The organism is Pseudobutyrivibrio ruminis HUN009 (genome assembly GCF_000703005.1).
GTDB lineage: Bacteria > Bacillota > Clostridia > Lachnospirales > Lachnospiraceae > Pseudobutyrivibrio > Pseudobutyrivibrio ruminis_A.
The window spans coordinates 1,987,057-2,102,399 of the sequence record NZ_JNLH01000001.1 but is presented as its reverse complement, the minus strand read 5'-3'; the positions used below and the strand labels follow the sequence as shown (position 1 = coordinate 2,102,399).

At 37.9% G+C, this 115,343-nt stretch carries 109 protein-coding genes and 1 tRNA gene (2 of these 110 only partly in view); 12 read left to right on the top strand and 98 right to left on the bottom strand.

The genetic code is table 11. The features are described from left to right. From BO15_RS0109470 to BO15_RS0109430, 10 genes are all read left to right on the top strand, one after another. Window positions 1–619, top strand: partial view of a helix-turn-helix transcriptional regulator gene (locus BO15_RS0109470; protein ID WP_033154104.1) — the 3' portion only. 365 nt of this gene lie to the left of the window's left edge; 619 of the gene's 984 nt are visible here — the last part of the coding sequence; its start codon lies beyond the left edge, outside the window; it ends in the stop codon at window positions 617–619. Window positions 620–635: 16 nt separating this feature from the next. Beyond that, window positions 636–1,844 carry an MBL fold metallo-hydrolase gene (locus BO15_RS0109465; RefSeq protein ID WP_033154103.1) on the top strand — a complete coding sequence of 403 codons (1,209 nt, stop codon included), beginning with the start codon at window positions 636–638 and terminating at the stop codon, window positions 1,842–1,844. A 24-nt stretch (window positions 1,845–1,868) separates the two neighbouring features. After that, the gene (locus BO15_RS0109460) at window positions 1,869–2,579 is read left to right on the top strand and encodes a hypothetical protein (protein ID WP_033154102.1); all 711 of its coding nucleotides are present in this window, start codon (window positions 1,869–1,871) and stop codon (window positions 2,577–2,579) included. Window positions 2,580–2,676: 97 nt separating this feature from the next. Further along, complete coding sequence (locus BO15_RS0109455; protein ID WP_033154101.1) at window positions 2,677–4,113, top strand: hypothetical protein; 1,437 nt, start codon at window positions 2,677–2,679, stop codon at window positions 4,111–4,113. A 245-nt stretch (window positions 4,114–4,358) separates the two neighbouring features. Next, a complete protein-coding gene (gene dnaB, locus BO15_RS0109450; RefSeq protein WP_033154100.1) occupies window positions 4,359–5,696 on the top strand; it encodes a replicative DNA helicase in 1,338 nt (445 codons plus the stop codon). Between the two features lie 233 nt (window positions 5,697–5,929). Beyond that, the gene (locus BO15_RS0109445) at window positions 5,930–7,198 is read left to right on the top strand and encodes an AAA family ATPase (RefSeq protein WP_033154099.1); all 1,269 of its coding nucleotides are present in this window, start codon (window positions 5,930–5,932) and stop codon (window positions 7,196–7,198) included. Window positions 7,199–7,242: 44 nt separating this feature from the next. Next, window positions 7,243–7,392: a hypothetical protein gene (locus tag BO15_RS13640; protein ID WP_157752337.1), complete on the top strand. Its 150-nt coding sequence runs from the start codon at window positions 7,243–7,245 to the stop codon at window positions 7,390–7,392. Further along, complete coding sequence (locus BO15_RS0109440; RefSeq protein ID WP_033154098.1) at window positions 7,385–7,720, top strand: hypothetical protein; 336 nt, start codon at window positions 7,385–7,387, stop codon at window positions 7,718–7,720. The genes BO15_RS13640 and BO15_RS0109440 overlap by 8 nt, the downstream gene beginning before the upstream one ends. A 178-nt stretch (window positions 7,721–7,898) precedes the next feature. Further along, on the top strand, window positions 7,899–8,396 hold the full coding sequence (locus BO15_RS0109435; protein ID WP_033154097.1) for a nucleotidyltransferase domain-containing protein: 498 nt from the start codon (window positions 7,899–7,901) through the stop codon (window positions 8,394–8,396). A 300-nt stretch (window positions 8,397–8,696) separates the two neighbouring features. Further along, window positions 8,697–9,761 (top strand): tyrosine-type recombinase/integrase, encoded by a 1,065-nt coding sequence (locus BO15_RS0109430; protein ID WP_033154096.1) that lies wholly within the window; start codon window positions 8,697–8,699, stop codon window positions 9,759–9,761. An 18-nt stretch (window positions 9,762–9,779) separates the two neighbouring features. Here BO15_RS0109430 and BO15_RS0109425 read toward each other — a convergent pair whose 3' ends face one another. The 73 genes from BO15_RS0109425 to BO15_RS0109065 form a co-directional block, all read right to left on the bottom strand. After that, complete coding sequence (locus tag BO15_RS0109425) at window positions 9,780–10,694, bottom strand: RluA family pseudouridine synthase (protein ID WP_033154095.1); 915 nt, start codon at window positions 10,692–10,694, stop codon at window positions 9,780–9,782. Next, complete coding sequence (lspA, locus tag BO15_RS0109420) at window positions 10,687–11,217, bottom strand: signal peptidase II (protein ID WP_033154094.1); 531 nt, start codon at window positions 11,215–11,217, stop codon at window positions 10,687–10,689. Before lspA ends, BO15_RS0109425 begins: the two co-directional genes overlap by 8 nt. Further along, window positions 11,217–12,308 (bottom strand): 3-dehydroquinate synthase, encoded by a 1,092-nt coding sequence (gene aroB, locus BO15_RS0109415; protein WP_033154093.1) that lies wholly within the window; start codon window positions 12,306–12,308, stop codon window positions 11,217–11,219. The genes lspA and aroB overlap by 1 nt, the downstream gene beginning before the upstream one ends. A 76-nt stretch (window positions 12,309–12,384) precedes the next feature. Further along, window positions 12,385–12,897: a cell division protein SepF gene (locus BO15_RS0109410; protein ID WP_033154092.1), complete on the bottom strand. Its 513-nt coding sequence runs from the start codon at window positions 12,895–12,897 to the stop codon at window positions 12,385–12,387. Between the two features lie 17 nt (window positions 12,898–12,914). After that, entirely contained in the window at window positions 12,915–13,619 is a 705-nt protein-coding gene (locus BO15_RS0109405) for a YggS family pyridoxal phosphate-dependent enzyme (RefSeq protein ID WP_033154091.1), read from the bottom strand. Between the two features lie 35 nt (window positions 13,620–13,654). Further along, the gene (locus tag BO15_RS0109400; RefSeq protein WP_033154090.1) at window positions 13,655–15,046 is read right to left on the bottom strand and encodes an HlyD family efflux transporter periplasmic adaptor subunit; all 1,392 of its coding nucleotides are present in this window, start codon (window positions 15,044–15,046) and stop codon (window positions 13,655–13,657) included. Between the two features lie 55 nt (window positions 15,047–15,101). Then, the gene (locus BO15_RS0109395; protein ID WP_033154089.1) at window positions 15,102–15,524 is read right to left on the bottom strand and encodes a hypothetical protein; all 423 of its coding nucleotides are present in this window, start codon (window positions 15,522–15,524) and stop codon (window positions 15,102–15,104) included. A 78-nt stretch (window positions 15,525–15,602) separates the two neighbouring features. Then, window positions 15,603–16,523, bottom strand: a complete 921-nt coding sequence (locus tag BO15_RS0109390) for a D-alanyl-D-alanine carboxypeptidase family protein (RefSeq protein ID WP_242843765.1) — start codon at window positions 16,521–16,523, stop codon at window positions 15,603–15,605. 43 nt (window positions 16,524–16,566) lie between these two features. Next, the gene (locus BO15_RS0109385; protein WP_033154088.1) at window positions 16,567–16,962 is read right to left on the bottom strand and encodes a methylglyoxal synthase; all 396 of its coding nucleotides are present in this window, start codon (window positions 16,960–16,962) and stop codon (window positions 16,567–16,569) included. Beyond that, on the bottom strand, window positions 16,963–18,078 hold the full coding sequence (locus BO15_RS0109380; RefSeq protein WP_033154087.1) for an FtsW/RodA/SpoVE family cell cycle protein: 1,116 nt from the start codon (window positions 18,076–18,078) through the stop codon (window positions 16,963–16,965). Next, entirely contained in the window at window positions 18,078–18,761 is a 684-nt protein-coding gene (locus BO15_RS0109375) for a septum site-determining protein MinC (protein WP_052169871.1), read from the bottom strand. The genes BO15_RS0109380 and BO15_RS0109375 overlap by 1 nt, the downstream gene beginning before the upstream one ends. A 32-nt stretch (window positions 18,762–18,793) precedes the next feature. Next, window positions 18,794–21,637 (bottom strand): penicillin-binding transpeptidase domain-containing protein, encoded by a 2,844-nt coding sequence (locus tag BO15_RS0109370; protein WP_242843764.1) that lies wholly within the window; start codon window positions 21,635–21,637, stop codon window positions 18,794–18,796. Continuing rightward, on the bottom strand, window positions 21,624–22,169 hold the full coding sequence (gene mreD / locus BO15_RS0109365; RefSeq protein ID WP_033154086.1) for a rod shape-determining protein MreD: 546 nt from the start codon (window positions 22,167–22,169) through the stop codon (window positions 21,624–21,626). The genes BO15_RS0109370 and mreD overlap by 14 nt, the downstream gene beginning before the upstream one ends. Next, window positions 22,162–23,025 carry a rod shape-determining protein MreC gene (mreC, locus tag BO15_RS0109360; protein WP_033154085.1) on the bottom strand — a complete coding sequence of 288 codons (864 nt, stop codon included), beginning with the start codon at window positions 23,023–23,025 and terminating at the stop codon, window positions 22,162–22,164. The genes mreD and mreC overlap by 8 nt, the downstream gene beginning before the upstream one ends. Beyond that, window positions 23,025–24,038: a rod shape-determining protein gene (mreB, locus tag BO15_RS0109355; RefSeq protein ID WP_033154084.1), complete on the bottom strand. Its 1,014-nt coding sequence runs from the start codon at window positions 24,036–24,038 to the stop codon at window positions 23,025–23,027. The genes mreC and mreB overlap by 1 nt, the downstream gene beginning before the upstream one ends. Window positions 24,039–24,082: 44 nt before the next feature. Next, window positions 24,083–25,369: an aminotransferase class I/II-fold pyridoxal phosphate-dependent enzyme gene (locus BO15_RS0109350; RefSeq protein WP_033154083.1), complete on the bottom strand. Its 1,287-nt coding sequence runs from the start codon at window positions 25,367–25,369 to the stop codon at window positions 24,083–24,085. Next, window positions 25,362–26,309: a tRNA (adenosine(37)-N6)-dimethylallyltransferase MiaA gene (gene miaA / locus BO15_RS0109345; protein WP_033154082.1), complete on the bottom strand. Its 948-nt coding sequence runs from the start codon at window positions 26,307–26,309 to the stop codon at window positions 25,362–25,364. The genes BO15_RS0109350 and miaA overlap by 8 nt, the downstream gene beginning before the upstream one ends. After that, window positions 26,309–28,213, bottom strand: a complete 1,905-nt coding sequence (mutL, locus tag BO15_RS0109340; protein ID WP_033154081.1) for a DNA mismatch repair endonuclease MutL — start codon at window positions 28,211–28,213, stop codon at window positions 26,309–26,311. Before mutL ends, miaA begins: the two co-directional genes overlap by 1 nt. Continuing rightward, on the bottom strand, window positions 28,213–30,804 hold the full coding sequence (gene mutS, locus BO15_RS0109335) for a DNA mismatch repair protein MutS (RefSeq protein WP_081828707.1): 2,592 nt from the start codon (window positions 30,802–30,804) through the stop codon (window positions 28,213–28,215). Before mutS ends, mutL begins: the two co-directional genes overlap by 1 nt. Before the next feature lie 36 nt (window positions 30,805–30,840). Continuing rightward, on the bottom strand, window positions 30,841–32,427 hold the full coding sequence (locus tag BO15_RS0109330) for an NAD(P)/FAD-dependent oxidoreductase (protein ID WP_033154079.1): 1,587 nt from the start codon (window positions 32,425–32,427) through the stop codon (window positions 30,841–30,843). After that, on the bottom strand, window positions 32,424–33,638 hold the full coding sequence (locus BO15_RS0109325) for an aminoacetone oxidase family FAD-binding enzyme (RefSeq protein WP_033154078.1): 1,215 nt from the start codon (window positions 33,636–33,638) through the stop codon (window positions 32,424–32,426). Before BO15_RS0109325 ends, BO15_RS0109330 begins: the two co-directional genes overlap by 4 nt. A gap of 4 nt (window positions 33,639–33,642) precedes the next feature. Beyond that, window positions 33,643–35,325 (bottom strand): putative polysaccharide biosynthesis protein, encoded by a 1,683-nt coding sequence (locus tag BO15_RS0109320; RefSeq protein ID WP_033154077.1) that lies wholly within the window; start codon window positions 35,323–35,325, stop codon window positions 33,643–33,645. Between the two features lie 7 nt (window positions 35,326–35,332). Further along, window positions 35,333–36,466: a DUF3048 domain-containing protein gene (locus BO15_RS0109315; protein WP_033154076.1), complete on the bottom strand. Its 1,134-nt coding sequence runs from the start codon at window positions 36,464–36,466 to the stop codon at window positions 35,333–35,335. 20 nt (window positions 36,467–36,486) lie between these two features. After that, on the bottom strand, window positions 36,487–36,984 hold the full coding sequence (ybeY, locus tag BO15_RS0109310; RefSeq protein ID WP_033154075.1) for an rRNA maturation RNase YbeY: 498 nt from the start codon (window positions 36,982–36,984) through the stop codon (window positions 36,487–36,489). After that, window positions 36,981–38,174 carry a hypothetical protein gene (locus BO15_RS0109305; RefSeq protein WP_033154074.1) on the bottom strand — a complete coding sequence of 398 codons (1,194 nt, stop codon included), beginning with the start codon at window positions 38,172–38,174 and terminating at the stop codon, window positions 36,981–36,983. Before BO15_RS0109305 ends, ybeY begins: the two co-directional genes overlap by 4 nt. After that, the gene (locus BO15_RS0109300) at window positions 38,174–39,160 is read right to left on the bottom strand and encodes a PhoH family protein (RefSeq protein WP_033154819.1); all 987 of its coding nucleotides are present in this window, start codon (window positions 39,158–39,160) and stop codon (window positions 38,174–38,176) included. The genes BO15_RS0109305 and BO15_RS0109300 overlap by 1 nt, the downstream gene beginning before the upstream one ends. Window position 39,161: 1 nt before the next feature. Continuing rightward, window positions 39,162–40,466, bottom strand: coding sequence for a pyrimidine-nucleoside phosphorylase (locus BO15_RS0109295; RefSeq protein ID WP_033154073.1), 1,305 nt, complete (start codon window positions 40,464–40,466; stop codon window positions 39,162–39,164). 28 nt (window positions 40,467–40,494) lie between these two features. After that, window positions 40,495–40,974, bottom strand: a complete 480-nt coding sequence (gene rlmH / locus BO15_RS0109290; protein WP_033154072.1) for a 23S rRNA (pseudouridine(1915)-N(3))-methyltransferase RlmH — start codon at window positions 40,972–40,974, stop codon at window positions 40,495–40,497. 179 nt (window positions 40,975–41,153) lie between these two features. Further along, window positions 41,154–42,128 (bottom strand): FN3 associated domain-containing protein, encoded by a 975-nt coding sequence (locus tag BO15_RS0109285; RefSeq protein ID WP_033154071.1) that lies wholly within the window; start codon window positions 42,126–42,128, stop codon window positions 41,154–41,156. Between the two features lies 1 nt (window position 42,129). After that, on the bottom strand, window positions 42,130–43,800 hold the full coding sequence (locus BO15_RS0109280) for a formate--tetrahydrofolate ligase (RefSeq protein WP_033154070.1): 1,671 nt from the start codon (window positions 43,798–43,800) through the stop codon (window positions 42,130–42,132). A gap of 16 nt (window positions 43,801–43,816) precedes the next feature. Continuing rightward, window positions 43,817–46,576: an FtsK/SpoIIIE family DNA translocase gene (locus BO15_RS0109275; RefSeq protein WP_033154069.1), complete on the bottom strand. Its 2,760-nt coding sequence runs from the start codon at window positions 46,574–46,576 to the stop codon at window positions 43,817–43,819. 63 nt (window positions 46,577–46,639) lie between these two features. Beyond that, entirely contained in the window at window positions 46,640–48,088 is a 1,449-nt protein-coding gene (locus BO15_RS0109270) for a glycogen synthase (protein WP_033154068.1), read from the bottom strand. Between the two features lie 24 nt (window positions 48,089–48,112). Then, complete coding sequence (locus tag BO15_RS0109265) at window positions 48,113–48,841, bottom strand: YebC/PmpR family DNA-binding transcriptional regulator (RefSeq protein ID WP_033154067.1); 729 nt, start codon at window positions 48,839–48,841, stop codon at window positions 48,113–48,115. 59 nt (window positions 48,842–48,900) lie between these two features. Next, on the bottom strand, window positions 48,901–49,704 hold the full coding sequence (locus BO15_RS0109260; protein ID WP_242839251.1) for a hemolysin family protein: 804 nt from the start codon (window positions 49,702–49,704) through the stop codon (window positions 48,901–48,903). A gap of 186 nt (window positions 49,705–49,890) precedes the next feature. Further along, on the bottom strand, window positions 49,891–50,649 hold the full coding sequence (locus BO15_RS0109255; RefSeq protein ID WP_052169870.1) for a hypothetical protein: 759 nt from the start codon (window positions 50,647–50,649) through the stop codon (window positions 49,891–49,893). Window positions 50,650–50,659: 10 nt separating this feature from the next. After that, the gene (locus BO15_RS0109250; RefSeq protein WP_033154065.1) at window positions 50,660–51,286 is read right to left on the bottom strand and encodes a redox-sensing transcriptional repressor Rex; all 627 of its coding nucleotides are present in this window, start codon (window positions 51,284–51,286) and stop codon (window positions 50,660–50,662) included. Between the two features lie 88 nt (window positions 51,287–51,374). After that, entirely contained in the window at window positions 51,375–53,288 is a 1,914-nt protein-coding gene (gene abc-f / locus BO15_RS0109245) for a ribosomal protection-like ABC-F family protein (RefSeq protein WP_033154064.1), read from the bottom strand. Window positions 53,289–53,344: 56 nt separating this feature from the next. Beyond that, window positions 53,345–55,426: a polyribonucleotide nucleotidyltransferase gene (locus tag BO15_RS0109240; RefSeq protein ID WP_033154063.1), complete on the bottom strand. Its 2,082-nt coding sequence runs from the start codon at window positions 55,424–55,426 to the stop codon at window positions 53,345–53,347. 156 nt (window positions 55,427–55,582) lie between these two features. Continuing rightward, window positions 55,583–55,849, bottom strand: coding sequence for a 30S ribosomal protein S15 (gene rpsO / locus BO15_RS0109235; RefSeq protein ID WP_028247035.1), 267 nt, complete (start codon window positions 55,847–55,849; stop codon window positions 55,583–55,585). Between the two features lie 149 nt (window positions 55,850–55,998). After that, window positions 55,999–56,601 (bottom strand): DUF4340 domain-containing protein, encoded by a 603-nt coding sequence (locus BO15_RS0109230; protein ID WP_157752336.1) that lies wholly within the window; start codon window positions 56,599–56,601, stop codon window positions 55,999–56,001. An 87-nt stretch (window positions 56,602–56,688) separates the two neighbouring features. Continuing rightward, entirely contained in the window at window positions 56,689–57,963 is a 1,275-nt protein-coding gene (locus BO15_RS0109225; protein WP_033154061.1) for an adenylosuccinate synthase, read from the bottom strand. 26 nt (window positions 57,964–57,989) lie between these two features. Further along, window positions 57,990–58,862: a DegV family protein gene (locus BO15_RS0109220; RefSeq protein WP_033154060.1), complete on the bottom strand. Its 873-nt coding sequence runs from the start codon at window positions 58,860–58,862 to the stop codon at window positions 57,990–57,992. Window positions 58,863–58,954: 92 nt separating this feature from the next. After that, entirely contained in the window at window positions 58,955–60,589 is a 1,635-nt protein-coding gene (gene groL, locus BO15_RS0109215) for a chaperonin GroEL (protein ID WP_033154059.1), read from the bottom strand. A gap of 25 nt (window positions 60,590–60,614) precedes the next feature. After that, window positions 60,615–60,899, bottom strand: coding sequence for a co-chaperone GroES (locus BO15_RS0109210; RefSeq protein ID WP_033154058.1), 285 nt, complete (start codon window positions 60,897–60,899; stop codon window positions 60,615–60,617). A 160-nt stretch (window positions 60,900–61,059) separates the two neighbouring features. Continuing rightward, window positions 61,060–62,208 carry an Mbeg1-like protein gene (locus BO15_RS0109205; RefSeq protein WP_052169869.1) on the bottom strand — a complete coding sequence of 383 codons (1,149 nt, stop codon included), beginning with the start codon at window positions 62,206–62,208 and terminating at the stop codon, window positions 61,060–61,062. 8 nt (window positions 62,209–62,216) lie between these two features. Further along, complete coding sequence (locus tag BO15_RS0109200) at window positions 62,217–62,954, bottom strand: DUF308 domain-containing protein (RefSeq protein WP_033154057.1); 738 nt, start codon at window positions 62,952–62,954, stop codon at window positions 62,217–62,219. A 41-nt stretch (window positions 62,955–62,995) separates the two neighbouring features. Beyond that, window positions 62,996–63,637, bottom strand: a complete 642-nt coding sequence (locus tag BO15_RS0109195) for a CPBP family intramembrane glutamic endopeptidase (RefSeq protein WP_157752335.1) — start codon at window positions 63,635–63,637, stop codon at window positions 62,996–62,998. After that, window positions 63,624–64,277, bottom strand: coding sequence for an HAD hydrolase-like protein (locus BO15_RS0109190; RefSeq protein ID WP_033154055.1), 654 nt, complete (start codon window positions 64,275–64,277; stop codon window positions 63,624–63,626). The genes BO15_RS0109195 and BO15_RS0109190 overlap by 14 nt, the downstream gene beginning before the upstream one ends. Then, window positions 64,274–66,514 (bottom strand): DNA gyrase/topoisomerase IV subunit A, encoded by a 2,241-nt coding sequence (locus tag BO15_RS0109185; protein WP_033154054.1) that lies wholly within the window; start codon window positions 66,512–66,514, stop codon window positions 64,274–64,276. The genes BO15_RS0109190 and BO15_RS0109185 overlap by 4 nt, the downstream gene beginning before the upstream one ends. Next, window positions 66,507–68,432 (bottom strand): DNA gyrase/topoisomerase IV subunit B, encoded by a 1,926-nt coding sequence (locus BO15_RS0109180; protein ID WP_033154053.1) that lies wholly within the window; start codon window positions 68,430–68,432, stop codon window positions 66,507–66,509. Before BO15_RS0109180 ends, BO15_RS0109185 begins: the two co-directional genes overlap by 8 nt. Before the next feature lie 81 nt (window positions 68,433–68,513). Beyond that, window positions 68,514–68,951 carry a dUTP diphosphatase gene (gene dut, locus BO15_RS0109175; protein WP_033154052.1) on the bottom strand — a complete coding sequence of 146 codons (438 nt, stop codon included), beginning with the start codon at window positions 68,949–68,951 and terminating at the stop codon, window positions 68,514–68,516. A gap of 16 nt (window positions 68,952–68,967) precedes the next feature. Beyond that, window positions 68,968–69,459 (bottom strand): anaerobic ribonucleoside-triphosphate reductase activating protein, encoded by a 492-nt coding sequence (gene nrdG, locus BO15_RS0109170; protein ID WP_033154051.1) that lies wholly within the window; start codon window positions 69,457–69,459, stop codon window positions 68,968–68,970. Between the two features lie 14 nt (window positions 69,460–69,473). After that, window positions 69,474–71,597: an anaerobic ribonucleoside-triphosphate reductase gene (gene nrdD / locus BO15_RS0109165; RefSeq protein WP_033154050.1), complete on the bottom strand. Its 2,124-nt coding sequence runs from the start codon at window positions 71,595–71,597 to the stop codon at window positions 69,474–69,476. Window positions 71,598–71,795: 198 nt separating this feature from the next. Then, window positions 71,796–72,839 (bottom strand): hypothetical protein, encoded by a 1,044-nt coding sequence (locus BO15_RS0109160; protein ID WP_157752334.1) that lies wholly within the window; start codon window positions 72,837–72,839, stop codon window positions 71,796–71,798. A 14-nt stretch (window positions 72,840–72,853) separates the two neighbouring features. After that, complete coding sequence (locus tag BO15_RS0109155) at window positions 72,854–73,840, bottom strand: radical SAM/SPASM domain-containing protein (protein ID WP_033154048.1); 987 nt, start codon at window positions 73,838–73,840, stop codon at window positions 72,854–72,856. After that, entirely contained in the window at window positions 73,834–75,558 is a 1,725-nt protein-coding gene (locus BO15_RS0109150) for a DUF2207 domain-containing protein (protein WP_081828618.1), read from the bottom strand. Before BO15_RS0109150 ends, BO15_RS0109155 begins: the two co-directional genes overlap by 7 nt. Then, window positions 75,548–76,570, bottom strand: coding sequence for an NAD(P)H-dependent glycerol-3-phosphate dehydrogenase (locus BO15_RS0109145; protein WP_033154046.1), 1,023 nt, complete (start codon window positions 76,568–76,570; stop codon window positions 75,548–75,550). The genes BO15_RS0109150 and BO15_RS0109145 overlap by 11 nt, the downstream gene beginning before the upstream one ends. Further along, complete coding sequence (plsY, locus tag BO15_RS0109140; protein WP_052169868.1) at window positions 76,570–77,229, bottom strand: glycerol-3-phosphate 1-O-acyltransferase PlsY; 660 nt, start codon at window positions 77,227–77,229, stop codon at window positions 76,570–76,572. The genes BO15_RS0109145 and plsY overlap by 1 nt, the downstream gene beginning before the upstream one ends. Next, the gene (der, locus tag BO15_RS0109135) at window positions 77,229–78,554 is read right to left on the bottom strand and encodes a ribosome biogenesis GTPase Der (RefSeq protein ID WP_033154045.1); all 1,326 of its coding nucleotides are present in this window, start codon (window positions 78,552–78,554) and stop codon (window positions 77,229–77,231) included. Before der ends, plsY begins: the two co-directional genes overlap by 1 nt. Before the next feature lie 13 nt (window positions 78,555–78,567). After that, the gene (locus BO15_RS0109130) at window positions 78,568–79,887 is read right to left on the bottom strand and encodes a DUF512 domain-containing protein (RefSeq protein ID WP_033154044.1); all 1,320 of its coding nucleotides are present in this window, start codon (window positions 79,885–79,887) and stop codon (window positions 78,568–78,570) included. Then, entirely contained in the window at window positions 79,881–80,240 is a 360-nt protein-coding gene (locus BO15_RS0109125) for a YraN family protein (protein WP_033154043.1), read from the bottom strand. Before BO15_RS0109125 ends, BO15_RS0109130 begins: the two co-directional genes overlap by 7 nt. 13 nt (window positions 80,241–80,253) lie before the next feature. After that, entirely contained in the window at window positions 80,254–80,541 is a 288-nt protein-coding gene (locus tag BO15_RS0109120; protein WP_033154042.1) for an EscU/YscU/HrcU family type III secretion system export apparatus switch protein, read from the bottom strand. Window positions 80,542–80,543: 2 nt separating this feature from the next. Further along, window positions 80,544–82,391: a flagellar hook-length control protein FliK gene (locus tag BO15_RS0109115; protein ID WP_033154041.1), complete on the bottom strand. Its 1,848-nt coding sequence runs from the start codon at window positions 82,389–82,391 to the stop codon at window positions 80,544–80,546. Window positions 82,392–82,402: 11 nt separating this feature from the next. Beyond that, complete coding sequence (locus tag BO15_RS0109110; protein WP_033154040.1) at window positions 82,403–83,167, bottom strand: ribonuclease HII; 765 nt, start codon at window positions 83,165–83,167, stop codon at window positions 82,403–82,405. Between the two features lie 2 nt (window positions 83,168–83,169). Continuing rightward, window positions 83,170–83,691, bottom strand: a complete 522-nt coding sequence (gene lepB / locus BO15_RS0109105) for a signal peptidase I (RefSeq protein ID WP_033154815.1) — start codon at window positions 83,689–83,691, stop codon at window positions 83,170–83,172. Between the two features lie 182 nt (window positions 83,692–83,873). Continuing rightward, window positions 83,874–84,713, bottom strand: a complete 840-nt coding sequence (ylqF, locus tag BO15_RS0109100) for a ribosome biogenesis GTPase YlqF (protein WP_033154039.1) — start codon at window positions 84,711–84,713, stop codon at window positions 83,874–83,876. A gap of 12 nt (window positions 84,714–84,725) precedes the next feature. Beyond that, window positions 84,726–85,322 (bottom strand): signal peptidase I, encoded by a 597-nt coding sequence (lepB, locus tag BO15_RS0109095; protein WP_052169867.1) that lies wholly within the window; start codon window positions 85,320–85,322, stop codon window positions 84,726–84,728. Between the two features lie 98 nt (window positions 85,323–85,420). Continuing rightward, window positions 85,421–85,771: a 50S ribosomal protein L19 gene (gene rplS / locus BO15_RS0109090; RefSeq protein WP_033154038.1), complete on the bottom strand. Its 351-nt coding sequence runs from the start codon at window positions 85,769–85,771 to the stop codon at window positions 85,421–85,423. A gap of 105 nt (window positions 85,772–85,876) precedes the next feature. Next, entirely contained in the window at window positions 85,877–86,575 is a 699-nt protein-coding gene (gene trmD, locus BO15_RS0109085; RefSeq protein WP_033154037.1) for a tRNA (guanosine(37)-N1)-methyltransferase TrmD, read from the bottom strand. Window position 86,576: 1 nt separating this feature from the next. Next, the gene (gene rimM, locus BO15_RS0109080) at window positions 86,577–87,095 is read right to left on the bottom strand and encodes a ribosome maturation factor RimM (RefSeq protein ID WP_033154036.1); all 519 of its coding nucleotides are present in this window, start codon (window positions 87,093–87,095) and stop codon (window positions 86,577–86,579) included. Between the two features lie 78 nt (window positions 87,096–87,173). Further along, window positions 87,174–89,600 carry an FtsX-like permease family protein gene (locus BO15_RS0109075; protein WP_033154035.1) on the bottom strand — a complete coding sequence of 809 codons (2,427 nt, stop codon included), beginning with the start codon at window positions 89,598–89,600 and terminating at the stop codon, window positions 87,174–87,176. Window position 89,601: 1 nt separating this feature from the next. Continuing rightward, a complete protein-coding gene (locus tag BO15_RS0109070) occupies window positions 89,602–90,309 on the bottom strand; it encodes an ABC transporter ATP-binding protein (protein WP_033154034.1) in 708 nt (235 codons plus the stop codon). 194 nt (window positions 90,310–90,503) lie between these two features. Beyond that, entirely contained in the window at window positions 90,504–90,785 is a 282-nt protein-coding gene (locus BO15_RS0109065; RefSeq protein ID WP_177175561.1) for an acylphosphatase, read from the bottom strand. A gap of 40 nt (window positions 90,786–90,825) precedes the next feature. Between BO15_RS0109065 and BO15_RS13770 the strand changes: the two genes are divergently transcribed. Then, the gene (locus tag BO15_RS13770; protein ID WP_207641083.1) at window positions 90,826–90,972 is read left to right on the top strand and encodes a hypothetical protein; all 147 of its coding nucleotides are present in this window, start codon (window positions 90,826–90,828) and stop codon (window positions 90,970–90,972) included. Between the two features lie 185 nt (window positions 90,973–91,157). On the opposite strand, the gene BO15_RS0109060 is transcribed toward BO15_RS13770, so the two are convergent. The 14 genes from BO15_RS0109060 to BO15_RS0108995 all read right to left on the bottom strand — a co-directional run bounded on the left by BO15_RS0109060 (window position 91,158) and on the right by BO15_RS0108995 (window position 104,198). Further along, window positions 91,158–91,787, bottom strand: a complete 630-nt coding sequence (locus BO15_RS0109060) for a hypothetical protein (protein ID WP_033154033.1) — start codon at window positions 91,785–91,787, stop codon at window positions 91,158–91,160. Between the two features lie 172 nt (window positions 91,788–91,959). Continuing rightward, entirely contained in the window at window positions 91,960–92,196 is a 237-nt protein-coding gene (locus BO15_RS0109055; RefSeq protein WP_033154032.1) for a KH domain-containing protein, read from the bottom strand. A gap of 23 nt (window positions 92,197–92,219) precedes the next feature. Beyond that, window positions 92,220–92,462, bottom strand: a complete 243-nt coding sequence (gene rpsP, locus BO15_RS0109050) for a 30S ribosomal protein S16 (RefSeq protein ID WP_033154031.1) — start codon at window positions 92,460–92,462, stop codon at window positions 92,220–92,222. Window positions 92,463–92,501: 39 nt separating this feature from the next. Next, window positions 92,502–93,842 (bottom strand): signal recognition particle protein, encoded by a 1,341-nt coding sequence (gene ffh / locus BO15_RS0109045; RefSeq protein WP_033154030.1) that lies wholly within the window; start codon window positions 93,840–93,842, stop codon window positions 92,502–92,504. 3 nt (window positions 93,843–93,845) lie between these two features. Continuing rightward, window positions 93,846–94,181, bottom strand: coding sequence for a YlxM family DNA-binding protein (gene ylxM, locus BO15_RS0109040; protein WP_033154029.1), 336 nt, complete (start codon window positions 94,179–94,181; stop codon window positions 93,846–93,848). 82 nt (window positions 94,182–94,263) lie between these two features. Beyond that, window positions 94,264–95,475 carry a threonine ammonia-lyase gene (ilvA, locus tag BO15_RS0109035; protein WP_033154028.1) on the bottom strand — a complete coding sequence of 404 codons (1,212 nt, stop codon included), beginning with the start codon at window positions 95,473–95,475 and terminating at the stop codon, window positions 94,264–94,266. 26 nt (window positions 95,476–95,501) lie between these two features. Continuing rightward, complete coding sequence (gene ftsY / locus BO15_RS0109030) at window positions 95,502–96,431, bottom strand: signal recognition particle-docking protein FtsY (protein ID WP_033154027.1); 930 nt, start codon at window positions 96,429–96,431, stop codon at window positions 95,502–95,504. Window positions 96,432–96,449: 18 nt separating this feature from the next. Next, window positions 96,450–100,010, bottom strand: coding sequence for a chromosome segregation protein SMC (gene smc / locus BO15_RS0109025; RefSeq protein WP_033154026.1), 3,561 nt, complete (start codon window positions 100,008–100,010; stop codon window positions 96,450–96,452). Between the two features lie 18 nt (window positions 100,011–100,028). Continuing rightward, a complete protein-coding gene (rnc, locus tag BO15_RS0109020; RefSeq protein ID WP_033154025.1) occupies window positions 100,029–100,730 on the bottom strand; it encodes a ribonuclease III in 702 nt (233 codons plus the stop codon). 96 nt (window positions 100,731–100,826) lie between these two features. After that, complete coding sequence (acpP, locus tag BO15_RS0109015; protein WP_033154024.1) at window positions 100,827–101,063, bottom strand: acyl carrier protein; 237 nt, start codon at window positions 101,061–101,063, stop codon at window positions 100,827–100,829. Window positions 101,064–101,066: 3 nt separating this feature from the next. Further along, window positions 101,067–102,089 carry a phosphate acyltransferase PlsX gene (plsX, locus tag BO15_RS0109010; protein ID WP_033154023.1) on the bottom strand — a complete coding sequence of 341 codons (1,023 nt, stop codon included), beginning with the start codon at window positions 102,087–102,089 and terminating at the stop codon, window positions 101,067–101,069. Between the two features lie 97 nt (window positions 102,090–102,186). Further along, window positions 102,187–102,366: a 50S ribosomal protein L32 gene (gene rpmF, locus BO15_RS0109005; RefSeq protein ID WP_033154022.1), complete on the bottom strand. Its 180-nt coding sequence runs from the start codon at window positions 102,364–102,366 to the stop codon at window positions 102,187–102,189. A gap of 1 nt (window position 102,367) precedes the next feature. Then, window positions 102,368–102,898 carry a YceD family protein gene (locus BO15_RS0109000; RefSeq protein ID WP_033154021.1) on the bottom strand — a complete coding sequence of 177 codons (531 nt, stop codon included), beginning with the start codon at window positions 102,896–102,898 and terminating at the stop codon, window positions 102,368–102,370. Between the two features lie 103 nt (window positions 102,899–103,001). Beyond that, window positions 103,002–104,198, bottom strand: a complete 1,197-nt coding sequence (locus BO15_RS0108995) for an acetate/propionate family kinase (protein ID WP_033154020.1) — start codon at window positions 104,196–104,198, stop codon at window positions 103,002–103,004. Between the two features lie 145 nt (window positions 104,199–104,343). Between BO15_RS0108995 and BO15_RS0108990 the strand changes: the two genes are divergently transcribed. After that, window positions 104,344–105,513: a nucleotidyltransferase family protein gene (locus BO15_RS0108990; RefSeq protein WP_052169866.1), complete on the top strand. Its 1,170-nt coding sequence runs from the start codon at window positions 104,344–104,346 to the stop codon at window positions 105,511–105,513. 41 nt (window positions 105,514–105,554) lie between these two features. Here BO15_RS0108990 and BO15_RS0108985 read toward each other — a convergent pair. The 11 genes from BO15_RS0108985 to BO15_RS0108935 form a co-directional block, all read right to left on the bottom strand. Next, window positions 105,555–105,626 (bottom strand) — tRNA-Glu (locus tag BO15_RS0108985). Between the two features lie 69 nt (window positions 105,627–105,695). Then, a complete protein-coding gene (gene galE / locus BO15_RS0108980; RefSeq protein WP_033154019.1) occupies window positions 105,696–106,712 on the bottom strand; it encodes a UDP-glucose 4-epimerase GalE in 1,017 nt (338 codons plus the stop codon). Between the two features lie 159 nt (window positions 106,713–106,871). Then, window positions 106,872–107,228, bottom strand: a complete 357-nt coding sequence (rplT, locus tag BO15_RS0108975; protein WP_033154018.1) for a 50S ribosomal protein L20 — start codon at window positions 107,226–107,228, stop codon at window positions 106,872–106,874. Between the two features lie 44 nt (window positions 107,229–107,272). After that, the gene (rpmI, locus tag BO15_RS0108970) at window positions 107,273–107,470 is read right to left on the bottom strand and encodes a 50S ribosomal protein L35 (RefSeq protein WP_028236330.1); all 198 of its coding nucleotides are present in this window, start codon (window positions 107,468–107,470) and stop codon (window positions 107,273–107,275) included. A gap of 18 nt (window positions 107,471–107,488) precedes the next feature. Further along, the gene (gene infC / locus BO15_RS0108965; RefSeq protein ID WP_033154017.1) at window positions 107,489–107,986 is read right to left on the bottom strand and encodes a translation initiation factor IF-3; all 498 of its coding nucleotides are present in this window, start codon (window positions 107,984–107,986) and stop codon (window positions 107,489–107,491) included. Window positions 107,987–108,189: 203 nt separating this feature from the next. Next, window positions 108,190–109,011, bottom strand: coding sequence for a Cof-type HAD-IIB family hydrolase (locus tag BO15_RS0108960; protein WP_033154016.1), 822 nt, complete (start codon window positions 109,009–109,011; stop codon window positions 108,190–108,192). A gap of 1 nt (window position 109,012) precedes the next feature. After that, window positions 109,013–111,169 (bottom strand): RNA degradosome polyphosphate kinase, encoded by a 2,157-nt coding sequence (locus tag BO15_RS0108955; protein ID WP_033154015.1) that lies wholly within the window; start codon window positions 111,167–111,169, stop codon window positions 109,013–109,015. A gap of 16 nt (window positions 111,170–111,185) precedes the next feature. After that, entirely contained in the window at window positions 111,186–112,700 is a 1,515-nt protein-coding gene (locus BO15_RS0108950) for an HD domain-containing protein (RefSeq protein ID WP_033154014.1), read from the bottom strand. An 18-nt stretch (window positions 112,701–112,718) separates the two neighbouring features. Further along, window positions 112,719–113,855: a prephenate dehydratase gene (pheA, locus tag BO15_RS0108945; RefSeq protein WP_033154013.1), complete on the bottom strand. Its 1,137-nt coding sequence runs from the start codon at window positions 113,853–113,855 to the stop codon at window positions 112,719–112,721. A 15-nt stretch (window positions 113,856–113,870) separates the two neighbouring features. Beyond that, the gene (locus BO15_RS0108940; RefSeq protein ID WP_033154012.1) at window positions 113,871–114,884 is read right to left on the bottom strand and encodes a DUF5050 domain-containing protein; all 1,014 of its coding nucleotides are present in this window, start codon (window positions 114,882–114,884) and stop codon (window positions 113,871–113,873) included. Window positions 114,885–114,903: 19 nt separating this feature from the next. Next, a protein-coding gene (locus tag BO15_RS0108935; protein ID WP_033154011.1) for a PolC-type DNA polymerase III crosses the window boundary here: on the bottom strand, window positions 114,904–115,343 show its end. 4,006 nt of this gene lie beyond the right edge of the window; the window shows 440 of its 4,446 coding nt (coding positions 4,007–4,446); its start codon lies off the right edge, out of view — the gene reads right to left on this strand; it ends in the stop codon at window positions 114,904–114,906.

Here is a 115,343-nt window from a genome sequence, read left to right as displayed (position 1 = left end):
TCACAGCACTTCAAGTGGGAAGAATACTGATAATCCAATGGTCATGGATTCTATAGCAATTATAGATGAAGCTATTTCAAAAGGTCGACAGATATCGTTTTCTTACCTGCAATATGGAATTGATTTTAAGCTTCACCCTAAACGCAGTCAAAAATACATAGTAAGTCCTTACCAAATGATTAGTAATAGAGGTAAATACTATCTCATAGCAAAGACAGAGGAATATGAGAATCTCTCGCATTACCGGCTGGATAGGATTGCCAACGTGGAGATACTGAAAGATAAAAATAAGCCGATTAAAAGTATTCATGGCTATGAAAGAGGTCTTAATTTAAAGGATTATTTAGCAGAGCATTTTTATATGTATTCTGGTGAGAGTATTCATATTAAGTTAAAAGCTCATGAGAATCTTATGGATAATCTGGTGGATAGCTTTGGAAAGGATTTTAGAGTTGTACCAGAAGGTGAAGATGAGATTATTGCTAGTTTGAAGTGCAATCCAGATACTTTTTTCTACTGGGCAATGCAGTATGGATTGAACATTGAAGTTCTTGAACCAGAAAGTATGAGAGAACGCATCCAGAGCGCATGCAAAGAAATAGAAAAGAAGTATTGTTAATGACAGGAGATAGAGTATGGAAACGCAGCAGGGAACTGTAAAAGTTAGACTACATAGAGGTGCAAAGCAGATTGGTGGAGTGTGCACGGAAATATTTACAGATGATACTAGATTGTTATTTGATATAGGAGCACCACTAGAAGGAGAAGGTGAGCAAGCTAGACTTGATATAGATGGTGTTACTACTGGTACTACTAATTGCAATGGTATTTTTCTCACGCACTATCATGGGGATCATATCGGTGAGGTTGATTTTGTTGATGTGGCGATTCCAGTCTATATGGAAAAGCATGCTCGGAAAATTCTTGAGCTTCAACAGGATTATAAAAAAGGCGTAGTGGGAGCAGTATGGGCAGATAATGTTAATGAGATTGAAATTGGTAAGCCTATTAGGATTAAAGAGTTCACTATAACGGCGTTAGAATCAGACCATTCTGCTGTTAACTCTGTAATGTTCTTAATAGAAGCATATGGTAAAAGAATTCTTATTACTGGTGATTATCGTTTGCACGGTTTCTATAAGGACAAAGTAGAGGCTTCATTAATGAATCTTGGACATATTGATTTGATGATTACAGAAGGGACAAATATTTCTAAAGACACCGCGTTGAAAGTGCCATATCTTACAGAGCAAGCTTTAATACCAGCTTTTAAAGACGCATTTAAAAAGTATAAATACGTTTTCTTATTGGCTTCATCTTCACAACTAGATAGAATAGCTTCATTTTCAAGATGTGTACCATATGGGAAGTATATGATAACTGACAGGTATCAGTATGATTTGATGCAGATATATGATGAGGATAGGGAAAAAGAATTCAAATCTAACAAAGTACTATACGATAGTGAATATGTATTAGAAAAGGCTGAGAAGGCCGGATTTGGAAGGGTTGTTAGAAGTAATCATTCTTTTCAATTAATTGTAAAAGATTTTTTTGAAAGACACCCAGAAGACACATGTTTGATTTATTCTATGTGGGGTGGATATATTAATAAGCTTTCAGATGTAAAGACTCTGGTTGACTATGCTGGTGACAATCTGATAAGGGCACATGTTTCAGGGCATGTGACGAAGGAAGATTTGGAGAGGGCAATTGATATAGTAAAACCGGAGAAATTGTTGATTCATCATACATCTGCAACTGATAATGGAGTGGAGAAACTTATAATACAAAGTTCTACAAGCCTGGTACATACACAGGACGGAAAAGAAATAGAAGTGTAAAATGTAGAAGATGAGGTGTTTAATATGATTAAAATGGAGCACTATAAAAACAAACGTGCATTAAAGAATCAATGTAAGCACTTGGAAGATACGTTGCAAAAGGAAAAAAAGTATTTAAAAGAAATAGCTGAAAAATGTAAGAAAGCATATAAAAATGGTGTTATAGACACGAAAGTATTATCTGATTTTTTAGTGGACCCTAATGCCAGGAAAGGTAAAGAATTAAAACCAGATCACACTAGTTGCAAAGGATTTAAAGATACTCCACGAAGCGGAGGGGAAAAACAAATATGTCATTGCATGTTTTATTTCAACAAAGATTATCCAAAGAATTGTATAAATTGCAATTTACCACGCTGGAAAAATGTTGGGACAATATCTATTGAGGAGTTTGAATATCCTTCAAGGTATGATATTCCAGGAATTGGAGGTATTGATTTGGTTTTAAACTATGATAATGTAGTGTACGGTGCGGAAGTGAAACCATCTAACAGTAAAGAGACTATAAGCCGTATGGTTTCAGAAATACTTACTTATTCGGTAGTGGATAGATTATTAGAATTTAAACCTGCAATTGCTGTATTTAGAGACAGTAACCAATATAATACAATTGTCCAATTAAGAAAAAAGAAGGATGCTGATTGGCTAGAAATAACTGAACATATAACGGTATTTGTTATTGATTATGCAAAGAAAAATAATATAAACGAATTTACCATTAAACCTTTTGATTAAGAAATAGGAGTAGCTAAAAGAGCAATGTGCTAAAAACAGCACATTGCTTTTTTTATTATTGCATAAATGAACAGAAAGGTAACAGAAAGGTAAGCTGATGATGGTTAAAGAGACGAAAGACATAGTTTTAGCGAAAGAGTACAAATTCAGCGAAGAGTATAAGAAATATATCGTGACAACTCAAAGGGTTACTGATGAAGGAAGAACAAGTTTGAAAGTCACTGATACTACAATTTATGATGGCCATGACGCCGGTATAACAATTCAGGACCCTATTTCGTATTTTTCCGAGCTTTGTGAGGAGGGGCTGTTGAGCGGCTTAGTGCCAGATGGTAAAACAGCTTTGGAAGTATTGAAAGACCTATGCAGGCGAGGCTTTTCCGAGCGATACCCGGATGCATCTGCAGATGTATATACTCGTTTGACACACGAGATAGAAATCATAAAACAAAAAGGAATGGTTGGCGGATTCCTTATTATTCAAGACTTCATCAAATATGCGAGATCAAAGAATTTAATGATATCTCCTGGGAGTGGCGCTCTACCAGGGTGTCTTGTTGCATATTGCCTTGGAATAACAAGAGTAGATCCAATAGAAGAGAGCCTTTCTTTTGAACGCTACTTAAACATAGAAAGAGAAACTCCGTCTTACTGCATTAGGATTGATGTGCAGAGAGGCGGCAGGTCCTTAATATTTGAATATCTTTCTGAAAAGTATGGAAGCGGAATGCCTGGGCTTTTGAAAATGCTGGACATTAGTATTAATGAATGCGTGGAACTTTCAATTATCAAAGATGCCATCGATAATATATCGAGTGGCAAAGGGCAGAGAATAGAAATAGCAGGAATTGATAAAAACGATCCAGCTGTGTTTGAGCTTCTGGCTTCAGATGAAACAGAGGGAATCCTCTATTTTGACAGATGTGACCCGCATACATATTTAACATGGTGGCATCCTGATGATAATGGCAACTGGCATGAATATCATGAACCCTTGGTTACTGAGGACGTTACTTTGTTCGAAACAATATGGCCTAAAACAATGGATGAGCTCATGGCAGCAATAAGCTTGGATAGGTTCTTGCCTGAAGAGCATGTAGGGAAGTATCTGCATAACATAAAGAATCAGCAATTCATCACCTATGAATGCTCGGAGCTTGAACCAATCTTGCGCACAACCTATGGCTGTGTGATCTATCAGGAACAGGTCATGCGGATATTGCAGGATATAGGGGGATTCTCACCTGAAAAAAGTGACCTATGTCGTAGATTACTATCTAAGAGGCACCATCTTGCTGTTGAGGATATGAGAGTGGACTTTATGAATGGGGCAAAAGAGAAAACTGGTATAGATGCACCTGTTGCAAATGCAATATATGAAGTGCTATGGGATGAAGCGAGATACTGCTTTAATAAATCCCATGTTGCGTCTTTTTCGCTGATGATATATGAAATGGCCTGGCTTAAAGTCTATTTTAGATCAGAGTTTATGGAGGCGGTAGAAAAATACAGAGGATTGAAATCTGAGATTTAGCCAAAGAAAGATATGGTCTTAGAGGAATCATATGATTTGAATGAATATTATCCCTTAAGGGATGTAAAAAGACCAAGTATAGAAGATTTTGAAGATGTTCTACGAATGGCAACTTTGTATGCAAAACTTTGTAATGATTCTTAATGGAGGCTGTGTAAGGATATGAGGAGAAGTATCTTTTGTTGAGATAATGATTTTGATGATATTTGTTTTATTTTAAATTGAGATGGCAGGAGATTCAAAAAATGAATGATTCACTGAAAAAAAGTGTGCCACATTCATTGGCAGCAGAAAGAGCAATAATAGGCTCAATGATCATAGACAATGAAGCAGTAAATGTATGTTCAGAAATATTAACAAAGAATGATTTTTATCAGAAAATATACGGCATACTCTTCCAAGTCATAATAGATTTGACTAATTCGCAGCAGGCAGTGGACGAAATAACAATTATGGCTGCTGTAGGAGAAATCGATTTAGGAATAAATGTAGAAGAACTAATCAAAGAATTAATTTTGGAGGTTCCTACCTCTGTAAATGCAAAAGATTATGCAAAAATAGTTAAGGACAAGTCAATACTAAGAAATATAATTCGAGTGGGACAATCACTTGAACAACGTTGCTATGAAGAATCGGATAATGTGGATAGCATTCTTGCTGATTCAGAAGCAGATATATTTGCTTTAAATCAAAAGCATGGAGACACTGATGAAAGCTCTATAAAGCAAGTAGTATTGGCGGAATTAACAGCCATAGAAATGGCAGCCAGAAATAAAGGCGAGTTAACAGGGATAGCATCTGGATTTATAGACTTAGATGGGGTTACTCAAGGTTTTCAAAAGGGAGACTTAATAATTGTTGCTGCAAGACCTGCTATGGGTAAAACTGCATTTGTACTTAATATAGCAGCTCATATAGGAATTGAATTGAAGAAAAAGGTAGCTGTTTTTTCGCTAGAAATGCCAAAGGGACAATTGGCCCGAAGGCTTATGGCGCAAGAAGGGCATGTTGATTCTAAAAAGATGAAATCTGGAAATCTAACAGAGGCAGATTGGGAACTTTTGATTCAAGCAGCCACGAAAGTGGGTTGTTCAAATATTGTTCTTGATGATGCCATTGGTGGACTGACGCCACAAAAGTTGAGACATAAATGTAGAAAACTGGCAGCGGATGGTGATTTAGCAGTTATTATAATCGATTATTTACAGCTGATGGATGGAGACAAGCGTGTTGACAACAGACAGGTCGAAGTATCTCAAATTTCTAGAAGTCTAAAAATGATAGCTAAAGAACTTAATGTTCCCATTATAGCTTTATCACAACTATCAAGAAGTGTAGAAGACAGAACTGATAAGAGACCAATGATGTCGGATCTTCGAGAGTCTGGCGCAATTGAGCAAGATGCTGATATTATTATGTTTCTTTACAGGGATGAGTACTACAATCATGACTCGGACAAGAAAAACACAACAGAACTGATTATTGGAAAACATAGAGGTGGCGAGCTTGCGACTATTGAGTTAGCATGGCTGCCAGAATTTACTAAATTTGCTAATAAGGATTATACACAGGGGGGTGTATAACAAATAATTTTGAGACACTTTAGTGTCTCTTTTTTGTAATGGTAATAATTAATAGTGTAGTTTTCCATTATAGGTAAAACTATAAAAGATGGAGATGTTATTTCTATCATCAGAAAATACCTAGTCAGTATAGAACATTTTGCGATGTGCCAAAAAAGGCACATCGTTTTTTCTATTATGTGCATATAAAGTAACAAAGGCTTTTCATTATATTGAAGGAAAGGAAATTGATAATGAAAGATTTTTTTTCAGAAATTGTAGGATATGAAAATATCAAGTACGAATTACGAATAATTATAGACATGCTTAAGAATACGGAGAAATATAAAAAAATGGGAGCCTATATGCGGAATGGCATATTATTTATTGGCCCTCCAGGAACGGGTAAAACAACAATGGCAAATTGTTTTGCAAGTGCCACAGGTAGGAAGATTTTTACAATAAGAAAAAAATATTCTGATGGAAGATTTCTTGAGGAAATAAACACAACATTTAGTGAGGCTGTTGAAGCAGCTCCGTCAATAATCTTATTAGACGATATTGATAAGTTCGCAGTACAAGAAGCTCATAGAGGCAATGAGGAAGAGTTTGTCGCAGTGCAGGCTTGCATAGACGAAGTCAGAGAAAAAGATGTATTCGTAATTGCGACAGCAAACGATAGTAGACGCATTCCTGATTCTTTACAACGTGATGGACGACTGGGTAAGGCAATAATATTTAATGTTCCGCAAAAGTCAGACAGGATTGCTATAATTGATCATTATTTAAAAAGAATGAATAATGTGAAAGATGTTGATTCTGAATCAATTGCTAGAATGCTTGATGGATATTCCTGTGCGATGCTTGAAACAATCATAAAAACAGCGGCAATGAGGGCAGCTTATAATAATAATGAATATATTCTAATGGATGATTTTGTTGAAGCGTGTTTAGAGGAAGTTTTTGATATTAGAGGAAGTGATGAAAACTTGAGTGAAAAGACCTGTATTCGAACCGCATATCATGAAGCAGGACATGCACTGATAGCAGAGCTTGTTGATCCAAAATCTGTAAGTATAGTATCAATTCGAAAGATAGATAGTCACGTTCAAGGTTTTGTAAGATATTCTCGGATTCCTGAAAGTGAATATACTTATGATTATTATGAGAATTTAATAAAAGTGTCACTCGCTGGAAAAGCGGCAGTAGAGGTGGTATTAGGCGAAACCGATTTGGGTACAAATAGAGATTTACATAATGCGTTTGATAGAGCTTCAAAACTAGTGGATAATTATTGCTCATATGGTTTCCATAATTGGATTGAGGATGGTAATGGAGATTTTGTAGCTGAAAACAGAAACCGAGAAATGATTGCTGTTATGGAAAGAAACTATATGGCAGTAAAAAAGATGCTGATAGAGAATCGTGAATTACTGGATTTATTGGCAAATGCATTATTAGAAAAAACAACTTTAATATACTCAGATATACAGGCTATTATGTATGGAGAGGAAGTTATGTAAGGCTTTTATGAAGAAGTGTATTAATAATGTTTGAAGGATAGAATATGAATCAAGAATTATCTTATACAGAGAGAGCCTATACTAAGCTAAAGAATCTTTGTTATACAAGATTTAAAACTATGTCTATTGATGATGTAAAGCGCGCCATGATCCGAAATAATACAATTGTAAAAGACGGAGAAATCTATGAGTGACTATATTCGAGGTGTGTTTTGGCTTATTGAAGGTGAAATACTTGCTGTTCCTTTTGATAGCAATATAAATTTTGGCGTGGCAAAGTCAGGAAATAACTATAATCATAAGTTATTATGGGATTATGTGAAACCGAAAAAATGTAACAAACCATATTATTATTATCCACGAGGACGATTGGAATTTAGTAATAAAGGCAAGCCTTTACTATATATGAATATAAACATTGGTGAAGAGTTTATCCCTATCATAATGGAGCAATTTGGACTTAACGATATGCCAATAATTCATTATGATGGTAGCAAGCACTACAAATGTTACTTAGATTGATGGCGATTTGCATTTACTAAAAAAGTTACGCAAATTCTATAGGTAATCGGTTTGCAGAACAGTATTAGTATAAATCTAATAAACAAATATTGGAAATATGGTAATTAAAGCTTTAATTAGATAGTCAAATCTACTAGAATAAAGACATTGAAAAATCGTTGTTTGTAGGAGTGACACAATGCTTACAGAATTACATGAAAAAGTATTGCTAAAGATATGTATGCTATTACATGATTCCGGTAAGGATGTTTGCTGGGGATTAACAGGAAGTACATCTTTTGCACTTCAGGGGATGGATTATGAGCCTCACGATATAGATATTCAGACTGATGAAGCAACGGCTTATATCTTAGGCGAGTTGTTAAAGGAATACGAGGTACAGCCTGTAAACTTCAGTGGTAATGAAAAGATTCGATCTCACTTCGGAAAGTTTTTAGTTGATGGAATGGAAGTTGAGGTTATGGGAGATATTCAAAAGAAGCCAGCCGATGAATGGGAGAACATCATCCCGCTAGATACATTGCTTGATTATGTTGATTGGAATGGATATCAGGTTCCGGTGTTGAAACTTTCATATGAAGCTGAAGCCTATAGAAAGCTGGGACGTTTAGAGAAGGCAGAGCAACTAGAACGATTTGCACGGGAAAGACAAATTCAAATTTGTCTAATTAAATAAATATATTATAAGGAGCTGGTTTGGCTCCTTTAATTTTGCCTAATATTTCCGGTACTAAATGCAATAGCACTATAGGTTTTGCTTTTACCTGTGAAAATTTGCATTAAGTATCGGAATTTTGCATTTACTAAAAAAAGTTACGGGCGTTAAATATAGCACTTGACAAAAAAACGCAGAAGAGAGTAAAATGTATCTATCGGTTAAATATCTGTTTATCCGATAGATAGTATTAAAAAAGCCCGAAAATACGGCATTTCTATCTATCCCCTGTTTTTTCAAATTTTTGGGAGGATTTACAATATGGGTAAAGATTCACAGTTCTATAAAGACAAAACAAAGAATCAAAAAATCAAATTACGTGAGTTAATCTCACAGCTTCCTAAGTGTGCTGCTGATTATATTTATTCTAAGGAACATACAACTCAGCCTAGCACTTTAATTTCATATTCCTATGATCTATTAACTTTTTTTCGATTTTTAGGAGCCTCCAACCCTACAATTGATGGTTCAGACCTCAAAAAAATTGATTACGGCGTTTTAAATAAAATTACAGCTGATGATATTATTGAGTACCAACGTTATTTGGAATTAAATGTTGTAGGCGAACAACACGAAAATGATAAAAAAGCAATCGCTCGTAAAATGTCTCCATTACGTGGTATGTTCAAGTATCACTATACCAGACACAATATTGACGATGATCCAACGGCTACAGTTGAATTACCAAAGCTCAAAAAAGACAAAAACATCATTAGAATGAACAATTATGAGGTTCAAGCAATTCTAGACGCCATTGATAACGGAACTGCCTATACATCTGAGCGTCAACGCATGTATAATCAAAAAACACGCGGCCGCGACCTTGCAATCCTTACTTTGATGCTAAATACCGGAATCCGAGTCAGCGAATGTAATGGCCTGGATTTAAATGATGTAGATTTTCATGTTAATTCTTTAACAATCGTTCGAAAGGGAGGCGGACAGGACGTTATCTACTTCAATCAGGAGGTCGCAGACGTTCTAAAAGACTATATAAATGGCGAACGCCAATATATAAATCCTGTAGAAGGCCATGAAACTGCTCTCTTCTATTCCCTTCAAGGAAAGCGAATTAGTGTTGATGCCATTGAAAATCTCGTTAAGAAATACGCCAAAATAGTGGTTCCAAACAAAAAAATCACGCCTCATAAGCTTCGAAGCACCTATGGTACTGCCCTCTATCGTGAAACCGGAGATATCAGGCTTGTAGCTGATGTATTAGGCCACGAAAATATTAATACTACAATCGACTACTACGCTGCTATTGAAGACGAGCACAAACGACAGGCCCGCAATGCAGTAGATTTCCGAAGAAAAGATACATAAAAAATGGTATAGGAATTCCTATACCATTTTTCTATATTTAGTAAGTAAATCCTCAAAATAAGCAGGCAACGGAGCATCTACTTCAACATATTCTCCAGTAGTAGGCTGAACAAATCCAATTGTTTGAGCATGAAGAGTTTGGCCCTGAAGATTCTTAACTGGCTTTCCATAAACGTCATCCCCAAGCAATGGATGGCCTATATGAGCCATGTGAACACGAATCTGATGGGTTCTTCCAGTTTCCAGCTTAAACTGTACATAAGAATAGCCTTTATATTGCTCTAAAACCTTGAAATGAGTGATTGCTTCACGACCATCACTTACTACAGCCATTTTCTTTCTATCTTTCGGATTTCGGCCAATTCTAGCGTTTATCGTGCCTTCGTTCTCTTTAAAATTTCCAATAACGATTCCCTTATATATACGATTTACTGAATGCACTTTGATTTGAGCGGCAATATCATTATGAGCTTTATCGTTTTTGCATACTAAAAGAGACCCTGTAGTATTCATATCTATTCTATGTACAATTCCTGGTCTAATTTCTCCATTAATTCCAGATAATGAATCTTTGCAATGATACATAAGTGCATTGACAAGTGTACCAGAATAATGACCTGGTGCCGGATGCACAACCATTCCCTTAGGCTTATTAACAACAATTACATCCTGATCCTCGTAAAGAATTTCAATAGGAATATCCTCAGGCTGAATATCTATCTCTTTTACTGGCTCTATGCTTACAACAATATCGTCACCAAGTTTGGTCTGATATTTAGATTTGACCTGTTTTCCATTAACTAAAACAAAGCCACTATCAATGGCTTTTTGATAGTAGCTTCGTGATTTCTCAGGTAATGCTTGAGCTAAATATTTATCTATTCTGACTCCACAATCTGCAGAATCCTCAATTGATAAAGTAAATTCATCCATTCTTTGTAATCTTTAATCCTTTTTTAATATCATCTAAATCCTCATCTGTATAATACCACATTATAAGAATTAACAGTAAAATAACAGAAACTGTAACGTAGCAATCTGCAACATTAAATACAGGAAAATTGATAAGCGAAAAATAAATAAAATCAACAACATAATTGTTCATGATTCTATCGATATAATTGCCTATAGCTCCTGCTACTAAAAAAACAATAATATAATCTAAAGCCTGATACTTCTTAGTCTGAGGCATCTTTACCAAAATATAGCAAAGAGCAACCAGTAGAATCGGTGTAATAATCGCAAATACAATCTGCTTTCCCTCTAAGATTGAAAAAGCTGCACCTGTGTTTTCTAGATAATGAAGCTGCAATACATTAGAAATAAGAATTATATCTGGCTTATTCATAAGATGTCTCACAGCTAAAACCTTAGTAAACTGATCAAGCGCTATAAGTAAAATTATAAGTATTAAGCTATAAAGCAATGAAACTGATTTTTTATATTTGTAAAACATTAAACTAGCACCTTATCTATAGCCCAAAGCAAATCTTCATCGGAAAAATCCAAATATGAATCGGCCTGACCTATCGCCTTTAATATAGTAAATTTAATCTTGTTTCCAGTCATTTTTTTATCTGACTTGGTAGCTGCAAGAACTTCTGTTGGATTCAAACCATCTACACTAACCGGAATATCAAACTCCTTCAAAGTATCAATAATATCAGAAACCTCATCATCCGATATGTAAGATAATTTGTTAGATAAATAAATTGCTGAGACCATACCAAGTCCTACGCACTGTCCGTGTCCCAACATAAAATTCTTAAGCTTCTCAATAGCATGACCTATGGTGTGACCAAAATTAAGATACGCTCTGATACCTTTTTCCTTGGGATCAATTTCAACTACATGGCCTTTAATTCCACAGCACTTTCCAACAGCATAAGCTAACGCATCATAATTACGTTCTTTTAGTAATGAAGCATTTTCCTTAAGCCAATTATAGAAATCCTTATCAGCAATAAGAGCACTTTTAATAACTTCGCCCATACCACAAATAAAGTTATTATCATCCAGAGTATTTAAAGAACCAATATTCATATAAACAAGCTTTGGCATGTAGAACGCGCCAACCATGTTTTTATATTGGTTAAAATCAACACCAGTTTTACCACCTACAGAACTATCAACCTGTGAAAGCAATGTAGTAGGAATTTGAATAAAATCAATACCTCTTAAGAAAGTAGCTGCAGCAAATCCCGTTAAATCTCCAACAACTCCACCGCCTAATGCTACAAGCAACGAATTTCTAGTAAACTTATGTAATATTAAATGCTGATATAACAAATTAACAACATCGAGATTTTTAGATTCTTCGCCTGCGTCAAAGCTAAACGAATAAACCTCCGAATTAGTATTCTTAAATCCTGATATAATTTCACCCAAGTATAGCTGCGCCACATTAGAATCTGTAACAATGCAAATCCTATCGTATTGATGGTTTACTTCTGAATTAAACACATTTATTAAATCAGAAAAATCGGGTCTAAATACAATTTTATAACATGGCTTGTTCTCGTAATTGATTAGTAAATCTTGAAGCATTCTATTCTCCCGTAATGATCAAAAGCAAGTCAACATAAGTAAAAAGAAAAGCACCAGATAATCTGGTGCTTATAATTTAAAAGCCTGTTTGAATTCCTGTAAAGTCAAAGGCATCAACGATTCCTGCTAAATCACCAGATAGCTCAACTCCTGCAGGTGTGATAATGAAGATGTAATCTTCGATTCTCTGAAGGTTACCATCGATTGCATAACATGTACCGCATGTAAAATCAATGATACGCTGAGCAACTCCTAAATCCAAACCTTTCATGTTAAGTAAAACGGTTCTATCTGCTAAAAGTGTCTCAGAAATCTCTCTGGCATCCTCGAATGAAGATGGCTTAATAACACAAACCTCCATAACAGTTCCTTTCCCTTTATTTCTCATAGGTGTAATCTTTGGAGCTGGTTTAGCAGCTCTAGTCTCTTTTTCAGAAGGCTTGTTCAAAACTGGACGTCTTTCTTCGTCTGAATTCTTTCCGAATTTGTTGAAGAAGGATTTATCCTCTTCCTCATCATATAATTCATCATCATCATAATCGTCGTAGTCGTCACTAAGATGCATCGCGTCAAGCATTCTTTCAAACATAACATACTCCTCTTTATTTAAATATTATAGTTTCTCTCGCCGAAGATTGCTGTACCTACACGTACATGAGTAGCACCTTCTTCTATGGCAACTTCAAAATCATTTGTCATTCCCATAGATAAAATTCTCATATCTACATTATCAAGGTTTTCTCTTGCTATGTCAACCGATAATGCCTTTATTTTGTTAAAAATTGGTCGATTTTCTTCAGAAACCACTACATTTGGTGCTATAGTCATTAATCCTTCGATGTGAACATTCTCTAAATGAGATATTTCTTCACAAAGCTGTAATGTCTCTTCCAGCTTCACACCAAACTTTGTAGCCTCATTAGCTGCATTTACCTCAATAAGAATAGGTACAACTATACCATGCTTTTTAGCCTGAATATTTATTTCTTCTGCTAATCTATAACTATCTACAGAATGGATAAGCTTGACCTTGTCTACAATATATTTAACTTTATTACGCTGAAGGTGACCAATCAAATGCCAATCTATATCATTTGGCATCTCAGGAATCTTCCCTGTGAGTTCCTGAACTTTGTTCTCACCAAAGTTACGAATACCTGAATTATAAATTACCTGCAAATCCTCTACTGGCTTTGTCTTACTAACTGCAATAAGAGTAACTTCCTCTCTTGCTCTCCCAGCTCTTTTGCATGCCGCAGCAACTCTTTCTTCAACGTTTGTTAAATTCTCTTTTAATTCTTGCTCTCTCATATAAAATCTCCTTAATTAAATCAAGACTCTATTTATTAATTTATGATTGAATTTTCTTCTACCTCATCGCCCTGTAGTACAATATGATCATACATTGATATACCATAGTTTGTACCAGTTTTAATAATAGAATAATCATCGTTCTGATAAAGAATTTCTATTTGTTTAAATACAGCATAGCCTTTATTGACATTATATACTCCCTCCAATTTATCAGTGGTAGAACCAACTACATACTGCTCATTGGAATTAGGCTTAATTAACTTATCCCCTCTTGTGACAATCTCGTCATCTATAAAGTAATAATCATCAGATTCGTAGTAGATTGTTGGAGTAATATACATATTTTCCGAACCAGATTGAAGTAGGAATCCAGCTTCATCGCTGTTATTTCCCTGCATCATATAGTCTTTAGGTATTGTATAGAACTCTTTTTCTACGATAGATGAATTAGGAATTTTTAAACCTGAAATATTGTTGTTAATAATCTTAACATGGACATAACGCGAATCAGCGAAACGATCCATGGAATCATCCAAAGTTAAAACTAAATAATATTTTCCAGCTTTTTCTTGAAATGCAAGGTTTGTCCAAGTCTCGGTGTCATCCTCTAGAAATTTTATCTTTAAATAGGATTCTTCCTGAAGAGAATCATACAAAGTCTTATCAACTTCCAATACTAAATTCCAATGGTCTGATGTAATAAGCTTATATACAGGTTGCCCTGCAACAATAGATTCTTGTGCTTTAAGGTTTTCAGAAGAATACTCGGAAGTATCAAAAGAATCAGCTGTAAATGTATCTGTAGTTAAGTCTTCCATTCCATCAATAGAATACACAACCAAACCCGGCGTAGCACTATTATAAATAGTAAAAGAGCCAGAAGCTATTGCTGAGTCCAATGAATCCCCCATAGACTCCATAGCCGATACAGTATATAGCTGCTCAACCTGGGATTCTAAATCATTTTTGAATGAATATGTCTTAAGGAAATTGATTCCATCATAGTCAATCAAAAAATTAGAAACTGTAGATTGAATCTTTGAGTAGTCTTCATCATCTAATACAACATCTGTATCTTCACCAGAATCCTCCAGTGAGGATAAAATTTCACCTGTAGTATCCAATGCATAAACCTGGGATTTCGAACCAACTTTACCAAAATTTTCAGCCAGGTATAAAATATCTCCCGAATTATCTGCAGTGACAATTTGTTCTTGTCTGATAGCAAGTGCATTGTACTCGAGATTTGAAGATATAGAACCCTGTGACACCTCATAAACAGTAATGTTATCTGCAGTGACATAAGTAAATAAATGATACATCATATAGATAAACATTACGCCTATAACGATAAAACCAATAGAAAAATGGTATTGCTTTGGGTATTTAATTATTTTGTTATCATTTTTCTTTTTTCTTTTCATATATTGTCTAACATAATTATAGGGCACGCAAACCGTGCCCTAACATACTCATAAATTATAAAGAGATTATGATTTTGCCCTTTGCATTTTCTGGCAAATCCTTTTCATTTTTACTAACTGATAAAACAAATTTAACATCATACATGTTGCAAATCTTATCAAGCTTATTAAGGGCTACATTAAGACCGTCTGATGAATCAACGTAGGAAACAGTAAGAAAACTATCAAGAAATACTTCCTGAATATCAGAATTCTGAGATAAAACTCCACTAAGGAAACCTAAAAACTCATCTGTAGATTCGACTGGATAATCCCCCATGTTTATCAATCGAATCTTCGAATCAAGTTCATACATGTGCTTCGTATTCTTGTCAATGTAAACAACAGATCCGTCAACCTTTTTGACATCACTGTTAACCTTGTCAAGTAAATACTTTGTCTTGCCTTTACCCTTTTCGCCTGAAATAATTTCCACCATGTCAAAATACCTCCCTTAAATTTTTAGTTATATCAATTTTAACATAATGCTGTTAAAACCTAAATACTAAATGCCAAATTATAGGCAATAGTTACTAAGTATTTCATTCATGAGCAGATATAAATTAGAACGACAATCTGCGTTAAAAACAATCGATATTATTTTGTCGTGGTCCTCATTTTCTGAAAGAAGGACCAAACAGTAACCAGCAGCTCCTGTTGTACCAGTTTTACCACCTAAAATAGTGAAACCTGAAGGTGTATTTACATTGCCAGTAATATATTGATTTGTAGTCTTCCACTCCTGGGTCTTTGCTTCACCACCACTAGTATAGCTTGCTGTATATGTGCTTGCAGTAAATATTGTGTAAAACTGTTCGTTAGACATAGCAGCGTTTAATATCAAATACATGTCATATACAGTGGTGTAATGATTTTCATCGTGCAATCCATTAGGCGTAATAAAGTTCGAATTTGTTGCACCCAAGGATTTAGCGGTACTATTCATCAAAGTAGCAAATGTTTCTACATCTCCGCTTATACCTTCTGCGATAGCCACAGCAGCATCATTACCTGATCTAAGCATTAACCCATAAAGCAAATCTCTAAGACTAATCACATCTCCCTCTTTCAAGTCAATAACAGATGAATCACTAGCCTGATCAACTGCATTTGCACTTACAGTATAATAATCATCCAAATTACCATATAAACAAGCTATATAAGACGTAAGTATCTTAGTAGTGGATGCAGGATACATCTTTTCATGCAATGACTGGGCATATACAACCGATTGCTCTGTAGTGTTGAAAGCGCCTGCAGCACCTGCAACTTGAGAATCAACTGCAGAAGTGCCTAAATCATCTGTACCAGCTACACATAAATCCTTTGCAAATAATTGAACATTTGATGTAGCTCCATTATGAGTAATACCATATGTAAATGAAGTATCATACATCTGGTACGATGCAACAGATTCAGAAGTGTCACCACATGCCATAAGCGGTAAAGATATACAAATAATCAGTATAATGCTTAATAGTTTATTTATACATCTCACGCCACTCAAGATCTCCTCTATCAAGTGATTTAATTAATAACTCAGCTGTTGCTAAATTAGTAGCAAGAGGGATGTTATTAGCATCGCAAATACGAACAATGCTATTAACATCAGGCTCATGAGACTTAACAGTAAGTGGATCTCTAAGGAAAATAACCAAGTCAATCTCATTCTGCTCAATCTGAGCACCTAACTGCTGTGTTCCGCCTAAATGTCCAGCTAAGTATTTATGTACACTAAGATTAGTAACTTCCTCTACAAGTCTTCCAGTAGTACCTGTTGCAAAAATTTCATTCTTGCTAAGAATACCTCTGTAAGCAATACAGAAATTTTGCATAAGCTTCTTCTTAGAGTCGTGTGCTACCAAACCAATATTCATTTAAAAAAGCCTCCCGTTGTTATTTTTGGACTGAAGCCCTACATTTAAAACAATACCTATACCAAAATACACTGTTACAAGTGAGGTCAAACCATAACTAACAAATGGCAATGGTAAACCTGTATTTGGCATTAAACCTGTAACAACACAAATATTGACAAAGCTCTGGAATCCAATAAGAGCAGCCATACCTATACAAATAAGCTTTCCAGCAATGTCCTTTGCATTTTTGGCTATCATCAATATCTCGATAGTTATAAAAAATATAAGTATTATAATAAGTGCCGAACCAACAAAACCTAACTCTTCTCCCGCTACGGCAAAAATAAAATCTGTATGAGGTTCAGAAATATAATTTCCGTTTTTAACTGAGTCAAAAGCCTGATTTCCAAGACCTTTTCCTAATAGCTGTCCTGAACCGATAGCCATAATAGAATTCTGCTGCTGATAAGAACTTGAAGGATATTCATCAGGCTTAAGCCATGCAAGAATTCTAAGGCCCTGATATTCATCAAGAATCGTCTGGCCATCTCGAGTTACAAGAAAAAGTAATAATGCTATTCCAGGTATAGTAACACCTAAAATGGCACCGACCAACTTATAACTAACTCCTGTTACAAATATCATAACACAAATAATCATCATTGTGACAATTGTGGTCGATAAATCTGGTTCTTTTTCAATCAAAATTAGTGGAAACATTGATAAAACTATTGTTATAGCCAATGTTTTAGGCTTATTAATATCTTCTTCATGCATCATAAAAAACCAAGCGAAAAATAAAATAAGCAAAATTTTAGCCAACTCAGAAGGCTGGAATCTAATACCAACATCAATCCAACGAGTTGCACCACCTGATTTTTCACCAAAAAGCAAAACAGATGCCAACAGCCCTAATACAAGGAAATAATAAACCCAATGGAAATGAAGCAAGAAATCATAATCTAATAGTGCCATAGCAGCCATTACAAAGATTCCTAAAATCATACCAAGAATCTGCTTTTGCTGATTAGCTTCATTGGCACTGCCAATAACAAAAATGCCAATGATAGTCAGCGCTATAACAGCAATTATTAATTTTACATCAAGGTTTTTAAATCTATAATTGTGAAACATTAGTTTTTAATCCTTCTAAGTAATCCACTGCTAAGAGGCTCAGCAAGGAGCTCTCTATTCCAAACAGAAATGCCCATCGGCTCGATTTCTTTTTTATGAACTCTAAAAGACCATTTTTCCTGAATCTTGATAGCTCCATTAACAGTACCTATTTGAATATTGTCGCTATCCAAAAGACCAGTTGCAATATAACATCCAGTGTTGTCCGGATATCCTGCATAAGCTGCACCTTCTAAGGAGCCTAAAACAATAATATTGCCCTTCGCCTGAACTGATGCCTTGTGCTTTACATCTCCAAGTATAACAAGGCTTGAATCTGAAGTGATTGAATCATTCTTCATGACAGAGCCTCTAATAATTTTGGCATTTTCAAAAATCTCATCAGAATAGAATTTATCAATCTGTCCCAGCATCCTTGTATCTTTTAACTCATTATTTTCATGTATAAGGATGATTTTGATTTTAGAATTCAATTCGATGGCTTGAATAATCACCATTCCCTCTTCAGCAGTAAGCTCCCTGCCTTGAGTCTCCAAAATCATTTCAGTCTCACCAAAAAAGTCGGCAGACTGAGCAAATTTCTTACATACGGCTCTGACTAAATCTTCAAAGGGAATTGTTGCATCCAATTGAAGAGTTAAACCATATTTATTACTTTTTAAAATGACTGGGTCATTACTCATAATTTATTCTCCCTTTATTGTTAAAAAGTATTTTAATCTGTAAATTCATTTTCAGAATTTGAAACAGTGCTAGCCTCACCACTAAGCAAATCTTCAGTTGCAGATACACCAAAGTAATAAGCCAAAATATCTTTCGAAACCTCAGCAGCATTATGTGATGTATAACCATAAGCGATACGAGTTGCTATTGAAACCTCTGGATCACTATACGGTGCAAATCCAATAAATAAAGCGTGGTTAGGACGAGATGCAACCTGCTGGGCAGTACCTGTCTTACCGGCAACCTCAACAGAGAAACCATTAAAGGATGAAAGGGACTCACATACCATTCTCATACCATAGTGGATAGCATCCCATTCTGATGTATTAAGTACATCTATCTGGTTTCTAACAGATGGGCTATAGCTTTCAATAACATTACCTTCAGAATCTCTAACACTATCAAGAAGTGTAAGGTTATAAACAGTTCCCTCACTAGCAATAGCTGCAGCATATCTTGCTAATCCGATAGTCGTATAGTTGTTATCAGACTGACCGATAGCAGCCATGACAGGATACTCTGTCGCAATATGAGGTGTATTTTCCTCTATTTCAATTCCTGTAGTTTCATCTAATCCATATAAAGATGCATACTCAGTAATCTTATCAATACCAGTAGCGTCATCATAGGCACCATCACCACCGGCAAGTCTCCAACCAACTTCATAGAAGAAGTAGTTACAAGAATCTCTAATAGCTTCAGAGACATTGATGCTACCGTGGTTGCTTGGGTAAATCCAACACTTAGGATTATTTGAAACCTTAGTATATTGTCCTAAATCGACAATTTCCGATGTTGTTGTAATAACATTTTCTGCCAAACCGGCTGTAGAGCTGACAATCTTGAAAGTAGAACCAGGGGCTGTTCTCTGCTGAGTAGCATAGTTGTACAAAGGATTTGCAGCACTATTTGTAAGGTATGAATAATAATCAGCATCTACTGAATTGGCAAGCTTATTATTATCATATCCTGGGTAAGTAACCATTGCTAAAACTTCGCCTGTATTAACATCAATAAGAACAGTTGATCCAGAGCAAGGATCGAGAGCAAGCTGACCTGGTGTAATTTCCAAAGACTTAATCTTTGAAAGCATAAATTCATATGCTGTAATTTGACCACCTGCAAGCTTGGTATAGTCTTCATCATCTTCCTTTGAAAGAACACCCTGCTCATATAAAATCAGGCAAAGCTGGCTTCCCGAAATATTATCATCCAGAAGAAGATACTTATAAACAAGCTTTTGGAATGATGTATCAGTTGAAAGATAATCAATTATATAATCAACTAAATCAGCATAAAGCTCATCTGTATCTGCATACTTAGCTTCTGATTCGTATTTTGTAATGTCTATCCAGTTTTGTTCAATGGCATAGATAAGATATTTATTGACTGCCATCTCCTCTGATGTCCAGCTTGTTTGTACATCAGAAGATGTATCAATGGCACTGGCATCAAAAATACCAAGACTCTTAAGAGTTGTAACAATATAAGTAGAATATGCTTGATACTCAGATGGAAGTTGATTGTAAACAGTCTCATTAGAAGCCTTGAGCTGGCTCTTTAACGTAGCTAAAACTTCTTTTTCCTTTACCTCATAGGCACTCAAAACATCCTTTTCAGTCTGTGAAGCATTAGGGTCAGAAAATGCGTTAATATCAATGATTCCATTTTTAATCAAAGAATAATAAACATCATAGATAGGCACTACAACATCGCTTGAAGAGGTTGTGTTGTACTCTTTGATATTTTGAATCTTTGAATATAGGATTCCAGCAATCTCCTGTTCTAGAAGAATATAAGCTGCCTTTTGTAAATCCATATCAATAGACAGATAAACATCATTTCCAGAAACAGCAGCCTGGTAATCTCCCTCTGCAATAGTATTTCCCACACTATCAACATACAAGGTCTCAAAACCTTTTGTTCCGGAAAGGTAATCATTCATGTATTTTTCAATACCTGATTTACCAACGATATCTGTAGTTTCAACGGTGCTATCTGTGGCAGAAAGCTCCTTATATTCGGAAGTAGATATCTGACCTGTATAACCAATAATATGTGCGAAGTATTCGCTATCTACGTATCGACGAAGTGACTTTTGTTCTACATCAACACCAGTAAGCTCATTTATGTTTTCTTTGATGAAAGCAACTGACTCATCTGAAACATCCGATGCTATAACAGTTGAAATATATTTCTGATATGAGTTCTGGCCCATATTGTAACGAACAACCATAATCTCATAGCGAAGCTTTTTAGAATACTCATCAGATATATTGTAAACCTTTTCGCCTTCAAGATAGTCGATAATCTGATCAGCAGTGGCTGTAGCTTCATCAATACCTAGCTCGTCATTATATTCCAAATCATCAACGCTATTCTTTCCAAAAACATCAGCCCTAAAACGCTGTAAAGCAGAACCAGAACTTAAAAACTGAAATGATCCTGATGAATCTATATAGATTCCAAAGTCGTTATCAATTGTATCCCCATTGCTTTCAAGCTTAGAAATAATTTCTGCAATTTCAGTATTTAACGACTGGCTTCTCTCCTTTGTAGAGGAATATGTTCCAGTATCCTGAATAGTAACGGCATAAACTAGCTCATTATAAGCTAGTAAATTACCATTTCTATCGTATATATTTCCTCTTGTAGCGGCAATTGATTCAGTCTTTTCAAGTTTTAAATTGTAATTATCCTGATATTCACTACCATTTAATATTTGCAAATAAAAAAGACGTGAAATTAGAATAGCAGCAAAAGTAATCATTGCTACTATAACCACGCGAATACGTGAAGAAAATACATTTTCAAAAAAGTCCTTAATAATATCCAATTCTATCAGAACCTTTCTTTTCTAGTTTTTCTACCCAATTGTTTAAATGAAGAATTGCATAATAAACAAAAATGGATACAAGTAAAGTGTAAACAACCTCAGGTAAAATGATATTCAACAGATAATAAGAAAAATCATACTGAGATCTAATTGCAAACAAAGTGAGATAAGTGGCTATGCCGTAAATTAAATCACTTGTCCCAATAAGAATCATTGGAAGACGTAAATCGTCACCAAAGAACTGCTTTTTAAATAGACCATTTAAAAGACCTATATACATATAAATCAGTGCGTACATTCCAAAGAGTCCGCCTGAAAAGATATCCAAAAGAATACCTACAAAAAAGCCAATGAGGATACCGTATTTACGGCCTTTCATAAAGCCGTAAGTAGATACCACACAAATCAAGACATTAGGTGTAACACCTGCAAGTCTATATCTAGAAAAAACACTTGTCTGCAGTAAGAAGCATACATAAATGACAAGGGCTATAATCAATATTTTCTTTAAATATTGCTTAAAATCACTCACTTTCGTATGACTCCTTTAACTGCTTAATAACAAGGACATTAGATAAATGTTTAAAATCTACAACAGGTGTGACTGTACCAGATTTTGTAAGTTCATTTTCATCCAAAGAAACAGATGAAACATATCCAATCATCAATCCTGGAAGATATTTGTCAGAAATGTTAGATGTAACAATAACATCTCCTATTGCAACTTTATCTTCATCATCATCCAAATCCGAAAACAAGATAAGATTGCTTGCAGTCATATTCTCAAGAGAACCTGAAACGATACAGTTATCTTCGGTTGATGATATGGTTGCACTAACATTAGATGTGTCATCTATGATTGCGCGAACAACTGCATAGGAATCTCCAACAGAAGTAACGATACCAACAAGACCGCCATCAGCGATAACATTCATATCTACCTCTATTCCATCCTTGGTGCCTTTATCGATTGTAAAGGTGTTGAACCAATTGGATGTGCCTTTGCCGATGATTCTGGCGCCAGTTGTCTCATAGTCGTAGTAAGTTTGATCTAGTTCGTATAATTCCTGTAATTCATCTAATTCTTTAAGCTTAAGCTCGTAGTTGTTGATAGTAGAATTAAGCTCATCAACCTGAGCCTGAAGCTCTTCGTTTTCCGCAACCAATTCCTCACGTGTCTTGGTATCAGCTGAAGAAATGGCTATAGAGCTGCCAATGTAATCTATACCCTTTTGCATAGGAATAAAGATATGATTGGCAATTGTCTCTAATGGACCACCTGAAAAACCAGTTGAATAACTGAAAAACAAAAGCATTATACAAACAATAGATAAAATCATTAGCAAATATTTACTTGGAATACCGCCATTTGCTTTTCTTTGTCTCATTATTTGAAAATCCTTGCCCTCATGCTATATCCATAAATTTTGTATTTAGAATCTGAAAGAACCTGTCCTAAACCTCTAACACAAGATTCCTGTGGATCATCCATTACATTAACCTTAATGTTTGTAACCTCTGAAAATAAATCTGTTAATTGATAAAGCTGAGATGTACCACCTGTAAGATAAATACCAGAGTGAACAATATCCTTTGCAAGCTCTGGTGGAACTTTTTCAAGGATAAGCTTTACATTTGTGCAGAAGCTCTCTAAATCATTCTTGATAGCATTGTAGATTGTATCGCTTTCAACTTCCATCTCGATAGGAAGACCGCTAACAACATCACGGCCTACAACGGTAAGCTTCTGTCCTCTTCCCTCCTGTGCTGAACCGATTTCTTCTTTAAGCTGCTTTGCAGTCTTCTGTCCAATTACAAGATTAAAGTTTCTCTTGAGGTATGTAACGATTGACTCATCAATCTGATTTCCACCAAATGGAAGAAGCTCTGATAAAACGAGGCCACCAAGGGAAATAACAGAAATCTCAGTTGTATCTGCACCAAGATCTACCACCATAACACCTGTAGGCTCTGAAACATCAAGTCCCATACCGATAGCACTGGCAATAGGCTTCTCGCAAACTCTGATAGAATGTGGCTTATTCTTTGATTTGCTAAATAAATCAGAGAAAGCCTTCTTTTCTACCTCGGTAATGTCAGTAGGTACAGCAACAACAATGTCGCTACCCTTAATCTTGCCCTTTAAATCCTTTTCGATAACTTCGAAAAGCATAGTTTGCATATTGTCAAAATCAGCAATAACACCAGAAACAATTGGGAATGAAACATTGATTGTATCTGGAGCTTTTTCGTACATAGAATAAGCTGCATCACCGTATGAATACATCTGATTCTTGTTAACGATTGCAATAGTATTTTTTATGTCAGTAATTTGATTATTAGAACCGCTGAAAATCTTAAGATTTTGAGTTCCTATATCAATACCAAATGAATTGGCCATGGTTTTCCTCCGTAAATATTTTTATATAAAACATCCTAAAAATTTTAACACAGTTGTGACTTCATCACAAGGCAAGCATCCACTAGTTTTTGGAGTGAATTGAGTATGCCAAGCTTAGCATGATTCCATGTAAGTCCGCCCTGGAAGAAGGCTGTATATGGGGCACGAAGTGGGCCGTCTGCAGATAATTCAATTGATGAGCCCTGTACAAAGGCACCGGCTGCCATGATAACCTTACTATCATAACCTGGCATATCCCAAGGCTCAGGTTTAACGTATGAATCCACAGGTGCCGCTGCCTGAATTCCTTCGCAGAAAGCAATAAGTCCTTCTGGCTTAAGGAATGATACAGCCTGAATAATATCATGTCTTGATTCTGTAGAATTTGGAACGCACAAGAATCCAAGCTTCTCATATACATTTGCTGCAAAAATAGCACCCTTTAAAGCGCCAGCAACTACTGTAGGTGCAAGGAAGAATCCCTGATAGAATGACTGCATAATGCCAAGTGACGCGCCAACTTCCTTTCCAAGACCTGGGGAAGTTAATCTGTGGGCAGCATTTTCTACACATTCCTTTGTTCCTACGATATAGCCTCCAATAGGAGCAAGTCCGCCACCTGGATTCTTAATAAGAGAACCTACGCACATATCAGCACCAACTTCTGTTGGCTCGATTCTCTCAACAAATTCGCCGTAGCAGTTGTCAACCATGCAAACAACATCTGGCTTAATACCTTTGATGAAGGAAATAAGCTCACCAATCTGTGAAACTGATAATGTAGGACGATTTGCATAGCCCTTAGAACGCTGAATTGTTACAAGCTTTGTCTTTTCATTAATAGCTGCCTTGATTCCATCGTAATCAAAACCGCCATCTTCTAACAAATCAACCTGCGCATATGTAATGCCATACTCTGCTAATGAACCGTTCGAAGGACGAATACCGATTACCTCTTCAAGTGTATCGTAAGGCTTTCCTACAGGTGAAAGTAACTCATCTCCTGGTCTAAGATTACTCATCAATGCAAGAGCAAGAGCATGTGTACCACATGTAATCTGTGGACGAACAAGTGCATCCTCTGTTTTAAACACTGAAGCATAAACCTTTTCTAAGGTATCACGTCCAACATCATCATAGCCATATCCTGTTGATGTGTTGAAGCACTCAGCAGCAACCTTATGCTCCTGCATAGCCTTAAGAACTTTCAACTGATTATACTCTGCTGTTTTGTCGATTTCTTCGAATCTGTCCTTAAGACCCTTTAGAATCTCCTCACCGTAATCATAAACTTCTTTCGAAATACCAAAATCCTTATAAATACTAAACACTTTCTATAATTCCTTTCTCTTTCAAACAAGTTAAAATCTTTTCAAGTAAAGCATCACTTGTCGTATAAACTGTTTTATCAAGCCAAATGACTTCTTTTTCTCTTCTAAACCAAGTTAGTTGACGCTTGGCGTAGTTTCTAGAGTTCTTTTTAATAAGCTCTACTGCCTCATCCAAAGATATTTCGCCATCCTTGTAAGACAATAATTCTTTATAGCCAATGCCATCCATGGAAGTCATACCTTTTTTGACGCCCATAGCAAGCAGACTATCGATTTCGGACTGTAAGCCGTCCTTCATCATTATATCAACTCTCTTATTAATTCGATTATATAGCAATTCCCTATCGTCATTTAATACAAAATAAGCAAAGTTGTAAGGGCTAGTTTTTTCTCTTTGAGTAGCATTATGAACAGAAAACTTTTCACCTGTCTGCTCATAATACTCGATAGCTCTAATCACACGCTTTCTATTTGCAGCCGGAATAGTTTCTGCCGACTCAGGATCAATTTCTTTGAGTTTTTCATGCAAAGCATCATTTCCGAACTTATCAGCAAAATCCTCCAGTGACTGACGGTAGGATTTGTCGATATCATTTTCTGTAAAATCGATATCATAAAGAATCGCCTGAATATAAAAACCTGTTCCTCCGCAGATGATAGGGATTTTTCCTCGTGAGTAAATATCTGCCATGGCATCCTTCACCATTTGCTGAAACTTTACAACGTGATAATCCTCAGTAGGCTCAATCACATCAATCATATGGTGTCTAACGCCATCCATTTCCTCCGGTGTAACCTTCGCTGTCCCTATATCCATTTTTCTATAAACCTGCATGCTATCAGCAGAAATAATCTCGCCATTTATAGCTTTGGCGAGATTAATTGATAGTGAAGTTTTGCCGACCGCAGTTGGTCCAGTTAAGATTACTAATTTATCCATTAAACAATCCTTTTAAATTTCTTTGCTAATTCATATTCTGAAAATGAAATCATTGTTGGTCTGCCATGAGGACAATGATATGGATTATCAAGCTTTAATAAATCATCGATTAGGGTTTTAATCTCCGGAATAGAAAGCTTATTATTACCCTTTACAGCAGCCTTACATGACATAGAAGCCACTCTCTCAACAATCATGTCAAATGAATCTGATGCCTTGAAGCTTTCACAATCTGAAAGTATCTCAAGGAAAAATGTCTTTGGATCCAGATTTAAGAGGTTACCTGGAACTCCATTGATAGCAAGCTCATTTCCTCCAAAGGATTCCACTCTAAATCCAAGCTTTTCAAAAGCCTCATGATAGTTTTCAAACAAAAGAACATCCTGAGGTGACAATGAAATAATAACAGGTGGGCTAACCATCTGAGAAGTCATTTCGTTGTTTTTAAGACGCGCCATTGTCTTTTCAAAAAGAACTTTCTCATGAGCAGCATGCTGGTCTATGATATACATATTTTTATCATATTCAATAATCCAATATGTATCAAATACCTGCCCTATTATTTTGTGCTCTTTAACAGCTTCCTGCTTAAGAAAGCTAATCTGCTCATACTTTGTTTTGTCTAGATTATTCTCAGCAAATTTCTTTTCGTAAGGAGTATCCTGACGAATCTGGCTTGTAACCTGAGCTTTTATCTTTTCAAGTCTATCCTTTTCGAATGGTTCAGGAAGCTTTACCTTTACAGGAGGGATAATTTCAGATTCCTTTTCAGATACGGAATCATTGGACACTTCATATGAAGATGAATCTGATTCCTGTTCTACAGCTGGCTTAGAAACAAACTCTGTATATGTTTCAATTACAGGCGCTGGAGCCGATGCTTTAGGCTCGTCAATATGAGCTTCAAGGACATCTTCCCTTTTTCTAAGACGGTCATTTATAACTTTAGTTAGAATCTCAAGAATATATGCTTCATCCTCGAATCTAACCTCTTGCTTTGTTGGGTGAACATTAACATCTACAGCGCCATCTTCGAAATTAATATTAATAACAAAGAACGGATACTGATGTCCCATTAGAAAGCCGTAATAGCCTTCCTCACAAGCTCTGGAAAGGTTGCCACTTTTAATATATCTATTGTTTACAAAGAAATGCTCGAAAGCTCGATTTCCTCTAGCAATAACTGATTTTCCAATAAAGCCGTTGATTGAAACTCTCTCATCTTTGTAATTTATCTCCAAAACATTGGATGCTATCTGACGTCCATAAATCTGATATATGGTATCTGAAAGCACACCATTACCTGAAGTCATAAGCTTTTCTTTGCCGTTAAGCAAGAACTTAAATGAAATCTCTGGATGGGATAAAGCCAAATGCTCAACAACATCAAATACATAGCTTCCTTCAGTACTTTCAGATTTTAAAAACTTCTTTCTAGCTGGAGTATTAAAGAATAGCTGTCTGATAATAAATGTGGTGCCATTTGGCGCTCCAATATCAGTAAGAGATACTTCTTTTGCACCTTCGATAATGTAGGATGCACCAAGTAAGGAATCCTTAGTTTTTGTAATAAGCTCGACTTTAGCTACAGCAGAAATGCTGGATAAAGCCTCTCCTCTAAATCCCAATGATCTAACATTGGCTAAATCAGCAGCATTTTCGATTTTGCTGGTTGAATGACGCAAAAATGCGATTTGGATTTGATCCTTTTCAATTCCAGAGCCATTATCGGTTATACGAAGATATTCGATTCCACCGCCTTTAATCTCAACAGAAATAGCTGTTGCACCAGCATCAATACTGTTTTCTATAAGCTCTTTTGCAACAGAAGCAGGTCTTTCAACAACCTCTCCTGCTGCGATTTTGTCAATAGTTTCCTGGCTAAGTAAATTAATTTTTCCCATTATTCCTTCACCTTATTGTGATACTCAAACAATATGTTCATAGCTTCAAGGGGAGTAATCTTTGTAACATCAAGATTCTTTAGCTCTGTAATTATCTGTGCCTCAGATTCAGAAATCTCTAATCCAGTAGCTTCTTTGAGCTTTTCTTCGAATTTTTCCTGAAGTGCAATCTTGTCAGAAACTGCAGCAATATCATTTTCGTTTAAAGAATCTACGATTGTACGTGCCCTTGAAAGCACCTCCTCAGGCAAGCCTGCCAGTCTGGCTACCTGTATACCATAGCTTTGATCTGCGCCGCCAGAAATGATTTTTCTAAGGAATATAATATCCTCTCCCATTTCCTGTACTGCGATGCAGTAATTATGAACTCCTTTTATCTGACCTTCCAACTCTGTAAGTTCGTGGTAATGTGTTGCAAATAAAGTCTTTGCACCAATGTTATAAGCCACATGCTCTACAACAGACCATGCAATTGAAAGTCCATCATATGTGGAAGTTCCACGGCCTATCTCATCAAGAATCAAAAGTGATTTGCTAGTAGCATTATGCAAAATATTAGCTACTTCATTCATCTCTACCATGAATGTAGACTGACCAGTTGATAAATCATCTGATGCACCTACTCTGGTAAAGATTCTATCTACAACACCAATTGTGGCGCTAGAAGCGGGAACAAAACTACCAATTTGAGCCATAAGCACAATAAGTGCAACCTGTCTCATATATGTAGATTTACCAGCCATATTAGGGCCTGTAATAATTGCGATGGTGTTGGAATCCTGATCCAAATAACAATCGTTAGATATGAACTGGTCAGCATTTATCATCTGCTCAACAACAGGATGACGCCCTTCCTTGATATCTAATACTCCACGATTATTGATTACCGGTCTCACATAGTGATTCTTTTCAGCAACAACTGCAAGAGAAATAATTGCATCAAGTGTTGCAATAGCCTTTGCACTAATCTGAATTCTATCTACTTCTCCAGCAATTGTATCTCTTACTGCTTTAAAAAATTCATACTCGATAGTATTTAATCTATCTTCTGCGCCTAAAATGCTATCTTCTAGCTCTTTAAGCTCAGGTGTGTAATAACGTTCAGCATTAGTAAGAGTCTGCTTTCTTACGTAATAATCAGGAACCAAATCCTTATATGAATTTGTAACCTCAAGATAAAATCCAAAAACCTTGTTGAACTTGATCTTTAGGTTTTTAATTCCGGTCTTATCACGCTCTTTTGCTTCAAGCTCAGCAAGCCACTGCTTGCCATCTATCTTGGCAGAACGAAGTCTGTCTACTTCTTCGTTGTATCCGGTCTTTATAATATCGCCATCACGGGAACTGATTGGTGGTTCCTCAGCAATAGCATTATCAATAAGCACATATAAATCTTTAAGATCATCGATGCTTGCATTTAAATCCCTGATTAAATGTGAATGGAAGCCATCAAGCAATGTTTTGATTGGAGCAAGCATGCCGATAGATTGCTTAAAAGCAATTAAATCTCTAGGATTGGCAGATTGATATGTGATTTTTGTAATAAGACGCTCTAAATCATAAACTGATGAAAGATATTCTCTAAGTTCTTCTCTGTCAATCAAAGAACCGTTTATATCTTCGATAGCATCCTGTCTTTTTATGATTTCATCTACCGATACAAGCGGCTGTTCAATAAAGCTCTTAAGCTGTCTTGCACCCATTGCAGTTTTAGTTTTATCCAAAACCCAAAGAAGTGATCCACGCTTTTGTTTATCTCGCATTGTCTCTGTTAATTCAAGATTTCTGCGTGTAGAGCTGTCAATCAGCATAAACTTGCCATCTGTATATGGAGTGATATGTGTTAAATGTGTAAGCTCAGATTTCTGAGTCTCTTTTAAGTAAAGTAACAAAGAACCTGCAGATACCTTACCAACAGAAAAATCGATTAAACCTAATCCCTCTAAGGAATGGGCCTTGAAATGATTCAAAAGCTCACGCGTGCTTAAAGTGTCATCAAAGTAAGATTCATCAAGCTGAGTAAGAGCGATATTTAATTTGTCTGCATAATCAGTAATATCTATTCCTGATTCGTAAATCGATTTGCTGTAGATTATTTCAGCTGGAGTAAATCTGTAGAGCTCATCTGTAAGCTTTCTAGTTTCGTTTACCTCAGTCAGATAGAAATCAGCAGTAGAAACATCACAACAGGCAATACCAATCACACCTTTTGTATAATACAAGGACATGATGTAATTATTGCTTCCTTCCTCAAGTGCAAGCTGATCGATGTTTGTACCAGGAGTAACTACTCTGATTACTTCTCTTTTAACAAGCCCCTTTGCTTCTTTGGGATCCTCCACCTGCTCACAAATAGCAACTTTGTAGCCCTTTGCAACCAATCGATTAATATATGTGTCTGCAGCATGGAAAGGAACTCCGCACATAGGTGCACGTTCTTCTGCTCCGCAAGACTTTCCTGTAAGTGTCAATTCAAGTTCTCTAGATGCAGTCTTTGCGTCTTCAAAAAACATCTCATAAAAATCACCTAGACGGTAAAATAAGATACAATCTTCATATTCCGCTTTTGTTTTAAGATACTCCTGCATCATTGGAGTGTATTCAGCCAATTATTATCCCACCTATTCTTATAAATTCATGTTGGATATAACAGCTTCTGCAACTTTCATTCCGTCCATTGCAGCAGATGTTATACCGCCTGCATAGCCTGCACCCTCTCCGCAAGGATATAGACCTTTTATGTTAGCCTGATAGAATTCATCACGACTAATTCTTACTGGAGAAGAAGTTCTACTTTCAACCCCAGAAAAAATCGCATCATCTCTATCGAACCCTTTTATTTTAGTCCCAAAAACACCTATGCCGTCAATAATAGACTGGTATATTTCCTGAGAAAATATATCAGATAGCAATCCAAATGCTGTCTGCCCCTTTGTTTCAGAGGCAAAATCACCGAAGCTAGAAGAAAATTTCTTTAGTTTAAAATCTCCAAGCAGCTGCTGTGGAATTTTTCCATTACACAAGCTAAATGCTTTTTCTTCAAGAGAGCGCTGATATTCTACACCTGCAAGAGGATTGGTTTTATCAAACTCTCGCCCACCAACTGATACTACAATAGCGCTGTTGGCATTTTTGCTATCTCGCTTCGAATAGCTCATACCATTAACAACAAGCCTATTTTCCTCTGAGGATGAATTAACAACAAAGCCACCTGGACACATACAGAATGAATAAACGCCACGTCCATTATCAAGATTTGTTGCAAGCTTATATGGAGCAGGCTCAAGATTTTTGTAACCATCAGCATACATGCTTCGAGAAATCATCTCCTGTGGATGCTCGATTCTAAATCCTACAGCAAAATCCTTTGCCTCCATATAAATACCTGATTCATGGAGAATTTTGAATGTATCTCTTGCGCTATGTCCTACTGCAAGAATCACATGATTTGATTTGTAGGTTTTATCACCTGCTTTTACACCAGTGATTTTTTCATTTTCGATAATAAATCCATCGACAGCTGTACCAAATAAGAACTCGCCACCAAGTCTAATGATTTCATCTCTCATATTTGCAATAACATTTTTTAAAACATCTGTGCCGATATGAGGCTTGTAATCGTACAAAATGTTACTGTTAGCACCAAATTTAACAAATGTATCAAGTACAAATTTGTTACGTCCCAATTTGTCATTTACAAGGGTATTTAGCTTGCCGTCTGAAAATGTACCAGCACCGCCCTCGCCAAACTGTACATTAGATGTGGTATCAAGAATTCCAGTCTCCCAGAATTTCAAAACATCAGCAGTTCTTTCATCAACCTTTTTTCCTCGTTCAAAAACTATAGGATTAAGGTTGTTTAAAGCAAGAATATATGCTGCAAATAATCCAGCAGGTCCAGCACCAATTACAATAGGTCTATCGCCAGTCCAATCTGATGCTTTTGGCATATTGTAAGCTTTAGGAACATAACTATTTATATTGTTATCTTTTTTAAATTTAGCCAATATTCTCTTTTCATTATCATTTGATAATTGAACAATTACCGAATATACGAAGTAAATAATTGGCTTTTTTCTGGCATCTACAGACTTCTTTAAAATTTCTAAAGACTTGATTTCACCTTCGCTGACCTTTAACTTCTTTGCAATTATCTGTTTTAAATCAGCTTTTTGTCCTGATACCTCTACTTTAACTTGATCAATTCTAATCATTGTAATTCCTTTATTATTGATTTGGATGCTATATCAGCAGATGTATATGCCCAATTGAGATTGTATCCTCCGCATATTCCATCTACATCCAAAACTTCACCTGTAAAATATAAACCTTTACACTTCAGTGATTCCATTGAAGAAGTATCGATTTCTGATAAATCAACACCTCCAGCAGTGACCTGAGCACTGTCAAAGCCCTTTGTTCCATCTACAGAGATTGTGAAATTCTTGAAGAAGTAAACAAGATTCTCTAAATCCTCTTCATCTAAACAATCAACAGTTGTATCACCATAAATTCGAGAATAACTAACCACCTGTTCAATAGCTTTTTCATTACAAAGACCAACCAACGCAGTCAGAATTGTTGCTTTTGGATTACGCTTAAATCTTTTTGTCAATTCCTCTTTCAAAGCTTCCGCAGAAAGGTAAGGAATAAAATCAATTCGTAAATCCGATAGCTTTTTATCAAGCTCATCAAAACCGATAAAACGGCTGATGCACATGATAGGATATCCTGAAACACTATCCTTATTGAACTGGATTTCTCCCTCGCAACTGTAATCCTTGTACGAAACAACTCCTGAGGCTCTAACTCCTGCTAATTCTTTTAAGCATTGGCTTGAAGATTTAACACCAACAAGGGCCGGCGAAAGCTTAGTTGTCTTCATTTTAAAGCTTTGTGCTATTTTATAACCGATTTTAGAAGAACCAAGAGTTGCAGCAGCAAGCCCACCTGAAGCAACGCAAACCTTCTTCGCATTTACGATAGTTCTAGAGGTAGTAACTTTAAATAAATCTGCTTTTGATACTTCTGTAACTCTATTATCAAGAAGAACATCGATACCAAGAAAACTAATTTCATTTTCAAGTGCTTCTCTAACTGTCTTAGCTTGATTTGTAATTGGATAATAATATCCATCCAAATCCTTGTCGTACACCCCTAATTCATTAAGAAATTGGCGCAAATCATTATGATTATCTGAAATAAAATCAAGGCTGTGATTGCTATAATAATATTGAGCCCCCATTCTGCTGTTTGTGAAGTTGCATCGGCCATTGCCAGTAGATAAAATTCTTCTGCCAACTATACGATTTAATTCCACTAAACATACCAAAAGACCTGCTCTCGCAAGTTTGATTGCGAGAACAAGTCCTGAAAATCCGGCACCTATTATACAAACATCATATACCTTTTCATCTGTATTCATAAAACTACCTCAACAAATGTAAATTATATGCTATCTGACAAAGTCTTGTTCCACCTGGGAATTTTAAAAGTGTTTCCTCATCTATACCCTTAAAGAGAAGCATCGATACAAAGTAAACGATAGCTCCAACAACTATAGAGACAACACAAGCAAAAAGGTTCGCTACCTTTTCTGACATACCAATCAGCAAAATGGCATCCAGCATATGATAAATAAGGTAAACTACTAGTCCCATAAGAGCTGATGCTTCAAGAGGTGCAAGTACAACCTTTTTAACATCAATCCTTGCTCCAGAGAATCTAAGAACTGCCGATTGATTAAGGAAGCACATCATAAGTGCATAAAAAGCATTAGCAATGATTACTGCATAGATGTGTAGTTTAAATACTTCCATCAACACAAACAAAAGTGCCACATGGGCAACAAGTGCAATAAGTGCATTCTTTACAGGGATAGTCATTTTATCAATTCCCTGAAGAATTCCATTGGAAAGAGTTGAAAGGGAATAAAAAACAACCGAACATCCACCAATAATAAGCATTAATGCTGATGAACTTTCAGCATCATTAAATAACAAAAGCATAATTGGTGAAGCAAGTACCATTAGACCTACAGCACATGGGAAGGCAATTACCATAACAAATCTATTAGCTGCGTTAATCTGTCTTTTAACTACTTCTTTGTCATTGGAATTGAAAGCAGCAGTCAAACTAGGAACCGTAGATGCAGCCATAGAAGACGCAATTGCCAAAGGTACATTTATAAGGACCTTATACTGACCAGTGAACACACCCCATGATTCACTGGTAACCTTTGAATCATAGCCCTGCAACAAAGCAAGATTTTTGAAAATACCCTGATCAATTATAGAGCTTATATTGTAAACCGTTGTACTAAGCAGTACAGGGATTATTGTCATAATTAAAACAGGTAAAATATCCCCAAAGGTTTCAAAATGCTTATGTCTATCCTTCTTTATCATTTTCTTAAGGACCTTCTTGAAAGCAAAGAAAATGAATAAAATAAAGCAAAGAGCAAACAAAGCACCTGTAGATGTTCCAAGTGTTCCACCAGCCGCACCAAAAGCAGCTGCATAATCTGAAACATTACCTAAAACACCGCCAACCTTTTTTCCGTAGCTGAATAATATAGTTGCTGCCACTACAGAAACAACAGCATTAACCAACTGCTCTCCTATTTGAGAAATAGCACTTGGAATCATTGTACCAAGGCCTTGGAAAAAGCCTCTGAATACACCAAGAATAGCAACTACCAGAAGTGTAGGTGCCAAAACCTTTAAAGCAATAGCCGCAAGAGGTGTCTTTAAAACAGTACCTGTGAAGAACTCTGCTCCAAAGAATACTACTATGGATGCAATACCACCACTTATAAACGCAAAAAGAAGGGCGCCATGTAAAACCTTAGTTGCGTCCTTAATGTGCCCTTTGGCTATTCTCGCTGAAACTAGCTTTGATACCGCGAGAGGTATGCTATAAGAAGATATAAGTAATATTATGTTGTAAATTTCATAAGCGGTACCGTAATAATCATTTCCTGTCTTTCCAATAGTAGCCGTAAGTGGGACTCTGTAAATGAGTCCCACAATACGACTGATAATTGAAGCCATAGCAAGAATTGATCCCTGCATTAAAAAGCCGGTATCGCTACGCCTTTTTTTAGCATTCATAAACTAATTAATTTGCCTTACTAAATTCTGATTTATCTGCATAGTATACAGTTTCATCTGTGTAATCACGCTGGCACGCCTGAATCCAAGTCACACCAACATTAAGCTGAATCTCTTCACCTGAGTTTAAGTCGTAATAATGTGTAATATCTGTATCACCATCTTTTGACCAAACAATATCAATCATCTTTCCATTAGAGATGTACTTACCAGTACCTGTGTTGTATGAAAGGAGGTATCCAAGATACTGAGATCCTTCATATGTCCACCACTCTACATTCTGAATAATAATGTTCTTAGCTGTAAGCTGCTCGCCTGTAATAGCGTCAACCTGCTTCTGATTGAACTCATATCTGTAGTATAAACCATCATCCTCGTTGTAAATCCAATAAGGCTTGTTTGTGTAGTAGTAAAGCTGGATAGCCTGGCAATCCTCGCCGCTTGAAAGATCATTACCATCAGCTGCGAATGTGAAATGAGGCTCATAGTTTGCTGGAAGCTCTGTGTCATATCCAAGCTTTTCAATACCCTTTGCAATACCATCAGAATTTGTATAAAGTGTATGCTCACCCTTACCAGTTCTGAAAGCAGCTGCCTTACCCTTTGTACCTTCTACTGTAAGAGCATTGATGTTGTCTACAAGATTCTTGTCATCAATAAGCTCGAATGCTGCTGGGTTACCACCTGCATGCATGTAAATAGCATCATACTCACTAGCAAAATATACGTAATAAGGACGTGAACTACGGATATTACCAATCTGGTCTAATCCTGAATAATCATCAAAGATGGCCATCATACGAGTGATTCCACCTTCAACAACGCATTCATAGATAACACCAGCATTACCAATACCATACTGTGGTAAACATGCCTTTGTGTTCTCAATCATAACTGCAACCGGGCGCTGTCTGCCATACTCAGCATCAACCCAATCACCAGTTAAGTAGCTTCGAACCTTGCCGTCTTCTGAAACCTGATCCCAAAAAGCTGCAGAATCATCAACTGGCTCAACTACCTCCTGTACTGTATTGCTTGCTGTATCATCAGCCGCTGTATTGTCTGCTTCATCTTTACCGCAGGCAATCAATGATGTGCACATACTCAAAACAAGCAATGCGGATACTAATTGTTTTTTCATAGATTAGTGTCTCCTTTTCATTAATCTCGAGATATATTTAGTATGTTTAATATCTCCCTTTGTTTTTGTTCCATAACAGAAGCTTCCTCCTCTGTCATGTGATCAAACCCCATTAAATGTAACATACTATGGGCTATAAGAAAAGCATACTCTCTGAGATTTGAATGCTGATATTCCTCTGCTTGCGCATGAATACGAGGAATATTAAGAACTATATCTCCAAGAATTACTTCTCCTGTCTCAGGGTTAAATAAATCATCATTCTCTTCGATTTTTGAAAAATCACCCGGTTTTTCGTACTCAATCATAGGGAATGATAATACATCGGTAGGTGCATCAATATCTCTAAATTCTTTATTGATTACCTGTATACCATCGTTGTCTGTCAGAGTGATGCTTACTTCAGTTTCGAAAGGGAATTTCATATAATCCAAAGCAGTATTCACCACATCTTTTGCAACTTTCTCATAATCGAAGTCGAAATCAACTTCTGTTTCGCTTTCCATTAAAATTGTCATGCTAAAATATCCTCATTTGCTAAAATCTCACGAATCTTCAAGAACTGATTCATGGTCAGTCCTGAGTTGTCGTAGAAGCCTTTTTGTGAAAGCTCATTAATAGTTTGATATATAACCATATTTTGATTCCAACTACTGCTCATAGAATCAGAATCAAAAAGCTCTACCTTTGTAACAACAGAATCTACCATATGAACAATAGCCGATTCTTTTGAGCTAGGAAGAACAACTATTCCTCCATACTCCGCCAAAATCTGAACAACCTCGGCTGGGAAGCAATGATTATTTGCAATTTTAATTGCGTTATCAATCATTGGCTCACCTTCGATTTTGCCAAGACGATAATACAGTCCTGCACAAGCAGCAAGATTTTCGTTGGCATTAATAGCTGCAGCACACTTTCTAGATAATCTTGAAAGTCTCATTGCATGCTGATATTCAATGTAAGACAGCTTTCGTATTTCGTTACAGAGAGTGTAGTCTGGATCCAAAAATGTATCGTAAATCAACACCTGCTCCCTATCAACGAATCGGCTGATTACAGGGAATATTGCCGCTATAATTAGGCAAGCTACTATGCCATCAATCATCCCGTAAAACAGAACTGCAAATGAGAGCTCAAGATAATTAAAATAATAAAATACTATCGAAACCAATGTTGTAATTGCAAAAACAAGAATCAAAGCATACAACTTTTGGATTGTCTCTCCTTTTCTAAGGAACGCTGATAGCACTCCACCAAATAGAATAAGAGTGATATAGCAAAGAATAGTATAGCTATTGTAATCCCAGCAAAGAGATGTAATTACCACCAAATAAAGGCTCAAAGCATTTGAAAGGCTATCCTCAAAAACGCTACTTGCAATAATTGGAAGTACTATGAATGGAGCAAAAAAATCTGGTGCCAACAAAGACATTACAATAACTAAAACCCATTCTATTAGAACAACAAATGTAATTTTCCCATAGGATATGTAGTTTTTTTCTGGAAGCTTTTGCTCTAAACGTCTTCTGATGATAAGTAAAAACTGTAAGCAAAAGAAACAAATATTAATTGCAACTAAGCAAATATATTTGTCTATAAGTACAGAGGCAAAGGAACACATTAAAGTGTTGGCAATAATAAAAACAAACGCCATGCCTATTGCATACAATACTCTTGTGGTGGAAAAACGATTAGTCCATTTCATTATTTCGCCTTTTTATTCTTGCTTTGTAGTTTTTTGTCGTGTACTTCATAAGCATTTACAATCTTTTGAACAAGTGGATGTCTAACAACATCCTTTGCATCAAGATTGCAAATCTTTATATCATCAATATTCTTCAAAACTGCCATGGCATCATCAAGACCTGATTTTACTCCAGTAGGCAAGTCCTTTTGAGTCTTATCGCCAGTAATTACAGCTTTTGAACCAAAACCAATACGTGTCAAAAACATCTTCATTTGGGCTGGTGTAGTGTTTTGTGCCTCATCCAAAATGATAAATGCATTGTCCAAAGTACGGCCTCTCATGTAAGCAAGAGGTGCTACCTCAATCAGCCCCTTTTCCATGTTGCGCTGAAAGGCTTCAGCACCCATTATCTGATAAAGAGCATCGTAAAGTGGTCTAAGATAAGGATCTACCTTGCTCTGCAAATCTCCTGGAAGGAATCCAAGCTTTTCTCCTGCCTCAATGGCTGGACGAGTAAGAATGATTCGTGAAACTTCCTCGTTTTTGAATGCTGTAATCGCTTTTGCCATAGCAAGGTATGTTTTACCAGTACCTGCTGGTCCAACACCAAATACAATCATATTGTTCGTGATTGCATCAACATATTTCTTTTGTCCTAATGTCTTAGGAGCTACAGGCTTGCCTGTGGTTGTGTGGCAAATAATCTCACCTCTAGCTTCTGAAACATCATGATTTTCTATTTTTTCCTGCTCTATTGACATAATATAATTAACATCCTGTGTGGTAATAATACTGCCCTTCTTCGAAAGGGATAAAAGCTCATCTACAACAACAATTCCATGTTCAACATGGGATTTCTCTCCCAATACTTTAATAACATCGTCCCTTAGAATAAAGGAAATTCCCATTCCCTTTTCTATGGTTTTGATATTTTTATCAAATTGGCCAAATATATTGTCGATGTGCTCAGCCGGAATACTAATACTTAAAGAAAAATCGCTCATTTTATTCAACAATATCAATAATCAAGTCCATGTGGTTGCATTTTTCTGGAGCAATAACGGTAGCTGCCTTAATCATCTCCATAGCATTATTAATCTTGCTCTCGTCGTTTGCATGAATATAACAAATAGGCTCACCCTTTTTGATTTCATCTCCAACCTTTTTGTTAAGAACAATACCAACAGCCATATCGATGACATCCTCGAATGTCTCGCGACCGCCACCAAGTGACATAGATGCAAGGCCAAATGCCTCTGCCTTCAACGCGTGTACATATCCATCAGCCTGCGCCTCAACTGGAACTACATACTTAGCTGGCTCAAATTTGCTGATGTCAGTAGCAAAGCTTGAATCTCCGCCTTGAGCCTGAATGAATTCAACAAATTTATTAAATGCGCTGCCATCTGCAACTGCATTTTCCATAAGCTTTCTAGCTTTTGCTTTATCTGTCTCAATTTCTGAGAAAACAATCATCTGAGAACCTAACTCATAAACAACTTCCATTAAGTCCTCTGGACCATTTCCCTTTAAGGCATTGATTGCTTCAATTACTTCAAGATTGTTTCCTACTGCAAAGCCAAGTGGCTCATCCATGTTTGTAAGAACTGCAGCGATTTTCTTGTCTGCACGCTTACCAATATCAACCATAGATTTTGCAAGCTCTAATGCCTTTTCTTTTGTCTTCATGAATGCACCATCGCCAACAGTAACATCAAGAACGATTGCATCTGTGCCGGCAGCAAGCTTTTTAGACATGATTGAGCCTGTGATAAGAGAAATCTCATCTACTGTAGCTGTAACATCTCTAAGTGCGTAAAGCTTTTTGTCTGCTGGAGCAAGGTTTTTAGACTGACCAGTAACGGCAATCTTTATATTGTTTACCTGATTGATGAAGGCATCCTCTGAAAGAGCTCCATTGAAACCAGGAAAAGCTTCAAGCTTATCAATAGTACCGCCAGTATGGCCTAAACCTCTACCACTCATCTTTGCAACAGGCACACCAATAGATGCAATGATTGGTCCAAGAACAAGTGTAACCTTGTCGCCAACACCGCCTGTAGAGTGTTTATCAATTTTAACACCATCGATTGAAGACAAATCAAGGATATCTCCAGAATCACGCATAGCCATAGTAAGGTCGTAGCGTTCTCTGACATTCATGCCTCTAAAATAGATAGCCATAAGAAGTGCAGAAATCTGATAATCAGGTATCTCGCCATTTGTGTAGCCATTAACAATATGATAAATCTCCTGGGTAGAAAGCTCCTCTCCAAGTTTCTTTTTTTCAATTAAATCGTACATTCTCATAGTAACAAAACCCCTTTTTATTTATTGCCTATTTGTGATAAGGCTCGTTATTCATAATTCGCATTCCACGATATATCTGCTCAAGTAAAATCACTCTCATTAATTGGTGAGGAAAAGTCATCTCAGAAAAAGAAATTTGATAGTCACTACGCTTCATTACTTCATCTGAAAGCCCAAGTGAGCCGCCAATAACAAAAACTATGCTACTGTGCCCTGAAATACCAAGATTCTCTATATATTTAGAAAAAGCAACAGAATCCAGTTGCTTTCCAAGTATTGCAAGAGCAATAACAAAATCTTTTTCTTTAATGTGCTTTAAAATTCTTTCGCCTTCTTTGGATTTTACAAGTGATATTTCAATATCAGATGCATTCTCTGAAGTCTTTTCATCAGAGACCTCTATTATCTCTAAATTGCAGTATTTCGAGAGCCTCTTTGAGTACTCTGAAATTGCATCTCTAAAGAATTTTTCTTTGATTTTACCTACGCATAGAATTTTAACATTCATAGGTTATATTTTAGCCCATTTGAATGATTTAGACAACATAAAAGACACGCCTGCGGTGACGTGTCTTTCAAAGGGAGAATAATGTTATGAAAAATGTATCTCTTAATGAGATGATGTAATGATACTAATTAATTATGTAAAAAATTCGGAAATCTTGTGAACATTCTGTTAAACGTAAATTAATTAGTTACATCAATCGTTACATCCTCTCCCGTGCTTTCTTCTGGTTCCTCAACTTCAGGATAAGTAATAGTGTATGTAGCACTAACTATGTCTGAATACTCTCCAGCATCATTTTGTGCCACTGCCTTTATTTCAGTAGTTCCCTCAGTTAAAGGTATTGGTTTAGTGTATTGTTTGCCTGTTGTAATAGGACTTTTGCCATTCAAGGTATAAAAGATTTTATAATCCCCGCTCACGGTAATTTGGATAAGCAGATCTTCTTCATAATTGCCACCAGCCAAATTGAATGTAGGTGCTGATAGGAAATATGAATTAATCATCGCTGTAATTTCATCACTAGGTGATGTTTCAAGCAAAGCTGCTATCCCATCCATATCACCATTTGCATATAAGGCATCCAAAAGATATGAATATATCTTTTTGTTAGAAGGATCGCTATCCAGCGCAAGATAAAGCATCTCTATAGCGTCATCATAATCCTTAACCATGTAATACATACGGCCCAAGCCATAAATAACCTCGAATGATGTAGGGTCGATTTCATATGCCTCTTCATAATAACCTAAAGCCTTTGCATATTGCTCATTGGATTCTGCATCCACTGCTTGATTCATAATATTGTCATAAGTATGTGCACCCATGTAAGGAATAAACATGCATACACCTATTATTGCAACCAGCAAGCAGGCAACCAAAAGAAATGCCTTTATCTTTTTTGTAAAAACCTTTGGCTCAGGCTTTTGTTGAGATTGAGACTTAGATGATGTGTTTACCGCAGATGCCTCTTCCTGAAACTGGTAAACACCTGTAGCAAACTTATCATCCTTTGATTTATTTTTATCTTCTACAACTTTTGAAAGTAATTCTTCTTCTAAAACATTGTAATCAGGCACAAGCTGAATAGACTCCCCACATGATGGGCAGTACATAAGACCATTTTCAATTTCAGCTCCACATTTTTTACATTTCATTTTAGAACAATCCTGTAATTACTCCATCGTCAGTAACATCGATATTGTTGGCTGCTGGCTGCTTTGGAAGACCAGGCATAGTCATAATGCTTCCTGTAACAGCAACAACAAAGCCTGCGCCTGCAGAAGCATATACTTCACGAACATTTAAAGTAAAGTCTGTAGGACGTCCAAGCTTAGTAGCATCGTCAGATAATGAATACTGAGTCTTAGCCATACAAACAGGGAAATTACCCATTCCAAGCTCTTCTATTCTCTTTAATTCGCGTTCAGCTGCAGCTGAGTATGCTACATCCTTTGCACCATATATCTCTGTTGCAACGGTTTTAATTTTATCTTTAAGCGAAAGTGAATCATCATAAAGTGGCTTGAAGTTGCTTTCTTTATTCTCTAATACATAAAGAACCTTCTTTGCCAGCTCTACACCGCCTTGTCCACCTTTCTCCCAAACCTCAGAAAGTGCAAATTCGCATCCACGAGACTCGCAGAATTCTCTAACAAAGTTAGTCTCTGCTTCTGTATCGGTAACAAATGAGTTAAGTGTAACTACTACTGGTACATTATATTTCTGAAGGTTTTCAATATGCTTTTCAAGGTTAACAATACCCTTCTTTAAAGCATCTAAGTTTTCTGTAGTAAGCTCTGTTTTAGGAACACCACCATTATATTTTAAAGCACGAACAGTTGCTACTAAAACAACAGCATCAGGCTTCAAACCAGCCATTCTACATTTAATATCAAAGAACTTTTCAGCACCAAGATCAGCACCGAAACCAGCCTCAGTGATTGTGATATCAGCAAGCTTCATAGAAGCCTTTGTAGCTCTAACTGAGTTACATCCATGTGCAATATTAGCAAATGGACCACCATGAACTATAGCTGGTGTGTGCTCAAGAGTTTGAATCATATTAGGCTTTAAAGCATCCTTAAGTAAGGCTGCCATAGCGCCTGTAGCCTGTAAATCATTAGCAGTAACAGGCTTTCCGTCAAAACTATAAGCGACAATGATTCTTCCAAGTCGCTCTTTCAAATCTTTCATGTCATTTGCAAGGCAAAGAATAGCCATGATTTCAGAGGCTACTGTAATAACAAAATGATCCTCACGAACCATTCCGTCTGCCTTTGCTCCAAGACCTACGACAATATTTCTAAGGGCTCTGTCATTCATATCAAGACATCGCTTCCATACAATCTGTCTAGGATCAATTCCAAGAGAATTACCCTGCTGAATATGATTATCAAGCATAGCTGCAAGCAAATTATTTGCAGATGTTATAGCATGAAAATCACCAGTAAAGTGAAGGTTCAAGTCTTCCATTGGAACAACCTGAGCATATCCACCACCTGCGGCACCACCTTTGATGCCGAAGCAAGGTCCAAGTGAAGGCTCTCTAAGGGCAAGACACGCCTTCTTACCAAGAACTCCCATTGCCTCACCTAAACCAACAGAAGTTGTTGTTTTGCCTTCTCCGGCTGGTGTTGGATTGATTGCAGTTACAAGCACAAGCTTGCCGTCTTTATTACCCTGAATTTCGGATAACAATTCATCAGATAATTTAGCCTTATATTTTCCATAAAACTCTAAATCATCCTCCCTAATACCAAGTGAAGCGGCAACCTCCTTGATATTGACCATTTGTGCTTCCTGAGCGATTTGAATGTCTGACTTCATTTGAAATGACTCCCTTTTAATTTGCTTTTATTAGTTCTTCAAACTCTGAAATGGACATGCGTATTTCTCTAGGTTTAGTACCCATTTCAGGACCAACAACGCCTGCTTCCGCAAGCTGATCCATGATACGTGCCGCCCTATTAAAGCCTATCCTAAAGTTTCTTTGAAGATAGCCAATAGAACCCTTTTGATTTTCTATAACAAGACGACCTGCTTCATTGAATAGTTGATCTCTAGAATTATCAGGTTCTCCAGAGATTGACACTGAACCAGATCCAGTCTCAGAGTTTTGAATTTGAGCCTCTATATTCGAATCGTATTCTGCATTTTCGTTATTATTTTTAAGGAAATCAACTACTGCACTTACTTCGTCATCACTGACAAAGGCACCCTGAACACGAATAGGCTTAGAAAGGTTTTGTGGAGCATAAAGCATATCACCATTTCCAAGCAAATCCTCTGCACCATTCATATCAAGAATAACTCTCGAATCTGTTCCTGATGAAACAGAAAAGGCAATTCTTGAAGGAACATTCGCCTTGATAAGACCAGTAATAACATTAACAGTAGGCTTTTGAGTAGCAATAATCAAGTGAATACCAGCTGCTCTGGCAAGCTGAGCCAATCTAACAATTGAATCTTCTACATCAGCTGCCGCAACCATCATAAGATCAGCAACCTCATCAAGGATAATAACAAGCTGTGACATTCTCACACGCTTTTCCTCTGGTATAGATTCAGGTAAAGCGTCGGAATCAACCTTTTCATTAAATCCTTCGATATTACGCACTCCTGCAGCTGCTAGAAGCTCGTATCTATCTGTCATTTCTTTTACAGCCCAATGAAGAGCTCCTGCCGCCTTTTTGGCGTCAGTAATAACTGGTAAAAGAAGGTGTGGAATTCCGTTGTATACAGAAAGCTCTACCATCTTTGGATCAACCATTATCATCTTAACCTCATCTGGTGTAGCATGATAAAGAATACTCATGATGATAGTATTGATACAAACTGATTTACCAGAACCTGTAGCACCTGCAATAAGCAAGTGAGGCATCTTTTCAATATTTCCAACAACTACGCTACCAGAAATATCCTTTCCAACGCAGAAGGAAATCTTTGATTTAGCATTCTTGAATTCTTTCGAAGAAACAAGCTCTTTGAAAGAAACCATTGTCTTTTCTTTATTTGGAACTTCAATACCAATAGCAGATTTGCCAGGAATTGGGGCCTCAATACGAACATCTGTAACAGCCATATTAAGCTTAATATCATCAGAAAGGTTTACAACCTTTGATACTCTAGTACCCTCTGCGATTTCAAGCTCATAACGAGTAACTGATGGTCCCAAAGTAACCTCAGTAACATTTGCTTGAACACCAAAATTACCAAGTGTACGCTGTAGCTTTCCAGCCATTTCCTGAAGGTACTCTCTAGAATCCCCAGTGCCTTTTTTAGCATCCTTAAGCAATGAAATAGGTGGAAACTTAAATGGCTTCTTAGGCTTCTTTTTATCTGATTCTATAGAAGCTCTGAGAGATTCTGAAGAATCTTCGATTTCTGCCTGTGTAGAAGCTGATGGCTTAGGTTTTCTAGTAGAAGTAACTGGTTCCATAACAGGCTCTGGCTCTGATGTAGGCTCTGGAGCTGGTGTAGGAGCCGGAGTATTAATAACAGGCTCAACTGGCTTAGGCGTGGCTACAACCTTTGGCTCAACTACTACTGGCTGCTCTGGTTCAATAAATGTAGCTGATTCGTTTGTAGCCACAAGAGGGGTAACATTTTTGAAAGAATGTGTACTCTTTGACTTTTTATCTCCAGAACGAAGGCGATGTCTGCTTGTGTTTGTAACTTCTACATCAGACTCTCCCTCTGCCATGTTGATTTTGATTTCGTTAACGCCATCGGCAGACAATGATGCCTCTGAAAAATCTGGCATAAGTGTTGTATTTGTAGTAACGCCAGAATGCTTTCTATCTCTTCTAGAGCCACCCTTTTGATTCATCTGCTCAAGCTCGAGAGCTTTTTCCTCGTTAATCTTTTCGATGATGGCCTGACGTTCAGAATTATATCTGGTCTGATTTGCTTCACGCTCCATAAGCTGACGTTCTCTTCTAGCCCGTCTCTTAGCTGCTGCTTTATCAGCATGGTATCTAGAAGACTGCTGAACTCTATCGAAAGCAAAGCGCTCGATAATAATGATTATGGAAACAACCATTGCAATAATATCAATTAAATATGCTCCAAACAAACCGAAGCTATCATATATTCCAAAAACGATGGCGCCTCCCAAAAGGCCTCCACCATTGTGGTTATCTCTTGAATATTCAAATGCTGAAAGTGGCCCTAATACATCCTGTCCATGTATGATTAGTTCCACAAAAACGCTGATAAATATAAGTAAAACGGAACCGGCAATAACCTTAGCCACTGCCACCTTGTTACCATAGTTTGAAATAATGAAAAATGCAGAAAAAGCAACCATAAAAGGCAAGATAAACTGGATAATGCCAAAAATTCCAAAGAAGAAATCGGCAATGGCATTACCTACAACTCCGCCAAGGCCAAAATTGCTAATGCAAAGTAAAATGCACAGCACTAAAGAACCCCAAAGGATAATTTCCTTTGAAGAATCCTCGAAAAATGGGTCCTCGAATTCAACCTCCATAGTAGCCTTTTTAGCTCTTGTGGAAGTAGATTTACTGTTGCTCTTTTTAGTAGTGTTTCTGCGGGAATTATTTGATTTTCTTTTAGAATTATTCGTCCCTTTTGTTGCCAATATATAACCTCTTACAATCAAAAGAGAATAGTCAAGCTATTCTCTTTTGTAAATTACTATTTGTTAACCTATCAAATAGTTATAAATATTTTCGTATTTTTCTTTCTGAACTGCCCAAGAATAGTTCTTGTTCATGCCACGCTCAACCATTTTATTCCATTGAGTTTTTTTATCGAAAAATACAAACTTACTGTAATTTACAGTATTAAGGAGCTCATCTCCATTGTAATTTGCAAATGAGAATCCATCTCCAGTCTTTTTGTACTCGTCAAAAGCTTCAACTGTATCGCTAAGACCACCTGTCTCACGAACAATTGGAACTGTTCCATATCTAAATGAAATAAGCTGTGTCAAGCCGCATGGCTCAAATCGTGAAGGCATTAAAAATGCGTCCGCTGCCGCATAAAGCTTGTGAGCAAGATTATCATCATAACAAATATTAGCTGAAATCTTCTCTGGATATTTCCATGCATAATGCCTGAACATATTCTCGTACTTAGACTCGCCTGTGCCAATAACAACAAGCTGAGTAAAATCATCAACTATTCCTTCAATGCAATAATTGATAAGATCAAGGCCTTTTTGATCTGTAAGTCTAGAAATAAGGCCGATCATGTATTTCTTAGGATCTACTTCAAGACCTAAATCAGCTTGAAGCTTTGCCTTATTAACCTTTTTGTTTTTACGGAATGTAGAAACATCAAAGTTTTTATAGATTTTAGAGTCCTTAGAAGGATCATATACATCGTTATCAATGCCATTGACAATGCCCTGCATATCGTAATGACGAGCACGAAGTAAGCCATCTAAGCCCTCTCCATAGTATGGGGTCTGAATTTCATCACAGTAGGTTGCAGAAACAGTTGTGATATAGTCTGCGTAAACAAGACCCCCCTTAAGCATATTTCCGCATTTTTTGTATTCAAGCTTATCCGGAGTGAATAAGTTCATAGATAAACCAGAAATACCTGCTACTGTCTTTGTGTCCCACATACCTTGGAACTTAAGGTTGTGAATGGTCATGACTGATTTCATTCCCCAGAAGAACTGATCTCCCTGGAAATCATTCTTTAAATAAACAGGAATAAAGCCTGTCTGCCAATCATGACAATGAATAAGATTTGGCTGGAATCCGATAAGTGGAAGCATTGATAAAACAGCCTTATCAAAGAATATAAACTTTTCAAGATCCCATCTATCCTCAGAATAAGGATAGAAACAATCGAAGTAATCATGATTGTCAATGAAGTAATATGTAACCCCATCTAATTCATATTCAAAAACGCCAACATATCGTGTACCTACAAGTGGTCCCATGTTCATTTGGAAGCTAGTCAAGAACTTGAAGTCCTTTTTGTATTTCTCAGGAATAAATGTGTAGTAAGGCAAAACAACCCTTACATCGAAGTACTCCTTTGAGAATTCCTTAGGAAGTGCTCCACAAACATCTGCCAATCCGCCGGTCTTGACAAATGGAACGCACTCGCTAGCAGCGAAAAGTATCTTATTCATAATTATAAACCCCTCAATTTTTATTTATTCATTCCAGTTGTGATAAACGTTCTGAACATCATCGTCATCATCAAGAAGGTCAAGAATCTTGTTGATTTTGTAGAGATCCTGCTCATCTGTAAGATCAACATATGTCTGAGGAATCATTGTAACCTCAGCATCAGCCATAGGAATGTTTTCAGCCTCAAGAGCTTCTCTAACAGCAGAGAAATCCTCTGGAGCTGTGTAGATTTCGAAGCAATCCTCTTCCTCAGAGAAATCTTCTGCACCTGCATCAAGTGCAATCATCATAAGATCATCAGCTTCCATAGAGCAATCCTCTTTAGAAACGATAATCTGCCCCTTATTATCAAACATAAAAGATACGCAACCTGGTGTACCGATGCTTCCGCCACCCTTTGTAAATGCTGAACGAACATTAGCAGCTGTACGGTTACGATTGTCTGTAAGACAGTCTACGATAATAGCTGTACCGTTAGGACCATATCCTTCGTATGTAACAGACTCATAATTTACAGCATCTGCATTACCAGCAGCCTTCTTGATACCATTTTCAATTGTAGCATTTGGTACATTATTAGCCTTTGCTTTAGCAATAACATCACGAAGCTTAGAATTATTATTAGGGTCTGGGCCGCCTTCCTTAACTGCTACAGCGATCTCACGACCAATTATTGTAAAAATCTTACCCTTTGCAGCATCATTCTTTTCTTTTTTGTGCTTAATATTTGCGAACTTTGAATGTCCTGACATAAAATTATATACCTCTTTTCTATTCTAAATCTCAAAAAATTATAACAAATCACGGCCTTTTATTCAACGTGCCTTTTACGTCTAACATATACGCTATCTATGACTTTATCGGATACATTTTTAATATAAAAAACATAATTATCGTCCTCTAAAGTAAAGGAACTACCATCTTCTGGAATCTTGCCATTTAAAGAAATTAAGTAGCCATTGAGAGTTTCATAATCATCAGATAACTTTGTACCAAGGATTTCTTCAACCTCTTCAAGAGAAGTTCCTCCATCCATTACAAAAGAATCCTCTGTCTTAACCTCAATAGAGTTTTCTTCCTCATCATGCTCATCCTCAATATTTCCAACAATTTCCTCGAGAATATCTTCCATGGAAAGCAACCCAGAAACCTGTCCATATTCATCAACCACAATCACCATATGGCGCTTTTTGGACTGCATTTTAGCAAATAAAGTATTGATTCCATGAGTCTCAGGCACGAACTCAGCCACTGACATAAGTTCATGTAAATCCTTAACTTTCACATTATCAATATCCTTATCATAGTATGTAAGCAAATCTTTTATATGTAAAATGCCAATGATATTGTCTAAATCCTCAATATAAACCGGATAACGGCTCATATTATTCTCATTTATAAAATTTATAGCCTCTCGCAAGGTACTATCACCATTCACCGCAACTATGCTTTTTCTGTGAGTCATGATATCTTTTGCATCTGTATCAGAAAACTCAAAAATGTTCTGTATCATAGCAGCCTCAGATGCAAGGATATTGCCATCTTCATGACCTTCATTTACAAGAGAAATAACATCCTCCTCGGTAATATTTTCTTGCTTAGACCTTCTGTACAAAATAATTAGCCCTATCGCTTCAATAACAACAATAGCCAACAAAAAAATAATTAAATAGGGATTGGACCCGTCTTCCATAAATACTCCTTTCTTGAAATACGTAAATTATCACAATAATAATGATACCATATATACAAGAAAAAGACTAAACATAATGGTGTTTAGTCTTTTAAAAAACAGTAAATTCTATTCTTCAGGTGAAGCCTCTGCTTCCTCAGTATTTTCTTTTGTTTCCTTAGAAACTGCATCCAAATCTACTTCTTCAAGCTGAATGTCAGAAAGATCTGTTTTATCACTTTCATCCTGCTTATCTGCAGGTGTTTTTACAGGCTCACCTTTATCATCGATTGTACCAATATAGAAATCCCCATTTTGCATATCAAATAGATTTAGTACCTCCATACCAAATACATCATGCATATATGAGTAAATCTCTTTATTGTTAATCTCGCGGTTATGCTTGCGAATAACGTTTTTCTTGAGCTGAACTCTAACATCCTTAATCCAGTTAGTAATTTCCTCTGCCTCTGTGGAATTAGTACGAAGTTTATCGTAGCAATAATCCATTGTTGCCAACATCAGCTCTCGGTTAACATCATCTGTCTTCTGTGGGAGCTCGCTCAACTCTTCTTCGTTTGATTCGATGCGTTCCTTGCATTCTTCTAAAAGTCTTTTATCATCATCAAGCTTCTTTGAAACCAGATCAGAAGTTCCTTCCATATTGGACATAACCGAAGCCATCAAGTTTTCTTTAACCTTCTTAAGGTCTTTAAGTTCCTTTTTCAGCTCAGCTTCACGTTTCAGTAAGTCATTTTCCTGCTTTTCAAGCTCTTTAACCTGTTCAGGCTTTCCGCCTAATGCAAAAAGTCTATGCCATTTCTGATCCAAAATAAGCATAGGAACCTTGATTTTGGAAATGGCAGTTGTAAAATCCCTGTCCGCCATATACATTCACCTACTTCTGTTGAGTAATGTTATAAGAAAGTTGCATCAAACTATCTGATAAATGAACATTTTCTATAATAACATCAGGAATATCATCTAAATCAACATGAGCAAAGTTCCAAATAGCATGTACGCCTAGTGAAACAAGCTTTAATGCTGTAGATCTCGCGTTTGACTTAGGCAATGTTAAAGCTGCAATTTCCACATCATTATGTTTAATGAATTCTGGAAGCTCATCAAGCATCTGAACAGGAATGTCTCTAACTAATTTGCCTTTAAGCTCAGGATTAACATCAAATAATCCAATAATTTTAAAACCTACACGCTCAAATTTAACATAACCTGCAATAGCCTGGCCCAAGTTACCAGCGCCAATAACGATAACATTATGTGTTTCGTTAACTCCCAAGATATTTCCTATTTCATCATGTAAATATGCAACATTATATCCATAACCCTGCTGACCAAAACCACCAAAGTTGTTAAGATCCTGTCTAATCTGAGATGCTGTAACATGCATTCTCTTACTTAAATCATTTGATGAAATTCTTTCAACACCATCGTCTAAAAGTTCGCCCAAATATCTGTAGTACCTAGGAAGTCTTCTGATGACTGCTTGTGAAATCTGTTTATCCAACCCATATACCTCCTAATTACAATTTTCAATCTTAATTATAAAATCACACAAAAACTATGTCAAGATTTTAACAAAGACTTATACATGCTTAAGATAAACTTAACTCCTCCCACTGAGAATATAAATCTTCCAATTTAGAATCTATTTCATTCTGTTCAGCAGTTAATTCGTTGAGCTTTGCAGAATTTGTCATATTCTCTGGCTTTAAGAATTCGTCTTGAATCTTTGCCTTTTTTTCTTCTAGTTTTTCTATCTCTTCTTCGATTTTTGAGATTTTGTTTTGAAGCTTTCTCTTTTCCGCTTCAATTCTCTTTTGTTCTTTAAAATCAAGCTTTGCAGCTGTAGCGTTAGAGTCTACTACAGATTCCTGGATTGAAGCAACATTTGCTGCAGAGAGTTGTTCCTTCTTGACAATATAATCATCGTAATTGCCAAGATACTTTGTAAGATGACCATCTGAAAGTTCAAGAATCATATTTGCAGTACGGTTAACAAAATATCTATCGTGACTTACATAAAGCAAAGTTCCGTCATATTCGTTAAGTGCTTCCTCAAGCATTTCTTTCGAATCCATATCAAGATGGTTTGTAGGCTCATCAAGGATTAAAAGATTAGACTTAGAAAGCATAAGTTTTGCAAGAGAGACACGTCCTCTCTCGCCACCGGACAGCTCGCTGATGCGTTTAAAAACATCATCTTCTGTGAACATAAAGGCCGCTAATGTATTTCTAACCTGAGTCTCTGTGAGATAAGGATAAGAATCATGTAGCTCACTAAAGATAGTGTTTGACTCTGTAAGCCCCTGCTGCTCCTGGTCATAATATCCTACAGTAACATTTGCACCAAAGCGAATCTCTCCTGATTCAAAATCTGTAAGACCATTGATACATTTAAGAATTGTAGTCTTTCCTGTACCATTGTCACCTAAAATAGCGATTCTATCCCCTTTGTGAACTTCGAATGAAAGGTCTGTAAAGATATTTTTATCATCGTATGATTTTGTCACATGAGAAAAATCTAATACATCCTTGCCACTTTCCTTTTCAACCTCAAGAGTAAGTCGCATTCTAGGCATATCCTTATCAGGTGCATCCATAATATCGATCTTATCAAGCATTTTCTTTCTGCTTTCAGCTCTTTTTATGGATTTTTCCCTGTTGAAGGATTGAAGCTTTTCAATAACAGCTTTCTGGTGTTCAATTTCCTTTTGCTGTTTTTCATAGCTGCGCTCATATGTGAGTTGATACAAAGCCTTTTGCTCAGAAAAAGCTGTGTAATTTCCTGTATATACACTAGTGCGTCCATAGGATAAATCAACAACATGATCTACAATTTTATCAAGAAAATATCGATCATGAGCAACAATTACAACTGCGCCTTTGTATGAAGATAAATATCCCTCCAACCACACGATTGAATTCAAATCCAAATGGTTTATAGGCTCGTCTAATAAGAGCAAATCTGGTGATGAAGCAAGAAGACGTCCTAAGCTAACCCGTGTCTTCTGACCTCCAGAAAGCTCATTCATGCTTTTATTTAAATCATCCCCTTCAAAGCCAAGGCCCTTTAAAATACCAACAGCTTCAGAACGAAATGTATATCCACCTAATAAATCAAATTGATGCTGTAGCTTATGATAATTTTCCATAAAAGTCGCAGCATCTTTACTATCAAGATTTGACATCTCCATTTCCATATCTGAAAGACGTTTTTCCATGGAAAGCAAATCTTCACGGGCACTGAGTACTGTATCCAAAATACTACTACCAAAAGAATCCTCTTGGTACTGAGCTAAATAGCCCATAGTTGCATCTTTTTTAAGAGTAACTTCGCCACTATCTGCAGGCAAATCTCCAACTATGATTTTCAATAGCGTAGATTTTCCCGTTCCATTGTTACCAACGATAGCTACTTTAGAACCCTCATCCACAGTAAAAGTGGCATCTTTTATAATGCCATCTTCTCCAAATGATTTAAAAATATGCGAAACATTAAGTAACATAGTTTTTCCTTAAAAAATGCGCCTGACTAATGTCAGGCGCCAAATAAAATCTAATTTTACTGAACATCCTTAATAGAGAAGCTGATGCGTCCCATCTTGTCCTTACCAAGGCATACAACCTTAACAGTATCGCCAAGAGTAAGAACATCTTCTACTCTGTCAATTCTTTCCTTAGCAATCTTAGAAATGTGTACCATTCCTTCCTTGCCTGGAGCGAACTCGATAAATGCACCGAATTCCTTGATGCTTACAACCTTACCTGTGAGGATCTGACCCTGCTCAAAATCAGTTGTGATGATTTCAATCATTCTCTTAGCCTCATCCATCTTTGCAGCATCTGTACCACAAATTGAAACGTTTCCGTCATCTGTAATATCAATCTTAACATCGCATCTTGCAATGATTTCATTGATTGTCTTACCACGCTGACCAACAACATCACCAATCTTTTCTGGATCAATTGTAAGCTGGATAATCTTTGGAGCGTATTCTCCAACTTCCTTACGTGGCTCAGCGATTGCTTTGCTCATGCAGTTGTCCATAATGAAGAATCTAGCCTCGCGGCAACGAGCGATAGCACCCTCAACGATTGGACGTGTAAGACCGTGAATCTTGATATCCATCTGGATAGCTGTGATACCTTCTTTTGTACCTGTTACCTTGAAGTCCATGTCGCCGAAGAAATCTTCAAGACCCTGGATATCTGTAAGAAGAACGAAATCGTCATCTGTATCGCCTGTAACAAGACCACAAGAAATACCAGCAACCATAGCCTTAATAGGTACACCAGCTGCCATAAGTGACATACATGAAGCACATGTTGAAGCCATTGATGTAGAACCATTTGACTCGAATGTCTCAGATACAGCACGGATTGCATATGGGAATTCTTCTGGTGTAGGAAGTACTGGAAGAAGTGCTCTCTCTGCAAGTGCACCGTGTCCAATTTCTCTACGTCCTGGTCCTCTAGAAGGCTTTGTCTCACCTACTGAGTATGCAGGGAAGTTGTAGTGATGCATGTATCTCTTCTCAGTAACGAATGGATCAAGGCCATCAATCTTCTGAGCCTCTGAAAGAGGTGCAAGAGTTACAACGTCACAAATCTGTGTTTGACCACGAGTGAACATAGAAGAACCATGAACACGTGGAATAATATCTACTTCTGCAGCAAGTGGACGAATCTGTGTGATCTCACGACCATCTGGACGCTTGTGATCCTTAAGAATCATCTTACGTACTGTCTTTTTCTCGTACTGGTAAATTGCCTCACCAAGAACAGCAAGCCATTCTTCGTTATCAGCAAATGCTTCTTCAAGACGCTCTGTGATCTGACGGATATTTTCCTCACGAACCTGCTTCTCGTCTGTGAATACAGCACCTTCCATTTCCTCAGGAGTAACGATTTCCTTCATCTTTGCGAAGAGCTCCTCAGGGATTGCGCATGATGTATACTCATGCTTTGGCTTACCGCATTCCTTAACCATCTCGTCGATGAATGCGATAACTGTCTGGTTAACATCATGACACTTATAGATAGCTTCAATCATCTTGTCCTCAGGGATGATGTTTGCGCCAGCTTCGATCATGATAACCTTTTCTCTTGTAGAAGCAACTGTAAGCTTAAGGTCCCCCTTATCCCACTGCTCCTGTGAAGGGTTTACGATAAACTCTCCATCAATCATACCCATCTGTGTCATAGCGCAAGGGCCATCAAATGGGATATCTGAAATACATGTAGCAATAGCAGCGCCGAGCATAGCAACAAGCTCAGGACGACACTGTGGATCTACTGACATAACCATGTTGTTAAGTGTTACGTCATTACGATAGTCCTTTGGGAAAAGTGGACGCATAGGTCTATCGATAACACGAGATGTAAGAACTGAGTTCTCAGATGCCTTACCTTCTCTCTTGTTGAAACCACCAGGGATTTTACCAACAGCATATGTCTTTTCTTCAAACTCAACAGAGAGTGGGAAGAAATCGATACCATCCCTAGGCTTGTCTGATGCAGTTGCAGTTGAAAGAACTGTAGTCTCACCATACTGAATAAATGCTGCTCCATTAGCCTGTGCAGCAACTCTGCCGATATCAACACGAAGTGTTCTACCAGCCAAATCCATTGTAAATGTCTTCATGGTTTTCTCCTTCAAATATTTTATTATTTAAGCATCAACCCGAAACTACTGAAAACGAAGAGTTATACTCTCCTAATTCAGTGGCTTCGGATTTTGCTTGAAATCGAAAAATAAATAAGAAAATGAGCGGAGTAAGCAATACTCCGCTCTTAAAGATTACTTTCTTAAGCCAAGACGCTCAATGATTGAACGATATCTCTCAATGTCAGTATTCTTAAGGTATGCAAGAAGGTTTCTTCTCTTACCAACCATCTTCATCATACCACGACGTGAATGATGGTCACCTGGGTTAGCCTTAAGGTGCTCTGTAAGCTCAGAAATACGAGCTGTAAGAACAGCGATCTGAACCTCTGGAGAACCTGTGTCACCAGCTGTTCTAGCATACTCATTGATAATTGCCTGCTTCTTCTCTTTTGTAATCATTTTACTACCTCCTAAAAACTTTTAATATGCCGTAACTAAGGAAAAGGTCGGAGTGTCCAAAACCTGAGTTACAGTAATTTTCGTACCGATATATAATAACACAGCTACAAAAATATGTAAACTATGTATAAATAGGCTTAAAAAAACTATTACTGTATTAAATCTTCGATTGCGTATTTGTTTACGCCTGCTAATTTTCCGCTATTTACATAAATAGTAGAAAAATCATAATTCAAAGCAAAATAAATCTGTCCAGTTTCTTCATCAATTTTGCCCAGCGAAATAAATGTCGAATAGCCATTTGCATCTTTGATGATATACACCGGAGAATCCTGATTCAAGCCATACTTGTCGCCATTTTCGTCATCAGTAGAAATTGTATCTACGAATCTAACGTCAGTAATATAATTCAGAAGCTTTTCAATTCTTTCTTCATTTATATCAATACTAGGGTCATCTGTATAAACCCAGTCATCACCATCTCTTTCAAATGTAAGCAAAATATTATTGCTATCAGTCATCTGGAAGCTATACACTTCTTCATTATCAAGCAATATAACATTTTCGCCCTCGTCTTCTATTTCACTAGCTTCATCTAAAACTTCAGCCTGGTCTTCAGAGCCATCAAGATTTTGAATCATCTTTGCAGGCGACTTAGCATTAAAGGTGATTATCAAAACTATCACAAGCAAAATAATCGCTAAAGCTAAAAATATACCTTTATAATACTTTGAAATAAACTTCTTCATCATTTCCTCCATAATCAATTCTGTATCTAGTATAACAAAAAAGTCTGAACAAACAAAGAAGCCGGAGCCATAGCTCCAGCTTCAAAATAATTATCTGTAGATGATATCGTCTCTTCCAGGTCCGTTTGAAACCATTGTGATTGGGAAACCGATTTCCTTCTCAATGAATTCAATGTAGTTTCTGCAGTTTTCAGGAAGATCTTCGTATTTCTTGATTCCACGAATATCTGTCTTCCAGCCAGGAAGTGTCTTAAGAACTGGCTTAGCCTTTTCAAGCTTGCTAGTAACTGGGAAATCAGTAGTAACTTCACCATCGATTTCGTATCCAACACAAACAGGAATTTCATCAAGATATCCAAGTACATCAACAACTGTAAATGCGACATCTGTTGTACCCTGCATTCTGCAGCCGTACTTAGAAGCGACACAGTCGAACCATCCCATACGACGTGGACGACCTGTAGTAGCACCAAACTCACCACCGTCACCACCGCGGCGTCTAAGCTCATCAGCCTCATCACCAAAGATTTCTGAAACAAAAGCGCCAGCACCAACTGCTGATGAATAAGCCTTACATACTGTAACAACCTGCTTTAACTCCTGAGCTGGGATACCAGCACCGATGCAACCATAAGGTGCAAGTGTTGATGAAGATGTAACCATTGGGTAAATACCATGGTCTGGATCCTTTAAAGTACCAAGCTGGCCCTCAAGAAGGATTGTCTTATTTTCTTTAAGCGCATTCCAAAGGTATGCTGAAGTATCGCAAACATATGGTGCAATCATATCTCGATATTCATGCAATGTCTCAAGGAGTTCCTCTGGATTAAGAAGTGGCTTGTGATATAAATGCTCAAGAAGAACGTTCTTCTGTTCACATGTACGTACAACCTTTTCTTTTAAGAGCTCATCATCGAAAAGCTCCTGAACCTGATAACCAATCTTTGCGTATTTATCTGAGTAGAATGGAGCTATACCGCTCTTTGTTGAACCGAAGGAAGCCTTTCCAAGACGTTCTTCCTCGTATTGATCAAAAAGGATGTGATATGGCATAACAATCTGTGCTCTATCAGACACAAGAATGCGAGGTGTTGGTACTCCTTTCTCTACAATAGAGTTAATCTCTTTGATAAGGATAGGAATATTCAATGCGACGCCATTTCCAATGATGCTAGTGGTGTGATTATAAAATACACCTGAAGGTAATGTGTGAAGCGCGAACTTACCATAGTTGTTTACGATAGTGTGTCCTGCGTTTGCACCACCCTGAAAACGAACAATGATATCAGCATTCGCTGCCATCATGTCTGTAATCTTTCCTTTGCCTTCATCGCCCCAATTGGCACCTACAACTGCTTTAACCATAACAATCCTCCTAAATTACAATTAAATTAATTTATATCAATCAATTTCTTAGTCACCGTACAAGCAAGTGCGCCTGGTCCAATGTGACATGAAACTGAAAGTGATAACGGATCTATCCAGATTTCTTTGCCTGGGAATTCAGCTTCTAATTCTTCTTTAAATTTTTCTGCGGCTTCCTGATTCTGTGTGTGAGCTATAGAAATCACAACATCATCAAGATTGTCTGTATGAAGGACATTTTGCATATCCTTTTTTAATGCTTCAATCATAGTCTGCTTTGCAGCCTTAACAGTACGAACCATTGAATACTTATCAAGCTTCTCTCCGTAGATTGAAAGTACTGGCTTAATCTTTAACAGTGAACCGATTGCAGCAACTGCTGGAGTAAGTCTTCCGCCCTTTTTAAGGTATTCCAGTGTATCTACAGTGATGTAGATAGTAGATAAAGACTTGATTTCCATAAGAGCATCACAGATTTCCTGTGCACTCTTTCCTAAATCTGCAAGCTTTTTAGCCTCCAGTGCTGAAAGCTTCTGTGTAACTGAGATACGTTGGTTATCTACAACTACAACCTTGCCATCGTAATCCTCTGCTAGCATCTTTGCTGTAGCGCAAGATGAAGATAAACCGCTAGACATAGGAATATAAACTATTTCATCATAGTCTTTAAGAAGCTTATCCCATGTATCCATAAGATTTCCTGTGATAGGCATTGAAGTAGTAATCTCGCCGCCCTGTGTAAGCTTCTCATAAAACTGCTCCTGAGTTAAATCGATATCCTCATAATATAACTCGCCATCGATATAAAAAGGCATAGGTATAACAAAAACTCCATAGTCCTGGGCCTGTGCCTGTGTAATTCCACTATTGCTATCTGTAAGAATTGCAACTTTGCTCATAAATCACCTCAAAAAATACTCTGTGTTAAACAAAAACACCGCTGATTATTCTAACATAATCAGCGGTGAAAAGAAACAACTAAAGCATAATTTTAGTACATTCCACCCATGCCAGCACCAGCAGCAGCGGCAGCTGCAGCATCAGCAGAAGGATCTTTAATGTCTGCAACAACAGACTCTGTTGTAAGAAGTGTTGCAGCAACAGAAGCAGCATTCAAGAGAGCTGTTCTTGTAACCTTAACAGGATCAAGGATACCAGCCTTAACCATGTTTACATACTCTTCGTTGTAAGCATCGAAACCAATACCAACTTCTGACTCACGTACCTTGTTGATAATAACAGATCCCTCAAGACCTGCATTTGCAGCGATGTAGAACAATGGAGCTTCAAGGGCCTTAACGATAACGTTTGCACCTGTCTTCTCATCACCAGAAAGTGTCTCAGCAAGAGCTGCAACTTCCTTCTGAACGTGGATGTAAGCAGATCCACCACCCTGGATAATACCTTCCTCTACAGCAGCACGTGTTGCGTTAAGAGCATCCTCCATACGAAGCTTAGCTTCCTTCATTTCTGTTTCTGTAGCAGCACCTACACGGATAACTGCAACACCACCTGCAAGCTTAGCAAGTCTTTCCTGAAGCTTTTCTTTATCGAACTCTGATGTAGTCTCATCAATCTGTCCACGAATCTGAGAAACACGAGCCTCGATTGCAGCCTTATCACCAAGACCATCAACGATAACTGTGTTCTCCTTGTTAACCTTTACAGACTTAGCACGACCAAGCTGCTCAAGAGTTGTATCCTTAAGCTCAAGACCAACTTCTTCAGAAATTACCTGGCCACCTGTAAGGATTGCGATATCCTGAAGCATTTCCTTACGTCTGTCACCATATCCTGGAGCCTTAACAGCAACAACGTTGAATGTTCCACGAAGCTTGTTAAGGATAAGAGTTGTAAGAGCCTCGCCCTCGATATCCTCAGCAATGATAAGAAGTCTAGCACCTGACTGAACAATCTGCTCAAGAAGTGGAAGGAGTTCCTGAATGTTAGAAATCTTTTTGTCTGTAATAAGAATATATGGATCATCAAGGTTTGCTTCCATCTTGTCCATATCTGTGCACATGTAAGCTGAAATGTAACCTCTATCAAACTGCATACCTTCTACAAGGTCAAGCTCTGTCTGCATTGTCTTTGATTCCTCGATTGTGATAACACCATCGTTAGAAACCTTTTCCATAGCGTCAGCTACCATCTGACCTACTTCATCATCACCAGCTGAAATTGCAGCAACACGAGCAATCTGCTCCTTGCCATCTACAGCCTTAGACATTTTAAGAATAGCCTTAACAGCACAATCTGTAGCCTTCTTCATACCCTTTCTAAGAACGATTGGGTTTGCACCAGCAGCAAGGTTCTTCATACCTTCCTTTACCATAGCCTGTGCTAAAACTGTAGCTGTTGTTGTACCATCACCTGCTACATCGTTTGTCTTTGTAGCAACTTCTTTTACAAGCTGAGCACCCATGTTTTCAAATGCATCCTCAAGCTCAACATCCTTTGCGATAGTAACACCATCATTAGTGATAAGTGGAGCACCGTAAGACTTTGAAAGAACAACGTTACGTCCCTTTGGTCCAATAGTAACTCTAACTGTATTTGCTAATTTATCTACGCCTGCCTCAAGAGCCTGTCTTGCTTCAGCACCATACTTAATTTCTTTTGCCATAATAATCTACCTCTTTTCCTAAATATTATTCTACAACTGCAAGAATATCATTCTGACGAACGATAATGTACTCCTCGCCTTCAAGCTTAACTTCTGTACCAGCGTACTTTGAATATATAACCTTCTGGCCTTCTTTAACCTGCATTGTGATTTCTTTACCGTCAACAATTCCGCCAGGACCAACAGCAATAACCATAGCTTCCTGTGGCTTCTCCTGTGCTGCAGATGCAAGAATAATACCAGACTTTGTAGTCTCTTCTGCTTCGCACTGCTTTAATACAACGCGATCTGTTAATGGAACTAATTTCATTTTATATTACCTCCTAAATTAAAAATCTAAATCTTTTATTAGCACTCATCTTAATCGAGTGCTAACCACAAGAAGTATAATAGGATTCTCTCGAATCAGTTGCAAGTAATTAAGGTTAGTAATTTTCGAAAGAATCCTATAAAAATCTCTTTTTTACTCTTTATTTCTCACTTTTTCTCATTATTAAACTTTTAGGTAGCTTAGAAAGCAGAGAATTCTTAAGACTATCGCCGCCTGCCGCCACTAATTTACCTAATACATCCATAATCAAAGCCTGATTTTGAGGGTCAAGGGATTGTATCTCTTTTGTCAGAGAAGCAATGGACCTTACCTTACTAGATGTAATCTGTGAAAGTCTAGTTGCCCCAGATGAACTAATAAGGGATGAAAAGAAAACATCACCAAATGCCGCCCTTGTTTCATAATCAAATTGAACAGACCATTTCTTGATAACTTCGTCTATAAGAACTGAAGAAGAAGCAACTGAATCTACTTCTTCAAATCTATTTCGTTTAATCTGCCAACTCAAAGGATTGTGTTGATTAATACCTTTTGCATCACTGACAACTACCTGCATCTTAGCCTTTGTATACATAAGCATACCAATAATTGATTCTTCTGGAACAATCTTATGGACCCTATTAATCATAGATTTATAAGCTGGCTTTTTAAGAATTTCTGGAATAAAACCAGGACCGTCAAAATTGTATACTTCTAAAATGCTATCCTGTATATGGCCTCTGCAAAATGTGCTGCCATAAGCGGCAAAGTTACCGCCCTTAGAGTGGCCTCCTATTCGAAGCTTTTTCATTGTCCTTGCAAAATTGGTATTGAGATAATCTACAGCCTGAAGTTGCCCACCAGTACCCTCAGAAAAGCACATGTTAAAATCTTCTTTCCAGCCAACAAGTGAATCGTCGGTTCCTCTGAAAGCAACAAAAATAGTGCCATCAGGCAAATAAAAGCTACAAACAGCAAACTGAGTCTGCTTTTTAGCATCAACATCATTAACAAAGCCAGCAAGCTTCATTCCGCCAAATCTTTTAGAGCCAGCCATTTTAGGCATAAGAAAAGGAGCAAGCTTAGTCAAAGCTGTTCTTGCCATCAAACCTTCTTCTGTGAATTTTTGAAAGAATTTTTCGTTGAGATCTTCTATGGAAATTTTTTCTTTTAACCCAGGACCGGGCACTAAACCATCAAAAGGTGTATACACAAGCTCGCAAAGAGCCAGTGCATCCACCTCATTAAACGGATCTATATCGAAAGGGACATCCCCTCTCCAGTCAAGATAATCAAAGATGTTAGCCATACAAAATATTATTCCTCAAATAAAGCATCTGAGCCAGCCTCAGGCTGTGACTTTGTTTCTTGTGTAACCTCCACTACAGGCTCTTCTTCAAAAATAGATTCGTCTATTTTATTTTTACCTGTGATTGGAGAATCCTCCATGTTACGATTATAGTTTCTATTAGAATCTTTTTTGTGATCCTTGAGACCAATAACCATAAGCAATAAAGAAAACAATGAGCATGCACCTACTACTATCAAGTATGCACTTGCATATACATTGCCATCAAAGATTTTGATAGGTGTTAAAAGAATATAGATACTTGCTGCAATTGTAGCTGCTCCAAGAATAAGGCTTAAGAACCAAGAGCCTCTTTGAATGTGGAACAAAGCAAATGACTGTTGAAGCATGATTGCACCAAAAACAATGCCAATAAGGCAAACCAATGCATCAATAAACGCTGAAACAACATCTGCATTTACAACAAAAACTGCGCCGATTACAACTAGGATAACTCCCATCGTAAAACCGTAGCTAGTAATTCTAGTAAACTCATGATTAAAGAAGTATTTAATCATGTAGTACATTCCAAAACATACAAACAAAATACCAAAACCTAAAATAGAGAATGAATATACCACCTTAGAAATAATCTCTACATTAAGTGTAAGCAAACAAATACCAACAGCTAGGTAAGCAATCGCTCCAATAATATTGGCAATCAAGCCTGCCTTTGAGTCCTTAATTTCTTCTTGTGTGTGAGCCATAGTCTCCTCCTTAATATTGATTAAGTGATAATAATCAGTATTTAACCAAATAATATAGCAGTAAGATTTATTAAACAGTGAGCAATAATGCACATAGATAAACGTTTATTTTTAACATACATTATTCCAAGGGCTGCTCCCATCAATACTGCATATATGAATTGTACTATATTATTGTGTAGAATTCCAAAACAAATTGAGGAAATCACTACCGCTGGAACCGGCCCGTACCATAAGCATAGCTGGCCTGTTAGAATCCCTCGCATTAATAATTCCTCCAATATCGGAATTACTAAACAGTTGCATAACACCTTCATTAATAAATCGCCATCAGTAAGTATGCTATTGGCTCTGGCAAAACCTGCCGACGATTCAACCAAACCACTATGGGTCAGAGCTATGTTAAGTAAAACTGCCACAGCCACTGTTGCCACAATCCATATCGCATATACGAAGACTTGCTCTTTGTTTTTAACAGGCTCCGGAATAAGCTTTGGAACATTTGAATAAATAATATACATTGGCACAATGCAAACAATGCCTGCAATAAGCAGACATGTAAGCTTGCCATATTTATCTCCTATGATATCAAGAAGCAACGAAACTCCCAGCTGATATACAAAGAAATAAACAAGCAATGGATATATAATTTGAATGATTCTATTCTGTCTAATTTGCTTCAATATATTCAAGCACCTCATTTGGATAGTCTAAAATTGTGACAGCTCCAGCATCTTCCAAATCCCACTTTGAGCCAAAGCCCCAGGAAACACCGATGCAATCGATTCCTCTTTGTGCAGCACCTTCTGCATCGAACTTAGTATCACCAACAAGAACTGTTTCTTCCTTTTTGTGCCATGGTGCACGAGAAAAGCATAAATCTATTACTTCTGCTTTTGTGTCTATGGATGCATCCAATGTAGCTCCACAAATATCAGTGAAATAATGGTCTATACCAAGCTTTGCCAAAAGCTTTCTAGCAGTTGGTTCTGGCTTTGAAGTGCAGACAAAAAGACAATAGCCGCGTTTGTTTAATGCAGCAAGAAGCTCTTCTATGCCAGCATAAACCTTGGCATTAAACATACCATTTTCCTTGTCGTAATACTGTCTGTAAGCGGCAACAGCACCATCAAAATCCTCATCCTTAATATGCAAAAGCTTTGGAAAAGAATATGTAAATGGTGGCCCTACGCATTTACGAAGTGTAACAAAATCCGGAATATCATATCCGTATTTTGTGAGGGCAACCTTCAGCCCCTCAATAATACCAGGAGCTGAATCTACAAGTGTGCCATCTAAATCAAAATAAACATTTTTTATCATTTCTTAACGCCCTTTGTGTCTCTACTTGCGATGTGAAGTCGTCCAATTGAAACTGTTTTGTCTTTAACCTTAACATCTACATTTTCGCCTTCGCCAAGAATGTAAATATTAATTAGCTCGTCGCCTTTGCCAAGCTTCATTCCACGGACACCAACTGCTGTCTTTTTCTTTTCAGGAATTGTATCTCCCTCAATTCTAAGGAACATATCCTTTGCAGACTGCATTACAACAGAGCTACCAGGATTGAGCTTGCCAACACAAATAACCTTATCGTCGTCAGCAAGTTTTGTTGCAGCAATTTGCTTTCTAGTAACGTCAAATTCTGCACCCTCAACAACCTTAATCATAGATTGCTTAGTACCAAATAAGAGTCTTGATTTAACGATATTAGCCATTGAATCTGCAAAGATAAGATTCTGCTTTGTAAGGTCAATCTTTGAACCCTTTTCTGCTGTGTCAATTGGCTGCCCCTTATCACGGAACTTACCAAATGGAAGGCTAAGAACCTTAATCGCATGCATATCGCCATTATCAGTAAAGAGACAAATCTTGTCTATATTTTTACAGAAGATAATCTTTTTAGATTCTGTCTCTGCTGCTTCTTTATTACGCTCGAATGTAGGCATATCTACTACACGAGCATATGCAAATCTGTCGATAAGAACAGCCACATCAATTTCTTCGATTGGCTTTTCTTCTACAATAGCCTCTTCCACGTTATCAATTACAGTGCGGCGCTCTCTAGCGTACTCTTTCTTGATAGCCTGTAAATCCTTGATGATAACCTTTGCCATCTCAGCACGACTTTCAAGAATCTTTGTATAATCAGCAATCTTCTGCATTGTCTCAGCATAGTCACCACGCAATGCTTCGATTTCCAAACCAATCAATCTGTGAAGACGCATATCAAGGATAGCCTGAGCCTGACGCTCAGTAAACTTAAGCAAAGCTGCATCCTTTTTCGACTGCTCAGACTTGAACTTGATACCTTCTGTGATACCTTCAACAAGACATGCCTTAGCCTGCTTTACATCCTTTGAACCACGAAGGATTTCGATGATAAGGTCGATAACATCACAAGCCTTAATCAAACCTTCCTGAATTTCCTTTTTCTCACGCTCTTTGCCAAGTAAATGAGTATACTTTCTAGTACAAAGCTCATACTGGAAGTTAACATGATGTCTGATGATTGGAACGATGCCAAGTGTCTCTGGCTTTCCATCAGCAACTGCAAGCATGTTTACACCAAATGTATCTTCAAGACGAGTCTTCTTGTAGAGAAGATTGAGTACATTTTGAGCATCAGCACCCTTGCGAAGCTCAACAATAATACGCATACCATCCTTTGAAGACTGGTTTGAAATATCTGTAATATCGTTGGTCTTTTTAGACTCAACAAGTGAATAGATATCGTTAAGGAACTTTCCGATATTGGCACCAATCATAGGATAAGGAATCTCCGTAATTACGATTTGTTCCTTACCACCCTTAATCTTTTCGATTTCTGCCTTACCACGGATTTTGATTTTACCAACACCTGTTGAGTAAATCTCAAGCAAATCATCCTTGTTAGTGATGATGCCACCAGTTGGAAAATCTGGACCAGGAATGATTTTAAGCATCTGAGCTGTATTGATATCAGGATCCTTCATATAGGCGATAACACCATCTATAACCTCACCAAGGTTGTGCTGAGGGATTGATGTAACCATACCAACGGCAATACCATCGGAACCATTGATGAGGATATTAGGAACACGAACAGGAAGAACCTCAGGCTCCTTTTCTGTCTCATCATAGTTTGGTACGAAATCTACAACGTTTTTATCAAGGTCCCCAAGATAAACCTCCTGGGCAACCTTTGCAAGACGAGCCTCAGTGTAACGCATTGCAGCAGCGCCATCACCTTCGATAGAACCAAAGTTACCATGGCCATCAACAAGTGGAAGACTCTTCTTGAAATCCTGTGACATAACAACAAGTGCTTCGTAGATTGAGCTATCACCATGTGGGTGATATTTACCCATGGTATCACCTACGATACGGGCACTCTTTTTATATGGTTTATTATAATCAACCTTTAACTCGTACATATCGTACAGGGTACGACGCTGTACAGGCTTAAGACCATCTCTAACATCTGGAACTGCACGTGCAAGGATAACCGACATAGAATAGTCTATAAAGGATTTCTGCATAATCTCAGAATATTCGGTTCTTATAATCTCACTAGGCATCTATCTCTGCCTCCTTTGCGTGTTTGTAAATAAAGTCTTTTCTAGGGGCAACGTCGCTACCCATAAGAAGCTCTGTTACCTCGGAAGCCATAAGGGCGTCCTCGATTTCAACAAGCTTAAGCTTACGACGCTCAGGATCAAGTGTAGTTTCCCAAAGCTGATCCTTGTCCATCTCACCAAGACCTTTGTATCGCTGAAGAGTAAATGTCTTTCCATTCATCTTCTTACGATATTTATCTAGAGCAACATCATCGTAAAGGTATTCCTCCTCGCCCTTTGTAGGAATGGCCTTGTAAAGAGGAGGCATAGCGATGTATACGTGGCCCTCTTTGATGAGCTCTGGCATAAATCTGTAGAAGAATGTCAGAAGCAATGTACAGATGTGGGCACCATCAACGTCGGCATCGGCCATGATTACGATTTTGTCATAGCGAAGCTTAGAAATATCGAAATCGTTGCCATAGCCCTCAGAGAATCCGCATCCGAAAGCATTGATAAGTGTTTTAATTTCGGCATTTGCAAGAACCTTATCCATTGAAGCCTTTTCAACGTTAAGAATCTTTCCTCGGATAGGCATGATTGCCTGATACATACGGTTTCTAGCCATCTTTGCAGAACCGCCAGCGGAATCTCCCTCTACGATAAAGATTTCGCACTTGCTAGCATCTCTTGATTCGCAGTTAGCGAGCTTACCATTCTGGTCGAAAGAAAACTTCTGCTTTGTAAGAAGGTTTGTCTTTGCCTTTTCTTCGGATTTACGAATCTTTGCAGATTTCTCTGCACAAGAAATAATTGCCTTTAATGTATCTAAGTTTCTATCGAAATAGAGAACAAACTCATCCTGACAAATCTTCTGAGTAGCCTTTGAAGCATCTGGGTTATCAAGCTTTGTCTTTGTCTGTCCTTCGAAGCGAGGATCTGGATGCTTGATAGAAACAATAGCTGTAATTCCGTTACGAACATCGGCGCCAGTGAAATTAGCATCCTTGTCCTTTAGGATACCAAGCTCACGGGCATAGTTATTGATAACAGTTGTAAGAACTGTTTTAAAACCTGTGATATGTGTACCACCCTCAGAGTTGTAGATATTGTTACAGAAGCCAAGGATATTCTCCTTGAATTCGTTACAATACTGGAATGCAACCTCTAGCTCGATTCCATCAGCACTACCGCTGAAATAAATAACATCGTGAAGTGTCTCAGCTGTTTTATTTATTTCCTTAACAAAGCCCTTAATTCCCTCTGGCTCGTGGAATGTAAGGTACTCAGGCTCCTCGCCACGTAAATCTGCATAATTGATTGTAAGACCTGGATTAAGGTATGCAGTCTCATGAAGACGTGACTTAATATCCTCCTCCTTAAAATAAGTCTTTTCGAAGATTTCTGGATCAGGAAGGAAGTTGATTTTTGTACCGTGTTTTGTTGTCTTAGCAATCTTTGGAAGAAGGCCATCAACAAGCTTTTCTGTAGGTACACCTCTTTCGTATCTATCGTGGTGAACGTAACCCTCACGAGAAATATCTACAGTCATGTAAGTACTAAGTGCATTTACAACTGAAGAACCTACACCGTGAAGACCACCGGAAGTTTTATAGACACTGTCATCAAACTTACCACCTGCGTGAAGTGTAGAAAAAACAAGACGTGCAGCAGGCACACCCTTTGCATGCATTCCAACTGGAATACCACGACCATTATCCTCTACTGTACAGCTACCGTCCTTTTCAAGAGTAACATGGATAGTATCGCACTCTCCGGCCAAATGCTCATCTACTGAGTTGTCCACTATCTCATATATAAGATGGTTCAAGCCCTTTCGTGATGTTGAACCAATATACATGCCGGGTCTTTTTCTAACAGCCTCAAGACCTTCTAAAACAGATATACTGCTGGCATCATAAGTAACTTTGTTTGCCATAAAATCATACTCTCTTTCGATATAATTTATAAAAACGCTGAAAGGCGTCTGGTACAAAACCAGGCGCCAACGTAATAAATACTAATGTTTTCCAGTGGAACCAAATCCGCCTTCTCCTCTAGCGGTATCAGATAAACTTGAAACCTCATTAAAGTCAACAGATAAAAATGGTACAACCACAAGCTGAGCAATCTTTTCAGCTGGTGTAATAACTCTAGCCTGCTCTCCATCGTTGTGAAGGGCAACCTTTATTTCTCCCCTGTAATCAGAATCTACCACGCCAACACAGTTTGCTGGTCGAAGACCTTCCTTTGCAGATAATCCGGAACGAGCAAAAATACCTCCGAAATATCCCTCAGGAATCTCCATCGCAAGACCTGTACCAATCATCTTGGTCTCGTGAGGCGCAATAGTAACATCCTCTGCAACATCAGCAAATAAATCATAACCAGCTGCTGATACTGAGCCACGCTCAGGAAGCTTTGCAGAATCAGTCATACGCAAAATATTAATATTCATTTTTATTCTCCATTTATTAATCTACATGCAAAACGATTTGTCCAAGCTTTCTAGTCTGTGGAACATCAATAACACGCTGATTGATACTTCCTCTCCATTTTGCCTGCAAATCTATCTTATCAATTTCAAATTCTCCGTCAACCAGAACATCCAAATATTCCATAATTTCCAGAGATTTTATTTCTTCATAAGTGAAGCCTGTGTAAAGCCAGACGGTCTTCCCGGGAAATCTCTCCCTAATCTCCCGGGCAAGAGCCGTCACTTCCTGACGATTGCCAGGATAAAGTGGATCTCCGCCACTAAATGTTATGCCTGATATATAGTCGCGAGATAAGACCTCGTATAATTCATCCTTTGCAGCCTGATCAAATTTAAGTCCTCCATCAGGATCCCAAGTAACCGGGTTCTGACACTCCTTACAATGATGATCACAGCCAGCTACCCAAAGTACAACGCGAAGGCCGTCACCATTGAGCATGTCATCCTTTGTAATGTTATGGTAATTCATATTCTTCAAGTCCTCTACATAGATTTTCTATCAGCAATCTCTGCCATCTTTGCCTCATTCAAACGTGTATCTCCCTTTACACGTGAATATGACAAGTATCCATTCATACGGTCGATTTTTGTAAGATTCTTGCTGCCGCAAACTGGGCAAACATCCATCTCTAATTCCTCGTGACCACAATCATCACAGTATGAAAGGGAAAGGTTAACTCCTTCATAGAAGCCCTTTGCCATAGCGCGACGAACAAGTGTCTTTACAGCGTCGCGGTTGTAGTTGATTGGATAACGAACGTACTGAATCTTTCCACCATTTGAAAGCTCCCAGAATCTGCCTTCCAAATCCTGCTTTTCAATTGGTGTGATGTCTTCTGTAACATGACAGTGGAATGAGTTTGAAACGTACTCTCTGTCAGATACATTCTCAACGATTCCATATTTGTTTCTAAACTGCTTTACCTGAAGTCCGCAGAGGTTCTCAGCTGGTGTGCCGTAGATAGCATAAAGATTGCCATCCTCCTCCTTGAACTGATTTACTTTTTCATTGATATGCTTAAGAACCTCGAGAGCGAAATCTCCGTCTTCTACAAGAGATTTGCCATTGTAAAGCTCCTGAAGCTCATTAAATGCAGTAATACCGAATGAAGCAGTTGCAGCCTTAAGAAGTGGCTTAATCTTGTCGTGGAAACCAAGGTGTCCACCGTAGAAGCCGCCCTCGCAATATGCAAGTGGATTTGTGCTAGCGCGCATTTCTCCAAGGTATGCATATGTACGAATGTGAAGCTTTCTAATCATTTCAAGATAGTAATCAAGCACTTCGTAGAAATCCTTTGATTCCTGACGTGACTTAGCAAGAATCATAGGAAGGTGAAGTGATACTGCACCAATATTGAAACGACCAATAAATACTGGCTCATCATTTTCATCTGCAGGCTTCATGCCGCCCCTTTCATACCAAGGTGAAAGGAATGCACGACATCCCATAGGTGAAATTACCTTGCCATATTTCTTGTACATGCTGGCAATGTAGCCCTCACCTGTAAGAGAAAGCCAATCTGGATACATTGTCTTGCGTGAGCAATCGATACCTGCTTCGAAAACATCCTCAAGCTCCTTACCTGGGCCGTGAAGATTTTCATCATAAAGGAATACAATCTTAGGGAAAAGAACTGGCTTTTTGAAGCCTGGCTTTCCCTGTCCAATTGAACGAACCTTTAAGCATGCCTTTGATGCCATCTTTGCAAATACTGATGTACCAAGACCAATTGTAACAGTGATAAATGGATAGTCACCACGGCTAGATGCAACTGTGTTGAACTTGTACTCCCATCCCTGGAAGCCCTGCTCCATTTCTCTTTCAACTTCTGCCATTGATACTTCGTGAGCCTTTTCCTCACCAATACCAAGGGCAATGTATTTTTCCATGTATTTATCAAATGATTTCTGAGCATACTTCTCAAGAATCTGATCAGCCTGAGGAATAGTGAAACCACCGTACTGCTGGCTTGCAGCAGAAAGAACGATGTCACCGATAACATCAAATGCTACATCCAAGCTCTTAGGCTCGTTATAGAAAATGTTACCCATTTCAAAGCCGCCCTCAAGAACAGACTTTACATCGAAAAGACAGCAGTTCATTGTGTCTCTTCTGGCGTTCATATCATGGATGTAGATATAGCCATCACGAATAGCCTGAACTTCCTCAGTAGTAAGGAAGAATTTCTTGTAAAGCTCTCTATTAAGCTCATTGAAAATTAAAGAACGTTTTGTGGATACAAGCGCAGAATCAGTATTTGAATTTTCCTTGTCACCAATGTACATGATGTTTTGAGACTTCTTATAAACATCATCCAACATCTGGACAAAATCCTGCTTGTAATTGCGGTAATCGCGGTAAGATTTCGCAACCATAGGGTTAACACGTTCCAAAGCACCCTCAACAATGTTATGCATTTGCGCAATTTCAATTTTCTCAAGGCCAAGTTCCTCCACTCTTTCTTCAACGAATTGACAGATAAACTTTTCCTGCTCAGGAGTAAATTTTACAAGTACGCGTGTAGCAGATTTTCCAACAGCTTCTACAACTTTTTGCACATCAAATGGTTCAAGCGAACCATCCTTTTTAACTACATATCTTTTCATGTTCCGCCTCCGGGTTTTATATAAAAATGAATCGTATTGTATATAATATTCAGTCAATATCTAGTTGATTCAAAATAAAAACTACTAGATATTGTGTTGATAAAATTATACTACCACCACATTATCTAGTAGTCAATAGACTTCTGTACCACAAAATAAAGTTTCACAATTTTGTCATCAAATCCATAACAAGGGCCATTAAAAATTGTAAATATGATATGAAACCTTTATATATTTGTTTCCCTCATAATCTTCATCTCTCTCAATGTCTATATGGACACTTGCATCATCAGATATTTCATATTTAAATTCATAGGTTCCCTCTTCAGGATTCATAAAATTATCTTTGAAATCTTCTGGTAATGTTAACCCTTCGTTCATCTCAGAATATTGAAATTCAAGATTTGTTTCCTTGAAGGCGGATGTAACATTATCAAATTCTTCTATAAAATCATCATAGAGTTTTTCCCTGTCTTTTGAACCATCAAAATTAAATTCCATATTCACTGTCGATACAAGAAGATCCTCTTTGTCCAAATTTATCGAAAAATAATATTCATCATCTTTGCAATAATTCCAATATTCACTCAAAGAAAAGTCAAGCGAACTCTTGTCAAATCCAAAATAATGAGATTCTTCAGCACTATGTCTAACCATTATTTTATCCGCTTCAGTAAACATTTCTCTAGCTTCATCAAAAAGCTTTTCCCTTTGCTCATGCCCTGTAATGCAGTGCATTGCAAAGAAATAAATCATAACACCAGAAGTAATTATGCTTAAGATTAAAGAAAGTGATATATAGAGAACCCTCCTACCACCACATTGTTCATCAAACTCTTTAGATATAGCTTTTGCAATAAAAACCAAACCAAAGAGACCAACAACATATATATACTTGCCTATATTACAAGCCAATATTTCCAGTTTGCTAAGGTGTTTTTCTGCGACTGAAGGAATATCTAAATTGTCATAAATCTCAAGGAATGCGTCCTTGCGGAAATTAAAAATAATTCCTCCATAGCCTACTGAAAACAAAATTATCGAAATTGGGATAAAAACCGATGAAAATGAAAATGCCATAAATACCTGATATTCAGTTTTGTAATTAAGAAATAATGCATTGACAATCTCAAGAAATAATTCAAGAAATGAAGCGGATACAAATACCCAAAATCCTGCTATAGTCACTTTGCAACATAGCGAGAATCTCCTCAAAATTTTAATTTGCTCTTCTGAGTACATATGTTTCTCCCTTCCTAATAATAACAACCTACATCTTTGTGGTTTAAATCACCATAGGTGGCATATGTAAGACATTTCAAGCCACCCTTGCAAAATAAGCTGTAATCGCAATCACTACAGTCATCAGGGGTGGTATCTGCTCTAAGCGACTTTAACACATCAGAGTTGTTGTAAAGGTCAAGCATATTGTCAGCAAGTAGATTTCCAACCACTATAGGCATACGTCTACAAGGAACTAAATCGCCATTTTCCATGACAGTCAGCAAGGTGTCCCCCGCTGTACAAGAATAAGGCAGATTATTAGTCTTTAAAAATTGCAGAGCACGATATAGCGCCACTTCTGTTTTACAGCCCTGTCTTCTTAGCGCAAAGCTCTCCCTTGTGATCATATCAAGGTACTCCTTCGTTTGCTCTTTGTTCATGCAAAGGTTAACCTCAGGAGAATTCAATGGAATATATCTATCCGACCATACAGTGTCCACTCCATATCTTTTTGCGAACTTAACGACCTTTGGCAGCTCTTTATAATTGAGAGCTGTTGCAGTAAAAGATAAAGAAACATAAACATTGTATTTTTTCAGCAGCTTTACAGCCTTTGCAACTTTAGAATAAACTCCCTTGCCTCTTATATAGTCGTTAGTTTTCTTGCTGCCTTCCAAGCTGACCTGGACATACTCAGGCCCGTAGCTTGCAATCCTTTTTGCTATCTCATCAGTGATAAGCGTGCCATTTGTAAGAATCGAGAAACTATATAAATCTCTATCCTTCTTAAACTCTTCTAAGAGTTCAAAAAAATGAGGAGAACACAGTGGTTCCCCTCCTGTTATATTAATATGTCCTTTGATTTTCTGCTCCTTAAGAAGCTGTCTGTATTGATTTAAAATGGCCAAAAGCTGCTCACTATTAAGTGAAACAGGTACATGACCTTCTTGATAACAATGCAAGCATTTAAGATTGCAGCTTTCACTGATATGCCATTGCAATACAAATTCTCTTACCATGAGCCGCCTCCGCCGCAAGAAGAACATCCACCACCACAAGATGAGCATCCGCCGCCACATCCTGAGCTAGAACCAGAGCTAGAACTGCTGCTTGTATATGTGTCTGTATAATACACAGAGCTTGTTATATTATCTGTATACTTTCGATATCTGTTTGTTGCATCTGCAGTGTAATCATATTTCTGCACTAACTTTTTGGATATACCCAGAATAAAAGCGTATGGAAGAATCTCATCAAAATAATCAGGATTTTCCTTAATCTTTGCCTCTAAATCTGCCTTTTTTATTCCAGAAAGATAATCCTTATATGCTTCAACTCTAGCTTGCAACTCTTCGCCATAAGCAGTCTTTTTAGGTGTTTTCGCGGCAAAATATCCTGTAGCTATAATTGCAAGGAACGCAGGCAAAAAGAACCATCTAAGAGTCGGATCCATATCCTCCGACTTAATATAGGCAAATCCCCAAGCTACACAGGAAGCAAAAAACAGAAAGCTAGATATAAAAAACTCTACGTAAGATGTAATATTGTAAATTTGAGAATCAAACTTTGCTTCTAACATTTTGCAAAGCTTACCATTTAGCTTACGAACACTTTTATCCTCTGCTGGGTTCACCTCAGAACCATTTTTGAAAAGCCCTTCATATACAAGCTTCTCTGCTTCAGTCATATTACCAATACTTGTATTTACTTTATGAATCTTTAATTTTGTTTTACTACTAGGGTTCTTAATACGTATGTACCCTTTGGCAGCAAGCTGAATAATTACAGTTACCAGAAGAAGCTGTCCACTTCCTTGGTAGATATAACCCATTTCAACAGCTTCAAGGCCACCAGGAGCTGTTCCAGAAACATATTCGTCATCAAACAAAATGCTGTCTTTATTTTTATTCCAGAAGAAAAAGCTAATTAAAACACTGACCAGGCAAATCAAACATAGTCTAAAAGCAAGGCTCTTATAATTAACTGTAGAATCTGTGAAGTACCCATCCGGCAATTCAACATCAACAGTGAGTGCTCCATTTAGATGATAATCCTTAGAAACCACTGCTGTAATGGTATTACCATCAACTGTGTAATCTACCTGGGAAGAAATATCTTTCTTACGCTTTTTGTCCGCAAAGAATGACACTTTGCTGGATGAATCAATATCCTTAGGCAAAGTGATATTAACCTTAGCTCCATTGATTTCAGTGCCCCAATAATCGCCAAAAGCATGAAAAATCAACTCATCAAAGCCCTTGTAAACATCGCCACCCATATCATAATCGTAGGATATTACGTAGTCATAATCACCTTCATCTAAAGTATAATAAGCACTTCCTATTTTGATTCGCTTCTTTCCATGAATGGTATCAACTGTATATTCTTCGTTTTCGCACTCCAGGTTAGTAATTTCACCCTTTCTTGACATAGTTTTCTTGTCTTTTGAGGTATACTTGAGCCATTCTGGAATAAAACGAAAAATACCATGATGCCCATCTTCATAGAAATTTACAGTAATATCTTCAGTAACGTGAATTTTATTATTTTCATCCACATCAAGATTCACTTCATAAGCTTCAATTGTAAAACCATCTGCCTTGGAAACCTTGGATGATGAGCTATTTATAATAAATCCCACTATCTGGATTCCACAGAGAATCAGGCAAATTATTCCTAAAATAAAAAAGGTTACACCGAAGAAGTGTAACCATTCCTTACATCTTTTAAACATCATAACACTCCCACTCTAAATCTGATGTTTCATCCTTCTTAGAACGAGTCATCAGCTCATATACTGCATCCTTAGCAGCAAGTCCATCGAAAAGAACCGCATTTACGATATCTACGATTGGCATTTCGATATTGTATTTCTCTGCAAGCTTCTTTGCTGCCTTTGCAGAATATACACCTTCTACAACCATGGCAACCTTTTCCATAGCCTCATCCTTACTCATACCCTGACCAATATAGTAACCAGCCATTCTGTTTCTAGAATGAATAGATGAGCATGTAACAATCAAATCACCGACACCTGTAAGACCTGATAATGTCTCAGCCTGCCCGCCCATTGCAACTGCAAGGGCAGAGATTTCTTTGATGCCACGAGTAATAAGAGCAGCCTTTGCATTGTCGCCAAAGCCAAGGCCATCTGACATACCAGCAGCAAGTGCGATAACGTTTTTCAACGCAGCACCAACCTCGATGCCCTTAACATCTGGTGATGAATAAACTCTGAAATATTTGTTCATGAAAAGATTCTGAACAAAAAGTGCTGTCTGACGGTCTGTTGAACCAGCAACTACAAGTGTAGGCTTGAATACAACGACTTCCTCAGCATGGCTTGGACCAGATAATACGCATATACGTTTATCTTTTCCTAGCACATCCTCCAGAATTTCTGTCTGTGTAAAAAGAGTATCTTCCTCAATACCCTTTGTAACAGTAATGAAAATCTGATTTGGATTAACAAAGGATTTAATCTTTTCAGCTGTCTCTCTTGTTGCTTTTGATGGGACTGCCATCAAAATAACATCAGCGAACTTTGCAGCAGACTCAATATCTGCAGTAAACTTCATAGACTCTGGAAGCTTAACTCCCTTTATTTTGTCACTAGTATGAGTGTCGTTCATCTGGTCAACCTGTGACTGACGATGTGACCAAACCTCTACTTCATGACCATTTTTGTTAAGCATTACAGCAAGGGCTATACCCCAGCTTCCTGCACCTAAAACACTAATTCTTGCCATTATGCCCTCGTTTCTGGATGGAATGAGAATTTGTTCTCTTTTCCATTGATTAGACGTCCAATATTTGCATGGTGAAGTGCAATTGAAAGTGCAGATACTAAGCAGCAAATAACAAGTACTTCCTTAAGCTGTGCCCCTTCAAATTTGCCATCTAAAAGTCCCATCTTGGCACCGATAAGCATTTCGATTGCAAATGAAAGCTCACCAATGATAGAACCAAGTGATACATAGCGAGTAAGTGCAACAATCGCTATAAATACACATGCTGGAATTGGAAGTCCCATTGGGAAAAGTGCGATGATGAATCCAAGAGTGGATGCAACACCCTTTCCACCTTTAAAATGCATGTAACATGGAAAATCGTGACCAAGCACGCAACCAAGGCCTGCATATACCATGTAAATGTTTACGTTTTCTACAAAACGTCCAAAAATCAGCCAAACAAAAAATACCGCTACTACGCACTTAAGGCAGTCCCAAGCAAGTGTAGCAAGACCTGCTGGAACTCCAAGAGTTCTCATGGTGTTAGTGGAACCAACGTTACCACTACCAACCTTTGTTAAGTCGATATTCTTAGATTTACCGATGAGGTATCCCATCAAAATCATTCCAAAACAATAACCAATAAGTAAAGCTAAAATTCTCCCCAAAACAACCATTATTCGTTTTCCTTTCTCTCTCTAATGATAAATTTTAAAGATGTACCTTCAAAACCAAAGGCATCTCTAATTCTGTTTTCCAAGTATCTAACGTAAGAGAAATGCATCAGGTATTTCTCGTTTACAAAGATAACGAATGTAGGTGGCTTAACAGCAACCTGAGTTGTATAGAATATCTTAAGTCTCTTACCCTTATCTGTAGGTGGCTGCTGAAGTGCAACTGCCTCAGATACGATTTCGTTAAGAACACCTGTAGCTATACGCATTGAGTTGTTTTCAATAACTGCATCGATTGTCTCATAGATTTTGCCAAGGCGCTGTCCGCTCTTAACAGAAATAAAGAGAATTGATGCATAAGGCATAAATGAAAGAATCTGACGAATCTTTGTCTCGTGCTCTTTCATAGTTTTATCGTTCTTTTCGATAGCATCCCATTTGTTGACGCAAATGATGATACCCTTTCCACGCTCATGAGCGATACCAGCGATTTTGGCATCCTGCTCAGTAACACCTTCTGTAGCATCAATCATAATGATAACAACATCTGCCTTTTCAACAGAGGCAACCGCACGAACTATTGAATAGCGCTCTAAATCCTCTTTGATTTTACTCTTACGACGAAGTCCTGCTGTATCAATAAAGATGTAATCCTTGTGATTGTAGCGAACCTTTGTATCGACAGCATCACGAGTGGTGCCTGCAATATCTGAAACGATAACGCGATCTTCACCACAAAGCTTATTAATGAGGGATGATTTACCAACATTTGGCTTTCCGATAACTGCTATACGTGGTGTCTCGTCCTCTTCTTCGTTTTCTGTAGGCTCTGGAAAATAGCTACAAACTACATCAAGCATATCACCAAAACCGAGACGAGAAGATGCTGAAATAGCAATTGGATCACCAATACCAAGATTGTAGAACTCGTAAACATCAGCCATATCACGCTCAAAGCTGTCTACCTTGTTAACAACAAGAACAACTGGCTTGTGGCTACGTCTAAGCATATCTGCAACCTTTGAATCGCTATCCTGAAGTCCTTGCTTTACATCAACAAGGAATATGATAACATCTGCTGTATCGATAGCAATCTGAGCCTGTTCGCGCATCTGTGATAAGATAATATCCTTTGAATCTGGCTCAATACCGCCTGTATCAATCATAGTGAAATCGTAATTTAACCATGAAATATCTGCATATATTCTATCTCTTGTAACACCAGGGGTGTCTTTTACTATTGAAATTCGCTCTCCTGCGAGCGCATTAAATAATGTGGATTTACCAACGTTAGGGCGACCTACGATGGCCACTACTGGTCTTGCCATATTATACCTCTTTCTAATGTCCAATTATGGCGTAAACTAAATCACGCCCGTCTGATTGTACTATACGAGTTTTGACTTGTAAAGCCGACTCAAGCTCAGATAAAGTGATATCGTCAAGGAATACTTCCTCACCACTTCTAAGCATTGTACAAGACAATAATAAACTATCTCCAAGCTCTCTGTTTGAAAGCTGTTTTATTAAATCCTGTCCTGTAATTAATCCAGAAACAGTAATCTCTTCTCCGAAAAATTCGTTTGTGATTGCCACAACATCAACCGTAACTCGATTGAACTTTTCTGTAATCAAATCTGCAAGCTGGCGCATAAATGGTGCTGCAAGCTTTCCAGTTGCGATAGTCACATGACGCTTTTTCATAAATAAAGGCTTTTTAATATCCTCAAGGGCATCCAAAACCTCTTCGTGAAGGAGTCTTAGCATTCCAACTCCGTTTTCAAGCTGAATAAAACCGTCATATCTATCAGCCTCAGGAAGTGGTCTTCCTGCAAGAATATACCATTCATCAGATGCTTGAACAAAATGATTGCCAAAGCGTTCCATTGCTATCTGCTGCCAATGCTCAATTTGGTCGATTACCTTTCCTGCTTCCTCTGGTGTGTATGTGCGAAGTGGGAAAAGCCCATCTCTGAACTTTGTGACACCAACAGGCACTACTGACATAGAGCTCATGACAGGCGCAAACTCCATCAAATCAGAAATTGTTCTATCCAATTCTGGGCCATCATTAAGACCTGGGCAGGAAACAACCTGTGCATTCATAGGGATTTCTGCTTCATAAAGCTTGCGAATCTTATCAAGAATATCTCCTGCAAATCGGTTGTGCAAAAGCTTCACTCTAAGCTCAGGATTAGTTGCATGAACAGATATATTGATAGGACCAAGCTTATAAGCAATGATACGATCCAAATCAGCCATCTTCATATTTGTCAAAGTAACATAGTTACCCTGTAAAAATGAAAGACGCGTATCGTCATCCTTGAAATAAAGAGTCTCTCGCATGCCTGGTGGCATTTGATCGATGAAACAAAATGCGCATTTATTTGAGCATGATTTATAATCATCCATAAGACCATTACAGAAAATTACACCAAGGTCTTCCCCCTCTTCCTTTTCTACAAAAACTGAAGAGGTAGTCCCATCCTCATGAAGGAGCTCAACAGTGATATCTGCATCATCTGAATAATAATGATAATCAAAAATATCAACAAGCTCTACATTATTAATTTTTGTGATTATATCCCCAGGAATAAGTCCAGCTCTATCAGCAGGGCTGCCTTCACTTACCTGAGCGATTTTATGACTTGAATTTAACATACTGGTATATACTCAAAAGCATTTTTAATATGCTTTAAATGTCCTTCCTCAATTGCAATAACATCAAACCTAACACTTGTGCCGCCATCCATGTGACGACTGTACATATAAAAATCTGCGACTCTAGAAATTTTACGCATTTTATTAAAGTTAACTGCCTCAAAGCCAGTCCCTCTTGCAGCAGATTTTCTATATTTTACTTCTACAAAAACTAAGTAGCTGCCATCCTTTGCAATAATGTCTACCTCTCCCATTTTACAGTAAAAATTCATTTTGAGAATAGACATACCTTGACGCTTCAGATAGTCAGCTGCCAGCTTTTCAAAATCATTTCCTTGCGTTCTGTAATTCAATAAAACCTCAATTCTAACCTAGCTTTGATTTAATCTTTTCCATATCATTTACAAAGACTAAAATCTCAGCAACAACCTCGTATAACTCTGGTGGAATTGCATCACCAATATTTAATTTACTAAGGGTCTGAGCCAATTCATTATCCTGGTAAAAAGGCACATCTGCCTTCTTTGCCTCTTCGATGATTTGCTCGGCCACATAGCCCTTTCCTGAAGCCAAAATCTTTGGTGCTGTATCTCCAGCCTCGTAAGAAAGGGCAACAGCAGTTTTGTTTTTATCAAATGTCTTTTCTTCTGCCATAATTATGCCCTCATATCAAAGCTATATCTATGAACTATGCCTTCTGATGTGTTTTCTGTAGATACTGGCGCAGCCCCAAGGAAATCTTCCACAAAAGATTTCTTTGGCTCACCACAGGTCACCTCAGATGTTACTGAGAAGCCTTTCTTGGCAAGTCGCTCAGTAAGAATATCTAAATTGTCCTCAATAAGCTTCATAGAATCTTCGCTAGCAAGATTCCATTTGCATCCTACCTTGGACTCTTTCAAACTAATAAAAACATCTGTTGAACCTAAATATTCCATATCAAAGTGAAGAAATGCAGTGATTTCCTCACCCTGCTCATAAGATGCCTTTTTGTTCTGACGAACATAAAGCATACTATCAGTGTTCTGATTGTACATCTTAAGCGGAATCTGGATGAAATTGTACATTTCATTTGCAGAATTCATAAAGTTGACATTCTGCTTAATCTGAGATGTCTGAGTTTTGATTGTGTCTGCAGCCTTGTTATTAAAGTTTGCTACAAGACGCTCTAAGGCCTCCGTCTGCTTCAAAACTCTTTCATACAGCTTTGAAATCTCACCTGGCTTGGTTACCTCCTTTGGCTCCATTGCAAAGCTATTAGTAATTATATTTTTAAGAAGCCCCTTATATAAAGGTGCTCCAATAATATCATTGAGTGTCTGCTTAGGAATATCAGGATGATTATTAAGATAATCTGTAATTTCCCTGAAAACCTGACTCATATCTGCATCTGCCTTGAGAGTGCCATTTTCAGCAAAAATCTCGTGATTATCCTTTGGAAAATCAGGCAAAGTATTCAATATAGTGTTGAATGAATCAATCTGTTTTTCAGATGCAAATGTATTTAAAACCTGTGTACCAAGCTCATTTTCCATAACCTGAGCCTGGTTAACAGTAGTGCTTTCTGTCTGATTAGAAATAATAGCCTCTGTTTCTACCATGCCAGACTGAACCTGATTAGGATTCACTGCCTGCTCAGGAGTTACCTGTCCATTCACCTGAGGCTGCTGGCCAGCTTCTATAACAATGGCATTTTCTGTGGCAACAGCTGGATTGTTTGTAACATTAGTAGTATTTTCTGTGACAGCAGCTGCGGTGTTATCAGCCACTACAGAAGTGCTTTCTGCAGGGGCAGCAGCTTCTGCAGCAATAACCTCATTAGTGTTAACAAATATATCCCTAATAGCATTATTAATGCCAATTACATCTCCTGTAGATACTTCACTGCTAGTCATTATCTCGTGAAGCATATCTGAAATCACATCAAAATTATCTGATAGCACAGCCTTGTCGTTAGCATAGTTTTGGAACATGCTGACGTTTTCAGGTGTAATCGGAAGATTTGATTTAGACATAGTTACTAGAGTCTGAATATCCACCCCTGGGTTGTTAATCATAGCACGATTCATAGCTGTCAAATTCTCAGGGCTGACAGACATAGAATTCTGCATCATTGAATTAACCATGTTGATTGTGCGCTCTGTAGCTGCCAAATTGGCCATATCCAAAGCTTTAAGAAGTGTAGGATTAGCATCTAGACTAGTAAGAGATACTGGACGAATTTGTATAAGATTCCCATCGTTGCTTTTTACTTCAAAAAACACAGACTGACCAGGAGTAAGACTAACTCCTGAATCCAAACGCGCCGTCATAGTCTGACCATTGGCAAGCCCAATAGTAACCTTGCCATTGTCAATCGAGTTAACAGAGCCCTCAAAAACCTCGCCTTCCTTGAGGTTGTCAGTTACAGAGCCCGTAAGGGACTGACTCTGACTCAGCTTTGTCATGTCAGCTCCGTTAACATAATTTGAGTTGTAAGGATTCAGTCCAGTGTTAATGTTCATAATTCACCTAATTAAACAAAGTTTCCTATAAAGGATCTTCTATGAATTGGACAAGGGCCGTATTTCTTGAGAGCCTCGATATGCTCTGCGCTACCGTAACCCTTGTTAGATGCAAAATGATATTCAGGATAAATGCTGTCGTATTCTACCATCATTCTATCTCTAGTAACCTTTGCAATAATGCTGGCTGCACCAATAGATATTGATTTGGCATCACCCTTTATAATTGGAACTTGCTGTATTTTTACCTCAGGTATAGTAACTGCATCATTTAACAATACCTGTGGCTCTACTGAGCATTCTGAAATAGCCTGGCGCATTGCTTCGTATGTAGCCTGAAGGATGTTGATTTCATCTATGCGCTGCTCTGAGCATACGCCAATTCCAACTGAAACAGCCTCTTTCATAATGATTTCGTATAATTCTTCTCTTTTTGAGGCTGAAAGCTTTTTAGAATCATTGATATAAAGGATACTGCAATCCTTTGGCAAGACAACGCAAGCTGTAACAACAGGGCCCGCAAGTGGTCCTCTTCCAACTTCATCAATACCGCCAATATAGTCAAATTCAGGCCAATACTGTTTTTCATATTCCTTGAGGCGTTCTATGCGTTCCCTCTCAATACGAAGCTTTTCCATACGTTTCTGGGCCATGCCTATGATTTTTGAAACTCCTGGTCGGCCATCATTAATATATTCTTCGATGAAATCCGGAAGTAAAAGCTCACTAGTCTCTTTGTATTCTTTTTGAATTTCTGAAATCTTCTTTTCGCTCATGTCTATTCTATATTCTCTACAAGTCCAAATGAATCAAATGGGTAAACTCTAAGCCAAGCTCGTCCCACAATGTCTTCACCTTTAACATTACCAACAGCCTCAAAACGCGAGTCTGTACTGTTGTTTCGATTGTCTCCTAGAACAAAGTATTCATCAGGTCCAAGAAGAATTTCGCTGCTAGCAAGGCCAGCGTTCATAATAACATCAGTGCCATATTGCTCATCAAGCACTTCGCCGTTGATATAAATAGTGCCTTCGCTGTCTATGCTAACTACCTCACCTGGCAAGCCGATGATTCGCTTAATGTAATATGTGTCTTCCTCGTATTTAGGCGGAAAAACAACCACATCAAAACGCTCTGGTTCGTTAAAACGATAGCTGATTTTGTCAACGATAAGATTGTCCCCATCTGACAAAGTATCTTCCATAGATGAACCACTAACTACCGTACGCTGCCCTATGAAATGGGTGATAAGAAAAACAATGCCAAAACATACCAAGACATTAATGATTACGCTAATAATTTCCTTAGCAACTGATTCTTTTGTAAGAGGTTCTTCCTCATCATCTTTCTTTTTCTTCTTTTCTTTTTTAGGCTTTGAATCGAAGTCCGACAAATCTTCTACTTCTTTAATATTCTGTCTAGCCCTTTCGATGTCTCTTTTGATTTCCTGCTCTTCCTCGTTAAAGTCGATAACCTTCATGCTTATGGCCTTTCAAGTGAAATTTTTCCTAGACTACCGTTTCTAAATTCATCTATTAAAACTGAAGCAGCCTTGTCGAAATCTGGCTCCGAGCCCTTTTTCAAGAAGTTTCTCTTGAGGGCTATTTCAGTAATAATTTCATGATTAACTAAATCTTCATTTACTTCATAACGAGCTGCTAATGCTCCTGGATAAGTCTCTTTTATAAAATCTGCAAGCTCCATAGCAAGCTCTCTGGTTTCGATGATTGCATCATTGATAGAACCGATGAATGCTAAATGAAGACCAACAGTGTTATCCTCAAACTTTGGCCAAAGAATACCTGGTGTATCAAGAAGCTCAACTGATTTATTAAGCTTAATCCATTGTTTGCCCTTTGTAACACCTGGCTTATTACCAGTCTTTGCTACTGCTTTACCTGCAAATGAATTAATGAATGTAGACTTTCCAACATTAGGAATACCTACAACCATGGCTCTAACTGGGCGATTCTTAATGCCACGTTTTCTGTCCTTTTCAAACTTTGCGGCGCAAACCTCATCAAGTGTGGCCTGAACGCCCTTCATGTTCTTTCTATCACGAGAATCCAGCTCGACGCAATAAAAGCCCTGATCCTTGAAATACGAAATCCATTTCTGATTAACAGCTTTGTCTGCTAAATCAGATTTGTTTAAAAGAACAAGTCGAAGCTTGCCATTAGCAAGTCCATTTATATCAGGATTTCGGCTAGATATAGGACATCTAGCGTCGATAACCTCGATAACCAAATCTATAAGTTTTATATCCTCCTGCATCTGACGCTTTGCTTTGGTCATATGCCCTGGATACCATTGAAATTCCATATTCACCTCTCGTTAGAATGGGTATTTAGCCCAAACCTTGCCTAAAATATCTTCATTGGAAACAAAACCAACACTTTCATAACGCGAATCCTCTGAAGAATTACGATTATCACCTAGTACAAAATACTGATCATCCAAAAGTGTAATTGGAGTCGCTGCAATACCTGGATTTTCTATGCGCTCCACATCAAGATTTTCTTTGTATAATTCATCATTGATGTAAATACGGCCATTGCTGATATAGATAGTATCCCCCGGTACTGCAATAACACGCTTTACGCTGTAGCTGGCGTTAACATTAGACTTTGGCTTGAATGCGATAACATCCCCTGCCTCAGGCTCAGAGAACTTGTAAGCAATGGTGTTTACAAGTAATATATCGGATGTTTGATAGGTTGGCTCCATAGATGCATTGGAACATTCTACCTGTTTGCCGAATGCAGTAACAACTCCAAATGCCAAGCCAATCACAAGCACTAATTCCAGCAAAAATATCAAAACGTATCTTACTTTATCGAAATTTATTTTCTTGCGGCGTCTTCTAAAATTTAGCCCATCGTTTCTACGATGAAAGGTTTTATTAAATAATCGTTTAATTGATAAAAGCATACAAAAATCCCTTTAAATCTTTAGTATAAATATACCGCACTTTAGTCTAAAAATAAAGAACAGTCACAATAAAGTGACTGTTCCAGTGGATTCCGAGATTAGATTCTCTCCTTAACCTTTGCCTTCTTACCTGTGAGCTCTCTGAGGTAGAATAGCTTAGCTCTACGAACTTTACCTTTTCTAACTACTTCGATCTTCTCAACGTTAGGGCTGTGAAGTGGCCAAGTCTTTTCAACGCCTACGCCGTTTGATGACTTACGAACTGTGAATGTCTCACGGTTGCTTCCACCCTGTCTCTTAATAACTGTACCCTCGAATACCTGTGTACGAGTACGGTTACCCTCAACGATACGGCCGTAAACCTTTACTGTGTCACCTACCTGAAACTCAGGTACTTCTGCCTTAAGCTCGGCAGCTTCAATGTTTCTGATAATCTCGTTTGCGTTCATTTTTATTCCTCCAAATTTAGCGACATTCTTAATATTCCCTATTGAATAACAGCGGAACATCTCTTTTTTGCAACTCATTTATAATAACATGGTTGTTTATAATAATCAACAATCATTTTCCAAATATTTAGCATATAAATCAGGCCTGCGCTCTTTGGTACGCTCAATTGATTGTTCATGTCTCCACGCATCAACCTTTGCATGATCACCTGATAAAAGAATAGCTGGAACTCGTCTATCGTTCCAAACCTCTGGTCTAGAATACTGAGGATACTCTAAAAGGTTGTTTTCAAGAGATTCATCCTCTCCTGATTCTGAGTTTGTAAGTACTCCCGGAACCATACGTGAAATAGCATCAATCATAACAAGTGATGGAAGCTCGCCACCAGTAAGCACATAGTCGCCGATTGAATAATACTCGTCAACGATTTCCTCAAGCACTCTTTCATCGATGCCCTCATAATGTCCGCAAAGTAAACAAATATCTTCTTTTAAAGCAAGTGTCTTTGCATCTGGTTGCTTGAAAAGCTTCCCCTGTGGTGTCAAATAAATGCAATGAACCTTGTGTCCAGCCTTTTCGCAAACTGCCTGGTATGCGTCGTATATTGGCTGTGCCTGCATAACCATGCCGGCACCACCGCCATATGGATAATCATCCACCTTTTTATGCTTATCAAGTGTGTAATCACGAATATTAATAGCTTCGAATGAAATAGAACCAGCCTTGCTAGCACGGCCAAGGATACTGGTATTTAACGCATCCTCAATCATTTCTGGAAAAAGGGTTAAAATATAAAACTTCATATTAATCCATCAATCCTTCCATCAAATGAATTTCCATTCTGCGCCCTTCGATATCTACATCCAAGATGCAATCCTTGATAGCAGGGACAAGAACAGTTTTGCCGCTTTCAAGGGTAATCTCATAAACATCATTAGCGCCAGTTTCCATAACATCCGAAATAGTGCCAAATCTGTTGTCCTTGTCAGAATCAAGATAAACATCACAGCCAATAAGATCCGCGATGAAATACTCATCCTCCTTAAGGTCTACGCGATTATCCTTTGTCACATAAAGGCCATGGCCCTTATATTTTTCAATATCATTGATATTATCGATGCCTTTAAACTTAAGGATAACAAGATTCTTCTGTGGACGAGCATTTTCAACCTCAAGGCTGATATAGCCCTCCTTACCTGCATCCAAAAGCAAATTCTTCATATTCTTAAATCTGGAAATATCGTCTGTAAGAGGAAAAACCTTTACCTCGCCTCTAATTCCATGAGTCTGTGTAATTGAACCAACCTGATATAAATCTTCCAAACTAATTAACTCCTAATTTTTTCTATTAGACTATCATATACAAATAGCTCTTTGCAAATGATAGGGCTATCAATTATTTTACTCATTGGCCTTGAGGCTTGCAACCATATCTATCTTTTTAAGATTACGAGACAAAGCAATACTTGTAACAAACATGATTAAAAGTGTACCTATTATTGCAATCAGATAGGCTGATATATCTATGTTCGCAAAGAAATCGTAATTGTCACCTATAGCATATTTAAACATACAGTCAGTAAATTCATACCCTAGTGGTAAACCAAGGATTATCCCTACTAAGGTAAGCCATAGATTTTGCTGGGTGTAAATAAGCGCCAGTTTATTAAACTTAAAGCCTAATACCTTAAGCGTTGCAAACTGGTACATCTTCTCGCTAAGTGCAAGAATTCCCATATTGTAAATGATAATAAACCCAAGGATAGCTGATATTGCGATTAATAAAACTATCATGCTGCTTATCATCTCAAGCATAACATTCATCTGCTCTTTCAATGATTCAATTGATGAAATCGTAGATACTCCATCTATATCTGAGTCAGTTAAAACACTAAGATCATCATTTGTATAAATGGTATCGCAAACATAATCCTCGCCCAGGCCTTCAAAGGCTACTCTTGTCATAGAAAACTGTTGACTCTGAGGATCTCTGTAGGCGGCTACAATCTTAGTTTCATACCAATCATCCTCCCCCATGATTCTCCATTTAACTGTATCTCCTAATGAAAATTCATTATCTTTAAGAAGTTTTTCTGTTGCAAAAAGCGCCCCAGCTTCATTTACGTCTCCATCTGTGTTTCCTGGTATTCCATCATTAATATCATAGGTGTTTGTATCATGGTCAGATACTCGTAAATATCCATCTGAATCATTTACAGTAATAGAAGAAGTTACTATATTACCCTCTGAATCCTTGTATTCGATGGCAACTGTCTGACTGGTTGCATCTCCGTATGCATCAAACAATTCATCTAATCTTTCATCTGAAACATTCTCCGAAAGATTGAGCTTGTAATTATATGCTTGTATCTTATCAAACTCCCATTCAAGATAATGCTGAAGTGAATCCTGCATGCCAAATGCCATCACTATTAAAAGTGTAGAACCCATAACACCAACTATAGCCATGATACTTCTTGATTTACTTCTGAAAATATCCCTCAGATTCCATTTTACGGAAAATGGCAATTTGGCGCTTAGCCCTTTGCCGCCTTCCTTGGCCTTAATTTTAATGTGTGGAACTTCAAGTCTAAGAGTTTGAGCTGCAGATTCCTTCAAAATACTCTTTATTGAATAATAAGTAATTATCGTAATTACGATAACAATTGAAGCGGCAACTATATAATTCTTACTTAGAATACATCTGTGAGCGTCTGGCAAATCAAACATAGAAAGCTCCATGTTAAGGAAAGGCTGACCAAGTACAGGACCACCAATTACAATTCCAAGAATTGCAGCAATTAAGCTTACCCAAAAGCCATATGCAATATAATGCATTGTAACTTTTCTATTTCTAAATCCTAAAGCCTTCAATGTTCCAATCTGCACTCGCTGTTTCTTTACAAATCGGCTCATAGTTGTAACAACAGAAAGACCTGCTATGAAAACAAACAAAACAGTAAACATGCCTGAGTAGGTATCCCCCTCCTCAGATTCTGCCTTTAAAGTCTCATAAGATGGCCATACATCTCTACCAGTGATTGCACTTATAGAAATGTCATCAAGCTCATACAGCTCATTCTTTACTGACTTTAGTTTGTTCTCAAATTCATCAAGCTCATTAGAATTAATATATGGATTAGGAGCTACTCCTGTCACATCAACTATAGCATTTGGATAGACGAAAATATCATCATACAGGTATTCCTTAGGAAATTCCCTCATTGATAAATACACCCATCCGAAATCAGCGGCATCCTGGAAAATAACAGTAGGATCAGATACCGTATATACGTGATCTGGAGATGATACAATTCCGCGAACCACCTCTGTAAATTTATAGCCCTCTACATAAAATGTCAGTTTATCTCCAACTTGAATATCTCTGGCCTTAGCGAAATAATATCCAACCCAAACACCATCTTTATCTGGGCTGTATTCCTCGCCATCTCTTAAATACATGGTTGAAATATTCTTTTCATCATCCTCTGCATCCAGGAAATTCAACTCAACTTGAATATTTTCAAGTTCTGAATTCTCCTTATTTTCCACATCTACTGAGCCCTGCATCGAAAGATATCTTTCTGCATCTGCTACATTGTCTAACGCCTTAATTTTATCTAAATCTTCCTCGGAAAAATTTTCACCATACAACCATAAATCTTGAAGATTGTTCTTTTCATAGAATTCTACTGAAGAATATTTCAATCCATCTGAAAAAGCATTGATACCTGAAAATGCCATAATCGCCAAAAATATCATGGAAAAAATGGTAAAGAATTGTCCCAAGTTTTCCTTTATATCTCTTAATAATTTTTTTCTCAACATTTTACCATTGAACCTCATCTATGTTTGCTGGATTTGCATTCTCTTCTACACTCTTTATTTTGCCGTTTTTCACACGTATAACAACGTCGGCGATATCTGCAATAAGTGCATTATGGGTAACGATAATAACTGTATTATTGCCTCTTTCCTTTGTAGTTTGCTTTTTCAAAATCTTGAGAATCATTACACCTGTTTGAGAATCAAGGGCACCTGTAGGTTCATCGCATAAAAGAAGTGCTGGATTCTTTGCAATAGCACGTGCGATAGAAACACGCTGCTGTTCGCCACCAGATAATTGATTAGGAAATTTATTCATGTGTTCTGATAATCCCACATCCTGAAGCGCTTCATCCGCATCAAGATGATTTTTTACAATTTCATTAATCAACTCCACATTTTCTTTTACAGTAAGTGAAGGAAGAATATTGTAAAACTGGAAAATAAAGCCTACCGATTTAGCTCTAAAATCGCTGAGCTTATTCTCCGAATATCCGGTAATATTTTCCCCATTTACAATTACCTCTCCTTCAGAAGGAGTATCCATTCCTCCAATGAGATTAAGTAATGTAGATTTTCCTGCTCCTGACGGACCAAGTATTACTACAAATTTTCCTTCCTCAATGTCTAAATCAACATGGTCCAAAGCTCGAAACTCTTTTTCTCCCACGTTATAAACCTTTGATACATTTCTTAAAGATACTTTATTCACCTGTCTCCTCCTTGTCTTATCTAGTCTTATCTAGTCTTTTCAATCTTAATTAAATAATAGCACATATGGTTAGTTATTTCTAACTACAATTTGTGAATTCTATCTTAAATATAAAAAAGCACCTAGCCCTTATGGACTAGATGCCTGTCATTAGCCATCTATGATAGCAAATTCATATAAATCATCATCCTAATTTAATACTGAACAATGAAGCCTCTTTCATCAGCTTCAATAGGAATCTGCTGCTTTTGTATATCGTCAATGCCTATATACCTATCATTAGCCAGCGACTTAATAAACAAGTATATAGCTTCCTCGGCTCCCTGAACCTCTACAGTGACCGAGCCATCATATTCATTTTTCACATACCCAGTAAGGTGATACTGGTTGGCTGCATTATTAGCTGTATATCTAAAACCAACTCCCTGCACTCTACCGGTAAATATCATTCTATATCTAACCAACTGATTCACCATCGCTTTCATCCTCTTATTTCTGACCATGTAAATTATAATAATGCTAAACAGCGTTAGAATAATGACAACAAGCGTTATCACTGACATAAAAATAAACATTGTTGCCGTCATCAAACCTGTAGGATGCCCATGTGCATCTGGATTACCATTCACTTCCAATTCAAACGTAAAATGTAAAACAAGATAATCAAAGAGTAGCTGAAAAGGAATGATTATCAGCAGTATAAAAGGATTAAATTCTCTTGAGTTATTCTTTTGGTTCATTATCCCCCCTGGACTTCTCCATCTACAGAAAAAGTGGAATCATAGAGATTCCACTTTAATTTTTAATTTACAAATACTTTTTATTCACCCTTCGATATTAAAGACATACTACTGCTGTAACTCAAATTCAAGGCTAACTACAGTACCATCACTTTCTGAATTAACTGTGATAGAACCATCTTCGTTGATAGTCCCCTTATCTAAGAGTAATTCATCTTCACCATTAACAACAAAGACAACAGAATCTTTCTTAACTTTATAATCGCCTGAAACTGAATATTCCTGTAGTTCCTCATCAATTCCAGAATAAATATCATCTAAAGAACCTTTAATCTCGTTCTCCATATCTGCAAACAAAGCATCAGCACTTTCATAACCAGAATACTGTGCAACTTCATCAGTAATATCTGATCTTGAAAAACCTTCAGACTCTAAAGACTTATCAATAATTGTATCCATGCTATCATCTACAAGTGTAGAAAACTGATCTTTGAAACTTGTAGTATCAAAAGCCATTGTGAATGTGTTGTCATCTGATAACTCTAATGTCACATCCATAGTGATATCTCCGGCATTAATTCCAACATCAGCTAATGCCTGCATATCCTCTTGTGTTGAAAACTGAGCAAGCTTGATTTCTGAAACATAGTTCCCAGAAATGTCCTTTCCACCGCATCCTGTGAATACTGTTGCAACCGCTGTTACTGTTGCTAGCATTAACGCTAATTTCTTTTTCATATTACATCTCTCCTTAAAAATTATATTTAATGATGTGGATAGCCACACCATTAAAAATTTTAACAAATTCAATTTTTTTAGTAAAGCATTTTAAAAAATTTTTGAATTTATAATTTAAAAGCATTATTAGTCCAATAAAAAAAGGAACCTGAAAACTCAGGTTCCTAAAACATTAGTCAACGTCAACAATATCAACGATAACTTTCTTGTCAATCTTTGAGGCTGCAGCCTTTACTACAGCGCGGATAGCCTTGGCAATTCTGCCCTGCTTTCCAATAACCTTACCCATATCAGATGGTGCAACGCGAAGCTCAACAACGATTGATTTAGCGTCTTCCTTCTCTGAAACTACAACCTCCTCAGGATTGTCTACAAGTGACTTAGCAATTACTTCAACTAATTCTTTCATCACTATTCATTCCTTTCGAGTGTTTACTGAACGCCTGCCTGCTTGAAAAGTCTAGCAACTGTCTCTGTTGGCTTTGCGCCGTTTGAGATCCACTTCTTAGCTGCCTCAGCATCAACTGTAACTGCTGCTGGCTCCTGGTTTGGATCGTATGTACCGATCTCATCGATGTTTCTACCATCACGAGGTGCTCTTGCATCTGCTACTACGATTCTGTAGATTGGTCTCTTCTTCTGACCCATTCTCTTTAATCTAATCTTTACTGCCATTTTTAATTCCTCCTAAATAATAAAACTAAATGGTCTTGGCTAAAATGGGAAGCGCATTCCGCGGCGTCCCTTGCCCATCATATTTGGCATCTGCTTCATCATCTTCTTTGATTGTTCGAATTGTTTAACGAAGCGATTAACCTCTGCTATATCTAAACCAGCTCCAGCAGCAATTCTGTGCTTTCTGCTAGGATTTAGTAATTTTGGATTCTCACGCTCTGCAGGAGTCATGGAAAGGATGATAGCTTCGATGTGTGCAAGCTTTTTATCATCCACAGCCCCTTCAATCTGAGCCAACTGGCTAGAATTGATACCAGGCATCATTCCAAGGATGGATGAAAGGCCACCAAGCTTTTTCATCTGCTCCATAGAAGTGAGATAATCATTGAAATCGAATGATGCTTTCTTTACTTTCTTTGAAAGCTGCATTGCTGCATCTTTATCGATTTCTGCCTCTGCCTTTTCGATGAGTGAAAGTACATCACCCATACCAAGGATTCGGCTTGCCATTCTATCTGGATGGAACTGCTCCAAATCTGAAAGCTTTTCGCCCATACCAGCGTAAAGAATAGGCTTTCCTGTGACAGCCTTAATAGAAAGGGCTGCACCGCCTCGAGTATCACCATCAAGCTTTGTGATGATTACTCCATCAATGCCAATCTTTTCATCGAATGTAGCTGAAACATTAACTGCATCCTGACCTGTCATGGCATCAACTACCAAAATGGTATTGAGGATATCGATATTGCTCTTGATTGCTGCGAGCTCATTCATCATATCCTCATCTATGTGAAGACGACCGGCTGTATCGAAGATAACAACATCGAAGCCGTTCTTTTTAGCATAAGCCATTGCCTCTTTGGCAATCTTTACAGGCTTTTCTTTATCTCCTAAAGAGAAAACCTCAACATCCTGCTTTTTACCATTGATCTGCAACTGCTCAATAGCTGCAGGACGATAAATATCACAAGCTACCAATAAAGGCTTTTTGCCCTTTTGCTTTACCTTGCCAGCAAGCTTCGCTGTGGTAGTTGTTTTACCGGCACCCTGAAGACCAACCATCATGATAGTGGTAATGGCCCCGCCTGTGCCAAAAGTAATATCTGTAACCTCTGAGCCCATTAAATTAACAAGCTCTTCGTTAACAATCTTTATAACCATCTGTCCAGGATTCAAGCCGTTCATAACATCTGAACCAATTGCTCGCTCTGTGACAGTGTTTGTAAATTGCTTTACAACCTTGAAGTTAACATCGGCCTCAAGAAGTGCCATCTTAACTTCCTTTAAAGCAGCCTTTACATCAGCTTCTGTAAGTCTGCCCTTGCTTCTTAGATTCTTAAATACGCCTTGAAGCTTTTCTGAAAGTGAATCAAAAGCCATAAATTATAGTTCCTCTAAAATCAACTGAGATAATCGGGAAATCTCTGATAAAGTAGCTTCGCTAGGATTTCCTTCTGTCAATTCATTTATACGAATGACATCTCCTCTAATGTTCATAAACTTTTCTACGAGATGGAGCCTAGATTCATAATCCTGTAAAAGCTTATCGCATCTCTTTAAAATATCGTGCACCGCCTGACGGGAAATGGAAAGTGAATCTGCTATTTCTGCAAGGGATAAGTCATCGTTGATGCTCATCTCGTATACGCTACGCTGATGCTCTGTTAAAAGCTCACCATAAAAATCATATAAATAACCAGATTTAATCTTGTCTTCCATATTTCTCCTTTTAGCGACCTTAAATAATATACTATAATAAAATAGAGGTGTCAAGTATAAATACTTTACACCTCTAATATTATTAAAGTGAAGTTCTAACTATCTTTGGTCTGTAACCGCCTTCATCCAAAGCCTTAAGGATCTGCTCCTTGTGTTCTGTACCGAATGCCTCAAGAGTGATGCGAAGCTCAACAGCTGCAGAACGATTTGTTGTAACAAACTGATTGTGCTCAAGCTTGATAACATTGCCCTGCTGATCTGCAATAAGCTGTGAAACCTTTGCAAGCATACCTGGCTTATCAGGAAGAAGTACAGATACTGTGAAGATTCTATCTCTAAAGATAAGACCCTGCTGTACCACTGAAGACATGGTGATAACGTCCATATTTCCACCAGAAAGTACAGATACAACTCTCTTGTCTTTGAAACCAAGATGGTTCAATGCAGCAACTGTAAGAAGTCCTGAATTTTCAACTACCATCTTGTGATTCTCTACCATATCAAGGAATGCAACGATAAGCTCATCATCGTCTACTGTGATAATCTCATCGATATTTTCCTGAAGATAAGGGAAAATGTTTGAACCTGGAGTCTTTACTGCAGTACCATCAGCAATAGTATTTACAGAAGGAAGTGTTGTAACCTCTCCCTTTGCAAATGATGCCTGAAGTGAAGCAGCTCCACTAGGCTCAACACCGATTACTTTAATCTTTGGATTAAGAAGCTTTGCAAGTGTAGATACACCTGTAGCAAGTCCGCCACCACCGATTGGAACAAGAATATACTCAACAAGAGGCAACTCCTTGAAGATTTCCATTGCAATAGTACCCTGACCAGTTGCAACTGCTAAATCGTCAAAAGGATGGATGAATGTGTAGCCATGCTCATCAGCAAGCTTGTAAGCATACTCACATGCCTCATCATATACATCACCATATAAAACAACATCGGCACCATAGCTCTTTGTACGGTTGACCTTAATGAGAGGAGTTGTTGTAGGCATAACGATTGTTGCTTTTACGCCATATTTGCTAGCTGCATATGCAACACCCTGAGCATGATTACCGGCTGATGCTGTAATTAGTCCCTTTGCTCTCTCCTCATCTGTAAGAGTGCTGATTTTGTAATATGCACCTCTAAGCTTATATGCACCAGTAAGCTGCATATTCTCTGGCTTAAGGTAAACCATATTTCCGCACTTCTCACTAAAATAATCGCTGTAAACCAGCTTTGTCTCATGTGTTACCTCAGTGACAATCTTTGAGGCTTCTTCAAATTTGTCCAATGTAAGCATAATTAGTCTCCCTCTTGTGTGGCTTACTATTGTTCAGCGTAGAATAATGCATCAACAAATTCATCTGCGTTGAACTTTTCTAAGTCGTCAATTGTTTCTCCAACACCAATATATTTTACTGGCAATTTTAACTCAGATTGGATAGCAATTGCAATACCGCCTTTTGCAGTTCCATCTAATTTTGTAATAACAATACCAGATATATCTGTAACCTCAGAGAATTCTCTAGCCTGAACAAGGGCATTTTGGCCTGTTGTACCGTCTAACACAATAAGTGTCTCCCGATAAGCCTCTGGGAATTCTTTTGAGATAGTGCTGTTAATCTTAGAAAGTTCGTTCATAAGATTCTTTTTGTTGTGCAATCTACCTGCAGTGTCCACAAGAAGAACATCTACATTTCTAGCCTTTGCTGCGTGAACAGCATCATAAACAACTGCCGCTGGATCTGAGCCCTCTGGACCACCAATGAAATCCACAGATGCTCTGTCTGCCCATTCCTTAAGCTGATCAGATGCAGCTGCGCGGAATGTGTCAGCACCCGCAACCATAACCTTTTTGCCAGCAGCCTGAAGCTTTCCAGCAAGCTTTCCGATTGTGGTTGTCTTTCCAACACCATTTACACCGATTACTAAAACAACAGATGTCTTCTTTTCAAAATCAAATGATGTCTCATCGAGAGCCATCTGCTCTTTAATTTCGTTGATAAGAAACTGCTTGCACTCGGCAGGCTCCTTAATGTGCTCCTTTTTTACTGCCTCTCTTAAATCGTCTAGGATAGTCTCTGTTGTGCGCACACCAATATCACCCATGATAAGGACTTCTTCAAGCTCCTCGTAGAAGTCCTCATCGATATTTGAAAAGCCGTTGAAAATGTAATCCATCGACTTTATAAAATTGTCTCTTGTTTTGGTCAGGCCCTTTATAAGGCGCTGCCAGAAGCTGATTTTTTCTGCCATATAACCTCCAGCTAAGGATTAATCATCTAACTGTGCTTCGATAAGATTTACAGAAACAAGAGCTGAAACACCCTTCTCCTGCATTGTGATACCGAATAATCTGTCTGCTGCGTTCATAGTACCACGTCGGTGAGTGATAACGATGAACTGTGTATTCTTTGTAAGCTTGTGTAAGTATCCAGCAAATCTATCTACGTTTGCATCATCAAGAGCCGCCTCAATCTCGTCCAAGAGACAGAATGGAGATGGCTTAAGGTTCTGAATAGCAAACAATAATGCAATTGCAGTAAGTGATTTCTCACCACCGGACATCTGCATCATATTGATAAGCTTCTTTCCTGGTGGCTGGGCATTGATGATAATACCTGTCTCAAGTAAGTCCTCACTATCAACAAGCTCAAGTGTACCATGTCCACCACCGAACAATTCCTTGAATGCCTTATCGAACTGCACCTGGATGTCCTTGAATCCTTCAGCAAACTGCTTTCTCATTCCCTCATCGAGCTCATCGATAATACGAACAAGAGAAGCCTCTGCCTCAACCAAATCATCGTGCTGTCCCTTAAGGAAGTTGTAACGCTCAGAAAGCTCCTTGAACTCCTCGATAGCGTTTACATTAACATTTCCCATAGCTCGGATAGCATTTTTGATTTTAGAAGCATCCTTCTTCATCTGATCCAAATCGTTGTACTCTGGATCCTTTAATTCTTCTGCCGAATGATATGTAAGCTCATATTCATTCCACATGTAATTGTTCTGGTATGAAATAGCATCGCTGATTTTCTCTCTCTGAGAATCAAGACGATAGATTTCCTTGTCTAATTCAGCGATTCTATCTGTAATCTCCTGACGCTGCTCAAAGAAGTTCTTGTGTGAGTTATTAAGCTCTTCTTTTCTTGCAACAGCTTCTTTGATTTCTTCCTCAAGCTTTCCAAAAGACTCGTCAGATGCAGATATTGTAGCCTTAATCTCGTCGATTCGAGCTCTCTTTGCCTCTGTCTCTTCCTTAGTAGACTGAGCATTTTCTTTAATAACCGCAATATCAGCTACACACTTTTCAATTTCAGATGTGATACGGTCTAAGTTCTGCTGAACGAAATCAACCTTCTGTCTAGCATTAGCCTCCTCAATCTGAACCTCAGACATTGTTCTGTTAACAGAAGTCTCCATGTAAGTCTTCTCATCAACTTCGTCTGAAAGCTTTTGAATTTCAGCTTTGAGTTCTGCTTCTTTGTCTTCTGATTCCTGCTTTTCGAACTCGATTTCCTTCTTACCAGCAGCAATTTCAGTGAGCTGTGTTTCAAGTTCTTCGCTTTCCTTAGAAAGGCCCTCATAAGCAGTTAAGCTTTCCTTCTTCTGCTCATTTGCTCTATCTAAGCCAAGCTTTGCAGTATTTAAAGCAATAGCTGCTTCATTCAGCTTTGTAGTGTTGTCATCTCTATCACTTTCAAGAAGTGCAACAGCTGTCTCAATCTCACCCTCACGGTTCTTAAGCTCATCCATCTCCTTAGAGATAACATCAAGCTTGCCTTCAAGCTCCTCAATCTCACGATTTCTACCAAGAAGATTTGATTTGTTCTTGAAGTGACCACCGGCCATTGAACCACCCGGTGCAAGGTATTCACCATCAAGTGTAACGATATGGATGCTGTAATTGTTTTTCTTTGCAAGAGCGATAGCTGAATCGATATTGTCAGCAACTACAACTCTACCAAGAAGATAAGCTACAACGCCATCAAACTTGCTATCACATGTAACAAGCTCTGATGCAAGACCAAGAACTCCCTTATCGTTAAGAACTTCTGTCTTTTTGAAATTGCCTCTTCCATCAACGGATGTCAAAGGAAGGAATGTGGCACGACCAAGCTTATTTTCCTTTAAGTAGCTGATAAGCTTCTTTGCGCAAGCCTCGTCAGCTGTAACGATATTTTGAATGTTTCCACCGAGAGCTGTCTCGATAGCCATTTCGTATTTCTTTTCAACATGGATAAGGTCAGAGATAACACCCTCGATACCATCGATTCGCCCTTTTTGTTCCATGATTTTACGAGTAGAATTTCCGTATCCCTCGTAGCGCTCAGCTATGTTCTTGATTGACTCTAATCTAGTCTGAACACGAGCGAACTCATCCTTCTTAGCCTGTAATGCATTGGAATTCTCACGGCTCTTCTTTTTCCATTCAGCCGCCTTTTCTGTGTATTCCTTGTCCTTTTCCTGAAGCTCGAGAAGAAGTGACTGTGCATTCTTAAACTCATCCTCTGCAAGGGCAACAGCAACATCCAAATCCTCTTCACGAGTCTTTCTTTCAAGGAGACGCTGATTAAGCTTTGCCTTGCGGATGTTTGTCTGCTCAAGCATAGTCTCAAGACGTTGCTCCTTAGACTTGATTGAAGCACGATTGTTGAGCAGTTCCATGATTGCTTTGTTGTCCTGCTCAATTTTTGCGTTATTTGAAGTGATTGCAACCTGGAGCTCACTGTAGTTAGTCTTAACAGAATTGAGACGCTCTACCGCTTCCTCCAATGTCTTATCAAGATTTTCCTTTTCAGCCTTGAAATCTGCTAACTGGCTTTCTTTATCTGCCTTATCTGCCTCGATTTCAGCGATACGGATTGCCATATTTTCATCAGTTGCATTAGCAGAACGAATCTGCTCCTCTAAAAGAGCGATTTCGTTTTCCAGTTTGCCCTTCATGAGAGTAGAATCCGACTGATTCTTCTTTAAGGTTTCGATTTCAACATCAAGGTCGTTGATCTGCTGCTCCAAAGAGTCGTATTTTGTACGAATCTCCTCCTGAGCTGTCTTGCTTTCTTCCATGTGTTCTCTAGCAAGATTTGCATTCTTTTCAACCTCATCTAAATTAGCCTGAAGTCTATCAACCTCAAGCATGAAAGAGTTGACATCGATACGCTTAAGCTCTTCTTTGTATTTTAAGTATTGCTTTGCATCCTCAGACTGCTTTTCCAAAGGCCCGATACGACGCTCCTGCTCAGAAAGAATATCATTTACACGAACAAGATTCTCTCTCTCGCTTTCAAGCTTCTTTACAGATGCTGCCTTACGCTTTTTGTACTTTACGATACCAACAGCTTCATCAAAAAGCTCACGTCTATCCTCTGGCTTACCAGACAAAATCTTTTCAATCTGGCCCTGTCCGATGATAGAATATCCTTCCTTACCGACACCAGTATCATAGAAAAGCTCTGAAACATCCTTTAGACGGCAAGGTGTACCATTTAAAAGATACTCGCTTTCGCCTGAACGATATACTCGTCGTGCAATTGTAACCTCTTCGTAATCTACCGGAAGCACATGGTCAGAGTTGTCCATTGTGAGTGCAACATATGCATATGAAAGAGGCTTTCTAGCCTCTGTTCCTGCAAAGATAACATCCTGCATGCTGGCACCACGAAGCTGCTTTGCAGACTGCTCACCGAGAACCCAGCGAACAGCATCAGCAACGTTACTTTTACCGGAACCGTTAGGACCAACGATACCTGTGATACCATTATGGAATTCGAATTTCATCTTGTGTGCAAAAGATTTAAATCCGTATAATTCAATACTTTTAAGATACATTAAATTCTCCCTAATTAATTATATAATCTTGATAGAGTCTTCTTTGTGGAGGCGCATCAAGCCTTCGTAAGCAGCTTCCTGCTCGGCAGCCTTTTTGGTGCTACCAGCACCTGAGCCAAGAACTCTATCCCCTACTAAGGCTTCAACCTTAAATTCCTTAGCGTGGTCTGGACCAGTTTCAGAAATAAGCTGATATGTAAGCGGCTCTTTAAAATTAGCCTGAACAACTTCCTGTAGTCTGGTCTTGCTATCATAAAATAGCTGCTTGTGTTCTATATCATTTAAAACAAACCTGTGGATATATTCAGAAGCAGGCTCCATTCCACCATCCAAAAAGATAGCGCCGATTGTAGCCTCGAAGGCGTCAGAAAGAATAGACTTTCTATTACGACCGCCTGTCATGTCCTCCCCTTTAGATAGGCGAACATAGTCACCAAGGTTTATTTCCTTGCAGATGTAAGCCAGGGTTGGCTCACAAACTATGCTAGCTCTAAGTCTAGATAATTTACCTTCGTTTAATTCGGTGTAATTTAGATACAAAAACTCACTCGAAACGATTTCAAGCACTGCATCCCCAAGGAACTCAAGTCTCTCGTTGTCGCTAAGCTTTGGCATATGATTTTCATTAGCATATGAACTATGTGTCAAAGCCTGTTGTAGTAAGCTTTCGTCTCTAAACTCATAACCGATAATCTTTTGAAATTCCTTTAAACTATTCAAAATACTACCTCCTGAGTTTAAAATAGTGTCCACTGAAAGTGGACACTAAACGTGCAATTGTTGCGGCCCATAAAAGGCCGCATTTTACACATATAATTACTTGTTTGCAACTGTCTTCTTGATAAGCTCAACTGCATCGCCTACAGTAGAAAGCTTCTCTGCTGCCTCTGTATCAACTTCGATGTTAAGCTTTTCCTCAACACCCATGATAATCTGGAATACATCAAGTGAATCTGCACCAAGATCATCGACAAATGTAGTCTCTGTTGTAATTTCAGCAGCATCTACGTTTAATACCTCTGCAATAATCTCTTTGAGTAAATCGAATTCCATAATCTAGTCCTCCTTTTTCTTTTCTATAACAATATTATCTCTAATAAACTCGTTAATCTGCTGCTCTTTGAAAGTTACACACTGGAAAATAGTGTTTCTAACCTCTCCAGCCTTTGCACTACCGTGAGTCTTAACAACAAGCCCCTTTAATCCAAGAAGAGGAGCTCCGCCGTATTCACTGGCATCGAACTTTTTAAGAGTCTTCTTTAAAGCTGGGAGTGCAAGTGCAGCGCCGATTTTTGATCTGAGGGTACTCATCAAACCGCCCTTAATAACGGTGATAAGTGTACCTGCCAAACCTTCGTATAATTTAAGAATAACATTACCAACGAATCCATCGCAGATAATAACATCTGCATCGCCGTTAGGAATGTTTCTAGCCTCAATGCTACCAATGAAATTGATATCTTCGCATTCCTTTAAAAGTGGCATAGTCTCTTTAACGAGAGCATTCCCCTTTTCTTCCTCAGCACCAACATTAACAATGGCAACACGAGGATTTTTAACTCCTACAACCTTTTCCATGTAGATGCTACCCATCTTGGCGAACTGTACCAAGTGGCTAGGACGACAGTCAACATTTGCTCCGCTGTCCGCCAAAAGAGCAACGCCAGTCTTTACTGGGAAAAGCGTGCCAAATGGTGCACGCTCAATACCACGGATACGTCCAACAATACCAAGGCCGCCTGTAAGAAGAGCTCCTGAATTGCCTGCTGAAACAAATGCATCGGCCTGACCATCCTTTACAAGGTGAAGGCCTACTACCATTGAAGAATCTTTTTTTCTTTTTATGGCAGCAACTGGATGCTCAGCTGTCTCGATAACCTCTGTGGCATTTTTTATTTCAATCTGGTCCTGTGGGTATGTGTAAGATGAAAGCTCAGTTTTGATAACATCTTCTTTACCAACAAGAATAACTTTAATAGCTTTATTTGCATTAACAGCATCAACAGCGCCCTGTACCATTGCTGATGGTGCGTTATCTCCGCCCATTGCATCAAGTGCAACTATAGTATAATCACTCATGATAATATCCTTTCATACATACTTTAGAAATTATACTTTAAATTAGGCATTATTTCAAATAAAAAAACCTTTCGGAAAATCCGAAAGGTTTTTAAAATTAATCAACTGCGATGATTTCTTTTTTGTTGTATGATCCACAGTTCTTGCAAACTCTATGTGGTACCATAAGCTCTCCACACTTGCTGCACTTTACGAGTGTTGGTTTGCTCATTTTCCAGTTTGCTCTTCTTTTATCTCTTCTTCCCTTAGAAGATTTGTTCTTTGGACAAATAGACATGCTATTTCACCTCCTTAAAGCTATTAAAGACATCTAAAAATTGTGCCATTCTAGGATCTAAGACTGTGTCGTCGCATCCACAAGACTCGATATTACGATTCTTGCCACAGACTGGGCAAATACCCTTGCAGTCGTCCTGGCACAATATCTTTGCCGGGAAATTTACTAAGATCTCGTTTAATATGAGTTCATCTACAACTATTTCCTCACCATCAACAAATGAGTAAGGACCTATTTCTTCATCTGGAACTACCTGTCCTTCTGAAACTTCAACAGTTTCATCAACAGCCACAGGTACATCAAATGAAACATCTGTCAAGCATCTGTCACATGAACCAGTGATATTAGCGCTAGTGTTAAATGTGATGTGAAGCTTTCCAGAACCAATCATAGACAAAACTACATCAAATGGCTCTGTGCGATTGATAGTAAACTTACTGCCAAGATAAGAAAAATCATGTATGTCGCAAGTTCCAGTAAACTTCTTATTTTGATCAGGTAATGAAGTGATATCCTTAATAGAAATCTTCATATAAAATCTCCTATCCACACTTTGCCAATTATACTAAGCTTTAATATGCTTGTCAAACACTTTTGATAAAAAAGTGCATTAATTTCACAAAAATTTGATGAAATTATTTGCCAGATACAATAGCTGCTGTATCTCTTGCAATCATAACTTCCTCGTTTGTAGGTACAACGTATACCTTAACCTTTGAAGAGTCTGAAGAAACAAGTCTCTCCTCGCCAGCTACATCGTTTCTAGCGTCATCGATTTCAACACCCATGAAACCAAGATGGTTACATACAGCCTTTCTAAGACCTGCATTGTTCTCACCAAGACCAGCTGTGAAGCAGATGATGTCTACACCGTTCATAGCAGCTGCATAAGCACCAACATACTTAGCGATGCGGTAAGCAATCATATCCATAGCAAGCTTTGCTCTCTCATTACCTTCTGCTGAAGCAGCAATAAGATCACGGAAATCTGAAGAAATACCAGAAACACCAAGTGCACCAGATTCCTTATTAAGTACGTTCATAACGCCAGCGAAATCAAGACCTTCCTTCTTTGCCATGAATTCAACAGCTGAAGGATCGATATCACCTGAACGTGTACCCATCACAAGTCCCTCAAGTGGAGAAAGACCCATTGATGTGTCTACTGACTCGCCATTGAGAACTGCACAGCAAGATGCACCGTTACCAATGTGGCAAACGATGATTTTTGAGTTCTTAAGGTCGCATCCGTCCATCTCAGCTACACGCTTTGAAACATAGCTGTGTGATGTACCGTGGAAACCGTAACGACGTACGCCGTACTTCTCATAATATTTGTAAGGAACTGCATACATGTATGCTTCCTTAGGCATTGTCTGATGGAATGCTGTATCAAAAACACCAACCTGTGGCTTACCTGGCATAAGCTCGCGGCATGCATTGATACCGATGATATTTGCTGGGTTGTGAAGTGGAGCAAGATCGTTGCACTCTTCTACAACCTTGATCATCTCGTCTGTGATAAGTGCAGAAGCAGCGAACTTCTCACCACCGTGAACGACTCTGTGACCTACTGCATCGATTTCATCAAGAGACTTAAGAGCACCTGTAGCTTCGTTTGTAATAGCGTTGATTACAGCTGCAACAGCCTCCTTGTGTGTAGGCATAGGAATCTCTGTGATTTCCTTATCAAGACCAGCCTTCTGATAAACGATACGTCCATCAATGCCGATTCTCTCGCAAAGTCCCTTGCAAAGTACCTGCTCGCTCTCTGAATCAATTACCTGATACTTAAGAGATGAGCTACCACAGTTGATAACTAAGATCTTCATAATAATAAAGTTCCTTTCTTTATATGTTTTTCTTTCTTTAATAATTGTATACTTAAACAACATTTTAATTATATCACTAAAATTTGTCTTCTCAACCAAATTTTAATGTATAATACCCATGTAAAAGTATTTTCGGAGGAACAAAATGGTAATTGGAATAGTTGCGGAATATAATCCCTTTCACAATGGCCACAAGCTTCAGATTGAATACGCAAGAAATGTATTAGGCGCTGATCAAATAATTGTCGCTATGTCCGGCAGCTTCACTCAGCGTGGTGAAATCGCATGCTTCGATAAATATTCAAGAGCCAAGGCCGCTCTTCTTTGTGGTGCAGATGTAGTTCTTGAAATCCCTACCATTTTCGCCACCAGCTCTGCTAGAGAATACGCATCAGCTGGAGTAGCTTTGCTTAATGCCACTGGAGTCGTAGATACATTACTGTTTTCAGCAGAATGTGACCGCAAGGAATTATTTATAGATGAAAGCAAAAAGCTAGTCGAACTAGAAAACTCCGGAGAAATAAATAACGAAATTAATGCTCTTGTTTCTCAAGGAATAAGCTATGCCACTGCCAGAGCAAAAGCTTTAAAGGCATTTCTAGCGGAAGATATCATCTCATCTCCTAATAATATACTAGGAATCGAATACTGCCGTTATATCCATGCAAATAATTTAAATATGGATATTGCAGTTATGAAGCGCCAAGGAAACGAATACAACGATTTAAGCTTATCTGGACAGCTTAGCTCTGCCAGTTCAATACGCCAGCATTACAAGCTTTCAAAATCCTTTGAAGCAGTACCTGAAGAAGTATCTCCATTGTATAACAGTATTTCGTTCGTTGCTTCAGATGATGTTTCAGAGCTACTTCATTACAAGCTTCTTACCACAGAAAGCTACGAGCAATACTTAGATTGCAACAATGACCTTTCAGACAGGATCAAAAACAAGCTACCTGAATTCGTTTCATTCAGCCAATTCTGTGAAGTTTTAAAAACGAAAAATTTTGAATATTCAAGAATCAGCCGAGTGCTCTGTCATATTCTTTTAGGTATTACAGAAAATGATTTTAAGGAAGCAAAAGAATCTGGATATATATCGTATATACGAATGCTTGGTTTCAGCAAAAATGGAATTAATATTCTTGGAAGAATAAAAGAAGAAGCACATGCTCCTTTAATAACATCGCCAAACGAAATAATAAATAAATACGATATTATTTCCAGTGATATTTATCGCACTATCCTAACTTCAAAAACAGGAAATACATATCCAACAGAATATACTCGTAAATTTGATTTAGTAAATATATAAGAATAACAAAAAAGACACCTGATATCAGGTGTCTTTTTTCGCAGTTCCTAGCGGAATCGAACCGCTGTTTTCGCCGTGAGAGGGCGACGTCTTAACCGCTTGACCAAGGAACCATATTGCCTTGTCGCTATCAGCGACAAGACATATATTACTATGTGAATTGACTTATGTCAACACTTTTTTTAGTCTTCATATCCATTTGGATTATTCTTCTGCCATCTCCATGAATCTGCGCACATTTCTTTAATGCCAAACTCTGCTGTCCAGCCAAGTTCTTCCTTTGCTTTTGTAGCATCTGCGTAGCATGTAGCAATGTCGCCTGGACGACGTGGCTTAATAGAATATGGAATCTTTACTCCAGTAGCTTCTTCGAAATTCTTTACAATATCGAGAACTGAGTATCCTACTCCTGTACCAAGATTGTAAATCTTAAGACCTGCATTTTCCTCGATTTTCTTAAGAGCCTTAACATGTCCCTTTGCAAGATCAACAACGTGGATGTAATCACGTACACCAGTACCATCTGGAGTATCGTAATCATCACCAAATACACCAAGCTCTGGAAGCTTTCCAACAGCAACCTGTGTAATGTATGGCATAAGGTTGTTTGGAATACCATTTGGATTCTCGCCCATTGTACCAGACTGATGTGCACCAATTGGATTGAAATAACGAAGAAGAACTACGTTCCACTCATTATCTGCCTTCTGCATGTCAGAAAGAATCTGCTCAAGCATTGACTTTGTCCATCCGTATGGGTTTGTGCACTGTCCCTTAGGGCAGTTTTCTGTGATAGGTATCTCTGCTGGATCACCATAAACTGTAGCTGATGATGAGAAAATGATATTCTTGCAATTGTGCTGTCTCATTACATCAACAAGTGTAAGTGTACCTGCGATGTTATTCTCATAGTATTCCCAAGGCTTCTGAACTGACTCACCTACTGCCTTAAGACCTGCAAAATGAATACATGAATCAATCTTTTCGTTTGCAAATACTTCATTTAATCTATCTCTATCTAAGATATCGCCTTTGTAAAACTTAACTGGCTTTCCTGTAATAGCTTCTACTCTCTCAAGAGACTTTTCAGATGCATTACTAAGATTGTCGTATACAACTACATCATAGCCTGCCTGCTGAAGCTCTACACATGTGTGGCTACCAATAAAACCAGCACCACCCGTAACTAATATTGCCATAAAAGCACCTCCTTAAAGTTCGTTACCATATAATAGATTATCAGAAAACTAGAGATTATAAAAGTAGTTTCTATTATATTTTTTGCATATTAGCTTAATTTCATAACAAACAAAAAGTCCTAGGAATTATCCTAGGACTTTTAATCGTTTGTTTTGAAATTAAGCTACCTTAGACTTTGCAACTTCAACAAGCTTAGCAAAACCTTCTGCATCGTTAACAGCGAGCTCAGCGAGCATCTTTCTGTTCATCTCAACACCAGCGAGCTTAAGACCGTACATGAACTTAGAATATGAAAGTCCATTGATACGTGCAGCAGCGTTGATACGAGCGATCCAAAGCTGTCTGAACTGTCTCTTCTTCTGCTTTCTACCAGCGTATGATGATGTAAGGGCACGCATAACTGACTGCTTTGCAACACGATACTGCTTGCTTCTAGCGCCTCTGTAACCCTTTGCTAACTTTAATGTTCTATTATGTCTTTTCTTAGCGTTTAATCCGCCTTTAACTCTTGCCATTTTAAATTCCTCCTAACCAAATAAATAACATTTCCAAATCTATTTTAGAGATATGGAAGTACTTTCTTCATGTTCTTTACGTTTGTTGAATCAACGATTGCTGACTGACGAAGATTTCTCTTTCTCTTTGTAGTCTTCTTGGTTAAGATGTGGCTCTTGTATGCCTTGTTTCTCTTAAGCTTTCCTGTTCCTGTTACCTTAAAGCGCTTTGCAGCTGCTCTTCTTGTCTTCATCTTTGGCATGATAAATTTCCTCCTGTATTACGATTTCTTTTCTGTAAGCACCAGGCTCATACTACGACCCTCAATCTTTGGTGCCTTTTCCACTACTGCAACATCAGCAAGTGCCTCAGCAAAATCATCAAGAATATGCTTTGATGACTGCATATGAGCCATTTCACGGCCACGGAAACGAAGTGTTACCTTAACCTTATCGCCCTTTGAAATGAACTTCTTAGCTGCATTTACCTTTGTGTTCATATCATTAGCATCAATGTTTGGAGACATACGAATCTCTTTTACCTCAACAACATGCTGCTTTTTCTTAGCTTCCTTTTCACGGCGTGCCTGCTCATAACGGTATTTACCGTAATCAACAATCTTGCACACTGGTGGATTAGCCTTTGGTGAAATCTTTACAAGATCTAATCCTTCATCATCGGCAAGCTTCTGTGCCTCTCGTGCTGACATAATGCCAAGCTGTTCCCCATCAGAGCCAATTACACGAACTTCTTTGTCGCGAATCTGCTCATTAATCATTAATTCGCTAATGGTACTACCTCCAAATAATAAAAAAAATAGTGGATACAGAATATCCACCATAAATCATCACAAACAAGGTTTGTGTGAAATATAAGACCCAAGTCACTGTAAATATACGTGCTAAGGTGAGAGTGGATACTCTACTTTGTTTTCACAACACGAATAATATATCACGTAAACCCCGCAGAGTCAACAATTTTCTACGAATTAAGAATAAATTTGTTGATTGCCTCTGCTACTGCTCCATTATTATTATCTAAAACTGTAATATAGTCTGCAACTGCCTTAAGCTCATCTCTGGCATTTGCCACAGCAACTCCTACACCGGCCGCCTGAACCATGCTGATATCGTTTCTCTCATCGCCACATGCTACTGTATCTTGCATATCTATATCAAGGATAGATGCAAGCTCTGTAAGCCCGGCGCCTTTGCTAGAATCCTTTCCAACATACTCAAGGAAAGCAACATTTGAAAACATGCTGACAAATGAATCTTCCATTTCGGCCTTATGAGCTTCCTCAAACTGGAATAGCTTCTCATGGTCTTCGAAATTTACTACCATCATCTTAGTAAGCTTGTGACCTCTAAGATCCTCAGGAGATTCAATTACAGTAATTGGCTCCTTTGAAATCTCTGAATATCTGTCTGTATCAGCATTTAGTGAAAACGAATAAATCTGACCAAATTCAAAAATAATGGTGGTTAAGCCAGCGTTTTTTGAATAAGTCATAAGCTTTATTGCAGCTTCATTATCAAGGAAATGTCCAAATAATACTTCATCATCGGTGGCTCTAGTGCCAACGGTTCCCTGGTAACCTAAAAGATAAACATTTTCTCTATCAAAAACTTCAAATCGCTTTAAAAGCTTTTTCATAACATGTGTGGGACGGCCTGTATCCACAGCAAGCACATGCCCCGCATCAAGCATTGCATTTAAAGCATCAAGATTGGCCTTACAGATGTCCTTATTGTCATCGAAAGTTGTGTCGTCCAAATCAACTGCAAGTATTTTTCTGTTCATTTTAAACCTCATTGCCAAAGATAGGCGTAAAGGTACGCTTTTTGAAATAATCAATCTCTGGCTCGTTATTTTTCTTTGCCTCTCGACAGAAGGTTTCCTGTGCTCCCACAGGCTTCTTGCCGCGAACAGGCTTTATTCTAACATAGTTTCCATCCGCTGTCATCTCGTAAGCCTTTAGGGTATCTCCCAGCTGAACATCAAGAATATGCTTAACTTTATTCTTTAAAATAACATCCTCAACTGGAAAAATTATTTCAACACGTCTATCTAAATTACGTGGCATCCAGTCCGCTGAGCCCATGTAAATATCTTCTAATCCGTTGTTATAGAAATAGAAAATTCTAGCATGCTCAAGATATGTGCCAACAATGGATGACACATGAATATTCTCGCTAACTCCTGGAATGCCTGTTCTAAGACAACATATGCCTCGAACAATAAGATTTATCTTTACTCCGGCATTGCTTGCCTCATAAAGCTTTTCGATAATCTCTTTGTCGCAAAGGGAATTCATCTTTGCAATAATTCGTGCTTCCTTTCCCTCTTTGGCATGACGAATCTCTCTATTAATCAAAGTAACGAAGGTGTCCCTTAGCCAAAGTGGGGCTACAACAAGCTTATTCCAGCTTGCTGGCTCTGAGTATCCGGAAAGCATGTTAAATACAGCGGTAGCATCTTCGCCATATTTTTCATTGCAGGTAAACATACCGCAATCGGTGTATAGCTTAGCTGTAGAGTCGTTGTAATTTCCGGTACCAAGATGAACATAGCGGCGAATACCATCATCTTCTCTTCTAACGACAAGAGCAATCTTGCAGTGAGTCTTTAATCCTACTAATCCATAAATTACATGACATCCAGCTTTCTCAAGCTTCTTTGCCCAGATGATATTATTCTCCTCGTCAAAACGAGCCTTCAGCTCAACAAGTACTGTAACCTGCTTTCCATTTTCAGCAGCATGGGCAAGGCTTGCTATGATAGGCGAATTACCGCTAACTCTGTATAAAGTCTGCTTGATGGCAAGCACCTGTGGATCAAAGGCGGCCTGTGCAATAAAATCAACAACAGGGTCAAAGCTTTCATATGGATGATGAAGGAAAATATCTCCCTTTTTAATCTCATCAAAAAGCTTTTCACCTGGCTTAAGGCGTGGGTTGTTCTGAGGCTTAAAGCTTGGAGCTCTAAGGTCACTATGACCATCGATTCCATAAAGCTTCATAAGATAGGTTAAATCAATAGGTCCTTTGATTTTATAAATATCTATTTCATTAACTCCAAGGTTTTTCTTTAGTATGGAAAGAAGCTTTTTGTTAATTGTAGATTCCACCTCGAGACGAATTACTTCGCCCCACTGCCGTGATTTAATCTGTTTTTCGATTTCTAAAAGCAAATCTTCTGCGCCCTCTTCATCGATTGAAAAATCGGCATTTCTCATGATTCGATATGGAGAAGCTGCAACCACATTGTAATTTAAGAAAAGCTTGTCCATGTTGCGCTCGATAATCTGCTCTAAAAGGATGAAGCAATCATGATGCTTTTCATCGGCTGGAAGTGAAACAAATCGAGGTAAAACTGATGGAACCTGAACAGTGGCAAACTCAACATCATCGCTTTCATTGCCAGCTACTGTTGAACCCTTTTTCTTTTCAATCAGCGCCGCAATATTTAGAGATTTGTTTCTTATTAGTGGAAATGGTCTAGATGCATCAAAGGCCATTGGAGTAAGAACGGGATAAACCTGGCTCATAAAAAATGAATCCACGAATTTCAACTGTTCTTCATTTAAATCCTCGTATTTATCGTATAGGATGATTCCGTTTTCTTTTAATGCCGGGTTGAGATGTTTGCCCCATATGTTGTACTGAAGCTCTACTAGCTCTCTTGTCTTTTCGTTGATTGCAATGAGCTGCTCTGTAGGTGTCATTCCTGCAATGTCAGGCTTTGTGTAGCCTGCATGCTCCATATCTTTAAGAGAAGCTACACGAACCATGAAGAACTCATCCAAATTGGACGAAGTTATACTTACGAATTTAATGCGCTCCAAAATAGGAAGCTCTTTAACCATAGCTTCATTCAATACTCTTAGCTCGAACTTTAACCAGCTAAGTTCTCTATTATCATAGTATTTTGCATCTGAAATATTGATTTTGCTTCCCATAACGCCTCCTAAAAATCTAGTTTTCTCTAAGAACCGGTTTTATAGAAAAGATTTCTTCGAAATAATCTGCATTCTTTTTGAATAATCCCTTTTCAAGAGCCAGTGAACTATTGGCCTCAATTGAAATCACAAGCTCTCTGTCCTTTACTCGCATTGAAACATTTTTGATCTTCTGCTTATGCGATCTATCAAGAGCATTGGCAACCTTTAAAATTGCAAGTAGTTTCAGGATAGTTACGTACTCATCCTGGGTGAACTTGTCCGAAAGGTTCTCATATGGTTCAACAGGCTTTCTGTTAAATTCAACAGTTGTAGCTATTATCTCCCTTTCCTTGTGACTAAGTCCAAGGATTTCAGAAGACATAATAATTGTATATGAACAGCTTGACGCTTCTGATAGAGAAATATACTTTCCACAGTCATGAAGAATAGCTATACATTGCATAAGAACTCTTTGTCTTTTACCAAGCCCATGATATTTTTTCATAGCATCAAATATTTCACTGGAAAGCTTGAACAAAGCCTTTAAATGTGGCTGATAGCTATCATATCGTTTGGCAATAGCCCAAGCTGCTGAAATAATATCGTTATCAAAATCATGAGATGATGTAAGCCATTTCTTGGAATAGCTATGATTATATGCAACACCCTCACTTACAGATACTCCCGGAGCATACACAATTTCAGGAGCTAATGTTTCAGCCAAAACCTTATAAAGCATTACCATTGGTTCGATAAGATTTTCATTGTCCAGATAAACATCATGCTTCAGCTCGAACGCCTTAATATAGTTCTTATTAATCTTGTTTAGGAATTCAAGGTAGTCCTTTGTTTTAATTTGTTTTGAGGAAAAATCGGATATTCTCTCAGCAATGGTACTAACCTGCACCCCTAAAAGAATCATGTACTTTGGAACCATATCTCTCAAAAACATGGTTTTAAAAACTTCCAGTTCCTTATACATCATCTCGTAGGTTTGCTCAAAAGAATTATTTGATATAGTTCCCAGCTTTCTAAGGTTCTCACTTATAGAAACTGTGCCCATTGATAAATGTTGAGTTGTAACGATTTTTCCCTTTGAGAAAAGTGTGATTTGAAGTGAGACACCGCCCACATCAACAAGAACAGCGGATTCGTTAATAAGCTCCTCGAAGCCTTCTGTGGATGCCACAGCTTCATAGCCTAAGAATCTCTGCTCAGAATTAGAAAGAACATTTACCGTAAATCCGGTATGCATTTTTATTTGCTCTAAAAAAATGATAGCGTTTTCAGCCTGCCTGATATTAGGACCTGCTACTACAGAATAACTATCCACTTTGTAGCCTTCCATAGTGCGACGCATATCATTTAAAACGCGACAAAGCTTGTCCGTAGTCTGAGGTAAGATACGGCCATGCTCAAGCACATCTCTGATAATATCAGAAGGGATTTTAAGAGTGTCCACAGTCTTAATCCCCTTCTGTTTACTGATTTCAAAAACTTTCATTGTAGTCTCATAAGAGCCAATGTAAATACTTGCAAATAATTTCATGTTCCCCCCATTACGAAATTAATAGTTTCCTAAAACTCTAATACTTACGCATTCCTCTTTTAGACCAGTAAGTGCATTTCTAACTGCCTCATCGTTGAGATTGCCATCTATGTCTATAAAGAATCTATACTGCCAATTTACGCCTTTAATTGGTCTAGATTCGATTCGGTTCATATTGATACCATTGAAAATGAGGTTTGAAAGAATCCTGTAAAGACTTCCTGGTTCGTGAGAAATCTCTAAGCAAAGACTAATTTTATCTGCAGATTTTTTATATTTCTTTTCCTTAGAAACAATTACAAAACGTGTCTCGTTATTTTTATCATCCTGAATTGATTCCTCAAGAATATCAAGGTTGTATAAAACCGCATTATATTTGCTACCAATAGCAGCCTGAGTCTTATCTCCATCATCCTGGATTTTCTGAGCACTCATAGCTGTATTTCGTAGGTTTTTAACATCCCAATCAATGTGATACTTACGAATGTAGTTTTCACACTGGGCTATTGCCTTAGGATGAGAATATACTGTTTTTATATCATTTATAGTGGCACCTTTAACACCAAGTAAAGCGTGATCAACCTTAAGAATCTGTTCGCCAATTATGGCAACATTGTATTCAGAAAGTAAATCAAAATTCTCCTCAATAGAACCAGCCAAGCTATTCTCGATTGGAAGAACTGCATAATCAGCTTTACCTGTACTGATTGCCTCCATGGCATCGCGCCATAAATCAACATGAAAGCTGTCTTTCATTTCGTCGTCAAAAAACGCCAGCATTGCCAGCTGGGAATAAGCCCCTTGAACGCCTTGGAAACATACAACTGCATCTGAAAAATCGAATCTGTCTACCTGCGTAAAGCCAGTGTCAAAAGAAACTCCTCGCTCTTGCAAAATAGCAAATTGCTTTTTGCGGCTGATGGACATTATCTGTGTGTATAGCTCTTTGACAGCCTGCTCGCTAAAATCATCGTCAACATATGATGAAAGCTTTTCTAGCTTTGCATCCTCACGCTCTTTGTCATAAACCTTTTTACCTGTAGCGATTTTGTACTCAGCTACCTGACAGGCAAGCTCCATTCTTTTGTTGAAAAGATTAAGAATCTCCTTGTCTACCTGATCGATTTCTACCCTGATGTCTCCTAAGTCTCTCATGTTACTCCTATTCTGTTACTTGTCTAATGCTAAAATTGGTGGATTGAATAGCCCAACTTCTGTGCTACCATTTGCCACATGGAACGTTGTACCTGAATAGTAATCAGCAAAATAAACATATTTGCTAGTTACATTGATGTTGTTAAATTCACCTTCAGCAAGAAGAAGTTCTGCGCCTGTAGTCAAATCGACCCTATACAATCCATCAGGATTCCCCTTTATGGACTGATAGTACAGGTAATTGCCAGAAATATTATATCCTGATGTACCATAAGTGGTGATACCAATTTTGTTGTCTCCAGAAAGAGTACTTCTGAAAACTCGATTATTTTCATCCAAATTCATATAGTACAAAGTGTTTCCATCAATAATTGGAAGCCACAAGTTTTCAGATGAAACATAAGTAGAATCTTTTGTATCAAGATTCATGCTATGGAGATTGTGATCACGCTCCACACCAGAATAGTATAATGTTTCTCCTACCATACAGCGTGGGTCGATAGCAGCCTTTGAAAGCTGAACTCTTTCTTCACCGTCGATACCAACCATGTAAAGAGATGTGGCATCTTCGGAATCATAGTGAAAATAAACAACTCTATTTCCAGCGAGAGCAGCCGCATTGCAATTAGCTTGATCAAGTATAATGACCTTTTTATTTTTCTTTGTCATTCTACACAAGCTTTCTGTGTTTACATCAAGCACAAAATCTGCATTATCGTTGTGATTACGACTGTAATAAAGGTAATGTGAATCGGCGTTAATAAAATAAACGCTATCATTTGCAACAATTTCTATATCAGATTCGTCTGGATTCATTTTGTAGATTCTGCCGCTATCATTTGGATTAGAAAAATAAACTACTCCATCTGTTTCGCAGAACAATCCATTTCCGTATAGATTGCCGATGGTATTTCCATTTGTTCCTGGATCATTATAGTAGGTTACAGTATTGATATACTTGTAAAATCCTAGGCCAGCAACAATGGCAATAACTACAACTAAAATGATGATTCTTTTTAATACCTTCATTCAACTGCCCTCCCCAAAATTAAATATTAAAAAAGTCTGATAGTGAAAGCTGATTTGATTTTGGAAGATCTTTTACGATTCCAAGCTCAACCATTTTATCAAGAATAGTCTGTGATACCTTTCCTCTATCGCGAATCTCGTCTTGTGATAAGAACCTGCCCTGACTAGCAGCAATTTGAAGCTGCTCGGCAGCCTTATCACCCATTCCGGAAATAACATTGAATGGTGGAAGAAGCTTCCCATCTACTATTTTAAAGTATCTTGAGTCAGATTGGTATAGGTCCATAGGTAAAAATTCAAATCCTCGGGCATACATCTCCTGACACAATCTAAGTGCAATCAAAATATCCTTATCAGTAGCAGATAAATCTGGCTGAGATTTGTAGTACTTAATCTCCTGCTCGCATCTAGCTTTTCCCTGACAACATTTTTCATAATCAAAGCCACCAGCTCTGATTG

Coding starts and splice junctions, on each gene's coding strand:
- BO15_RS0108995 (WP_033154020.1), bottom strand. CDS start 104,198: ATGAAGATCTTAGTTATCAACTGTGGTAGCTCATCTCTTAAGTATCAG.
- BO15_RS0109320 (WP_033154077.1), bottom strand. CDS start 35,325: ATGAATGCTAAAAAAAGGCGTAGCGATACCGGCTTTTTAATGCAGGGA.
- BO15_RS0109230 (WP_157752336.1), bottom strand. CDS start 56,601: ATGATGAAGAAGTTTATTTCAAAGTATTATAAAGGTATATTTTTAGCT.
- BO15_RS0109410 (WP_033154092.1), bottom strand. CDS start 12,897: ATGTTTGAAAGAATGCTTGACGCGATGCATCTTAGTGACGACTACGAC.
- mutL (WP_033154081.1), bottom strand. CDS start 28,213: ATGGGAAAAATTAATTTACTTAGCCAGGAAACTATTGACAAAATCGCA.
- BO15_RS0109390 (WP_242843765.1), bottom strand. CDS start 16,523: ATGGCATGTGGTGACACTTCTGAATCTGTTGCATCGTACCAGATGTAT.
- BO15_RS0109150 (WP_081828618.1), bottom strand. CDS start 75,558: ATGATGTTTAAAAGATGTAAGGAATGGTTACACTTCTTCGGTGTAACC.
- mreC (WP_033154085.1), bottom strand. CDS start 23,025: ATGAGACAAAGAAAAGCAAATGGCGGTATTCCAAGTAAATATTTGCTA.
- rplS (WP_033154038.1), bottom strand. CDS start 85,771: ATGAACGCAAACGAGATTATCAGAAACATTGAAGCTGCCGAGCTTAAG.
- BO15_RS0109240 (WP_033154063.1), bottom strand. CDS start 55,426: ATGAAGACATTTACAATGGATTTGGCTGGTAGAACACTTCGTGTTGAT.
- BO15_RS0109060 (WP_033154033.1), bottom strand. CDS start 91,787: ATGAAAAAGAAATTAGCGTTAATGCTAGCAACAGTAACAGCGGTTGCA.
- BO15_RS0108955 (WP_033154015.1), bottom strand. CDS start 111,169: ATGGGAAGCAAAATCAATATTTCAGATGCAAAATACTATGATAATAGA.
- BO15_RS0109465 (WP_033154103.1), top strand. CDS start 636: ATGGAAACGCAGCAGGGAACTGTAAAAGTTAGACTACATAGAGGTGCA.
- BO15_RS13640 (WP_157752337.1), top strand. CDS start 7,243: ATGAATCAAGAATTATCTTATACAGAGAGAGCCTATACTAAGCTAAAG.
- BO15_RS0109160 (WP_157752334.1), bottom strand. CDS start 72,839: ATGTACTCAGAAGAGCAAATTAAAATTTTGAGGAGATTCTCGCTATGT.
- rpsP (WP_033154031.1), bottom strand. CDS start 92,462: ATGGCAGTAAAGATTAGATTAAAGAGAATGGGTCAGAAGAAGAGACCA.
- BO15_RS13770 (WP_207641083.1), top strand. CDS start 90,826: ATGCTAAACAGCGTTAGAATAATGACAACAAGCGTTATCACTGACATA.
- abc-f (WP_033154064.1), bottom strand. CDS start 53,288: ATGTTACTTAATGTTTCGCATATTTTTAAATCATTTGGAGAAGATGGC.
- BO15_RS0109255 (WP_052169870.1), bottom strand. CDS start 50,649: ATGGCGGACAGGGATTTTACAACTGCCATTTCCAAAATCAAGGTTCCT.
- BO15_RS0109065 (WP_177175561.1), bottom strand. CDS start 90,785: ATGGTGAATCAGTTGGTTAGATATAGAATGATATTTACCGGTAGAGTG.
- rpmI (WP_028236330.1), bottom strand. CDS start 107,470: ATGCCAAAGATGAAGACAAGAAGAGCAGCTGCAAAGCGCTTTAAGGTA.
- BO15_RS0109110 (WP_033154040.1), bottom strand. CDS start 83,167: ATGAGCGAAAAGAAGATTTCAGAAATTCAAAAAGAATACAAAGAGACT.
- galE (WP_033154019.1), bottom strand. CDS start 106,712: ATGGCAATATTAGTTACGGGTGGTGCTGGTTTTATTGGTAGCCACACA.
- acpP (WP_033154024.1), bottom strand. CDS start 101,063: ATGGAATTCGATTTACTCAAAGAGATTATTGCAGAGGTATTAAACGTA.
- BO15_RS0109405 (WP_033154091.1), bottom strand. CDS start 13,619: ATGAGAGAGCAAGAATTAAAAGAGAATTTAACAAACGTTGAAGAAAGA.
- BO15_RS0109460 (WP_033154102.1), top strand. CDS start 1,869: ATGATTAAAATGGAGCACTATAAAAACAAACGTGCATTAAAGAATCAA.
- BO15_RS0109375 (WP_052169871.1), bottom strand. CDS start 18,761: ATGAGTAATGACCCAGTCATTTTAAAAAGTAATAAATATGGTTTAACT.
- ylxM (WP_033154029.1), bottom strand. CDS start 94,181: ATGGAAGACAAGATTAAATCTGGTTATTTATATGATTTTTATGGTGAG.
- BO15_RS0109315 (WP_033154076.1), bottom strand. CDS start 36,466: ATGAAAAAACAATTAGTATCCGCATTGCTTGTTTTGAGTATGTGCACA.
- BO15_RS0109330 (WP_033154079.1), bottom strand. CDS start 32,427: ATGATTAGAATTGATCAAGTTAAAGTAGAGGTATCAGGACAAAAAGCT.
- BO15_RS0109120 (WP_033154042.1), bottom strand. CDS start 80,541: ATGGCAGAAGAAAAGACATTTGATAAAAACAAAACTGCTGTTGCCCTT.
- dut (WP_033154052.1), bottom strand. CDS start 68,951: ATGAATATTAATATTTTGCGTATGACTGATTCTGCAAAGCTTCCTGAG.
- BO15_RS0109395 (WP_033154089.1), bottom strand. CDS start 15,524: ATGGTGGAAATTATTTCAGGCGAAAAGGGTAAAGGCAAGACAAAGTAT.
- miaA (WP_033154082.1), bottom strand. CDS start 26,309: ATGGATAAATTAGTAATCTTAACTGGACCAACTGCGGTCGGCAAAACT.
- rplT (WP_033154018.1), bottom strand. CDS start 107,228: ATGGCAAGAGTTAAAGGCGGATTAAACGCTAAGAAAAGACATAATAGA.
- ylqF (WP_033154039.1), bottom strand. CDS start 84,713: ATGGAATTTCAATGGTATCCAGGGCATATGACCAAAGCAAAGCGTCAG.
- BO15_RS0109225 (WP_033154061.1), bottom strand. CDS start 57,963: ATGGTTAAAGCAGTTGTAGGTGCCAATTGGGGCGATGAAGGCAAAGGA.
- ybeY (WP_033154075.1), bottom strand. CDS start 36,984: ATGACAATTTTAATGGAAAGCGAAACAGAAGTTGATTTCGACTTCGAT.
- BO15_RS0109445 (WP_033154099.1), top strand. CDS start 5,930: ATGAAAGATTTTTTTTCAGAAATTGTAGGATATGAAAATATCAAGTAC.
- mutS (WP_081828707.1), bottom strand. CDS start 30,804: ATGATGCAGGAGTATCTTAAAACAAAAGCGGAATATGAAGATTGTATC.
- BO15_RS0109270 (WP_033154068.1), bottom strand. CDS start 48,088: ATGAATAAGATACTTTTCGCTGCTAGCGAGTGCGTTCCATTTGTCAAG.
- BO15_RS0109190 (WP_033154055.1), bottom strand. CDS start 64,277: ATGATAAAAAATGTTTATTTTGATTTAGATGGCACACTTGTAGATTCA.
- lspA (WP_033154094.1), bottom strand. CDS start 11,217: ATGTTTTACAAATATAAAAAATCAGTTTCATTGCTTTATAGCTTAATA.
- BO15_RS0109435 (WP_033154097.1), top strand. CDS start 7,899: ATGCTTACAGAATTACATGAAAAAGTATTGCTAAAGATATGTATGCTA.
- BO15_RS0108940 (WP_033154012.1), bottom strand. CDS start 114,884: ATGAAGGTATTAAAAAGAATCATCATTTTAGTTGTAGTTATTGCCATT.
- BO15_RS0109145 (WP_033154046.1), bottom strand. CDS start 76,570: ATGGCAAGAATTAGTGTTTTAGGTGCAGGAAGCTGGGGTATAGCCCTT.
- BO15_RS0109220 (WP_033154060.1), bottom strand. CDS start 58,862: ATGAGCAAAGTTGCAATTCTTACAGATAGCAATAGTGGAATTACACAG.
- BO15_RS0109265 (WP_033154067.1), bottom strand. CDS start 48,841: ATGTCAGGACATTCAAAGTTCGCAAATATTAAGCACAAAAAAGAAAAG.
- BO15_RS0109305 (WP_033154074.1), bottom strand. CDS start 38,174: ATGAAATGGACTAATCGTTTTTCCACCACAAGAGTATTGTATGCAATA.
- mreB (WP_033154084.1), bottom strand. CDS start 24,038: ATGGCCAATTCATTTGGTATTGATATAGGAACTCAAAATCTTAAGATT.
- infC (WP_033154017.1), bottom strand. CDS start 107,986: ATGATTAATGAGCAGATTCGCGACAAAGAAGTTCGTGTAATTGGCTCT.
- groL (WP_033154059.1), bottom strand. CDS start 60,589: ATGGCAAAAGAAATTAAGTATGGTGCTGAAGCAAGACAGGCTCTTGAG.
- BO15_RS0109075 (WP_033154035.1), bottom strand. CDS start 89,600: ATGTTGAGAAAAAAATTATTAAGAGATATAAAGGAAAACTTGGGACAA.
- BO15_RS0109440 (WP_033154098.1), top strand. CDS start 7,385: ATGAGTGACTATATTCGAGGTGTGTTTTGGCTTATTGAAGGTGAAATA.
- BO15_RS0108960 (WP_033154016.1), bottom strand. CDS start 109,011: ATGAACAGAAAAATACTTGCAGTTGATTTGGACGACACAACTTTCGAT.
- trmD (WP_033154037.1), bottom strand. CDS start 86,575: ATGAAGTTTTATATTTTAACCCTTTTTCCAGAAATGATTGAGGATGCG.
- BO15_RS0109210 (WP_033154058.1), bottom strand. CDS start 60,899: ATGAAATTAGTTCCATTAACAGATCGCGTTGTATTAAAGCAGTGCGAA.
- BO15_RS0109455 (WP_033154101.1), top strand. CDS start 2,677: ATGATGGTTAAAGAGACGAAAGACATAGTTTTAGCGAAAGAGTACAAA.
- rlmH (WP_033154072.1), bottom strand. CDS start 40,974: ATGAATGTTAAAATTCTATGCGTAGGTAAAATCAAAGAAAAATTCTTT.
- BO15_RS0109430 (WP_033154096.1), top strand. CDS start 8,697: ATGGGTAAAGATTCACAGTTCTATAAAGACAAAACAAAGAATCAAAAA.
- plsX (WP_033154023.1), bottom strand. CDS start 102,089: ATGAGTGATTATACTATAGTTGCACTTGATGCAATGGGCGGAGATAAC.
- rpmF (WP_033154022.1), bottom strand. CDS start 102,366: ATGTCTATTTGTCCAAAGAACAAATCTTCTAAGGGAAGAAGAGATAAA.
- BO15_RS0109130 (WP_033154044.1), bottom strand. CDS start 79,887: ATGTTAAATTCAAGTCATAAAATCGCTCAGGTAAGTGAAGGCAGCCCT.
- nrdD (WP_033154050.1), bottom strand. CDS start 71,597: ATGAAAAGATATGTAGTTAAAAAGGATGGTTCGCTTGAACCATTTGAT.
- ilvA (WP_033154028.1), bottom strand. CDS start 95,475: ATGCTTACATTGGACAAATTTGAAGAAGCCTCAAAGATTGTCACTGAG.
- aroB (WP_033154093.1), bottom strand. CDS start 12,308: ATGCTTCAAGATTTACTAATCAATTACGAGAACAAGCCATGTTATAAA.
- BO15_RS0108990 (WP_052169866.1), top strand. CDS start 104,344: ATGGTAATTGGAATAGTTGCGGAATATAATCCCTTTCACAATGGCCAC.
- pheA (WP_033154013.1), bottom strand. CDS start 113,855: ATGAGAGACTTAGGAGACATCAGGGTAGAAATCGATCAGGTAGACAAG.
- der (WP_033154045.1), bottom strand. CDS start 78,554: ATGGCAAGACCAGTAGTGGCCATCGTAGGTCGCCCTAACGTTGGTAAA.
- BO15_RS0109200 (WP_033154057.1), bottom strand. CDS start 62,954: ATGGCTCACACACAAGAAGAAATTAAGGACTCAAAGGCAGGCTTGATT.
- ffh (WP_033154030.1), bottom strand. CDS start 93,842: ATGGCTTTTGATTCACTTTCAGAAAAGCTTCAAGGCGTATTTAAGAAT.
- BO15_RS0109055 (WP_033154032.1), bottom strand. CDS start 92,196: ATGAAAGAATTAGTTGAAGTAATTGCTAAGTCACTTGTAGACAATCCT.
- BO15_RS0109000 (WP_033154021.1), bottom strand. CDS start 102,898: ATGAAGATTTCTATTAAGGATATCACTTCATTACCTGATCAAAATAAG.
- lepB (WP_052169867.1), bottom strand. CDS start 85,322: ATGCTTTTATCAATTAAACGATTATTTAATAAAACCTTTCATCGTAGA.
- BO15_RS0109300 (WP_033154819.1), bottom strand. CDS start 39,160: ATGAGCGATTTTTCTTTAAGTATTAGTATTCCGGCTGAGCACATCGAC.
- rpsO (WP_028247035.1), bottom strand. CDS start 55,849: ATGATTACAAAAGAGAAGAAGCAGGCAATTATCAATGAGTATGCTAGA.
- ftsY (WP_033154027.1), bottom strand. CDS start 96,431: ATGGCAGAAAAAATCAGCTTCTGGCAGCGCCTTATAAAGGGCCTGACC.
- BO15_RS0109180 (WP_033154053.1), bottom strand. CDS start 68,432: ATGGCAAACAAAGTTACTTATGATGCCAGCAGTATATCTGTTTTAGAA.
- BO15_RS0108950 (WP_033154014.1), bottom strand. CDS start 112,700: ATGAAATTATTTGCAAGTATTTACATTGGCTCTTATGAGACTACAATG.
- BO15_RS0109280 (WP_033154070.1), bottom strand. CDS start 43,800: ATGAAGTCAGACATTCAAATCGCTCAGGAAGCACAAATGGTCAATATC.
- plsY (WP_052169868.1), bottom strand. CDS start 77,229: ATGGTTGTTTTGGGGAGAATTTTAGCTTTACTTATTGGTTATTGTTTT.
- BO15_RS0109185 (WP_033154054.1), bottom strand. CDS start 66,514: ATGCCTAGTGAGATTATAAGAACCGAATATTCTGAGATTATGCAGAAA.
- BO15_RS0109205 (WP_052169869.1), bottom strand. CDS start 62,208: ATGGCTAACATCTTTGATTATCTTGACTGGAGAGGGGATGTCCCTTTC.
- BO15_RS0109380 (WP_033154087.1), bottom strand. CDS start 18,078: ATGTTTCACAATTATAGATTTAAAAACCTTGATGTAAAATTAATAATT.
- nrdG (WP_033154051.1), bottom strand. CDS start 69,459: ATGAATTACCATAACATTACAAAGGATGACATGCTCAATGGTGACGGC.
- BO15_RS0109385 (WP_033154088.1), bottom strand. CDS start 16,962: ATGAATATTGGTTTGGTAGCACACGACTCTAAGAAGAAGCTTATGCAA.
- BO15_RS0109295 (WP_033154073.1), bottom strand. CDS start 40,466: ATGAGAATGTACGATTTAATTGAAAAAAAGAAACTTGGAGAGGAGCTT.
- BO15_RS0109155 (WP_033154048.1), bottom strand. CDS start 73,840: ATGGTAAGAGAATTTGTATTGCAATGGCATATCAGTGAAAGCTGCAAT.
- BO15_RS0109115 (WP_033154041.1), bottom strand. CDS start 82,391: ATGAACATTAACACTGGACTGAATCCTTACAACTCAAATTATGTTAAC.
- BO15_RS0109425 (WP_033154095.1), bottom strand. CDS start 10,694: ATGGATGAATTTACTTTATCAATTGAGGATTCTGCAGATTGTGGAGTC.
- BO15_RS0109400 (WP_033154090.1), bottom strand. CDS start 15,046: ATGAAAAGAAAAAAGAAAAATGATAACAAAATAATTAAATACCCAAAG.
- BO15_RS0109285 (WP_033154071.1), bottom strand. CDS start 42,128: ATGAAATGTAAAAAATGTGGAGCTGAAATTGAAAATGGTCTTATGTAC.
- dnaB (WP_033154100.1), top strand. CDS start 4,359: ATGAATGATTCACTGAAAAAAAGTGTGCCACATTCATTGGCAGCAGAA.
- smc (WP_033154026.1), bottom strand. CDS start 100,010: ATGTATCTTAAAAGTATTGAATTATACGGATTTAAATCTTTTGCACAC.
- BO15_RS0109325 (WP_033154078.1), bottom strand. CDS start 33,638: ATGAATACAGATGAAAAGGTATATGATGTTTGTATAATAGGTGCCGGA.